At 71.5% G+C, this 115343-nt stretch carries 90 protein-coding genes and 3 pseudogenes (1 of these 93 running past the window's edge); 49 read left to right on the top strand and 44 right to left on the bottom strand.

Going from position 1 to position 115343, the window contains the following annotated elements; translation table 11 throughout:
- The 3 genes from ACIBTS_RS11925 to ACIBTS_RS11915 form a co-directional block, all read left to right on the top strand.
- Positions 1–2001, top strand: partial view of a discoidin domain-containing protein gene (locus tag ACIBTS_RS11925; protein ID WP_399318666.1) — the 3' portion only. It extends 60 nt beyond the left edge of the window; the window shows 2001 of its 2061 coding nt (coding positions 61–2061); its start codon lies off the left edge, out of view; the stop codon is at positions 1999–2001.
- A gap of 176 nt (positions 2002–2177) precedes the next feature.
- Positions 2178–2663: a TetR/AcrR family transcriptional regulator gene (locus tag ACIBTS_RS11920; RefSeq protein WP_399318664.1), complete on the top strand. Its 486-nt coding sequence runs from the start codon at positions 2178–2180 to the stop codon at positions 2661–2663.
- A 264-nt stretch (positions 2664–2927) separates the two neighbouring features.
- Positions 2928–3458, top strand: a complete 531-nt coding sequence (locus ACIBTS_RS11915; RefSeq protein WP_399318663.1) for a hypothetical protein — start codon at positions 2928–2930, stop codon at positions 3456–3458.
- 29 nt (positions 3459–3487) lie between these two features.
- Here ACIBTS_RS11915 and ACIBTS_RS11910 read toward each other — a convergent pair whose 3' ends face one another.
- The 17 genes and pseudogenes from ACIBTS_RS11910 to ACIBTS_RS11830 form a co-directional block, all read right to left on the bottom strand.
- Positions 3488–4831, bottom strand: coding sequence for a DUF6519 domain-containing protein (locus ACIBTS_RS11910; RefSeq protein WP_399318661.1), 1344 nt, complete (start codon positions 4829–4831; stop codon positions 3488–3490).
- A 48-nt stretch (positions 4832–4879) separates the two neighbouring features.
- Positions 4880–7012: a hypothetical protein gene (locus ACIBTS_RS11905; RefSeq protein ID WP_399318660.1), complete on the bottom strand. Its 2133-nt coding sequence runs from the start codon at positions 7010–7012 to the stop codon at positions 4880–4882.
- Complete coding sequence (locus ACIBTS_RS11900; RefSeq protein ID WP_399318658.1) at positions 7009–10218, bottom strand: putative baseplate assembly protein; 3210 nt, start codon at positions 10216–10218, stop codon at positions 7009–7011. Before ACIBTS_RS11900 ends, ACIBTS_RS11905 begins: the two co-directional genes overlap by 4 nt.
- Entirely contained in the window at positions 10215–13079 is a 2865-nt protein-coding gene (locus ACIBTS_RS11895) for a putative baseplate assembly protein (RefSeq protein ID WP_399318656.1), read from the bottom strand. The genes ACIBTS_RS11900 and ACIBTS_RS11895 overlap by 4 nt, the downstream gene beginning before the upstream one ends.
- Positions 13076–13441, bottom strand: a complete 366-nt coding sequence (locus ACIBTS_RS11890) for a GPW/gp25 family protein (protein ID WP_399318878.1) — start codon at positions 13439–13441, stop codon at positions 13076–13078. The genes ACIBTS_RS11895 and ACIBTS_RS11890 overlap by 4 nt, the downstream gene beginning before the upstream one ends.
- Before the next feature lie 5 nt (positions 13442–13446).
- The gene (locus ACIBTS_RS11885; RefSeq protein ID WP_079663845.1) at positions 13447–13797 is read right to left on the bottom strand and encodes a hypothetical protein; all 351 of its coding nucleotides are present in this window, start codon (positions 13795–13797) and stop codon (positions 13447–13449) included.
- Between the two features lie 7 nt (positions 13798–13804).
- Positions 13805–14383, bottom strand: a complete 579-nt coding sequence (locus ACIBTS_RS11880; RefSeq protein ID WP_399318654.1) for a phage baseplate assembly protein V — start codon at positions 14381–14383, stop codon at positions 13805–13807.
- A complete protein-coding gene (locus ACIBTS_RS11875; RefSeq protein ID WP_399318653.1) occupies positions 14380–15498 on the bottom strand; it encodes a hypothetical protein in 1119 nt (372 codons plus the stop codon). The genes ACIBTS_RS11880 and ACIBTS_RS11875 overlap by 4 nt, the downstream gene beginning before the upstream one ends.
- Positions 15498–15821, bottom strand: coding sequence for a LysM domain-containing protein (locus ACIBTS_RS11870; RefSeq protein ID WP_399318651.1), 324 nt, complete (start codon positions 15819–15821; stop codon positions 15498–15500). Before ACIBTS_RS11870 ends, ACIBTS_RS11875 begins: the two co-directional genes overlap by 1 nt.
- A 13-nt stretch (positions 15822–15834) precedes the next feature.
- Complete coding sequence (locus ACIBTS_RS11865) at positions 15835–16476, bottom strand: hypothetical protein (RefSeq protein WP_399318649.1); 642 nt, start codon at positions 16474–16476, stop codon at positions 15835–15837.
- On the bottom strand, positions 16473–16799 hold the full coding sequence (locus tag ACIBTS_RS11860) for a hypothetical protein (RefSeq protein ID WP_399318648.1): 327 nt from the start codon (positions 16797–16799) through the stop codon (positions 16473–16475). Before ACIBTS_RS11860 ends, ACIBTS_RS11865 begins: the two co-directional genes overlap by 4 nt.
- A complete protein-coding gene (locus ACIBTS_RS11855; RefSeq protein WP_399318646.1) occupies positions 16796–18052 on the bottom strand; it encodes a DUF4255 domain-containing protein in 1257 nt (418 codons plus the stop codon). The genes ACIBTS_RS11860 and ACIBTS_RS11855 overlap by 4 nt, the downstream gene beginning before the upstream one ends.
- Before the next feature lie 2176 nt (positions 18053–20228).
- On the bottom strand, positions 20229–20960 hold the full coding sequence (locus ACIBTS_RS11850; RefSeq protein ID WP_399318644.1) for a hypothetical protein: 732 nt from the start codon (positions 20958–20960) through the stop codon (positions 20229–20231).
- A gap of 4 nt (positions 20961–20964) precedes the next feature.
- Positions 20965–21486: a phage tail protein gene (locus tag ACIBTS_RS11845; protein WP_319345079.1), complete on the bottom strand. Its 522-nt coding sequence runs from the start codon at positions 21484–21486 to the stop codon at positions 20965–20967.
- An 11-nt stretch (positions 21487–21497) separates the two neighbouring features.
- On the bottom strand, positions 21498–23318 hold the full coding sequence (locus ACIBTS_RS11840; protein ID WP_399318643.1) for a phage tail sheath family protein: 1821 nt from the start codon (positions 23316–23318) through the stop codon (positions 21498–21500).
- A gap of 136 nt (positions 23319–23454) precedes the next feature.
- Positions 23455–24684: pseudogene (locus tag ACIBTS_RS11835) on the bottom strand (hypothetical protein).
- Positions 24685–24794: 110 nt separating this feature from the next.
- Positions 24795–26858, bottom strand: coding sequence for a SpoIIE family protein phosphatase (locus ACIBTS_RS11830; RefSeq protein WP_399318641.1), 2064 nt, complete (start codon positions 26856–26858; stop codon positions 24795–24797).
- Positions 26859–26998: 140 nt separating this feature from the next.
- Here ACIBTS_RS11830 and ACIBTS_RS11825 point away from each other — a divergent pair, with 140 nt between their 5' ends.
- The 9 genes and pseudogenes from ACIBTS_RS11825 (at position 26999) to ACIBTS_RS11785 (ending at position 39111) form a co-directional block, all read left to right on the top strand.
- The gene (locus ACIBTS_RS11825) at positions 26999–29461 is read left to right on the top strand and encodes a SpoIIE family protein phosphatase (RefSeq protein WP_399318639.1); all 2463 of its coding nucleotides are present in this window, start codon (positions 26999–27001) and stop codon (positions 29459–29461) included.
- A gap of 84 nt (positions 29462–29545) precedes the next feature.
- Positions 29546–29890, top strand: a pseudogene (locus tag ACIBTS_RS11820) (bacterial transcriptional activator domain-containing protein); the annotation flags it as partial.
- The gene (locus tag ACIBTS_RS11815) at positions 29851–31551 is read left to right on the top strand and encodes a serine protease (protein ID WP_399318638.1); all 1701 of its coding nucleotides are present in this window, start codon (positions 29851–29853) and stop codon (positions 31549–31551) included. The pseudogene ACIBTS_RS11820 and the gene ACIBTS_RS11815, both read left to right, overlap by 40 nt.
- Positions 31552–31561: 10 nt before the next feature.
- The gene (locus ACIBTS_RS11810; RefSeq protein WP_399318876.1) at positions 31562–33703 is read left to right on the top strand and encodes a tetratricopeptide repeat protein; all 2142 of its coding nucleotides are present in this window, start codon (positions 31562–31564) and stop codon (positions 33701–33703) included.
- 82 nt (positions 33704–33785) lie between these two features.
- Complete coding sequence (locus ACIBTS_RS11805; protein WP_399318636.1) at positions 33786–35228, top strand: VWA domain-containing protein; 1443 nt, start codon at positions 33786–33788, stop codon at positions 35226–35228.
- Positions 35225–36187, top strand: a complete 963-nt coding sequence (locus tag ACIBTS_RS11800; protein WP_399318635.1) for a hypothetical protein — start codon at positions 35225–35227, stop codon at positions 36185–36187. The genes ACIBTS_RS11805 and ACIBTS_RS11800 overlap by 4 nt, the downstream gene beginning before the upstream one ends.
- A gap of 20 nt (positions 36188–36207) precedes the next feature.
- Positions 36208–37449, top strand: a complete 1242-nt coding sequence (locus ACIBTS_RS11795; protein ID WP_399318633.1) for an extracellular solute-binding protein — start codon at positions 36208–36210, stop codon at positions 37447–37449.
- Positions 37450–37553: 104 nt separating this feature from the next.
- The gene (locus tag ACIBTS_RS11790) at positions 37554–37976 is read left to right on the top strand and encodes a YciI family protein (RefSeq protein ID WP_319675727.1); all 423 of its coding nucleotides are present in this window, start codon (positions 37554–37556) and stop codon (positions 37974–37976) included.
- Positions 37969–39111 carry an RNA polymerase sigma factor gene (locus tag ACIBTS_RS11785; RefSeq protein ID WP_399318631.1) on the top strand — a complete coding sequence of 381 codons (1143 nt, stop codon included), beginning with the start codon at positions 37969–37971 and terminating at the stop codon, positions 39109–39111. The genes ACIBTS_RS11790 and ACIBTS_RS11785 overlap by 8 nt, the downstream gene beginning before the upstream one ends.
- Position 39112: 1 nt before the next feature.
- Here ACIBTS_RS11785 and ACIBTS_RS11780 read toward each other — a convergent pair whose 3' ends face one another.
- Positions 39113–39292 carry an RICIN domain-containing protein gene (locus ACIBTS_RS11780; RefSeq protein ID WP_399318630.1) on the bottom strand — a complete coding sequence of 60 codons (180 nt, stop codon included), beginning with the start codon at positions 39290–39292 and terminating at the stop codon, positions 39113–39115.
- Between the two features lie 94 nt (positions 39293–39386).
- A complete protein-coding gene (locus tag ACIBTS_RS11775; RefSeq protein WP_399318629.1) occupies positions 39387–40478 on the bottom strand; it encodes an AraC family transcriptional regulator in 1092 nt (363 codons plus the stop codon).
- A gap of 182 nt (positions 40479–40660) precedes the next feature.
- On the opposite strand from ACIBTS_RS11775, the gene ACIBTS_RS11770 reads away from it, so the two are divergent.
- The 4 genes from ACIBTS_RS11770 to ACIBTS_RS11755 all read left to right on the top strand — a co-directional run bounded on the left by ACIBTS_RS11770 (position 40661) and on the right by ACIBTS_RS11755 (position 45607).
- Positions 40661–41869: an MFS transporter gene (locus ACIBTS_RS11770; protein WP_399318627.1), complete on the top strand. Its 1209-nt coding sequence runs from the start codon at positions 40661–40663 to the stop codon at positions 41867–41869.
- A 95-nt stretch (positions 41870–41964) separates the two neighbouring features.
- Positions 41965–43311, top strand: coding sequence for a flavin-containing monooxygenase (locus ACIBTS_RS11765; protein ID WP_399318626.1), 1347 nt, complete (start codon positions 41965–41967; stop codon positions 43309–43311).
- Complete coding sequence (locus ACIBTS_RS11760; RefSeq protein ID WP_319675722.1) at positions 43308–44186, top strand: SDR family oxidoreductase; 879 nt, start codon at positions 43308–43310, stop codon at positions 44184–44186. Before ACIBTS_RS11765 ends, ACIBTS_RS11760 begins: the two co-directional genes overlap by 4 nt.
- Positions 44183–45607 carry an aldehyde dehydrogenase family protein gene (locus tag ACIBTS_RS11755; RefSeq protein WP_399318624.1) on the top strand — a complete coding sequence of 475 codons (1425 nt, stop codon included), beginning with the start codon at positions 44183–44185 and terminating at the stop codon, positions 45605–45607. The genes ACIBTS_RS11760 and ACIBTS_RS11755 overlap by 4 nt, the downstream gene beginning before the upstream one ends.
- A 195-nt stretch (positions 45608–45802) precedes the next feature.
- Here the strand turns inward: ACIBTS_RS11755 and ACIBTS_RS11750 are convergent, their stop codons facing one another.
- Positions 45803–47080: a PIN-like domain-containing protein gene (locus ACIBTS_RS11750; RefSeq protein WP_399318622.1), complete on the bottom strand. Its 1278-nt coding sequence runs from the start codon at positions 47078–47080 to the stop codon at positions 45803–45805.
- Between the two features lie 181 nt (positions 47081–47261).
- On the opposite strand from ACIBTS_RS11750, the gene ACIBTS_RS11745 reads away from it, so the two are divergent.
- Complete coding sequence (locus tag ACIBTS_RS11745; RefSeq protein ID WP_399318620.1) at positions 47262–47684, top strand: alpha/beta hydrolase; 423 nt, start codon at positions 47262–47264, stop codon at positions 47682–47684.
- Here the strand turns inward: ACIBTS_RS11745 and ACIBTS_RS11740 are convergent.
- The 3 genes from ACIBTS_RS11740 to ACIBTS_RS11730 all read right to left on the bottom strand — a co-directional run bounded on the left by ACIBTS_RS11740 (position 47572) and on the right by ACIBTS_RS11730 (position 55285).
- Positions 47572–50949, bottom strand: coding sequence for a LamG-like jellyroll fold domain-containing protein (locus tag ACIBTS_RS11740; RefSeq protein WP_399318618.1), 3378 nt, complete (start codon positions 50947–50949; stop codon positions 47572–47574). The genes ACIBTS_RS11745 and ACIBTS_RS11740 overlap by 113 nt on opposite strands.
- A gap of 169 nt (positions 50950–51118) precedes the next feature.
- Positions 51119–53086, bottom strand: coding sequence for a tachylectin-related carbohydrate-binding protein (locus ACIBTS_RS11735; protein ID WP_399318616.1), 1968 nt, complete (start codon positions 53084–53086; stop codon positions 51119–51121).
- 228 nt (positions 53087–53314) lie between these two features.
- Entirely contained in the window at positions 53315–55285 is a 1971-nt protein-coding gene (locus ACIBTS_RS11730) for a tachylectin-related carbohydrate-binding protein (RefSeq protein ID WP_399318615.1), read from the bottom strand.
- A 380-nt stretch (positions 55286–55665) separates the two neighbouring features.
- Here ACIBTS_RS11730 and ACIBTS_RS11725 point away from each other — a divergent pair, with 380 nt between their 5' ends.
- The 3 genes from ACIBTS_RS11725 to ACIBTS_RS11715 all read left to right on the top strand — a co-directional run bounded on the left by ACIBTS_RS11725 (position 55666) and on the right by ACIBTS_RS11715 (position 66340).
- On the top strand, positions 55666–65331 hold the full coding sequence (locus ACIBTS_RS11725) for a polymorphic toxin-type HINT domain-containing protein (RefSeq protein ID WP_399318613.1): 9666 nt from the start codon (positions 55666–55668) through the stop codon (positions 65329–65331).
- Positions 65328–65885 carry a hypothetical protein gene (locus ACIBTS_RS11720; RefSeq protein WP_399318612.1) on the top strand — a complete coding sequence of 186 codons (558 nt, stop codon included), beginning with the start codon at positions 65328–65330 and terminating at the stop codon, positions 65883–65885. The genes ACIBTS_RS11725 and ACIBTS_RS11720 overlap by 4 nt, the downstream gene beginning before the upstream one ends.
- Positions 65886–65968: 83 nt before the next feature.
- Positions 65969–66340, top strand: coding sequence for a hypothetical protein (locus ACIBTS_RS11715; protein ID WP_399318611.1), 372 nt, complete (start codon positions 65969–65971; stop codon positions 66338–66340).
- On the opposite strand, the gene ACIBTS_RS11710 is transcribed toward ACIBTS_RS11715, so the two are convergent.
- Positions 66316–66528, bottom strand: coding sequence for a helix-turn-helix domain-containing protein (locus tag ACIBTS_RS11710; RefSeq protein WP_399318609.1), 213 nt, complete (start codon positions 66526–66528; stop codon positions 66316–66318). The two genes, ACIBTS_RS11715 and ACIBTS_RS11710, sit on opposite strands and share 25 nt — an antisense overlap.
- 87 nt (positions 66529–66615) lie before the next feature.
- The gene (locus ACIBTS_RS11705; RefSeq protein ID WP_399318607.1) at positions 66616–67074 is read right to left on the bottom strand and encodes an ATP-binding protein; all 459 of its coding nucleotides are present in this window, start codon (positions 67072–67074) and stop codon (positions 66616–66618) included.
- A 167-nt stretch (positions 67075–67241) separates the two neighbouring features.
- On the opposite strand from ACIBTS_RS11705, the gene ACIBTS_RS11700 reads away from it, so the two are divergent.
- From ACIBTS_RS11700 to ACIBTS_RS11685, 4 genes are all read left to right on the top strand, one after another.
- Positions 67242–68093, top strand: coding sequence for a Scr1 family TA system antitoxin-like transcriptional regulator (locus tag ACIBTS_RS11700; RefSeq protein ID WP_399318605.1), 852 nt, complete (start codon positions 67242–67244; stop codon positions 68091–68093).
- The gene (locus ACIBTS_RS11695; RefSeq protein WP_399318603.1) at positions 68090–68275 is read left to right on the top strand and encodes a DUF397 domain-containing protein; all 186 of its coding nucleotides are present in this window, start codon (positions 68090–68092) and stop codon (positions 68273–68275) included. Before ACIBTS_RS11700 ends, ACIBTS_RS11695 begins: the two co-directional genes overlap by 4 nt.
- 360 nt (positions 68276–68635) lie before the next feature.
- Positions 68636–69331 (top strand): response regulator, encoded by a 696-nt coding sequence (locus ACIBTS_RS11690; protein WP_399318601.1) that lies wholly within the window; start codon positions 68636–68638, stop codon positions 69329–69331.
- A gap of 281 nt (positions 69332–69612) precedes the next feature.
- Positions 69613–71331: a GAF domain-containing protein gene (locus tag ACIBTS_RS11685; protein WP_399318599.1), complete on the top strand. Its 1719-nt coding sequence runs from the start codon at positions 69613–69615 to the stop codon at positions 71329–71331.
- Positions 71332–71374: 43 nt separating this feature from the next.
- On the opposite strand, the gene ACIBTS_RS11680 is transcribed toward ACIBTS_RS11685, so the two are convergent.
- Both ACIBTS_RS11680 and ACIBTS_RS11675 read right to left on the bottom strand, forming a co-directional pair.
- The gene (locus ACIBTS_RS11680) at positions 71375–72079 is read right to left on the bottom strand and encodes a CBS domain-containing protein (protein WP_399318597.1); all 705 of its coding nucleotides are present in this window, start codon (positions 72077–72079) and stop codon (positions 71375–71377) included.
- Positions 72080–72106: 27 nt separating this feature from the next.
- Complete coding sequence (locus tag ACIBTS_RS11675; RefSeq protein ID WP_319672275.1) at positions 72107–72562, bottom strand: cyclic nucleotide-binding domain-containing protein; 456 nt, start codon at positions 72560–72562, stop codon at positions 72107–72109.
- Positions 72563–73155: 593 nt separating this feature from the next.
- On the opposite strand from ACIBTS_RS11675, the gene ACIBTS_RS11670 reads away from it, so the two are divergent.
- Positions 73156–73650, top strand: coding sequence for a hypothetical protein (locus tag ACIBTS_RS11670; protein WP_399318595.1), 495 nt, complete (start codon positions 73156–73158; stop codon positions 73648–73650).
- 278 nt (positions 73651–73928) lie between these two features.
- On the opposite strand, the gene ACIBTS_RS11665 is transcribed toward ACIBTS_RS11670, so the two are convergent.
- Positions 73929–74399: a hypothetical protein gene (locus ACIBTS_RS11665; protein ID WP_399318874.1), complete on the bottom strand. Its 471-nt coding sequence runs from the start codon at positions 74397–74399 to the stop codon at positions 73929–73931.
- Positions 74400–74567: 168 nt separating this feature from the next.
- Between ACIBTS_RS11665 and ACIBTS_RS11660 the strand changes: the two genes are divergently transcribed.
- The gene (locus ACIBTS_RS11660; protein ID WP_399318593.1) at positions 74568–75773 is read left to right on the top strand and encodes a globin domain-containing protein; all 1206 of its coding nucleotides are present in this window, start codon (positions 74568–74570) and stop codon (positions 75771–75773) included.
- Between the two features lie 476 nt (positions 75774–76249).
- Here the strand turns inward: ACIBTS_RS11660 and ACIBTS_RS11655 are convergent, their stop codons facing one another.
- The 7 genes from ACIBTS_RS11655 to ACIBTS_RS11625 form a co-directional block, all read right to left on the bottom strand.
- Positions 76250–76600: a cupin domain-containing protein gene (locus ACIBTS_RS11655; protein WP_399318591.1), complete on the bottom strand. Its 351-nt coding sequence runs from the start codon at positions 76598–76600 to the stop codon at positions 76250–76252.
- Between the two features lie 10 nt (positions 76601–76610).
- Positions 76611–77456, bottom strand: a complete 846-nt coding sequence (locus tag ACIBTS_RS11650) for a class I SAM-dependent methyltransferase (protein WP_399318589.1) — start codon at positions 77454–77456, stop codon at positions 76611–76613.
- A gap of 348 nt (positions 77457–77804) precedes the next feature.
- Positions 77805–78440: a vitamin K epoxide reductase family protein gene (locus ACIBTS_RS11645; RefSeq protein ID WP_399318587.1), complete on the bottom strand. Its 636-nt coding sequence runs from the start codon at positions 78438–78440 to the stop codon at positions 77805–77807.
- Complete coding sequence (gene narI / locus ACIBTS_RS11640) at positions 78437–79219, bottom strand: respiratory nitrate reductase subunit gamma (RefSeq protein WP_399318585.1); 783 nt, start codon at positions 79217–79219, stop codon at positions 78437–78439. Before narI ends, ACIBTS_RS11645 begins: the two co-directional genes overlap by 4 nt.
- Complete coding sequence (gene narJ, locus ACIBTS_RS11635) at positions 79216–80007, bottom strand: nitrate reductase molybdenum cofactor assembly chaperone (protein ID WP_399318583.1); 792 nt, start codon at positions 80005–80007, stop codon at positions 79216–79218. The genes narI and narJ overlap by 4 nt, the downstream gene beginning before the upstream one ends.
- Positions 80004–81530 carry a nitrate reductase subunit beta gene (gene narH, locus ACIBTS_RS11630; protein ID WP_399318581.1) on the bottom strand — a complete coding sequence of 509 codons (1527 nt, stop codon included), beginning with the start codon at positions 81528–81530 and terminating at the stop codon, positions 80004–80006. Before narH ends, narJ begins: the two co-directional genes overlap by 4 nt.
- Before the next feature lies 1 nt (position 81531).
- Complete coding sequence (locus ACIBTS_RS11625) at positions 81532–85230, bottom strand: nitrate reductase subunit alpha (protein ID WP_399318579.1); 3699 nt, start codon at positions 85228–85230, stop codon at positions 81532–81534.
- A 404-nt stretch (positions 85231–85634) separates the two neighbouring features.
- Between ACIBTS_RS11625 and ACIBTS_RS11620 the strand changes: the two genes are divergently transcribed.
- From ACIBTS_RS11620 to ACIBTS_RS11565, 12 genes are all read left to right on the top strand, one after another.
- Positions 85635–86468 (top strand): DUF2249 domain-containing protein, encoded by an 834-nt coding sequence (locus ACIBTS_RS11620; protein WP_399318577.1) that lies wholly within the window; start codon positions 85635–85637, stop codon positions 86466–86468.
- Positions 86469–86561: 93 nt separating this feature from the next.
- On the top strand, positions 86562–87065 hold the full coding sequence (locus ACIBTS_RS11615; protein ID WP_399318575.1) for a hypothetical protein: 504 nt from the start codon (positions 86562–86564) through the stop codon (positions 87063–87065).
- A gap of 374 nt (positions 87066–87439) precedes the next feature.
- Positions 87440–88714: a TIGR04053 family radical SAM/SPASM domain-containing protein gene (locus ACIBTS_RS11610; protein ID WP_399318573.1), complete on the top strand. Its 1275-nt coding sequence runs from the start codon at positions 87440–87442 to the stop codon at positions 88712–88714.
- The gene (locus ACIBTS_RS11605; protein WP_399318571.1) at positions 88695–91319 is read left to right on the top strand and encodes a multicopper oxidase domain-containing protein; all 2625 of its coding nucleotides are present in this window, start codon (positions 88695–88697) and stop codon (positions 91317–91319) included. Before ACIBTS_RS11610 ends, ACIBTS_RS11605 begins: the two co-directional genes overlap by 20 nt.
- Positions 91319–91765 carry a hypothetical protein gene (locus ACIBTS_RS11600; protein ID WP_399318569.1) on the top strand — a complete coding sequence of 149 codons (447 nt, stop codon included), beginning with the start codon at positions 91319–91321 and terminating at the stop codon, positions 91763–91765. Before ACIBTS_RS11605 ends, ACIBTS_RS11600 begins: the two co-directional genes overlap by 1 nt.
- 32 nt (positions 91766–91797) lie before the next feature.
- Positions 91798–92817 carry an Acg family FMN-binding oxidoreductase gene (locus tag ACIBTS_RS11595; protein WP_399318567.1) on the top strand — a complete coding sequence of 340 codons (1020 nt, stop codon included), beginning with the start codon at positions 91798–91800 and terminating at the stop codon, positions 92815–92817.
- 194 nt (positions 92818–93011) lie between these two features.
- Positions 93012–93371: a zinc ribbon domain-containing protein YjdM gene (locus ACIBTS_RS11590; protein WP_319672136.1), complete on the top strand. Its 360-nt coding sequence runs from the start codon at positions 93012–93014 to the stop codon at positions 93369–93371.
- Between the two features lie 174 nt (positions 93372–93545).
- Positions 93546–93887: an ArsR/SmtB family transcription factor gene (locus tag ACIBTS_RS11585; RefSeq protein ID WP_399318564.1), complete on the top strand. Its 342-nt coding sequence runs from the start codon at positions 93546–93548 to the stop codon at positions 93885–93887.
- Positions 93884–95608, top strand: a complete 1725-nt coding sequence (locus ACIBTS_RS11580) for a SulP family inorganic anion transporter (protein WP_399318562.1) — start codon at positions 93884–93886, stop codon at positions 95606–95608. Before ACIBTS_RS11585 ends, ACIBTS_RS11580 begins: the two co-directional genes overlap by 4 nt.
- Entirely contained in the window at positions 95605–96033 is a 429-nt protein-coding gene (locus ACIBTS_RS11575) for a pyridoxamine 5'-phosphate oxidase family protein (protein WP_399318560.1), read from the top strand. The genes ACIBTS_RS11580 and ACIBTS_RS11575 overlap by 4 nt, the downstream gene beginning before the upstream one ends.
- Positions 96034–96036: 3 nt before the next feature.
- Complete coding sequence (locus tag ACIBTS_RS11570; RefSeq protein ID WP_319672140.1) at positions 96037–96462, top strand: ATP-binding protein; 426 nt, start codon at positions 96037–96039, stop codon at positions 96460–96462.
- 49 nt (positions 96463–96511) lie between these two features.
- Complete coding sequence (locus ACIBTS_RS11565; RefSeq protein ID WP_399318558.1) at positions 96512–96940, top strand: STAS domain-containing protein; 429 nt, start codon at positions 96512–96514, stop codon at positions 96938–96940.
- Positions 96941–97317: 377 nt separating this feature from the next.
- On the opposite strand, the gene ACIBTS_RS11560 is transcribed toward ACIBTS_RS11565, so the two are convergent.
- Positions 97318–97503, bottom strand: coding sequence for a hypothetical protein (locus ACIBTS_RS11560; RefSeq protein ID WP_319672142.1), 186 nt, complete (start codon positions 97501–97503; stop codon positions 97318–97320).
- A 172-nt stretch (positions 97504–97675) separates the two neighbouring features.
- Here ACIBTS_RS11560 and ACIBTS_RS11555 point away from each other — a divergent pair, with 172 nt between their 5' ends.
- The 7 genes from ACIBTS_RS11555 to ACIBTS_RS11525 all read left to right on the top strand — a co-directional run bounded on the left by ACIBTS_RS11555 (position 97676) and on the right by ACIBTS_RS11525 (position 105495).
- Positions 97676–98026, top strand: coding sequence for a metalloregulator ArsR/SmtB family transcription factor (locus ACIBTS_RS11555; protein WP_319672143.1), 351 nt, complete (start codon positions 97676–97678; stop codon positions 98024–98026).
- Between the two features lie 180 nt (positions 98027–98206).
- A complete protein-coding gene (locus ACIBTS_RS11550) occupies positions 98207–98689 on the top strand; it encodes an NADH-quinone oxidoreductase subunit B family protein (protein WP_399318555.1) in 483 nt (160 codons plus the stop codon).
- The gene (locus ACIBTS_RS11545; protein ID WP_399318553.1) at positions 98686–100719 is read left to right on the top strand and encodes a proton-conducting transporter membrane subunit; all 2034 of its coding nucleotides are present in this window, start codon (positions 98686–98688) and stop codon (positions 100717–100719) included. The genes ACIBTS_RS11550 and ACIBTS_RS11545 overlap by 4 nt, the downstream gene beginning before the upstream one ends.
- 10 nt (positions 100720–100729) lie before the next feature.
- Complete coding sequence (locus ACIBTS_RS11540) at positions 100730–101689, top strand: respiratory chain complex I subunit 1 family protein (protein ID WP_399318551.1); 960 nt, start codon at positions 100730–100732, stop codon at positions 101687–101689.
- Complete coding sequence (locus ACIBTS_RS11535) at positions 101686–102378, top strand: hypothetical protein (protein ID WP_399318549.1); 693 nt, start codon at positions 101686–101688, stop codon at positions 102376–102378. Before ACIBTS_RS11540 ends, ACIBTS_RS11535 begins: the two co-directional genes overlap by 4 nt.
- A complete protein-coding gene (locus ACIBTS_RS11530) occupies positions 102378–104006 on the top strand; it encodes a proton-conducting transporter membrane subunit (protein ID WP_399318547.1) in 1629 nt (542 codons plus the stop codon). The genes ACIBTS_RS11535 and ACIBTS_RS11530 overlap by 1 nt, the downstream gene beginning before the upstream one ends.
- A 4-nt stretch (positions 104007–104010) precedes the next feature.
- Positions 104011–105495 carry an NADH-quinone oxidoreductase subunit C gene (locus tag ACIBTS_RS11525; protein WP_399318545.1) on the top strand — a complete coding sequence of 495 codons (1485 nt, stop codon included), beginning with the start codon at positions 104011–104013 and terminating at the stop codon, positions 105493–105495.
- A gap of 464 nt (positions 105496–105959) precedes the next feature.
- Here ACIBTS_RS11525 and ACIBTS_RS11520 read toward each other — a convergent pair whose 3' ends face one another.
- The 6 genes from ACIBTS_RS11520 to ACIBTS_RS11495 form a co-directional block, all read right to left on the bottom strand.
- A complete protein-coding gene (locus ACIBTS_RS11520) occupies positions 105960–106139 on the bottom strand; it encodes a DUF6126 family protein (protein ID WP_319672151.1) in 180 nt (59 codons plus the stop codon).
- Positions 106136–106660 carry an ATP-binding protein gene (locus ACIBTS_RS11515; protein ID WP_399318543.1) on the bottom strand — a complete coding sequence of 175 codons (525 nt, stop codon included), beginning with the start codon at positions 106658–106660 and terminating at the stop codon, positions 106136–106138. The genes ACIBTS_RS11520 and ACIBTS_RS11515 overlap by 4 nt, the downstream gene beginning before the upstream one ends.
- Complete coding sequence (locus tag ACIBTS_RS11510; protein ID WP_319672153.1) at positions 106657–106995, bottom strand: metalloregulator ArsR/SmtB family transcription factor; 339 nt, start codon at positions 106993–106995, stop codon at positions 106657–106659. Before ACIBTS_RS11510 ends, ACIBTS_RS11515 begins: the two co-directional genes overlap by 4 nt.
- Before the next feature lie 5 nt (positions 106996–107000).
- The gene (locus ACIBTS_RS11505) at positions 107001–107183 is read right to left on the bottom strand and encodes a hypothetical protein (RefSeq protein ID WP_399318540.1); all 183 of its coding nucleotides are present in this window, start codon (positions 107181–107183) and stop codon (positions 107001–107003) included.
- A 357-nt stretch (positions 107184–107540) separates the two neighbouring features.
- A complete protein-coding gene (locus ACIBTS_RS11500; RefSeq protein WP_399318539.1) occupies positions 107541–107711 on the bottom strand; it encodes a hypothetical protein in 171 nt (56 codons plus the stop codon).
- Positions 107712–107960: 249 nt separating this feature from the next.
- Positions 107961–109430 carry a non-reducing end alpha-L-arabinofuranosidase family hydrolase gene (locus ACIBTS_RS11495; RefSeq protein ID WP_399318537.1) on the bottom strand — a complete coding sequence of 490 codons (1470 nt, stop codon included), beginning with the start codon at positions 109428–109430 and terminating at the stop codon, positions 107961–107963.
- 831 nt (positions 109431–110261) lie between these two features.
- Here ACIBTS_RS11495 and ACIBTS_RS11490 point away from each other — a divergent pair.
- Entirely contained in the window at positions 110262–111692 is a 1431-nt protein-coding gene (locus tag ACIBTS_RS11490) for an endo-1,4-beta-xylanase (protein ID WP_399318535.1), read from the top strand.
- Positions 111693–111792: 100 nt separating this feature from the next.
- On the top strand, positions 111793–112113 hold the full coding sequence (locus ACIBTS_RS11485; RefSeq protein ID WP_399318533.1) for an RICIN domain-containing protein: 321 nt from the start codon (positions 111793–111795) through the stop codon (positions 112111–112113).
- Positions 112114–112224: 111 nt separating this feature from the next.
- On the opposite strand, the pseudogene ACIBTS_RS11480 reads toward ACIBTS_RS11485, so the two are convergent.
- A pseudogene (locus ACIBTS_RS11480) lies at positions 112225–112563 on the bottom strand (aldehyde dehydrogenase family protein); the annotation flags it as partial.
- A gap of 108 nt (positions 112564–112671) precedes the next feature.
- Entirely contained in the window at positions 112672–113094 is a 423-nt protein-coding gene (locus tag ACIBTS_RS11475) for a pyridoxamine 5'-phosphate oxidase family protein (protein ID WP_399318531.1), read from the bottom strand.
- 380 nt (positions 113095–113474) lie between these two features.
- Between ACIBTS_RS11475 and ACIBTS_RS11470 the strand changes: the two genes are divergently transcribed.
- Both ACIBTS_RS11470 and ACIBTS_RS11465 read left to right on the top strand, forming a co-directional pair.
- Complete coding sequence (locus tag ACIBTS_RS11470; RefSeq protein WP_399318873.1) at positions 113475–114686, top strand: MFS transporter; 1212 nt, start codon at positions 113475–113477, stop codon at positions 114684–114686.
- A gap of 48 nt (positions 114687–114734) precedes the next feature.
- Positions 114735–115211, top strand: a complete 477-nt coding sequence (locus tag ACIBTS_RS11465) for a hemerythrin domain-containing protein (protein ID WP_399318529.1) — start codon at positions 114735–114737, stop codon at positions 115209–115211.
- Positions 115212–115343: the final 132 nt, after the last annotated feature.

Raw genomic sequence — 115343 nt, 5'->3', positions numbered from 1 at the left:
CTCCTCGTGCTCGCCACGGTCCTCGGTCCCACGCCGAGTTCGGCGGCCGGCGCGGACTGGTGGACGCCTACGGCCAGGCCGGCCCCCGACTCCGGGATCAACGTCACGGGCGAGCCGTTCACCGGGACCGACTCCGCCGGGGCGGTGCGCGGGTTCGTCGACGCGCACAACCACCTGTTCTCCAACGAGGCCTTCGGCGGTCGGCTGATCTGCGGCAAGGTGTTCTCCGAGGCGGGCGTCGCCGACGCCCTCAAGGACTGCCCCGAGCACTACCCCGACGGCACGCTCGCGATCTTCGACTACATCACCCACGGCGGCGACGGCAAGCACGACCCGGTCGGCTGGCCGACCTTCAAGGACTGGCCGGCCTACGACTCGATGACCCACCAGGCCAACTACTACGCGTGGGTCGAGCGGGCCTGGCGCGGCGGACAGCGGGTGCTCGTCAACGACCTCGTCACCAACGGCATGATCTGCTCCGTCTACCCGTTCAAGGACCGCAGCTGCGACGAGATGACCTCGATCAGGCTGCAGGCGAAGCTCGCCTACGACCTTCAGGCCTACGTCGACAAGCAGTACGGCGGCACCGGAAAGGGCTGGTTCCGGATCGTCCTCGACAGCGCGCAGGCACGTGAGGTCATCAAGCAGGGCAAGCTCGCCGTCGTCCTGGGCGTCGAGACCTCCGAGCCGTTCGGCTGCAAGCAGATCCTGGACATCGCGCAGTGCAGCAGGTCCGACATCGACAAGGGCCTGGACGAGCTGTACGGGCTGGGCGTACGCAGCATGTTCCTGTGCCACAAGTTCGACAACGCGCTGTGCGGCGTCCGCTTCGACGAGGGCGGCCTCGGAACGGCCATCAACGTCGGGCAGTTCCTGTCGACCGGCACCTTCTGGCAGACCGAGAAGTGCACCGGGCCGCAGCACGACAACCCCATCGGCACCGCGGCCTCCGCGGCGGAGTCGGACCTGCCGGCGGGCACGGAGGTCCCCTCGTACAGCGCGGACGCGCAGTGCAACACCCGGGGGCTCACCTCGCTCGGCGAATACGCGGTGCGCGGCATGATGAAACGCAAGATGATGCTGGAGATCGACCACATGAGCGTCAAGGCCACCGGCCAGGCGCTCGACATCTTCGAGGCCGCGTCCTACCCCGGCGTCCTGTCCTCGCACAGCTGGATGGACCTCAACTGGACCGAGCGGGTCTACTCGCTGGGCGGCTTCGTCGCCCAGTACATGCACGGCTCGCAGGCGTTCGTCGCCGAGGCCAGGCGCACGGACGCGCTGCGCGACAAGTACAAGGTCGGCTACGGCTTCGGCACCGACTTCAACGGCATCGGCGACCACCCCGCCCCGCGCGGCGCGGACGCCGCGAACCAGGTGACATACCCCTTCAAGAGCGTCGACGGCGGCTCCGTCATCGACAGACAGACCGTCGGGCAGCGCACCTTCGACTTCAACACCGACGGCGGCGCCCAGGTCGGCATGATCCCGGACTGGATCGAGGACATCCGGCGCGTCGGCGGCCAGGACGTGGTGAACGACCTCTTCCGGGGCGCCGAGTCCTACCTCCACACCTGGGGCTCGACCGAGCAGCACCAGGCCTCGGTCGATCTCGCCAAGGGGCGGACGGCCACGGCCAGTTCCTCCGAGTCCAACCCGTTCACCAGTTACCAGCCCGGCCGGGCCGTGGACGGCGACGAGGACAGCCGCTGGGCCAGTGACTGGAGCGACGACCAGTGGTGGCAGGTCGACCTGGGCTCCACCAACCTGGTCTCCCGCGTCACCCTCGACTGGGAGCGCGCCTACGGCACGTCGTACCGCATCGAACTCTCCACCGACGGCACGAACTGGACGACCGCCTGGTCCACCACCTCGGGCGACGGCGGCCTGGACACGGCCAGGTTCACCGGCACCCCGGCCCGCTACGTCCGGGTCCACGGCCTGGACCGGGGCACCGACTGGGGATACTCGCTGTACGAAGTGGGCGTCCACAGCGCCTGAGGCACGAAAAGCGGGGCGCCCCCAGCGCGCAAGCGCTGGGGTTTCTACGGTGCCGAGCGATAACCAAGCTGGCATTATCCTGCGCAAACTCATATCGCGGCGGGACACGCCGGAGGGGTGACAGCCCGTGAGGGTTCGAGCGCCCGTGAACCTCAGCCCGCAAGGGCTGGCCTCCCTTGGCTTCAACCAAGGGAGGATGTCAATATTCCTTCGACTCCAAGCAGGCCCTCGTCGAGTCCGTCATCACGACGCTCACCGACCACTCGGTGAGCGTCGTGATGGAGGCGATCCGGCCCAGAAGCATCCTGGAGGAAACGGTCCGGGCCGGCTTCCAGGCGTACTGGGACCATGTCCGGGCGCACCCCGACGAGCACATGCTGACCTACGAACTCACCCAGTACGCCCTGCGCCAGCCCGGGTTCGAGGAGCTGGCACGCCGGCAGTACGAGTCGTACGAGGAGGCGTACGCCGAGCTGATCGAGGAGCTGTGCCGGAGCATGGACCTCCGGCTCGCCGTCCCCGTGCCCGTCCTGGCCCGCTATCTGGCCGCCATGACCGACGGCCTGACCCTCAATTATCTGGTGCTCGGTGACGCGGCCGCCTGGACCGGCATCCTCGACACGGTCACCGCGCACATCGCAGGCCTGGTCAGGGCCTGCTGAAGCCAGGAACCGCAGGTGGCGCGGGCGTGGGATCGGCGTCAGGATGGAAGTGGCGAAGGTCTTTGTGACGGTCTTCTCGCAGGAGGACACAACGTGGACGGCGCCTGGATGTGCGAGAGGTGCGGTGCCGAGGCGCCGCCCGACGCACAGCGCTGCCGCCGCTGCGGCGCATGGCTCCCGGCGTACGCGGAGGACGACCGTCCGCGACCCCGACGCCCCTGGCGGCGGCGGATCCACCTCCGCACGGAGGAGGTGCACCGGCCCATGACCTCCGTTCCGCGCGAGAAGACCCTGTACGAGGAGACGCGGCACGGGGCGACGCGGCACGGGGCGACACAGCACGAGGAGACGCGGCACGGGAGAACGCAGTACGAGCGACCGCGGCACGAGACCGAGCACCGCCCCGTCCCGGCCGGCACCCTGGAGGGCAGCGGCACCGTCTACGGCGTGGCGCGCACGGTGCGCATGCGCACCGAGGTCAGCGGCAGCGACGGTGACGTCGGCACGACGGTCGTGTGCAACTTCCGTCTGGAGATGCGCAATCGAGAGGGCCGTGCGATCGGGCTGGTGCCCGTGGAGATGCGCGGCGACCTGTTCGAGGGCGCCGTCAACGACGGGGACTGGGTGCGGGCGACGGGCCGGGCCAGAAACGGCACGCTGCGGGTCAAACAGCTGCGCAACCTGACCACGGGCGCCGAGGTCTCGGCCCGCAGCACCCCCGCGCTCGTGATCGCCGTGGTGATCCTGCTCTTCGTCGCCTGGCTGGTCTTCATCTTCGCGGTCACCGGGCGCTGACCGCGCCGCCCCCACCGGCGGTGGGCCCCCTACCGCCGGTGCGACAAGGGCACCCGGAGGTCCACCACCCGGAAGTCGCCGCCCCGGGGCTCGACGTACGCCAGCGGGGCGTAGTGGTACGGGACTCCGTGGGGACGGCGCGGCAGCGGCTGCCCCTGGCGGCTGCGCGGCCATTCGACGTCGCCGGTCAGCACCCGGGCCGGGATGAGCCAGTAGTCGCCGCGGCGGTAGTTGCGGGGCTCTCCCTCACCGGGGTGGAACCGGACCTGGACCCCGTCCTCCAGCGGCAGCCATCTCCCCTCCCGGACGGGCAGGCCCATCTCGTCGCCCGCCGGTCCGTCGTCCCGCCCGCGCGTGCCGTGGTCCCAGCGGCGCAGGAACGGGCGGCGCCGCGGCGCCGAACCCACGGTCGCGGGCTGGTCCAGCTCCACCCGGAGCCCGGCGTGGTCGACCTTCGTGACCGTGTACAGCAGGCCGCAGTCCTCGTCGTACCGGTCCGACGCCCCGCGGCACACCGCGGCGTCGTCGAGGAGCTCCACCACGTCGCCCGTGTCCACGCCCAGCTTGTCGTCCCGGCCCAGGGTCTCCAGCTCCACCGAGCTCCCGTCGACGGACAGGACCGGCAGGACCACCGAGCCGTTCTCCCGCGACCACTTGTACGTCGCCCACCCCTCGCTGCCGCCCCGGTGCACCTCCACCCGGTACAGCTGGTTCTCGGGCCCCCGGTACCCGCAGGACGCCGGCGGGCCGACGAGCGAGGCGTCGTCCTCCTCGGGCTGCCCGGTCGCCGCGGAGAGCAGGCCGCGCGGCTCGAAGGCGCCGCGAACCCGGTCCCGGAGGAAGCGCGAGGCGCTGCGCGGGTCCGGCACCGGCGAGTCGCCCTCCACCGGGAGCACGCACACCTGCCAGACCACCCGGCTGCGCGCGGTCGTGTCCGGCCCGGCCGGCCCGAGCGCCACCTCACGGATCCAGGGCGCCTCCCACGCGGTGACCAGGCGCTCCCACACCCGCAGGTACACGAGGAAGGGACCGGACGGCAGCCGGTCGTTGTCGGGGTCGAGGTGGCCGTCGGGCTGCTCCCAGTAGTCGGCGCCGTCGCACTCGCACAGGATGCCGTTGACGTACATGCGGCCCGGGGCCACGGTGAAGGTGTCGCCGTCGACGGCGTCGACGCCGAAGCCGCCGAGGCCGTCGTGGTCGGGCGGGTACGCGGCGGGACCCATGAGGTCGGTGGCCAGCGTGCGCAGATAGTGCAGGAGAATCGCCGTCTGCTCGTTGATGTCGGCGTCGAGCTGGACCCGGCCCTGCTGGGACAGCACGGCCGAGAACCGCCGGGCGGGATCGAAGATGACGCGGGAGAAGTCGCCGTGCATGGAGTGCTTCCTGCCTGGGCCGGGGGCGGACGGTGTCGGGGCGGTCGCTCATGTGACGAAGAACAGCGCCGGGTCGCATCCGGCCGGGGTGTACTCGGCCAGCCGGGTGCGGAGATTGTCCTCCCGCTGCGGCTGGAACAGGTGGTGCAGCGCGCCGGGTTCCGAGCCGTTGTCGCCCCCGCGGCGGATCGCCTCGGCGCAGTCGTCGGCGAGCCGGACATAGTCGCAGGAGCCGTACCGGGTGCCGGCGAAGCGCAGTTCCCGGGCACCGGAGTGGTCGGGTTCGCAGTGGAAGCGCGGCGGCGTCCACCTGGCCTTGGACGGCAGCCAGCAGAACCGTACGGAGCCCTGGTCGCGCCGTTCGATCCGCACCTCGCCGGACAGCAGGCAGTTCTCCAGCAGGTCCACGGCCCGGGCGCGCACGGCGCCGACGACGGTGCTGCGGCGGGCCGTGAGGAGGACGTCGGCGGGGCCGCCGTCGGGGTCGCCGAGCGCCGTCGCCTCGCTGAGCGTCGCGTCCAGCACGCTGTCGTACACCTCCACCCGGCGCGGTTCCCGTGCGCCGTCGCGGGCGGCCACCGTCACCGGGCCGAGGACGCTGTGGCGGATCTCGGTGCGGACCGGGCAGTCGGCGGCGATGTCCAGACTCGGCGCCCCGGGCGCCAGGGGCGTGCCCCGGGACTCCAGCTCCCAGCCCGGCACGAACGTGCAGTGCCGGACGACGAGACGGCCCACTGCGCCGCGCACCCGCACCCCGCCGCCGGTCACCAGCAGCCCGTCGAGGACGAGCGACGTCGCCTCGCCGCGGGACCCGGCCGGGCCGCCGCTGATCGTCAGCGTGCGGCCTTCGCCGTGCCGCCCGGTCAGCCGGACGACCGGGCGGACGCCGTCCGCGGCGCGCACGGTGAGCCGGTCCCCCGGGTCGAGGCGGATGTCGGTCAGATCCTCGTACACCTCGTTGGCGGTGATCTCCACGATCGCCTCCGCCTTGAGCTCGTGCGCCCGCTTCTCCGCCCGCCAGCGGCCGATCGCGTCGGCGATGCTGTGGTGGGCCTCGTCGGGACCCACCCGGTAGCGGTCCTCGACGCCGTCCGTCGCGGGCTCGGGGCGGGGGTACTCGCCGCCGCCGAGGTCTCCGGAGAACGCGTGGTGGTACGTCACCCGTACGCCGTGCGCGGGGGCGGTGCCCGGCGGGAGCATCAGCCGGCCGAGGACCGGGTCGACGGCGACCTCCTCGCCGGCGGGGCGATGGCGCCAGTGGGAGAGGTCCGCGACGACGATCCGGTCCAGACCCACCACGTCCGCCCGCTCGTCGGGCCCGGTCCACACGCACAGGCTCTTGCCCGGCCCGTAGTAGTCGTACAGCCGGTCCGTCAGGGCCCTGCGGCCGATGGGCTCCGGGACGTTCGACTCGTCCGCGATGTGGAAGCTCGACGGCTCGGGCACCGGCGCGGTGAACAGCGGCGTGTCGACGGCGAGCACGTTGAACGTGTAGCAGGCCCGCTCTCGGTCCAGACAGTACGCGGGGGCCCGGGTCACCGGGTAAGTGCGCAGCCGCCACAGGTGCAGGCCGACGGACTGGACGCCGTACCGGCCGGCCCGGCGGGCCGAGCCCGCGCGCGGCACCTCCACGGTGCGGGCCAGGGTGTCGAACGGCCCGCCCAGCCGGTCCAGCGCCCCCGCGTCCCGTACGTCGACCAGGGCGCCCCGCGCCAGTCTGCGGTCCGCGTCGGCGCCGTCGGAGGCGTAGCGGCGCACGGGCTGGGTGACGCAGAGCAGCCGCCGGTACTCCACCACCCGGGCGGGCCACCCGGCCACCGCCGACGCGAGGTCCTCCAGCAGCGCCAGGGTGCCCTTGCGGCGCCGGTTGACGACGGTGTCGGCGACGTCCCGGCGGGCCACGGCGGCGGCCGGCAGGCCGCTCGCCCGGAGGGAGTCGTCGGACAGGGCGGCGGCGATCTGGGGCAGGATCTCGTAGCCGACGAGGTCACCGAGGTAGGGCGTCACCCAGTCCTCACAGGTCTCGATGAACCAGTTGTCGTACAGGCGCTCGATGTCCTCCTGGACGACCGTCACCTGTTCGGCGACGATCGTCAGCAGCGCCCGCAGCGGGCCGCCCTGCTCCGCGTCGCGTCCGCGCACCACGGCCGGCAGCAGCGCGTACAGCTCGTCCGGGGTCATGGAATCCTCCGCAGGATCAAGGAGCCGGGCACGGCCGGGTCCAGCAGCACCAGTTGGGCGGGACGCAGCACCAGCCGCGGCGGGGCCGTAGGAGCGGGCGCGGCCGGGGAGCTCCCACGGGGGAGCAGGACCGTGGGGGCCTGCGACGCGTCGACGACGTCGCCCGGGTTCGTCGGCGTGCCGCCCGCGCCGGCGCCGGACGGCGAGCGCTCGCGCACCGCGCGCGGGCCGGCCGGCAGGGCCGGGACGAAGGCGGCGACCGTGGGGTGCTGCGCGAACCGGACGACGTCCGCCGGGTCGGAGCCCTCCGGAAACCCTCCGAAGGCGTCCAGGTCCACGAAGTCCACGCCGGGCACCGCCTGCGCGGTGGCCACGACCGCGCTGTCGTACACGGGATGACCCAGAGACGCCCCGCCGGAGCCCAGCCGGGCGACCAGCGCCTCACGCACCCGCTGCTCGACCTTCTCCGGGAGATGGCCGGCGGCCGTACGGACGCCGAGCACCACCACCAGCCGGACCCGTTCGCAGGGCTCCACCCGCACCGGCAGCGCCGGGTCGCCGTACCGGCGCAGCGCCGAGCGCAAGGCGCTCAGCAGCGGGGAGGAGGCGTCCAGCGGGGCGTCGTCCGCGGCGACGACGGTGACGTGCACGACGGGCCGGCCGTCGTCCACGCAGCGGTGGGCCACGGCCTGACCCACCCCCGCGAAGGCACGGGCAAAGGACTGATGGTCGAGCGTCGAGACCAGACGGTCGAATGCGGCGAGCCGCAACGGGATCGCCTGCCGCATCCGCGCCCGGCCGTCGGCGTCCGCCCCGCCCGTCGTTGGCAGCGGGTTGGTGACCGCGCTGACCCCGAACGGCCTGCTCACCAGCTGGTTGATCCGCCCGGCGGCGACATTGCCCGCGCGGCCGCCGCCGACGCGGTAGCGGGCGGTGACGTTCTCCGTGCCGGTCGGCGGACGCGCGCCGTGCCGGCCGTCGCCGAACTCCACCGCCGCCCTGCCGTCGGGGCCCGCGCGCAGCCGGAACACCTGGTCGGCCGGCCCCTCCTCGCCCAGGTCCGCGGTCCGCCGCCACGCCACGTCGTCGACCCGGACGGTGAGGTCCTCCTCCCCGCCGTCGGCGTTCACCGACGGCAGCCACACCAGCGGGCCGCGCCGCAGCGGGAACACCTGCCCCGCCCGGCCGGCGTCCCCGCTGCCGAGCACCTCGGTGACGGTCTCGCCCGCGGTCGCCGTGACGACGTTGCCGTGCACGACGACGTTGTCGCGCCGGTAGCGGTGCGCGAGCGGCGAGGTCAGCAGCAGCGTCGTGCGGACCCGGTCGTCGAACGAGGTCCCGTCGAAGGCATGGCGTACGCCCGCCAGGACGGCGAGCTCCGCGCCCGCCACCCCCGGCCCGCCGTCGGGCACCACGTCCGTGCGCTGCCCCGAGACGACGATCGGCCTGCCGGGGGTCAGCCCCTCGAACATGCCGTCCAGGGCGATGGCGTGGCCCGACACGTCCGTGGGGTCGGGCGGGGCGGCCAGGACGAGCGGCTCGCCCGCCGCCCACACGGTGGTGGCCCGTCGCACGGTCATGTCCTCGCAGTCCTCGGTCCACGGCTCGGCCAGCGCCAGCCGCGTCACCCGTACGGCGTCCACGTCGTTGGCGACGGACAACTGGCCGACCTCGACGACCCGGATGACCCGGGTGCGCGACCGGCCCGCCACCCGCACCGCGATCCAGCTGCCCGGCTGGATCTCCTCGTGCACCGCGTCCAGGAGCAGAACGTCGTGCGGCAGCGGGCCGCCGCCCTCCGCCGGCGGCGGCGCCCCCCGCAACAGCCGCTGGACACGGGCGTCGTCCGGGATCGAGGCGCCCAGCGGCGCGGCCGTGACCCGGAAGCGGTACACGCCCGGCGCGGTGACCGGGGGCGCGACCGTGGACAGCGCCTGGTAGAAGGACGCGCCGACGCCGGGCCGGTGCTCCGCGAGCAGGCGGGGCAACGCGTCGGATCCGGCGCCCAGGGCGTCGGCGACCGCGGGCGGTGTCGGGCGCGGCGGCGCACCCCGGCCCGCGCCGCCGCCCGCACCCCGGTCCGCACCTTGGCCGAGCGCGTCCAGCAGCGGGTCCACCGCGTGCTGCACCCGCCCCGCCGGGTCGGCGAGGTCCCGCAGCAGCGCCCGGCCCGCCGCCGCGGCGGCCCGCTCCGGCTCCTCCTTCAGACGGCGCACGGCGTCCTGTACGGTCTCCAGCCGAGCGGCGGCCCGCTCGGCCAGCCTGTCGGCGTCCAGGTCGCCGCCGACACCGGCGAGACGTTCCTTCAGCCGCCGCAGCCTGCGGTCGAGGCGGGCCGCGAAGATGTCCGGGTCCCGCAGCTCCTCGGCACGCTGCCGCACGTCGCGCAGCAACGTCAGCAGCTCCTCGAACGGGCCCTCGGCGCGCGCCCGGCGCGCCGCGTCCTCCATGTCCTCCCGCAGCGCGTCCACCGCGTGGTCCAGCTGCCGGGGCGGGTCCGGCACCCGAAGCACCACGGTGGTCCGCCCCCGCGCCGGATCGGGTTGCGCGCCCTCCACCACCCGCGTGAGGTTCAGCCGGGCGTCGGGGTAGGCGAACAGCAGCCGGTCACCGGGGCGCAGGGCGGCCTGGACCCCTTCGACGTCGAGGGACGGGACACGGGTCGCGACGGCGGGCGTGAGGGCGGGCGGCCAGGTGGCGCGCACCGGCAGCCGGTTCCACTCCGCCCGCGCGGTGAGGTCCTCGGCGGTCTCGAAGACCACCGGAAGCGCTCCGGGCTCGGGCTCGCTCTTCACCTGCGACCCGGCCGGCACGACACACGACGCGCCCGGATCCAGCGTGTAGGCGAGTTGGGCGGCGGCCGCGAGCGCCGGGCGCGGCCGGTGCCCGACCAGCCGCCCGAGCCGCACCAGCGACTCGTGCTCCGCCGCGGTGCGCAGGAACCCCTCGTCGGCGATCCGCTCCTGATAGAAGGTCAGCACGTCGGCGACGACGGCCCACGCGTCGAGCAGGGCGATCGACGGGTCGTCCGGCTCCCGCGTCGTCAGCGCCTCCAGGGGTGCGGGGTCGTCGCCGGTGACGGCCAGCCGGGCCAGCATCGCGTCGAGGAACTGCCGGTGGACGCCCACCCGGTAGGACAGCGCGGGCAGCCCGGGACGGTTCCACACCGGCGCCGGACCCGGTCGGCCGGCGGAGCAGTCGGTCATCGTCCACCTCGCAGTCGCAGGGTCAGCCACCCGTTCTCCTGACGGCCGACGTCGCCGTCGAGCCGGGGAACCTCCAGCGGACGCATCCGCAGCTCCCCCGACGGCGGCACGTCCGGCCCCTCCCGCTCCCCGCCGAGGCCGTGGATCCGGCGCAGCCGGGTGACCTCGGCATGCCGCACCCCGGGCACGCCCATGCACAGCGCGACCAGGGCACTGGACCGCACCGGGGTGCCGAAGGTCAGCTCCGCCGGGTCGAAGAAGCCCGGCTCGCCCCCGCCCCGGCGGCCCGGCAGGAAACGGCGCAGCAGCGCCTCGCGCACATCGGCGGTGACGTAGTGCGGGTCGACGAGCACGTCCAGGCCCACCTGGAGCGGCACCAGCAGCGCGGGCCGGGTGACGACGTCGTGCCCGATGCGCCGGTAGCGGTGCAGCCACGCCCGCACCTCCTCCAGCAGCGCCGCCGACGGCACGGCGGCGCCGGCCGGGTCGAGGGCCACCTCGGCCTCGTACCAGCTGCCGTTCCAGCGCAGCGAGGCGGCGGCGCGCTGCACGTCGGGACGGCCCGTGGCGAGGGTCGCGTAGTCCTCGGCGGTGACCGCGCGCAGCAGCGTGCGGAAGGGGGCGCGCGGGGCGGCCAGCCGCACCTGGGACAGGGGCTCCGGATCGGTGCCGCCGGTCACTGGCACCGGGTTGCGCACGCGTGTGACGCCCGCCAGGAGCGCGGGCCCGCGGTGGGCGATGCGGTTGACGGCCTCGCTGCCCGCGTTGCCCGACCGGCCGTTGCCCACCCGGTAGAAGGCGTACATCACGGCCCCCGGGCGCGGGGCCCGGCCGCACCGGTCGTCGCCGAAGCGCAGGGCGAGGACCCCGTCGTCGTCGCTCTCGGCCACCAGGTGCCGGTCACGGGGGCCGCTCGACAGCAGGTCCCGGCGCGGGGTCCAGACCGGGCCGTTCCCCGGACGCTCCTGGAGGTACAGCGCGGGCAGCGCCTCGCGGGGATCGGGGCGCAGGGCGCTGCTCGCCGGGCCGTGCAGGGCCGGGTCGGCCGGGTCCAGCCCGGCCGCGGCCCGCTCGCCCCAGGTCTGCGCGAGCTCCCAGCGCGCGTCGGCCGCCTCGAGCACATACCCGGCCCGGGCGCGCAGCGCGAGCGTCTCCAGGCGGCGCAGCCTGGGCTCGAAGAACTCGTCGAACAGGGAGAGGAAACGGGCGGCCGTGCCGCGGCGGTCGGCGTCGTCGGAGAGCCCGGCGAAGTCGTCGAGGAACGACGCCCCGAACAGGGCGGTCAGCAGCTCACGGCTCTCCGGGTGGAGCTCGGACACCCCGTGGTGCAGATCCCGCAGACCCTCCCGTGCCCGGGTCGCGAGGCTCCCCAGCCGCCGTGCCTGCGCCGCGGCCAGATCGGCCGGGAGGGGGTACGGCGGGGACCAGGTGACGGGCCCGCCGCGCAGCGTCACCGGCCGGGACCGGACCGGCGAGACACCCCCACCCGCGGCCGCCGCCCCTGGCACCTGGACGATCTCACCGGCCTTGTCACCGGCCTTGTCACCGGCGTGGTCGGCGCCCATGTTCCCGGCCTCGTCGTAGGGGAGCCAGTCGATGCCGAGACCGTGCTCGACGAGCAGGGCGTTGCCGCGGGCCACGACGGTGGCGCCCGGACACCCGCCGGGCTCCTCCGGGTTGCGCACGCACAGCGGGAAGGCGAGGGCGTCCTCGGCGGCCCAGGCGATCTTCACCACCGCCCTGCCGGTGTTCGCGTCGACGTCCCGCACCGCGCGGGTGAGCCGCACGGCCTGCCGGTGAGCGGGATCGGGCGCGCTGTCGCCGGGTCCCCGCGTCTCCTCCAGGACGAGCAGGTCGCCGCTCCTCAGCTCCAGCACCCGGTGCCTGCCGTCGCCGTCGAGGAGGGCGGCCCGGGTGCTCCCGACGGGCAGCGCGAACTCGTCCTTCCCCCAGGCCCACAGCGGTACGCCGTTGTGCGCGGGAAGCAGCCGGATCCGGCGCCGCTCCAGCGGCTGGTAGGCCGGATACCGGGACGAGACGAGGGCTTCCTGCGAGATCACCGGGCTGCGCGGCCGGTCCGCCCGCTGCGGGTACTCGTCCTCGGACTGCGCCGTGAACGCCAGATCGTGGGTGTCCACGGTCAGTTCCGTGGCCGTCTCCACACAGACGACGGTGCGGGCCGCGCAGCCGTCGTGCATCGGGTAGCCGACCAGCCGCGCATGGCGCCGCACCGAGGTGCGCAGCCGCGCGGTGTCCAGGTACGCCTCGGTGGCCACGGCGTCCTGCTGGTAGCTGAGCCGGTCCCCGACATGGGCCAGCAGCTCCACCAAAGTGATCCAGAGGTCGGGGGCGTGCCGTTCGGTCCACTGCGGCAGGGTGAGCGAGAGCCGCTCCAGGAGCAGCCGGCGGAAACTGGCGTAGTCCTTGGCCAGGTAGTCGATCGCCGGGGCGGGGCCGACGGGCGGCCCGGCCGGCTCAGCGGCCCTCGGGGTGGGGCGCGGGGGGTGGCCGGCGGTCGGGTGGAAGGTGAAGTCCGCGTGGTCGTGGCCGCCGTGGAAGCCCCGCCCCAGCACCCGCAGCCGGTACGTGGAGTCGTCGCCCGGCCGGTCCAGGGTCAGCCGCAGCCGACTCTCCCCGCCGTACTCGCGCTCCGGCCCGGAGTCGCGGCGGACCCGCAGGACGCGGACGCCGACGACCCGTCGTCCGCCCTCGACGACGAACCGGGTGCGGTCCACGCCCGGCGGGAGCACCCCGACGAAGGTGACGGTCAGCGTGCGCCGGTCCGGCTCCGCCCGCACCTCCCGGATACCGGCCGGCCCGTCCGCGCTCAGGCCCTCGTAGGACCCGTTCAGCACCGTCATGAGGGGGTTCCCCCGCCCGTGACCGTGGCGGTGAGGCTCTCGCCCGTCGCCGTCAGGACGTACGCCACATGCACCCGCAGCGTCGCCTCCTGCGACGTCACCGTGACGGACTCCACCGTGAGCACATCGCCCAGCCAGCGCTGCAGAGCCGCCTGGGCGGTCATCTCCAGGGTCGCGGCGAGCTCGGGACTGTTCCCGGCGAAGACCAGGTCGAGGAGGTTGCAGCCGAAGTCGGGCCGGTTCACCCGTTCCCCGGGACCGGTGAAGAGGACCAGCTCCACCATGTCCCGGACATGACCGGCGTGGTCGACGCGCGCCGTGCGGCCCCGGGCGTCGACCCGGTAGGGGAAGTCGATGTCCATCGCGCTCACATCCCCTGCACCCGGAACTGCATGGCCAGGACCGTCGGCGGGTTGGGCGGCGGTGTGCCCACGCCGATCGCCGGGGCGACCCCGACCGGCGTCGGCTGCAGCAGGACGGGCAGCCCGTTCACGAACACCCGGGTGGAGGGCTGCAGCCAGGTGATGCTCACGCACGGCGGCGCCCCCACGGTGACGGCGGGGAAGCTGCACCCGGCCACCAGGAACTGGTCGGCGCTGGTCAGCACGGGCTGCGGCCCCACCAGGACACGCTGCTGGACGGGCGCGGGGACGGTCACGAGGCCGGGCGGGTGGGCGCACATCATCAGCGCGCCGTAGTGGAGCAGCAGTCCGGGCATGGTCTCCTCACAGCACCGTCAACGCACCGTTGTTGACGATGACCTGGGGTCCGACGAGTTGGATGGTGGCGAGTCCGGGACCGCAGGAGATCTCGATCGACGTCTCGTTGATCCTGATGAACGGCCCGTTCTCACCGTGCAGTTGCAACTTGATCCCGCCGGTGGGCCCCGGCAGGTCGCTGAGCACGAGGGCGTTCTGGGTGGGCGTGGCCAGCACGATCTGCGGCACGCCCGGCGGGGTGGACCGGGCGGCCGACGGCACGTCCCCCGAACCGCCCCGCCGGAACCCGGCCCACACCGCCCGCTCGGGGTCCCCGTCCAGGAACTGCACCCACACCCCGGAGTCCGGCGGCGGCACCACGTACATCCCGCAGTCCGAACCGGCCAGCGGGGTGACCGGCACCGCCCACACCGGGGTCTCGTCGCCCAGCACCTCGGGCACCCGGACCAGGAGCCGGCCGACACCGGTCGGATCGACGGCGGAGACGACGACCCCCTCGTACATCCCGTGCCACTGGTTCACCTGTGCCGCCGACCCCGTTGCCGTCTGCGCCGTCATCCGTCCTGCCGTCTGTGCTGTCGTCATGCGGTCACCGCCTGGGTGTCGGCGCCGAGCCCGTCGCGGACCAGCGTGAAGTGCTGCCTGTACGTGTCGCGGGTGAGGTCGTGGGTCACGGCGGCCACGAAGTACCGCCCGTCGTACGCCCGTCCCGCCCCGCGCACGCCCACCAGAGCGTGGGCGCCGAGAACATGGCCGTAGCGCAGCACGTCGACGGTGCCGCGGCCGGTGACGGCGTCGACGGCGACCTCGCGGCCGAGCCCCGCCAGCAGGGTCCGGGTCAGCGAGCGGCCGGTCTGCCCGGTGAGCGCCCCCGTGCGCAGCGCCTCGGCCGGGCTCGACGACAGGCTCTTGCGCAGGATGCCGGGCTCGGGCGCGGCGGCCTCGGAGGCGGACGTCGACGGCGGCTCCAGCCGGTCGGTGCTGTAGCCGGACGGGGCCAGCCCGTCGAAGGAGAAGGTGAGTTCCTCCACGTTGTCGGCCGCGCCGCAGCCCGTGGTGAGGGCCGGCTGAAGGGCTCCGTCGCGGTTCTGCGGCCCCCAGTAGGCGGTGCTGACGCCCGGCGCGGGCCCCGGTTCGAGATGGAAGACGTGCCCCACGTCCGCGGCCATCGCCCGCAGATACGCCAGATCGGTCGCCGACTGCACCGGAATGTCGATCACCGGGTTCGGCTGGTCGGTGAGGACCGGGGCCACGGCCCGCGGCACGACGCCGTACTGCGCGTACCCCGCGCAGACCGCCATCGCCCGCAGTTGCGGCGGCAGCCCCGGGTAGGCGCGCCGGACGTGCGTCAGGTCCATCAGCACCGTCAGGTCCTCCCCGGTGACCACGAGGAACGAGGACCCCGGAGCCCGGCCCGCGTGCAGCTCCTGATGGGTCACCACCCCGTCCATCAGCACATGACACCGGCCCGTGAGGACCACGGCGACCACCACCCGCTTCCTCGCGTACAGCGCCCCGCCCGGCAGCACCGCCCCGGCCAGCGGGGAGCGGGCACTGACGGCGAACGTCAGCTGAAAGCCGTTGGTCCGGCCGCTCGCCGAGGTGATCCGCACCCCGTGCAGGGCGTCGATCATCGCCGCCGGGGCCGGAGCGGGCACGGTGTCCCCGACGAGCAGCAGCAGGTGCAGCTGGTGCGTCATCACACGACCGGCCCGCCGCCGGGCGCCGCCGACGCCTCGGCCGGCAGGGTGATCCGCAGCCGCCGGCCGGGTCTGGCCGTCAACTCGTCCGGACACATGGCCCGGTTGGCGTCGGCGATCCGCCACGACTGCTCGGGATCGCCGTACCGTCGCGCCGCGATCCGGTCGAGCCGCTCGCCGGCCGCGACCACATGCTCGCCGACAACCATCAACTCCTCGGGCTGCGGCAGGAAACGCCGGCGCAGGTGAGTCACGGTCCTGCCGTCCGCGAGGGTGCGCGTCGTCGTGGGGACCGCGTGGTACCTGCTGCTGGGCTCGAACATGGCTCATCTCCTGTCATCCGCTCGCATAACCGACCGCTCCCGGGCCGTATCCGACGAGCGCCGCGAAACGCTCCCTGCCCTGCTGGTACTGCAGGTACAGCCCGCCGGCCTTGTGGCCGAAGCCCACGTCGTCGACGGTCAGGACACGCACCGTCAGCGTCACTCGCGCCCGGATCGGACTGAGCTCCCCGTCGTACGCCTCCTCCGACACGTCGAGGTCCAGCATCCGCACGGGCAGGACCCGGTGCGCGCCGAGCACCAGCACGGGCAGCGGCGCCTGGACCGGGGCGATCTCCAGGATCCCCTGGACGGCCAGGTCGTTCTGCTGCGTCAACTGCGCGGCCGTGGGAGCGACCGCCGTCTCCAGCGCGGACAGCATCCCGAACAGCCCGGAACCGGCGGGCGGCGCCGGAGCGCCCGCCGCGGCCACCTGGTCCGTGGCGTCGAACTCCGCGTCGATCCGGAACGTCTCCCGGGGCGGTCCCTGCAACCGCAGCGCCTCCAGCCGGTCACCGGCGTCGGCCCCGATGCCCCGCGGCTGGAGCGTACGGGTGATGCTGTCGGGGTTGTACTGGAACGGCACGACCCGCAGCACCCGCCCATGGTCGGGATCGAGGAAGACGAAACCGCCGCGCCGCGGCATGGCTTGGTTCATGACACACCCTCGCCTTCCGCCTCGCACATCGCCCGGTGGACGGCCCGGGCGATGTGCCGACCGAGCGTCGACACGTGCGCGGATACGTGGATGGGTGCGTGTGCGGATACGTGTGCGGATACGTGTGCGGATACGTGTGCGGACAGGTGTGCGGGTGCCGCCCCGGTCGGGCCGTGCCCGGCACGAGGCCCGCCCGCGGGGGAGAGGCCGAGCAGCACGGCGAGCTCCGTCTCCACCGCCGTGCAGAGCGCCGCCCGCGACACCCCGTCGGCCGAGTCCAGCACCAGTCGGCGGATGCGCAGTTCGACCCGGGTCGCCGTCATGTGATCACCACCGCCGTGTCGGCGTCGAACCGCTCCGCGCCCGGATCGGCCAGCGGACTGTCCACGCCGTCGACGCGCAGCCGCAGCGGATACCGCCCCGGCGCTCCCGCGACCAGCCGGAACCGCAGCTTGCGCGTGGCCCGCGCGAAGGGCTCGGCGGGCACGGGCAGATCACCCACCAGCAACTCGGCGCGCTGACCGGGCTGAACGGCGGGTTCGCAGTCGAGGGACAGCACCAAGACGCCCTTCGCCTCCTTCGCCCCCTTTCCCGCCCGCGCGACGGTCAGCGGCAGGGCGCTGGTGATGCGCGGCGCGATCCGGAGCGGGCGGGGCGCGGTGGTCCGCTCGCTGCCGTCGGGAGCGGTGAGGACGACGACCACGGACCACTGCCCCGCACCGAACTTGCCGTCCAGGGTGACCCGCACGGCGGCGGCCCCGTCGGCACGGGCCGGCAGCACGAGGGGACCCCCGAGCAACGGATGCGTCAGGCGGACGCTCACCGCTCCCGCCCCGGCCCCGCCGAACCCGCTGCCGCTGAGCACGACGTCGGCGCCCGGCGCCGCGACCGGCGGCAGCACGTCCCGCAGGACCGGCCACGGCTCCGCCGCCGTCGGCGCCGCCTCCGGCCCGGCCCCGGCGGCGCCGCGCCGCAGCACCGGCAGGGGCGTCCGGCCCGGCATGGAACTGTCGATGAGCACGAGCCGGGCCTCGTACGGCACGGAGAGCCGGTAGCCGTGACCGAGCGCCGACCACAGCCGCCACATCTCGTCCGGCGGCATGACCGCCGGGGTGACCTTCACCGGTTCGGGCTGCAGATGCAGATCGCTGAAGTCCGCGGCGGCCTTGAGCGCCTCGGCGGACAGCACGGGCCGGTCGTGCAAGGCCGCCATCGCCGCGCCGAGCAGCCGCTCGGGGAGAGTGGAGTCCTGGTCCGGGGGCGCGTACCCGGTGAACAGGTAGTGCAGGACGAGGGGCAGCGCCGGGTGCCGGGTCTCACCGGGGTGCGTTCCCAGGGGGGCGGTGTTGCGCCAGGCGGCGTCGACGGCGGTGCGGTACAGGAACAGGTTGAGGGTCGGCGTCCGTGTCCGTGTCCGCGTCGGCGTCGGCGTCCGCCCGTCGTCCTCGTCGGCGGCGTCCATGCCGCCCGGATGGCGCACCGTCACCACCGCATCGGGCACCGCGCGGAGGACGGCCTCCTGCAACGCGACCCGCAAGGTCTCCGTCACCGCGGCAACGGCCAACGCGTCACTCACGACCGCCTCCCCAGGTACTCCTCGAGCGACATCCGCGACCGCCGCGGCGAAGGCGGGTCGTCCACCACCGGCTGGGAGCGCGCGGTATGGACGACGAGGCGGTCGATGGTGACGTGCAGGACGGTTTCTCTGGGCGGCGTCGTGGGGCGGTGGGGTGGGGGTGCGGCTTCGGGGGCCGGTGGCGAGGGAGGTGACGCAGACGCGGGGGCCACGGGGGGTGTGGGGGGTGTGGGACGTCGGGTGAGGTGCACGGGGGATGGCGGGGGTTGGGGGTGCGTGGAGGGGGTGGGGGCCGGGTGCCGTGCGCCCGGCCTCGGGTGCGCGTGGGGAGGAACAGGGTTGGTGGCGGGACGCTCGGGGGTGGCGGAGACGGGCCTTGCGGCGCGGACGCCGAGGTGAGGGGGCGAGGCGAGCGCCGAAGGGCGCGAAGGGGCGTCCGTGGTGGGCGCGAGCGGGACGGGGCTGGATGGAGAGGCGGGCGGGGGCGAGGGGGTTGGGGATGGGCGTTGTGCGTGGGGAGCCGCAGGCGAATGGCCCTGGGAGTGGGACGGTCCGGAGTACGACGGGGGTGTGGTGGTCCTGGACGGGGACGGTTCGGAGGGTGTCGGGGACGTAGTGGTCCTCGACGTCGGTGGGGCGGGGGTGACGGCCGTTGCCTCGGGCGCCGTCGGCCTCACCGCGGCCTCGGCGTCTGCCTCGGCCGAGGGCACCGGGTTGTGCGCGCGCTCGGTGCTCGGCAGCGGGTTGGGCCGGTCGGCGTGCACCGCGGATCCTTGGACGTGCTCGGCGCCGGTTGTCGGGCGGTGGGTCCCCGGCGTGCGGGGCGACCCGGGCGTGTTCGGGTCGTGTGATGGCGCGACGGTGCCGTGTCGTGGGACGACGCTGTGGTGTGGTGGCGTCGCCGCACTGTATGCCGGCACGCCTTCGGGGTGCGGCCGCGCGTTCCGGCCCTTGCGGGTCGGGTCCGGGACCTCCGGTGTCGCGGCCGGGGGCCCGGCGGGCGACGCCGAATGGTACGGCGGGCTTCCCTCGGGCGGCGAGGACGGGCCCGAGTGGCGTCGTGACGTGGCGTCGGTTTTGCGAGGCGTGGCCGGGATGTCCGGTGAGGTGTCCTCGGCCTGGGGAGCAGCGGTCGGGTGGTGCGGTGAGGTGTCCTCAGGCCGGTGAGGGGCGGCCGGGTTGTCCCGTGAGGTGTCCTCCGCCCGGGGAGCGGTGGCCGGGTTGTGCGGTGAAGTTTCCTCGGGCCGGTGGGACCGAGCCAGAGCGGGTGGGCGCATGTCGTCGGACGGGGGAGGCGTCGTCGGGCCGGGCGGTGGCGTGTGTTGGAGTGTGGGCGGTGGGGCCGGGTCGCGGGGCGACGCACTGTGAGCCTCGGGGGGCACGCGGGAAGCTCTTCGGGACGTGTCCCGCGTACTCGGTGGAGCGGACGTGCTGTGCACCGGCGCTTCGGCGTGCCGAGCCTCGGACGGTGTCGTCGGGGCGTGCGGCGAGGTGTCGTAGATCGCCGCCGTCGTCGTCGGGGCGTGTGCCGAGGTGGCGTCGGTCGCCTCCGTCTGCGAGGCGTACGGGGCGGTGTCTTCGGGCTTGGCCGCCGTCCTCGGGACGCCGGGTGTCTGGGGCTCGGGGCGGGCGCTCCGGGGTTTCGGGTGCTCGCCCGGTGCCTGTGGCGCTACCGCGGCGTCCGTGGGGGACGCCTCGGCGCGTCGGCCGGGCGAGGACACGCTCGGCATGTCCTTCGGCGTCGCCGCCATGGCGCGAGGCGAGCGGTTCGGACGAGGAGGGGGGCTCTCGCCAGGCGTGGAAGCGCCGCCCTCCACGTCGGTGGGCCGGCCCGTGTCGACCGGAACGGGACGGTCACCGGCCGGCGGAGCGTCCGCACCTGACCGCGTCCGAGACGTCCGTGCGGGCGGCGCTGCCGTATCGCTGCCGGCGGCCGGGGGCCGGTCTCCCGGGAGAGGCGGCGAGGACGACGAGTGCCCGCCCGAGCCCGGCTCGCCCGTCGGCATGGAGGGCAAGGCCTCCGACGTGTCCGGGACGCGCGCCGCATCCGGCTCGTGAGCGCGGCCAGGGCCACCCTGACCGCTCGGCAGTCGCGGCGCACCCGGGTCGAACACGTTCGGCATCAGCGGCCTGAGCCGCGGTCCCGGCGCCCCCAGCACCCGGTCCACGAAGTCGTTCATCCGGCGCTCGCCTCCAGATAGAACTGCCGCCGCACCGGGCTGACCGCCAGCACCTCGGCCTCCGACCAGCCGTAGGACCGCGCCAGGGTGTGCACCTCGTGCAGCAACTTGCGTGCGTAGCCGCAGACTTCGGTCCACAGGTGGTCGCCGATGTCCAGGGTGGCCTCCCAACTGTGCCCGCACTGCGGGCAGTTCAGTACGAGTACGGTGTCGGCCCCCGGGTCGAGTTCCGGGAGCCGTCGGGCCACGTCCTCGAGGACCTCGTCGGGCAGCTCCTCGGCGGGTGGACTGACGTGCACGACGCACCGGCGCAGCAGACTGCGACGCGCCTGGGGCGCCGTGGGATCGACGGCCCGGACGTCGCGGCCGGTGAGGGCCCGGTACGTGACCGTCATGCCGTACGTCGTCAGCGTCGCCGTAGCGGGCACGCGGCCCCCCGGGTCGGCGTCCGCGCTCGCCCCCGCGGGCCTCAACTCCCCGGCCGCCACGGTCACATCAAGGCTGTCACCACACGCCGGGCAGTCCGCCGTACAGGGCAGCGCGTCGCCGAAGGCGCCGCAACGCAGCTCCAGCAGGAGGGCGTTGACGACGCTCAGGGGCAGGTCCGCGACGTCCTGACCGGCCGACGCCGCCATCGAGGCGAGCAGGAGGGAGCGGGCCGCCGGGGTGCCGCCGAGCCCGCCCTCCCACACCTCCAGGACCTTCGCCTCCGTCAGTCGATGCGGCACGAGGTCACCCGGCGGTGTCGCTGAACTGCGGCTCCTGCGGCGGGTTGGTGTGCTCCCGCACCCAGCCGTGATGCTCCACCTTGATGTGCTCGAAGGCGACGGCGTTGGAGCCGGCGTCGAGTTCCGGAAGCCCCTGGTATTCGGAGACCCAGGCCTCGTGCACGGAGTAGGACAGCACCTGCTGGCCGCCCTCGTCGAAGACGTCGATGATGAGGTCCCGTCTGAAGTCCTTCAGGGACGTCTCCAGACCGCCCGCCGAGTTCTTCAGGCTCCAGACCCGGTTGGCCCACTCCTCGAACGCGGTGTCGATGGTGCAGCCGCGCTCCAGGGTGATGGCCTCGTACTCCGTGCGGCCGGGAAGCTTGCGGCTGGTGCCCGGGTCGCCGCCGTCGCGGTGCCGGATGACCTCGGTGGTGCGTTTGAGTCCGCTGACCTTGCTGATTCCGGCGATATAGGCGGTCTCCCCGCTGAACTTCACCCGGAAGCGAAAGTTCTTGAAGGGGTCCCGGCGCGTGACTTCCGGCATCGGTCGTCCTCCTAGACCTGGATCTGTCCGGCGAGCTGCTGGATGTGCACGATCACGAACTCCGCGGGTTTGAGCGGGGCGAAGCCCACGTGGATGTTGACGATGCCGCGGTCGATGTCGTTCTGCGGGTTGGTGTCCTTGTCGCACTTGACCAGGTACGCCTCCTGAGGAGTCCGGCCCTGGAACGCGCCCGCGCGGAACAGCGAGTTCATGAAGGCGCCGACGTTCAGCCGGACCGACGCCCACAGGGGTTCGTCGTTCGGCTCGAACACCACCCACTGCGTGCCCCGGAACAGGCTCTCCTCGATGAACAGGGCCAGCCGGCGCACCGGGAGGTACTTCCACTCGTCCGCGAGGCGGTCGGACCCGCGCAGGGTGCGTGCTCCCCAGGCGACCGGTCCGGCGGCCGGCAGCCGCCGCAGACAGTTCACGCCGACGGGGTTCAGCCGCCCGATCTCCAGATCGGTCAGCGGCACCTCCAGATCACTGACCCCGCTCAACGAGGCATCGGTGCCGGCCGGCGCCTTCCAGACCCCTCGCTGGACATCGGTCCGCGCGAGGACGCCGGCCATGACACCGCAGGGCGGGAAGGGCCGGACGGCGCCGCCGAGGAGGGGGTCCGGGGCGAGGACGCGGGGGTAGTAGAGCGCGGCGTTCTTGTCGGCCTCGTCGCCCTGTACGTCTGCCAGCTTGTCGAGGACGGAGTCCAGGTCACCCGTCCAGCTCGCAGGTGGGTCGACGAGGAGGACGGCACGCCGGTCGAGGCACAGTTTCAGCGCGGCATCCCGTAGGGCCTTGGCGGCACCCAAATCGTCGATCTGGTCGGGCAGGCACAGGATGTTGAAGATGTCCGTCTTCAACAACTGGTACAGCCCTGTTTTCTCGGCCGGGCTGCCGGTGTACCTGGTCGCATCCGGAAGCTCCGCGGCAGCGTCGGCTCCGCCGTCGCCTTCCGTCGGGCCGTAGTAGCACGGTTTACCACCTGTCGTGGAGTTGAAGGGATCGGGATCCTTGGGGTCCGGAGCCGGGTTGGCTGTCGGCATCGTCGGGGTGAGAGTCTCGACACGGACGAGCTGTGAGGACTGCAGGACGGTTTCCAGGTTGCGCGGACTGCCCTGCTCGACGCTGACGTTGAGGTACCGCTCCTGGGCACGGGTCTCCACGTCGTGGACCGTCAGGTTGAACAGCTTGCGCTCCGAATCCGGCGTGTCCTTGCCTTCCAAGGTGTCGTAGTCGACCCGAGCTCGGAGATTCAGACCCCACCGTCCCGGGGAGGCGGCGATGAGAACGGCGGCAGGGGCGCTTTCGCTGGTGCGGGCGGCGGGAGTGGCCTTGGCGCCGCCTCCGCTCGTGTCGGCCGCGCCCTTCGCCTTCTTCTTCTCATCGGAGGCGGCACCCTCCCCCGAGGTGCCGGAGGCGGCAGCGTTGTCCCCTCCCTCGCTGCCGCCGCTGCCGCCGCTGCCGCTGCTGCCGCCCGCCGCGGCGGGCGCGGGCGTGGCCGCCGGCTGGGTGGGCGCCGTTGCGAGCGGATCGGCCGGAAGTCGCAGGTGGACCAGCAGCGGGTCCTTCTTCACCACCCGGACGATCTCCGCCTCGCTCCCCCCGTTCAGATAGAACTGGTAGACCGCGTAGCTCATCGGGCATTTCGGCTGCAGGCCGCCGAAAACGGCCTCGTAGTCGGCCCATCCGGTGATGTGCACGGGCCGGTCGGCCGGGCCGCGCGGCGCGTAGCCGACGAACGCGGCGACCGAGGTCGGTACGCCCGTGATGGTCCTCACGGAACTCTTGACCTCGTCGACGTAGACGCCCGGGTAGGTGACGTTCACCGGCATGCCGGCCCCTTTCTCCTCCTGGACGCGCCGACCTGGAGGAACGCTGGTCGTGATCCGTGTTCACCGTATACACACGTCTCGTGACACTGCGCTCTGAAAGGGGCCGGCTGCGTCGATCAGGTGAGGAGCCGAGGCCTCAGCACAGGGGGACACCCGGCAACCGGTTGTCCGGTGACCGGACGTAGATGTTGGTGATGTAGCCGCCGTACAGCGGCAGATAGGCCCACCAGTCGTTGACGTACGGCGGCACCTCGACCTGTTGGCCCTGTTTCTGTCAGCGGATCAGCACCTCCACCCCCGCCGGCAGCTTGGTGAGCGCGGTCGAGGAGGTGGTCGTACCGGCGCGGACGCGTACGTCGGTGCCCCAGGTGCCGAACCAGGTGCCGGCCGGGTGCACGCCCGCGGGCACGTTCAGGGAGCGGACCAGCCGGTTGAGGTTGGTGTAGGCGGCGCCGAACGTGGTGCTCGTCGGCTGGAGGGTGAACACGGCGACGATCGAGCGGTCGCCGGCCCCGACGGTTCCGGTGGTGTGCAGCGCCCGCTGCGTCAGATCCACGTCGTCCGCCCCCGCCGCTGCTCCGGCCTGCACCCTCGCCCCCGCTCCGGCTTTCGCCGCGGTCGCGCCCGTGACGGCGGTCGTGTCGGTGCAGTTGCCGGAGTCACCGAAGCCCGACCAGCCCTGCTTGACCGCCCACGGCTTTTCGAACGACGCCGGGATGCCGAAACGCTGGTCGAATCCGTCGGTGCCGCACCGCGTGGACTGTCGCAGGTCGCCCATGACGAGGGTGCGGACCGGCTCGGGCGCGCTGTCCAGGAGGTAGCGGTAGATCCGTACGGTGTCGGCGGCGGACAGCGCCGTGTAGCCCCAGAAGCCCGGGTAGCCCGCCGGCGGCCCCACGGTGTCGGCGAGGCCGAGGCGGGCGACCACCCGGGTGACGATCGCGCTGCCGCCGTTCTGCGCCCAGTAGTACGAGGCGCTCGCGTCGTCACTGGAGCGCAGCATCGTGTCGAGCCGGGCACGGTCGTCCGCGGGCAGGCTGTAGTCGGGGCCTCGGTTCCACAGGTGGTCGAGTGCGATGAGCAGTTTGACGACCGACGCGGACCGGAACCGCATCCGCGGATTGAGCTGTTCGGTGAAGGTTGCGGTCTGCCGGTCGAAGACCGCGACCCCCGCCGTCACCCCGGGCGGGACCTCGACCGCCCGCGCGGCGGCCGGCGCGTCCCGGGGCGCGGCCGGCGCCGGCCCGGACGCGTGCGCCGGGGCGGTGGCCGCGCCGACCAGGACCGCCGCCAGGAGACACCACCTCAGGACGACCGCGAGGCCGCCTCGTACCCCCGTGCGTCTGCCTCGTACTGACCCGTGCATCAGGATCCCCCGATCCTCGTGTGCCCGTGGAGTTGTCGATCCGGGAGCAGTCAATGTCCTGACCGCTCCCGCGGGAACCTCAGACATACGAGGGTCGGCGGGGTGACGGCCTACAGGATCCGGGCGAGGAGCAGGGCGACGTCGTCGTGGTCGTCGGGGTGGCGCAGGCCGTACAGCAGGAGGTCGCAGATCTCCTCCATGGGCCGTTCGGGTTCGTCGAGGAAGTTGAGGAGGACGCCGAGGCGGTCGTCGATGGAGTGGTGCCGGGTCTCGACGAGGCCGTCGGTGTAGAGGACCAGCAGGTCGCGGGGGACGAGGTCGGTCGTGGTGGCCTCGAAGGGGACGCCGCCGACGCCGAGCGGGGCGCCCGAGGGCAGGTCGAGCAGCCGGGGGGCATGGCCGGGGCCGGCCAGCGCGGGCGGCATGTGTCCCGCGTTGGCCATGCGGCACTGCCTGGTACGGGGGTCGTACACGGCGTACAGGCAGGTGACGATGTAGTGCTCCAGATCGCAGGTGATCTTGTCCAGGTGCTGGAGCACGGCCCCGGGTTCGAGGTCCAGGTCCGCGTAGGCGCAGGTGGCGGTGCGCAGCCGGCCCATGGTGGCGGCGGCGTCGATGCCGTTGCCCATGACGTCCCCGACGACCAGCGCCGTCTTGTCGTCGGTCAGCGGGATCACGTCGTACCAGTCGCCGCCCACCTCGCTGGTGGCCTGCGCGGGCTGGTAGCGGGAGGCGAGGTCGAGGCCGGTGTGGTGGGGGGCGTGGTCGGGCAGCAGACTGCGCTGCAGGGTGAGGGCGGTGTTGCGCACGCTCTGGAACCAGCGGGCGTTGTCGATGGCCACGGCCGCCCGGCCGGCCAGCTCGGAGGCGAGGACGACGTCGTCCTCGTCGAAGGGCAGCGGATTGCTGGTGCGCTTGAGGTCGAGGGCGCCGAGCACCTCGCCGTGGGCGATCAGCGGCACCGCGAGATACGAGTGGACGCCGGCCCGGGCCAGCAGCGAGCCGGCCTCGGCGTCCCGGGCGATACGGGGGAGGTCCTGGTCGCCGACGTGCGGCACCAGCACCGGCCGGCGCGTGTGCACGCACAGGGTGACCAGCCGGTCGCCGTCGTAGGCCGCGAGGCCGCCGGGCGGGTCGGCGGCGCGCAGTGCCACGGTGGGGTGGGCCGCCTTGAGCGCGAGGGCGCGGAACAGCTCCGGGCCGTCGTCCGGCCGGCGTGCGCGGCGGCAGGCGAGCGCGGAGTCGAGGACGTCCACGGCGACCACGTCGGCGAGCTGGGGGACGGCGATCTCGGCCAGTTCCCGGGCGGTCTCCTCCACCTCCAGCGTGGTGCCGACGCGCACGGAGGCGGCGGCGATGAGGGCGAGGCGGCGCCGGGCCCGGTCGGCCTCCGCGGCCGCGCGGTGCCGTTCGGTGACGTCGACGACCGAGGCGGCCGCGCCCAGGATCCGTCCGCCGGGGTCCTCGAGCCGGTAGAAGGACAGGGACCAGGCGTGCTCGCGGTCGGGGTCGGTGGGCGGGCGGCCCACGTGGTACTGGTCGAGCAGCGGCGTGCCGGTGGTGAGCACCTGACGCAGCGCGGACTCGATGGTGTCGACGTCGGGCAGCGGCAGCGTCTCCCTGAGGCCACGGCCCACATGGTCCTCGGCGGGGATGCCGTCGATGCGTTCCAGCGCCGGGTTGACGAGGAGGTAGCGCAGGTCGGGGTCGAGGAGGGCCAGGCCGATCGGGGACTGGGTGATCAGCCGCTCGCACAGCGCCAGATCCGTCTCGACGCGCTGGAGCAGGGTGTGGTCGGCGGCGATGCCCAGGGCGTAGACCTCGCCGAGGTCGTCCTGCAGCCGCATGTTGCGGAACTCCATCAGACGGCTGCTGCCGTCCTTGTGCCGGATGGGGAAGGTGCCCGCCCAGCTCCGGCCGGTCTCCAGCACCTCCGTGAACAGCCTCACCACGGCCTTGAGATGTTCGGAGTGGATGAACAGCCGCGCAGCGTACTTGCCGAGGGCCTCGTCGGCGGTGTACCCGAAGAGCTCCTTCGCCTGCGGGGTCCAGAACACGATGCGCCCGTCGGCGTCGAGGACCATCGCGGACACGCTCAGCATGTCCAGCAGACCGGTGGGCGGGGGCGCGGAGCGGTACGCGTCACCGTCGGACCGGGTGGGTTCGGCTGTCATCGCGGAACCTCCTCCAGCCCTTCCATGCTCTCTCCCGGCCGCCGTGTGCGGTAGCGGAGCGGGGCTTCGGCGGGCGCCTGCGGTGCCGTGCGGATCGGACGGACAAGCAGGACCATGGTGATGTGGAGGACGGCGCACCCATGGATTTCGCGCGAGAGGACTCCGACGCCCCGATGCCCACCGGCGCGCGCGATCTCCTCGACGCGTCCAGCGACGCGGCGGCGGTCGTGTCCGCGGACGGTGTCGTGGTCGGCTGGACGCGCGCCGCGCAGGCGCTGCTCGGCCACCCGGCCTCGGAGGTGGTGGGCCGCTCGGCCGCCGACCTGGCCGCGATGGACCGGGATCCGGCGCGGGTGGCCGGCGTCGCCGAGCGCTGCCGCGCGGGCATGGGGTGGAGCGGTCGGGTCCTGCTGCGGCACCGGGACGGCCACGCCGTCGACGTCGATCTGCGGGTCTCCGCGTCGTTCCGCGTCGGTGCGCAGGAGTGCTTTCTGCTCTCCGCTCGCGGGCAGAGCCGGCAGTGGACGGTGGGCCAGTCCGTCCTCGACGGGTTTCTGACCCGCTCTCCGGTCGGCATGGCGGTGATGGATCTGCAACTGCGCTACGTGTGGCTGAACGACACGTTGGAACGATTCGGCGGTGTGCCCCGCGCCCAGCGGCTGGGGCGCCGGCTGAGCGAGCTGCTGCCCGGGCTGCAGGCGGAGGCCATCGAGGGGCGGATGCGCACGGTCCTGGAGACCGGGGCCCCGATCACCGACTACGAGTACCTCGGCTGGAGCTGGGCCGACCCGCACCGCCGGCGCGCCTACTCCACGTCCTTCTTCCCCCTGGTGAGCGCCGACGACTCGGTCTCCGGGGTCTGCTACATGGTCCAGGACGTCACCGAGCGATGGACCGCCCGCCAACTGCTGGCGCTGGTCAACGAGGCCGGGACGAAGGTCGGCACCACGCTGGACGTGATGCGTACGGCCCAGGAGCTCGCCGAATTCGCCGTCCCGCGCTTCGCGGACTTCGTCGTCGTCGACCTCCTGGAGCCGGTGCTCAGCACCGAAGGGCACGGCGCGTGGCTGACCGACGCGGGACCCGCGCCCGCCAAGCCGGTGATGCGGCGCGCCGGGATGGCGTCGGTGCGGGAGGGCTGCCCGGAGGCCGTGGTCCGCATCGGCGACCCGGTGGACTTCGTTCCTCCCACGCACGACGCGCGGCTGCTCATCGACGGCGAGCCGATCCTCATCCCGGTCCTCGACCCGTCCGACGAGGTGTGGCGGTCCGAAGAGCCCGAGCGGGCGGCGAACATCCGCCGGTTCGGACTGCACTCCCTCATCTCCGTGCCGATGCGGGCCCGCAACACCGTCCTGGGCCTCGCCACCTTCGTACGGTCGCTCAACCTCGTCCCGTTCCGGCCCGACGACGTGCTGCTGGCCCGGGAACTGGTGGCGCGGGCGGCGCTGTGCGTGGACAACGCCCGCCGGTACACCCGGGAGCACACGGCGGCGGTCACCCTGCAGCGCAGTCTGCTGCCGCACGCCCTGGCGGGCGGCACCGCGCTGGAGGTGGCCTCCAGCTACCTGCCCGCGGACCCGACCGACGGGGTGGGCGGCGACTGGTTCGACGTGATCCCGCTGTCCGGGGCTCGGGTGGGGCTCGTCGTCGGCGACGTGGTGGGGCACGGCATCGCCGCCGCGGCGACCATGGGCCGGCTGCGCACGGCGGTGCAGACCCTCGCCGACATGGAGATGCCGCCCGACGAACTGCTGGCCCACCTCGACGACCTGGTGCTGCGGCTGAGCGCCGAGAAGACCGACGGCACGGCGGCCCAGCAGGGCACGACCGCCTTCCTCGGCGCGACCTGCCTGTACGCCGTCTACGACCCGGTCGACAGGCGGTGCACGATGGCCCGGGCCGGACACCCGCCGCCCGTCGTCGTCGCCCCCGGCGGACAGGTGTCCTTCCCCGAGCCGCCGGCCGGGCCCCCGCTGGGACTCGGCGGGATGGCGTTCGAGTCCACCGAGATCGAACTCGCCGAGAACAGCCTGATCGGCCTCTACACCGACGGCCTCATCGCGGGCGCCGACCGTGACCTGGAACAGGGCATGACCCGGCTCGGCGAGGTACTGGCCCGGTCCGGCACCGATCTGGGGACGATGTGCACCTCGGCGGTGCAGCAGCTCGTGCCAGTGCCCCAGCCCGACGACATCGCCCTGCTCCTGGCCCGCACGCACGCGCTGGCCGCCGACCACGTCGTCTCCTGGGAGGTTCCCGCGGACCCGGCCGCCGTCGCCGAGGTCCGGGCCCGGGCGACCCGCCAGGTGGCGGCCTGGGGGCTGGCGGAGCTGGCCATGACGTCCGAACTCATCGTGAGCGAGCTGGTCACCAACGCCGTCCGCTACGCCACCCCTCCCATCCGGCTGCGGCTCCTTCTCGACTCGCGCCTGACCTGCGAGGTCTTTGACGCCAGCAGCACCGCCCCGCGACTGAGACACGCCCGGATCACGGACGAGGGGGGCCGCGGCCTCTTCCTGGTGGCCCAGCTCGCCCATCGATGGGGCGCCCGGTACACGACCGCCGGAAAGATCATCTGGGCCGAGCAGGAGATCCCGTGATCCCGTGACAGGGCCGGGTCCGGCGGGGTGCCGGCTCACCAGCTGGGCTTGGCGATGTTGCCGTAGGACCAGTGGGAGCCCTTTCAGGGCAGACCGGCCCTGGCGATGGAGGCGGCGTGGGCGAGCGTACGCGCGGAACCCCTGCGGGAGAGCGCGCACCGGGCCGTCGTCTCGGCGCATCTCGCCGAGGGCAACGTCAGCGAGGCGGTGCGCCACTACCACGCCTTCCGCCGGTTGCTGAACGAGGAACTGGGCGTCGAGCCCTCGCCCCGGTTCGCCCGGATGCTCCCCGGGCGGCTCGGCCGATCGCGCGGAGACCGTTCGGCGCCGGCGGCGTCCGATGCCGACAACTCGGGCTCATGGGGCGAGAGTTGCCATACTGTAGAGAGATGGCGCTGCATCACCACAGCGAGAACCCGTGGCGGGTGAGGGTGGACGACGAGCGCGGGACCCCCTGTGGTGCGGGGGTGCTGCTCGACGACAGACACGTGCTGACCTGCGCGCATGTCGTACGCCGCGCCAAGGCGCAACCGCAGGGGAGCGCCGACCACGTGCGGATCAGAAGTGTGGCGTGCGGTCCGGAGTGGACGCGCACCGCCCGGGTGGTCCCGGGATCGTGGGTGCACGAGGAGGGCGCGCGGCGCGGCGACGTGGCGCTGCTCGCCCTCGGCGAGCCCGTCGACTGCGGCACCAGGACCGCCTTGTGGAAGGTACCCATCTCCGGCGGCAGGGTGCGCGTCTACGGCTTTCCGCAGGCCGAGCCGTACGGCATGGGGACGGACGCCGAACTGGCGGGTTCCGGCTGGCGCCAGGGCGAGTGGGGACTGCTGAAACGGATACGCGCCGGCGACCCCTGGATCCAGCCGGGCTATTCGGGCGCCGGGGTGGTGGCCCTGGACGGCGAGTTCGAGGGGAAGGTCATCGGCCTCGTGGTCGCCGACTACGACGACGGCGACGCCAGGGCGGCGTGGATGATGCCCACCGAGACGCTGCTGACCTACCTGCCCGGCATCGGGAAGTTCGCCGGCGGCCACCGCGCCGACGAACTGGGGCCGTCCGGCGGCGAGTTGCCCAAGGACGTGCTGGGCGACCCGCTGCGACTCGCCCTGACCCAGGAACTCACCCGGCTGCTCGACGGAGGATGGTCGGGCACCGTCGTCGTCGGCACCGACGCCTCGGTCGGGGCCGGCTCCTCCTGGCTGGTGCGTCTGGTGCGCACGGCCGACCCGGCGGCCCGGGCGGCCGTCTCCGACGCCGAGCTGACCGGCGCGCCCGGCGGCACGGTCCTCGGGCTCGGCTCCATCGACGCGGCCTACGACGCCTGCGGCAGGTCCGTCGCCGAGGTGCGCCGCTATCTGCTGGGCCGGTTCGGGCTGCGCGCGGAGAACGACCGTGACGCGGTGCGCCAGTTGGTGCACCGCCGCCCGCCCGCGTGTCTGGTGGTGGGCCGCGTCGACCGGGCCGCGGATCCCGCCGCGCTCGTCCGGGACCTGTTGGGGCCGTTGGCCGGCCGGGCCCGCTCGCGCGGCCTGCGCCTCGTGCTGGGCTTCGAGGACCGGCCGCCCGCCGATCTCGTCCATGACGTGTCCCTCGACCCCGCGCCGATCGGCGGGTCGGCCTCCCGGAGCGTGACCTCGGCAAAGGCCCAGGCGGTCGTCGGGCAGCTCGCCGCCGAGGAGGAGGCGGCGGCCCGGCTGTGGGCGCGCTGGGGAGGGAAGTTCTTCGCCGCCCAACGGTTGCCGCACAGCGTCGCACCCCGTCTGCGGGTCCGGCTGGCCGTCGCCCGTACCACGGAGCCGAACCCCGAACTCACCGCCGTCCACGACCGCGCCGTTAAGGCCCGCGCCGAGCTCGCGGGGTTCGACCGCGCCCTGCGGCGGCAGATCCAGAGCCACGACGACCTCGGCACGAGCCTGGAACTGCACCGCGTGCGCGCCGCGCGGTTCTTCGGCGACGAGGACCGGCGGCTCGCGGACCTCCACGCCCCCGCCGCCCGTGCGCTGCAGACCGTACCCATCGACCTCGCCGCCGCCCGCCGGCTGGTCAAGCGCTACACCGACGAGGTCAACCGCCGGATCGACGAAGGGTGACGCCGTGCCGATGTGCAACCGCGCCGACTGCGGCCTGGGCGAGATCGACGAGCAGGGCTTCTGCCCGAGGTGCGACCGGCAGCCCTTGCCGCAGGAGGGCGCCGCCGCCCCACCCGCCGCCCCGCCCGGCGCCACGGCAGTACCGGCGCAGGGGGCCGGCGTCGGCGTGGCGCAGGTGCGCCCCGACCCCTGGTACGGCCTCGGCCTGATCGACGCCGACCACGCCCCCGAACTTCCGGACATACCGTCCCCCACGGCGGGCCCGGTCCCCGAGGACCACCGCTACTGCGCGAATCCGGTGTGCGGGAAACCGGTCGGCAGGGGCCACGGCGACGAGCCGGGCCGGACCGCGGGATTCTGCCCCCACTGCGGCACCGCCTTCGACTTCGCCCAGCCCCAGGGCCTCACCCTCGCCGGCCGCTACGACGTCGAGCGCGTCCTCGGCTCGGGGGCCTACGGGGCGGCCTACCTCACCCACGACCGCAACCTCGAGACCCAGGTGGTCCTCAAGGTCCTCAACAGGTCGGTGGCCAGGACGGCCGAGCACGAGCGGGACATACTGGTCGGCCTCCGGCACGACAGCATCGTCCGCATCCTGGGCTATGAGCCCGAGGGGCCGCACCTGGTGCTCGAGTACGTCCCGGGCGAGCCGCTCTCGGCCCGGGAGGGCGACCGGCTCGAAATCCTCCTCGGGCACGGGGTGCGCATCCTTCAGGCGCTCGACTACCTGCACGCCAGGGGCCTGCTGCACTGCGACGTCAAGCCCCTGAACATCATCCGGTTCCGGGAGGAGGGCTCCGCGGGCTCCGCCCGGCCCCTCGACCGGGTCCGCCTCATCGACTTCGGCGCGGTGCGGTCCCAGGAGGAACCCGGGCCGATCGTCGCGTACACCGCGCCGTACGCGCCCCCGGAGGGCGACCCGGAGCATCTGCAGCCCACCCCCGGCTTCGACCTGTACGGGCTCGGGAAGACGCTGCGGGAGGTGTGCCGCTCGCACTGCACCGATCGTGCCGCCCCCGGAGTCGACTCGCTGATGCTGCTCCTGAACCGCGCCACGGACACGGCCGTGCCCCAGCGGAGATTCGTTTCCTCGCGTCAGTTCGGGGAGCAGCTCAGCGGAGTGATCCGGCAGATCGTGGCAGCACCGCCGGCTTGTCGCCAGGTGGCCCGTCCGTCGGCGCTGTTCGGCTCGATCACCGAGCCGCTGCACGGCGGACTGGGCGCGCCGCGGCCGCTCGACCACTGGGTCCGGGCGGTCGCGACCGACGACGCGACGCTGACCATGTCCGCCCCGTTCTCCTGCCCCCGCCCCCAGGACATGGCGGCGGCGCTCCCCACCCCCCTCTCCGATCCCGACGACCCGCGCGTCGGCGACTCGGCCGGGAACGCGCTCGCCGAGAGCAGGCTCGCTCTGCGCCGCGGCGACGCGGGCCGGGCCGCCGAGGCCCTCGCCCGCGCGGACCTGCCCGACTGGCACTGGCTGCACGCCTGGTACTCCGGCCTGATCGCGCTGGCACGCGAGAACGTGCCGAGAGCCGTCGGCCACTTCACCGAGGTGCGACAGACCCTGCCGGGCGAACTGATCCCGCAGCTCGCGCTCGGCCTGTGCGCCGAGTTCCGCGACGACCGCGACGCCGCCCGCTCGCACTACGGCACCGTCTTCGACACCACCCCCGCGATCGGCCCGGCCGGCTTCGGCCTGGCCCGCGTGCACCTGCTGGCGGACCGGCGAGCGGAAGCGGTCGCCACCGCCGAGCGTCTGGCCGAGGAGTTCCGCTACGAACGCGAGGCGCGCGTCGCGGCCGTCCGACTGCTCGTCACGGTCCTCGCCGGGCCGGACCACACCGCGCCCACCGAGGACGACCTGACACGGGCCCGAGCGGCGCTGGACGGCCTCCACGCGGACGACGCCGCGACCACCGGCCTCGGGGCCGAGATCCAGTACGCCGAGTTCCTGCGCACCCACGACCGGCTGAAGCTGTCCGAAGCGGTCCGCGGGCTCGGCGCCCACGCCCCCACCGAACGCGCGTACGTCGCCCTGGTGGACCTGGCGAACCGGCTGCGGCCGGTGCCGGCCCGGGGCTGGCCGGGCCGCCGCAGCCGAACCCGTCGTACCCGTTTCGCCGTCACACCCGACACGCTAAGCTCCTGAACCGCTACGCAGGGACAAACAGGGGACGCGCAGCGACACTTGAGGACACAGTCGGGTGGTGCCGGTGGGGGACAGCCCGCCCTTGACGGGGCTCAGTTTCGAAGTGGACGTGGACGCGCCGTCCGACCTGGCCTACGACGAGACCCGCGCGGACGCCCTCGTCACCGTCGGGGCCCGATCCGTCGCCGACGCGGTCCCGCGGACGGGGGCCGCCGAGATCCTCATCATGGACAAGTCGCTGTCCATGCGCGGCCACGGCAAGCTGGACGAGGCGAAACGCGCGATGTGCGCGGCCGTCGACACCCTGCGGGACGGGACGCTCCTGGGCATCGTCGCGGGCAACCACAAGGCCGAGGTCGTCTACCCGACCACGGGCGGCCTCGCCCTCGTCGACGCCGCGGCCCGGCAGGAGGCCAAGAGCCGGATCGTCGGCCAGCTCGCCGAGGGCGGCACGGCCATCGGCCAGTGGCTGGCCTGCGCCGACCGGCTCTTCGCGTCGGTGACGACCCCCGGGACCGTACGCCACGCGGTGCTCTACACAGACGGCAAGGACGAGCACGAGACGCCCCAGCAGCTGGCCGGCGTGCTCGAGGCGTGCACCGACCGCTTCGTGTGCGACGCGCGCGGACTCGGCGAGGACTGGAACTACGCGGAACTGCTGCGGATCACGGAGGCCCTGCACGGCACCGCCGAGGCCGTCGTCACCGTCTCCGACCTCACACAGGACTTCACCCGGATCATGCAGCAGGCCCAGCGCATCGTCGTGGCCCGCGTCTACCTGGGCCTGCGCCTCAACGACCGCTTCCAGCTGGGCTTCGTACGCCAGACACGTCCCGTGGAAGCAGAACTGACGGCACGTCAGCTGCACGGCGACGAGATCCACGTCCCGCTCGGCTCCTGGTCGCCCGAAACACGCCAGTACCAGGTGTCGCTGCGCTTCGACCCCGAGACGCTGACCGTCGAGGAGAACCTGCGCGCCGCCCGCATCACCCTGCACGCCGAACAGGGCGACGGCACACGCCTGCCGTGCTCCGCCCCCACGGCCATGGTCGTACGACGGCGGGGAACACCAGGGTTCGGGATCCCGCCGTCCGCCGACCTCACCCGGGTCGAGAACGAACACGAACTGGGCATGGCCATGCGGGCCTGCGCCGATGCCCAGCAGCGAAGGGACTTCGACCGCGCCGACCGCGAGCTGCGCATCGCGGTGGGACTCGCCGAGGAGCTCAGGGACACCGCGCGCATGCGGCTGCTGCGCTCGGTGTCGGTCACCGGCCCCGACGGCAGCCTGCGGGTCCGCCGCGACGCGCCCCGCGGACAGGTGCAACGACTCGGCCTCGAATCGACCAGGACCGCGGCCCCGCCGGCCGACGCCCTCGAACTCCCGCCCGCCGACGGCCCGTCCACTCGCGACTGCCCGCGCTGCGGGGCGACGACCTCGGCGCGCTCCGCCAGGTTCTGCGAGAACTGCGGCCACCGCTTCGACGAGGCGACGACGGACGGCACCCCGGTGGACGCCGCATGAGCGCAGCGACCACGGAGCCCCGACGGTCCCTGCGCGAGGCGGTGACCGGCTGGGGAACACGGGCCCGGGCGGTCCATCCGGTGCGGGTGCTGCGCTGGCTCAGGGCGGGCGTCATCACCATGGTGCTGGCCACGGCACTGCTCTATCTGCTGGTGTCGACGCGGGCCGGCGACCAACTGGCCGCCGCGAGGCGCACCGGCGGCGCCATCGAGGACATCGTCCAGGCACGTGACACGGCCGTGGCCGCGGACAAGGCGCTCGCGAAGGCCGCCGACACCGGCCAGGTCACCCTCATCGGCACGGGCACCGAGTTCGCCAACGACACCGCACGCGTGAACACCCTCGTCACCTCGGCGGCCGAGGGCAACGCGGCCGGAAAACGAGGACAGGCCCAATTCCAGTTCATCCAGGGACAGTTGACCACCTGTGTACAGCTCGCCAACACGGCGGTGCGCGACTACGCCCGCAGCGGCCGGGCCGGCCTGACCGCCGCCCGGCAGGCCCTGACCGCCCCGAACGCGCGAGAACCCGGGACGGACGACCCCATCCCGGGCACCGGCGGCCTCAAGGCATCGCTCACCGACCTCGAGAACATGCAGCGACAGGCCCTCGACGCCCAGCGTGAGTCGCACTGGCTGAGCCCCGCCTACGTCTGGTCCCTGCTCGTCGGACCCGCGGCCGTCCTGCTCCTGTGCGTCCTCGCGACCGGCCGGATCGTCGTACGCCGCTTCCGCCGCCGTGTCAGCCCCCAGCTGGTCCTCGCGCCGGCGGCCACCGCGGCGGTCGGGATCACTGCCAGCCTGCTGTGCCGGCACGACGCCCAGGCACTCAGCCGGAATCCGCTGATCGGACACTGGCTGACGACGACGCTCGCCCTGGGCCTCCTCGTGGCCGCCGCCGCGCTCGCCTACCTCGGCTACCGCCCCCGCCTCGCCGAGTACAGGTTCCCGCGCTCATGACCACGGTCAGGGACACGGCCATGAGAACGCTGTCGGCACGCCTCGCGCACTGCGTCCTGGTCCTGGGCCTGCTGCTGGCCGCGGCCGGCTGCGGCGGCGGCCCCGGACACGACCGGGTGACGATCATGATCCCCTGGTCCGGCAACGAGTTCCAGGCGTTCTACTCGGTCGTCAAGTCCTTCCAGGACGACACCGGCATCCAGGTGGACGTGCAGGTCACCCGCGCCCTGACCCAGCAGCTCGACGCCGCGGTGGCGGCCGGGGCGCCGCCCGACCTCGCCATGCTGCCCAGCGTCGGAGCCATCTACCGGTACGCGGACCGGGAAGCGGAGAAGGACAGGAAGCTACAACCGCTCCGGGTCCCCACGGACGCCTATCTGGAGCCGTTCCGCGGGCTGACGAAGGTGCGGGGCGAGGTCTACGCGGTGCCCGTGAAAGTGGACGTCAAGAGCCTCGTCTGGTTCGACCCCGCGGTGACCGGGCGGCCGTCGCCGGCCGACCTCCGCAAGACCGGGACCTGGTGCCTCGGACTGGAGTCCGGCCCCACCTCCGGCTGGCCCGGCGCCGACTGGATCGCCGACGTCCTGCTCGCCCAGGGCGACGGCGCCGCCTACAAGCAGTGGCTCTCGGGCGCCCTGGAATGGAACTCGCCCCCGCTCAAGCAGGCGTGGACCACCTGGCGCAACCTCGTGGGGACCGGCGTCGAGGGCGCCGCCGTCCGCAACTTCGGCGAGGCCGCCGCGGGAATGACCGGCACACCCCGCACCTGCTCCCTCGCGCACGGCGCGCTGTCCGCGATGGGGTTCAGGAAGGGGCAGAGCCACGACTACGTGCCGTCCTCCTCGACGCGCCGACTGGAGGTCTCGGCGGACTTCGTCGGCATGTTCACCCACGACAATCCGAGCGCCGAGGCCTTCATCGCCTACCTCGCTCAGACGAAGGCCCAGCAGTCCTGGGTGAACCAGGCAGCGGGCTCCGCGTTCTCCGCCGACAGCCAGGTCACCCGCTACGAGGACGCCGTCCAGCAGCGGATAGCCGGCATGCTCCGGCCGGACTCCGGCTACACGCTGTGCTTCGGAGCGGCCGACACGATGACCCCCGATGTGTCGGCCGCCTTCTACCGGGCCGTCCTCGACTACGCGACCGCCGGCACGAAGGACCCCACCGGCCTCCTCGACGATCTCGACGAAGTCCAGCACAAGCTGGGGAAGTCCCCCGTCCCCTCGGACAAGCTCTGCGCCACGCTGACGAGCTCGTCGTAGCGCGGGAAAATAGTTCGCACCGTGATGTCGAGAACCCGCGGCCGGCTCCGTCCCTGCCATGAACGCGACCACAAGGGGTCGCACCGGTACCGAGGAGAACCACCATGGCCAAGTACCTGCTGCTGAAGCACTACCGCGGAGCCCCGGCCGCGGTCAACGACGTGCCCATGGAGCAGTGGACGCCCGAGGAGATCTCGGCGCACGTGCAGTACATGCGGGACTTCGCGGAGCGGCTGGAGAAGAGCGGGGAGTACGTCGACGGTCAGGCGCTCGCCCCCGAGGGGACGTGGGTGCGGTACGACGGCGAGGGGCGCCCGCCCGTCACCGACGGACCGTTCGCCGAGACCAAGGACCTCATCGCCGGGTGGATGGTGATCGACGTCGACAGCTACGAGCGGGCCGTCGAGCTGGCCGGGGAGCTGTCGGCCGCCCCCGGGGCCGGCGGGAAGCCGATCCACGAGTGGCTGGAGCTGCGCCCGTTCTACGCCGCGTCGCCCACCGACATGGACTGCCACGCCGGTGGATGAGGCACTGCTGAGAAGCCTCACGCCGAGCGTGCTCACCGTCCTCGTCCGCCGCGGAGCAGACTTCGCGGCGGCCGAGGACGCCGTCCAGGACGCGCTCGTCGAGGCGGTCCGCGTCTGGCCGGCCGACCCGCCCCGCGATCCCAAGGGCTGGCTGGTCACCGTGGCCTGGCGGAAGTTCCTCGACCAGACCCGCGCGGACACCGCACGCCGCCGACGTGAGGACCGTATCGAGGAGGAACCGGCGCCCGGCCCCACGCCCGCCGTGGACGACACGCTCCAGCTCTACTTCCTGTGCGCCCACCCCTCGCTCACCCCGTCCTCCGCCGTCGCCCTCACCCTGCGGGCCGTCGGCGGCCTCACCACCCGCCAGATCGCCCAGGCCTACCTGGTGCCCGAGGCGACCATGGCCCAGAGGATCAGCCGGGCCAAGCGCACCGTCTCCGGCGTGCGGTTCGACCGGCCCGGCGACGTCGCCACCGTCCTGCGCGTCCTCTACCTGGTCTTCAACGAGGGCTACTCCGGCGACGTCGACCTCGCCGCCGAAGCCATCCGGCTCACCCGCCGGCTCGCGGCGGCGATCGACCACCCCGAGGTGGCGGGGCTGCTCGCCCTCATGCTGCTCCACCACGCCCGCCGCGCCGCCCGGACCGCGCCCGACGGCAGCCTGATCCCGCTCGCCGAGCAGGACCGCAGCCGCTGGGACACGAAGTCGATCGCCGAGGGCATCGCCATCCTGCAGACGGCCCTCGCCCGCGACCGCCTCGGCGAGTTCCAGGCCCAGGCCGCCATCGCCGCCCTCCACGCCGACGCGCCCACCGCCGAGGAGACCGACTGGGTGCAGATCGTCGAGTGGTACGACGAGCTCACGCGGCTGACCGACAGCCCGGTCGTCCGGCTCAACCGCGCGGTGGCCGTCGGCGAGGCCGACGGACCGCGAGCCGGCCTGGCCGCGCTCGCGGCGCTGGACGACTCGCTGCCCCGGCACACCGCGGTGGCGGCCTACCTCCACGAGCGCGACGGCGACCTGGCGACGGCGGCCCGCCTGTACGCCGAGGCGGCCCGCAAGGCGCCCAACCTCGCCGAACGCGACCACCTGACCCGCCAGGCCGCCCGCCTCAACACCCGCCTGACGTAGCTCAGGCCTTGCCCTGAAGCCGCCGGACCTGGTTCTTCTTGGTGCCGAGGGCGCTCGCGGGGCCGCAGGTCCACTGGTGGATCAGGGCCCGCGGCCGGGTGGAGACGCCCGAGACGTCGACGCACTTGCCGCTGTGCACGGCCACGAGCCGGTAGTCGTGGCAGTTGCCGAGTGCGGACACGGGGGTTGAGCGTGAACATCCGGTCGGTCTGCCCGTTGCAGGTGTACTGGCCGACGGCGGCGCCGTCGGCCGTCGACGCGCCCGAGACTCTTGGTCAGTGGCCGCGGGCGTCTGCGGCGGGCGCCTCCCGGGCCAGCAGCCCGGCGCGCAGTTCCAGCGGGGTCGCCCCGTGCCACCGACGCACCGCCCGCCGGAGGGCGCTCACGTCGGCGAACCCCGCCTGGCGGGTGATCTCACGGAGCGTCAGTTCCGGTCGTCGTAGTAGCTGTTCGACCTGCTCACGACGTACCCCGTCGACGATCGCCTCGTAGGTGGTACCGCACTCGGCCAGGCGACGGCGCAGGGTGCGCTCGCTGGACGCGCGCCGGCGGGCCTGCTCGGTGAAGGAGGGGACCGCCGGAAGGCTCTGCGCAATGGAGATCTCCAGCACCTCCAGCAGGTCCTGCTGGTCGCGCCGCGACGCCGTCTCCCTCTCCAGCACCTCCAGCACCGAGGCATAGGTGATGGGGTCCCGCCCCGGCATGGCCGCGCGGGCCCACCGAGCGGGGATCACCATGCGGTTGCCGGCGGCGTCGAAGCGCAGGGGGCAGCGGAAGAGATCGTCGAACGGGCGCGTGTCACGCGGGGCGGGAAAGGCGAACTCGACCGCCTGCGGCGCGAACGCGGCACCGACGCTCAGCCGGGTGAGGGTGACGACGCTGGAGTACGCCTCCTCGATCAGGAAGACGCCGACCGTCGGATCCAGCGCGGGGTCCGGCAGGTCGGCGCGCAGCACATAGCCTGCGTCCTCCCAGCCGGCCGACCACACCGTCATCGCCCCGGAGAGGTTCTGATAGCGCACACCGGTCTCGATGGCTTCCTGATGAGTTCCGGCGGCCATCATGGCGAAGCCGAGCAGTCCCCACGCGGTCAGGTGCTGCGCCGCGCCCACGCGCAGCCCCAGGTGCTCGTCCCCGGTCAGCCGCACCGCCTGCCGGATGACGTCACTGCCCTGCCGGTAGGAGACCCGCAGCGCGGCGGAGCCCAGCACCGTCGGGTCCAGCCCGACCCGGGTCAGCAGCGGCTGCAGGTCGACGCCGTGCTCCTCGGCGACGCGGGTGAGGTAGCGGAGGATGTTCGGCGCGATGGTGGCAGAGGTGCTGCGGCTCGTTCCCGGAGAACTGGCCGGAGCGGGAGCATCAGGCATCGCGTTCCCTCTCACCAGGGCGTTTCTCGCTTCACTGTAAGCAACCGGCCCCCGCGTGTCGCCCGGGTGGCCGCCGGAGCCCCCATTTCGGCCTCCGACGCGCTGCACACGGCCTCGCCGCCCTCCCTACGGTGTGCGAAAAACCTGCCCGCCCTGCCGTGCGCGAGAAATGAAGGCTCCCGATGACTGCACCTCTTCTCACCGCGGCTCGGCGCCGATCCGTGCGCCGGAGCCCGTTCAGGGCAGCGCGGCGGACCGTGGCGACGGTGTTCGCCGCCCAGGGAGCTGCGGTGGCCGCGGTGTCCACCACGGTGCCCGCCGTCAAGGAGCGTCTCTCGCTCTCTTCGCTGACGATGACCGTGCTCGTCGTGGCCGTCGCGTTGAGCGCGGGCGTCGGCAGCTTCGCCGGACCGGCCGTGATCCGGCGGCTGGGACCCGTGGGCGCCATGCGGGCCGCCGTCGTGACCGCCGCCACGGCCCTGCTGCTGATCGGCCGGGCTCCCGACCAGGCCGTGGCCGCGGTGTCCTACGGGTTGTTCGGCATGGCGCTGGGCTGCATCGACGTATCGGCGAACACCCGGGCCGCCGCCGTCGAACGCCACTACGGCCGGAGCATCTTCGCCTCCTTCTACGCCGCCTGGAGCGCAGCGGGCGTCGCCGCCGCGCTGGTGACCGCGGGCACCGCTCGCCTTGGTTGGCCCGCCGAGTACACCCTGACCGCCGAGGCCGGCCTCGTCCTGGCCCTGGGCCTGACCGTCCGAGCGCACGAGCTTCCCGCCGACGCGCCACCTGCCGACTCGCCACCCGCCGAGTCCGTCGGGCACGGCCGCGGACTGTGGATCGAGCTCGCCCCGTTCGGCCTGGTCCTCCTGGTCGCCTATGTCATCGACTCCACGGTCTCGTCGTGGTCGACGCTCTATCTCCACCAGACTCTGGACACCGCCCTGTCCCTCGCACCTCTGGCCTATGCCGCCTACCAGGTCGGCACCGTCACCGGGCGGGCCTGCGCCGACCACCTCGTACGCGCCGTCGGTCCGGCGGCCGTGATCCGTGCCGCCACCCTGCTCACCGCCGTGGCCCTCTCCGGACTGGCAGCGGCTCCCGCCTGGCCGTACGCGGTCCTGGCCGCCGCGTGCACCGGGCTCGGCGTCTCCGCGCTCGTCCCCCTGTGCCTTGCCTCCGCCGGACGACTACGACCCGGGGCGACCGAAGCGGTCCTGGCCCGCATGAACGTCTTCAACTACGCGGGCGTGCTCGCGGGCGGAGCCGCCAGCGGAGTCCTCGGGTCCACCGGTCACTTCCGCCTCGCCTACGCGATCCCGGCCGCCCTCGTCCTGGCGCTCCTGGTGACTGCACGGTCTTTCGTGTGGCCGCCCAAGCCCCCTCTCTGACCGCACGGACCATTTCCCGCTGAACTGCGGATGAATAAGTTCCCTTCAGTCCTTCAGGAATGGGCCTGCGAACCGATAGAAAAGAGATCCGCCTTATGGGACAGATCCAGTACGACACCTGCGTGATCGGAGCGGGACCTGCCGGGTTGGCGGTCGCCAGAGCCCTGGCGGAGCGGAATCTGCCGTACACGCATCTTGAGCGGCACACCGGGCCGGGCGGCATCTGGGACATCGACAACCCCGGCAGCCCGATGTACGAGTCGGCCCATTTCATTTCCAGTAAGACCCTCTCGGGTTTCGGGGGTTTTCCGATGCCCGACGAATTCGCCGACTACCCGCCGCACCGGCAGGTCCTCTCGTACCTGACCTCCTTCGCCAAGGCCTACGAACTGACGGAGCGCATCCAGTTCGGCGTCGAGGTCGAAAGCGTCGAGAAGAACGCCGACGGCACCTGGGCGGTCACCCGGACCGACGGACAGCAGACCCTGCACAGCCAGGTCGTGGTGTGTACGGGGTCCCAGTGGCACCCCAACGTCCCGGAACTGCCCGGCAACTTCACCGGCGAGGTCCGCCATACGGTCGGTTACCGCAGTGCGGAGGAGTTGCGCGGCAAGCGGGTCCTGGTTGTGGGAGCCGGGAACTCCGGCTGCGACATCGCCTGCGACGCGGCCCGCAGCGCCGACCACGCGGTGATCAGCATGCGCCGCGGCTACTGGTTCATCCCCAAGCACCTCTTCGGGCGGCCGGTGGACACCATCGCCAACGACGGGCCCCACCTGCCGATGTGGCTGGCGCAGCGGGTCTTCGGCGCCCTCCTGCGGATCATCAACGGCGACCCGACCCGCCTGGGCCTGCAGAAGCCGGACCACAAGCTGTTCGAGACCCACCCCGCGATCAACTCGATGCTGATCCACCACCTCCAGCACGGCGACATCACCGCCAGGCCGGGGATCGCCCGCACCGAGGGCAGGACGGTCCACTTCACGGACGGCACCCGCGACGACTTCGACCTGATCCTGCTGGCCACCGGTTACGTCCACCAAGTGCCGGTGGCGCAGAAGTACTTCGGCGACGAGCAGCACCCCGACCTGTACCTGTCGTCGTTCTCCCGCGAGCACCAGGGCCTGTTCGGAGTCGGCTTCGTCGAGACCAACTCCGGCGCGTACCAGCTCTTCGACATCCAGGCCCAGCTGATCGCCGGGCACATCGACGACGTGGCGCAGGGACTGCCGAACGCGGAGCGGTTCGCGAGCCTGATCCGTACCGACCGCCCGGACCTGTCCGGCGGCCTCAAGTTCGTCGACTCGCCCCGGCACAAGGGCTACGTCGACAGCGCGGCCCTCGTGAAGCACCTCGGCAGGATCGCGGCCGGGATGGGCTGGCGCACCGAGGGCCGGCCGCCGCGCGTGCGGTCCCTGCGGGACGCGGAGGCGGCGTCGTGAGCGGCTTCGACTTCCGTGACAAGGTCATGCTGGTGACCGGCGGCGCCGGCGGGATCGGCAGCGCGATGTGCCGCCGCTTCGCCGCCGGGGGCGCCCGCTGCGTGGTCGTCGACATCGACGAGGCCCGCGCCAAGCGGGTCGCCGTCGAGCTTCCCGGCACCGGCCACACCGCTTTGGGCTGCGACCTTGTGGACCGGGCTGAGGTGGAGCACCTTTTCGAGCAGGTCGCCGCCGTCTACGGGCGCCTCGACGTGCTCGTCAACAACGTGGGAATGACCAGCGCCGAACGCTTCGACGTGCGCAGCGTCGAGAGCATCGAGCAGGAGATCACCCTCAATCTGACCTCGCCGCTGGTCGCCACCAGGATCGCGATCCCGCTGCTGCGGGCCTCCCAGGACCCCCGGGTGGTCACCACCGTCTCCCTCGGCGGGATCTTCCCGCTGGGCGAGACCCCGATCTACACGGCCTCGAAGTTCGGGCTGCGCGGGGCGATGCTCGCCCTCGGGCTCGACCTGAGGAGCAAGGGCATCCTGGCCGGGTCGGTGCTGCCGTCGGCGACCGACACCCGGATGCTGCGCCAGGAAGCCGTGGACGGTGGGAACTCCATGCAGTTCCAGGACCCGCCCCAGCAGCCCGCCGACGTCGTGGCGGCCGTGGTGAGCCTGCTCGACAAGCCCCGCCTGGAGGCATACCCGCGCACCGGTGAGTCCCGTCTCGTCCGGTTCGCGATGCTGGCGCCGAACCTGCTGCCGAAGGTGTTCCCGCTGTTCCGGCGGCGGGGCGAGCGCGGCATGGCCCGCTATCTGGAGGAGTTGCGTCGCCGGGGACTGGCACGGCAGACCGACGGTCGCTGGGAACTGGTGGAGGAGAAATGAGCTCAGTCGAGAGCCCCGCCACGCTGAACGTCGTCAACCCGGCCACCGGGGAGCTGATCACCACCGTGCCCGCCGCGAGCGCCGAGGACGTCGCCAAGGCTGCCGAGCGGGCCGGGCAGGTCTTCGCATCCGGCGTCTGGTCGCGGCTGCCGGTCCGCGAGCGCGGCGCGGTGCTGCTGCGACTCGCCGACCTGATGGAACGCGACTGCGGGATCCTGGCCCGGCTGGACAGCGAGGACGCGGGAAAGCCGATCACGGAGTGCCTCACCGGCGACGTACCCGGGGCTGTCGAGTCGGTCCGCTGGTTCGCCGAGGCGGCCGACAAGGCGTTCGGCAGAGTCGCCCCCGGAGGCGGACACGACAGCCTGGGCCTGATGACCCGGGAGCCGGTCGGGGTGGTCGCGGCGATCCTGCCCTGGAACTACCCGCTGGCCATGACCGCGTGGAAGGTCGGTCCCGCCCTCGCCGCGGGCAACAGCCTGCTGCTCAAGCCCGCCGAGGCGACCCCGCGGTCGGCCCTGCACCTGGCCGGGCTGGCCGCCGAGGCCGGTCTGCCCGACGGTGTCCTCACGGTCCTGACCGGCCACGGCTCCGTCGCCGGCGCCGCCCTGGCCCGCAGTCCCCTCGTGGGCGCCCTGTCGTTCACCGGCTCCGCCGAGACCGGGCGCCGCATCCTCAAGGACGCGGCCGACAGCAACTTCAAACGCGTCTCGCTGGAGATGGGCGGCAAGAGCCCCCAGGTGCTGATGGCCGACGCGCTCGCCTACGGGGACGAGCTCATCGACCACATGATCGAGGCCGCGTTCCTGACGATGGGGCAGAACTGCACGGCCGGTTCCCGCGTCCTGGTCCACCACAGCATCGCCGACGAGGTACTGGAGCGGTTCACGACCGCCGCGAAGAGCCTGGTCATCGGTGCTCCGGCGGACCCTCGCACCCAGGTGGGGCCACTGATCGACCGGGCGGCCTTCGACCGGGTCGCGGCGGCGGTGGAAGCAGCCCGGGCCGGTGGAGCCCGCATCCACACCGGAGGGCTGCCGCACGGCCTGCCGCAGAGCGGGGCCTACTACCCGCCCACCGTGATCACCCACGCGCCCGAAGGCAGCGACGTACTCACCAGGGAACTGTTCGGCCCCGTCGTCACCGTCCAGACCTTCGCCTCCGAAGACGAGGCGACGCACCTGGCGAACGCCACCGAATACGGGCTCGCCGCCTCCGTATGGACCCGCGACCTCGACACCGCCCTCCGGTTGGCACGCGGCGTCCAGGCCGGCGTGGTCTCCGTCAACGCCTACAGCGAGGGCGACATCACCACACCCTTCGGCGGCTGGAAACAGTCCGGGTTCGGCGGCGTGGAGAAATCGACCGACGCCTTCGACCAGTGGACCCGGCAGAAGACCGTCTGGATCCGCACCCGCTGAGAGCGGCCCGCCGGATGGACGTGGGTGGGCAGGTCGCCGGCGGACTCGACGATGCCTGGGCGTGACGTCGGCCGGGTGGACGCGCGCGGTGACGCCCTCGCCCGCTGCAGGACTGCGCTGCGTCGTCCCTCCGAGTTCGCGCCACACCGACTCCGTACGACCCGGCGGCCTGCGGTATCGGCTCCCTCCTGCCCCCTACTGCTCCTCTTCGTCAGTGAGGTCGTTGATCAGCGGGACCAGGAGGGGGTGGACGGCGAAGCCGGACGCGGGTCCGGGACCCGTCTCGTACTTCGCTTCGAGGACCGTGACCGCCGAGTCCGGGATCGTCCCGACATTCCTCATCAGGGTGGCGATCCGGGTGACGGGCTTGGTGAAGCCCCGGAGGGTGCGGTCCTCGGGGTATTCGCAGATGTCGTAGACACTCCTGGCGTCGGCGACACCGTTCATCTCGGCGGCGTACTTGATCACGGCCACCCGGTCTCCGCGACCCTCGTAGGTCAGCCGGTCGAAGAGCTCCTGGAGCGTGCTCGCGGTCCAGCCTCCGTACGTCTCCTCGGTGCCGATCCGCTCCACCCGTTCGATGTCCTCCACGGATCCTTCCTGTAGACGGACCTCAAGGATCGGCGCGGCGACTTCCAGGAACCGTTTGGGGCTGAGCATGAAGAGCCGGCCGCCGCCGCGGGTCCTCAGTTCCTCGGTCAGTTCCGGCCGGGGACCGCGGTTGAAGCCCTGCTCCTTGCGCCACCAGTCCTCCTTGGCGTCTGCCGTCACGAACAGGACGTCACAGCGGCGGCGGGCCGACTCGCGAAGGATCTGCTCCCAGATGAGATAGTCGGCGGCGGCCCCCACGCCTTCCTTGGCGTTGTCCATGTAGCCCGGAGGCAGACGCCTGTCGACCCGGCGCATCCCTTCCGCGATGGCCTTGTCGTAGTCGGCCTGGCTCAGCGGGGCACCGACGTGACCGTCGAGACCGGGCTCCAGTCTGGCGATGACCGGGTCGGTGCTCGTGTCCTGGGTGATGTTCTGCCACTCGCCGTCGCCCACCTTGACGATCGTCTCCTGCACGTCGTCGAAGACCTCGTTCAGCTGACTGCGCAGCCGTTCGGTCTCCTCCTCGGGCAGGGCGACGCGATTGGCCCAGGTACGCAGGGTCCGCTCCGCCTGGGTCGCGTGACCGGCCATGTCCTCGGCGGCTTGCGCCCCGGACGACCGCGCGTCACTGAGGGTGCTCTCGCGGTTCCGCCAGAATTCCACGAGGACCTGGTGAGGAACCCACAGCCGGTCCTCCAGCGCGAGGAGCGCCTCCAACAGGTCGCCCCGGGCCTTCTCGGTGTACCGGTAAAGGTTCAGCAGCACGTTGGCGTCGGGGGCGACCAGCCCGCGGGTCAGTACGGTGGTGAAGTCCTCGGTCGTGGGAGTCCGAAAGGCTCCGAAGTCGTCGAAAAGCCCCCGACCGTTTGCGCCCTCGGTCATGTCGCTCACTCTGAACCACCCCTGTCTGCAACCGACTTCCCCCTGGCGACCCTAGCGCTGCGGGCAGGCAGGGGAGCGGCGGACGGTCGGATGCACGATCAGCAGGTGCCGGGCGAGTGGACACGGTGGCGATCGAGATCCGCCCAGACCGTCTTGCCACTGGGCGGATACGGCCTCGCCGATGCGGGCAACCACGGCGGACCTCGCGGGACCGACTCCCGCCCTGATCGTGACGGCGGAGGCGGACGTCGTACGGGACGAGGGCGAACAGGACGCCCGCCTGCTGCGACAGGCCGGCGTCCCGGTGACCGCCGCCCGCTACCTGGGGACCGTGCACGACTTCGCGTCCCTGATTCCGCTGCGGGACAGCCCGCCGACCGTGGCGGCGATCAGGCAGGGCGGCCACTTCCTCAGGGACGCTCTCGCCGACCGGAGTCGAACGGCCGGCAGCAGCGGTTGCGCATGTCCTGGGAACGTTCGGCGGATCCAGGTCACATCCGGGCGTACGGCTCGGCGGACAGCGTCTCGAACGGGAGCCGGACGGTGGTGGCCGTCCCGGTGTCCGCGTTGGACGTGCGCAGGGCGGTCACTTCCTCCGCCGTGAGCGCGCGCCGCACCAGGCGGAACTCGTCCAGGGAGCCCGTGAGCCGGTCGTGGCCGTCCGGTCTGGCCCCCAGATGCAGACCGAGCACGGCGAAGCCGTCCTCGTACGTCACCGAGCCGGCCGGAGCCGGGGCCTCGCCGGGCGGCCCGCCGTCCACCGAGAGGCTCAGCCTCCCGCCCGAACGCTCGAGCACCACGTGATGCCAGGCGCCGTCGCCGAAGGCGTAGGCCGCGCTGCCGTCGCCCGCGTAGACGGTGGTGGTGGCCGTGTCGGTCTGCAGCACCGCGGCGAGCCGGTCCTGGCCCGGCTGGGCCCGCAGCCACAACTGCCGTTCGGCGCCGCCGACGCCGTACGCCCAGAAGACGACCTGGTTGGCGCTCGTCTGGCCGGCCGTGTAGCGCAGCCATGTCGCCACGGTGAAGTCACGGGAGCCGAGGATTTCGTCCGCGCCGTACGGCAGTTCGACGGAGTCGTCCGTGCCGTCCAGGGGGAGCCCCGCCCCGAACCTGCCGCCTCCCGCCGCAGCCGCGGGACGGGCTCCGCCCCGTACGAAGGCGTGGTTGCAGTGCACCGAGGAGTCCGGGGTGGCCGGGCCCGCTGTCGGCCTGACCACCTGGTGGGCCTGGGTGTTGCCGTTCTCCATGGACCACGACAGGGCGGGCCTGTCGGCCGGGTAGCCGCCCGAGGAGCCGACGGCGGACTGCGCGATTCTCGTCAACTCGTCCGTCGTGAACGCCCGCTTGTACAGCCGGGCGTCGTCCAGGGAGCCGGTGAACACATCGAGGTTGCCCGGCTTGGAGCCGACCCTCAGCCCCTGCGGCGTCGTGGTGGAGGTGAGAGTGCCGGACAGGCCGGTCGCCTCGGCGGACGTGGTCGCGTCGACGCTCAGCCGCAGTGTGCCACCGCTTCGGGTGACCGCCAGCAGATGCCAGGCGCCGTCCCCGAAGGCGGCCGACGGGCCGGTGTCCCCGAGTGCCACTTGCACCGCACCCGCGGGTGTCTCGGCCCAGGCGAGCAGCCGCCGCTGGGACGGCTGCGCCCGCACCCACAACGAGGGCTCGCCCGTGACCGAGCCGTAGGCCCACAGCAGCGCGGCGTTCGCGTCGGCCCCGGTCAGGGTGTGCCGGAACCACAGGGTGTAGGTGAAGTCACCCGATCCGACGTCGAGGGCCGGCAGATAGGGGACCTCGACGCCAGGACGGGACGCCGTGACGGAGATCGCGCCCTTGCCGACCCGGCCGGCCACCTCAGCGGGCACCCCGCCGAGCAGGGTCCCGTCGGCGCAGTGTCCCGAGACGTCGTCCTCGATCGCGACCGAGGTCAGCGCGGGTACATCGGCCGTGTCGACGACCTGGAACGGCAGCCGCACACCGAGTGAACCGTCTGCGGAAGGGGCCGCGTCGGCCGTGCGCAACTCGGCGAGCTGGGTCTGCGTCAGCGCGCTGCGGTACATGCGGAACTCGTCCAGGCCGCCGCTGAAGGGGTCACCGGCCGCGGTATCGGGCTTGGCCCCGAGCCGGATCCCGTCGACACCGTCCACGCGGTCGGCGCTGACCGACCCGGCCACCCCGGTGGCCTGCGCCGACGACGTGCCGTCCACCGAGAGCGTGATCCGTCCTGCGCTGCGCACCAGCGTCAGCTGGTGCCAGGCGTCGTCGCCGAAGGCGGTGGACGGGCCGGGGTCGGTCAGGGCGACGGAGGCGCCGCCGCCGGTGCCCTGCACCCAGGCGTACAGCCGGTTCTGGCCGGGCTGGGCGCGCACCCACACCTGCGGTTTCGTCGCGCCGTACCCGTAGGCCCACATCAGTACCCGTTGCTGGGTCTCGCCGGGCTGCGCCCGGTACCTGAAGAACAGCGAGTAGGTGAAGTCGCCGTCGCCCGGGTCGATTCCCGGCGTGTACGGCACGTCGGCGTACTCACCGGCGGCGTCGAGGGTCAGACCCTGGCCCCAACGGCCGGTGCCGAGCGTCGAACTCCCGGCGAGATAGGCGTCGTTGGCGTCCGGCGCGGTATCAGGGGTGGTGCGGCCCGCGGCCCGGGAGGCCTGCGGGTGCACCGCGCCGGTGAAGGTGCCCGGCACGCCGGCCGCCGCCGGGGTGAAGCGGTTGAAGTAGATGTTGGCCGCGGAGAAGCCGTCGCCGCCCTCGTAGACCAGGCCGATCTCGCCGTCGGTCAGCTCGACCAGGTCCGAGTAGCCGGCCCGCTTGGCGTTGACCTGCGCGGCGTCGTGCCAGGTGGTGCCGCGGTCCGTGGAGTAGCGGATCCGCATGTTCTGTCGGTCCGTCGGGTGCGAGGGAGCCGAGAGGACGAGCGTGTCACCGGGCGTGGCCCGGTAGGTCTGCTCCAGCGCCAGGACCGACGCCTGCACCTCGGGCGTGGTCAGCGAGGGCACGACCTGCTGCGCGGGCACGGTCGCACCGGAGTCGGTGCTGACGGCGTGCGTGCGGTGCCCGGACGAAGTGCCGTTGTTGTTACGGGCGTTGATGTAGACATCCCCGTTGTCGAGTTCGGCGACGGTGGGCTCGCCCGGCGACATCCCCGGCCCGGCGGAGTCGGCCGTGGTGCTCGCGAACCAGTCGTCGCCGTTGTCGCTGTAGAGCACCCCGACGAGCTGGGGATCCTGACCGGGCTGTGGTGGGGACTCGTACGCCCCCACCACCAGCCGACCCGCCTTGTCGCCGCGCTTGAGCTGGATGCCGTGCGCGGGGCCGGTGCCGAACCAGCCGTCCTGCGGGTTCGACAGCCGCGGCAGCGCCTTCGGCGCGCCGAAGGTCAGCCCGTCGTCGGTGCTGCGCTGGACCCGCGGCAGCCGCTTGCCGCCCGGCACGGCCGGTTCCGACGTGGAGAGCAGATGGACGTCGCCGGTGCGCAGATCGGCCACGGGGGAGGGGTTGCCGCGCGTGTAGGGCGCATCCGGGTCGGTGTCGCTGCCGGCGAGCACCACGCGGACGGGGCCCCAGGTGCGGCCGCCGTTGGTGGAGCGGCGGACGACGGTGTCGATTGCACCCCGGTCGGCGCAGGAGGGCGAGCGGCGGGCCTCTGCGAAGGCGAGCAGGGTGCCCGCCTTCGTACGGACGATCGCGGGTATGCGGAAACAGCCGTATCCGGCGGTTCCGGAGCGGAAAAGGATCTGTTCGTTTCCGATGAGACCGTCGGCCGACGGCTGTGTACCGCCGGCGGCGGCGGGCGGAGCGACGGCTCCGAGGAGGATCAGGGGCAGGGTGACGAGGGCGGCGCCGAGAGCGCGTATGCGGAGCCGGGACACGGCGGTGCGGACCCTTTCTGGTGGGGTGAGGACCTGGCCGTAAGCAGACCGCCGCCCTGCCTGCCCGAGTCCGTGCCGACAGGACGGAAGGAAGCAGGACGGAGCGGGCGGCGGTGGAGACGGGGGCCTGCCGACCGGCGGGCCGCCATGGGCCTCCTTTACGGTGTGATCACTTGGCCGGCGGGGTGGGCAGCTTGCTGCCCCTGAAGTCCGGCGCGTCGGCCTCGGCGCGCAGGGCGCTGAGCGAAGAGGTCTGCTGGACCTGGTAGATGCGGGTCTGGTTGTCGGCGGTACGGAAGGTGTAGGCCCAGGTCGGGCCGGTGGCGTTGGTGTAGGTGAAGGCGGTCGGCTCGGTGGCCGAGGCTTCGAAGCTCACCTGCTGCCAGGCGCGCCAGGCGCCGCTGCCCTGGGTGGTCTCGCCGGTGTTGTGGACGGTGCCGTCGGCGCCGCGGACGACGATCTCCGTGAGGCCGGTCAGCGGGGAGATGACGGCGCTGGGGGAGCCCTGCGCGGTGACCCCCGCGATGGTGTCCCACGTCCCGTACGCGCCGCCCTCGGCGGACTGGGCGGTGGTGACCACGTTGCCGCTCGCGTCCGTGGCGAAGACGCGCATGCGGTAGCCGGGGTAGACGACGACCGACGGGGTGCCCGTGATGGCCTGGGCGCCGACGGCGGTCCATGCCGAGAGGGTGCCGTTCTCCTTGAAGAGGGCGGTGGAGAGGGTGCCGTCGGTCTTTCTGCCGAAGAGCTGGATGCCGTCGCGCACGGTGACGGCGGTGAGGGGGCCGGTGAAGCCGGTGCCGGAGAGCGGCATCCAGCCCATGAAGTCGACGTCGGCGCGCTGCTGGATGCGGTACCAGGGCTTGCCGCTCGCGTCGAGGGCGAACTGGGTCATGAGACCGGTGGGGGTCTTGCCGGTGACCGCGTGCTGCTGCATCGCGCCGGCCAGATCGATCCAGTTGCCCCAGTCGGCACTGCTCACGGCGCTCTGGTTGCGCTGCCAGATGCTGCCGGAGGTGTTGTGGGCGGTGACGACGACGCGGCCGTCGGTGTGCTCGGAGAGCGAGGGCCGGCCGGTGAAGGCCTCCTGTCCGGAGATCACCGTCCACTGGGCGCCGTTGATGTCGGCCGGGTCGGTGCGGCCGTGGACCAGGCGGCCGATGTTGTCGGTGTAGGCGAGCTCCAGCTTGCCGTCGGACGCCTGCATGACGGAGTTGGGGGTGTACGACTCCAGCGGCACGGGCGTCGCCGCGGGCGTGTGGTTGACGTTGAGCCTGCAGATGTCGGGCGCCGCCGAGACCGAGACGTAGCCGGCCCAGCCGGACGCCTCGACCTGCTTGTTGTACACGGCCCAGTCGCGGATGTCCTCGTCGAAGCGGTAGTACGTGACCGCGCCGCCGCCCTTGACGCGGAACAGCGTGTCACCGCCGTACGACGGCATGAACTTGGTGTCGCTCCAGTCGGCGGCGGACTCCAGCACATGGCGTTCGATCCAGCGCTGGCTGGTGTAGTCGTAGCGCGAGCGGTAGAGCTTGCCGTCGGTAGCGTCACGGCCGTAGACGACGCCGCGCTCGCCCGCGTAGATGGCGTCGTAGTTCCAGCCCTTGTCGACGATCTTGCCGCTGCCCTCGACGAACTCGTTGGCGGTCGCGTCGTAGCGGTACCAGCGCAGGTCGTTGGTGGTGCCGGAGAGCGTCCATAGGTAGCCGCCGCGGTCGATGGTGATGTCGTCGATCCGGTCGGCGGCCCTGAACTGGGCGAAGCTGGAGCTGATCTTCCGGTGGTGGACGTCCCAGGTGTTGCTGGAGCTGATCCGGTGGCTGTAGTACAGCCCGTCCGACTTGATGCCGTAGAAGGTCGCTCCAGGGCCGGCGAGCATATGGCCGTAGCCGGTCCAGGTGGTGTCGATGGTGCTGCCGGCGGGCAGGGCGTTGCCGACCGCCGGGTCCGGCATGTCGGTTCTGTTGAGCTTGCCGGCGGAGTCAAGGGTGTAGGTGACCCCATTGGAGCCGCAGGTCAGTGATACGGCAGCCGCTGCGGGAGCGGAGGGCAGCGCGCCGGTGAGCGGCAGGGCGGTCGCCAGGGCCGTGGCCAGAGCAGTGGCGGAGATCAGTGCGCGAGGTGAAATCCGGTTCATGACATGGACGTTAAGCGTCCGACGGTGAACGCTGCCGTTTCACTCAGGTGAACAAACATCTTCAATAGGGATCTTGAAGGTGAACTGATGGCCTCAACTGACCCTGTGCGATGACTAGTTGACGCAACAGTCCCTGACGCCGGTGCCCGGTGAACGGCAGGTGAGGGCCCGGGGAGGCGGGATGCCCCTCCCCGGACACGGTGATCACATGTGTGGCGCGGGCTGGTGTCAGCCGGCCGTGGGCAGGCTGCGTCCGGTGAAGTCCGGGGTCTCCCGCGCGGCCTTCGCCGTGGAGAGGGCCGCGGTTTGCTGGACCGCGTAGAACCGGGTCTGGTTGTCCGCGGTGCGGAAGGAGTACGCCCAGGTCGGGCCGGTGGCGTTGGTGTAGGTGACGGCCGTGGGCTCGGTGGCGGAGGTCTCGAAGCTGGACTGCTGCCAGGTGCGCCACACTCCGCTGCCCTGGGTGGTCTCACCGGTGTTGTGGATGTACCCGTCCGTACCGCGGACGACGATCTCGGTCAGGCCGGTCAGCGGGGAGATCACGGCGCTGGGGGAGCCCTGCGCGGTGAGCCCGGCGACCTGCGTCCATTCGCCGTACGCCCCGCCTTCGACGGACTGGGAGGCGGTGACGACGTTGCCGTTCCCGTCGGTCGCGAAGACGCGGATCCGGTAACCGGGGTAGACCACGGCGGACGGGGTGCCGGAGACGGCCTGCGCGCCGAGCGAAGTCCAGGGGGAAAGCGTGCCGTCCGCCTTGAACAGCGCGGTGTTCAGGACGCCGGAGGCGTTCTTGCCGAACAACTGGAGGCCGTCCCGCACCGGCACGGCCGTGAAGGGACCGGTAAAGCCGGTGCCGGACAGCGGCAGCCAGCCCAGGAACTCGCCGTTGGCCGCGGTCTGCAGGCGGTACCAGGGTGCGCCGTTCGCGTCGGCCGCGAACTGCACCAGCTGCCCGGAAGGCAGCTTCGCGGTGGTGGCGTGCTGCCGCATCGCTCCGGCCTGGTCGTTCCAGGCCGCCCAGTCCGCACTGGACTTGGCGACCTGGTTGCGCTGCCAGACGCTGCCCGAGGTGTTGTGCGCGGTGACCGAGACCCGTCCGTCCGCCTGCTCGACGAGCGACGGCTGACCGGTGAAGGCCTCGTTGCCGGAGATGGTGGTCCACTGCACGCCGTTGACGTCGGACGGGTCGGCCATGCGTCCGTGGACGAGCCGTCCGATGTTGTCGGTGTAGGCGAACTCGACGGACCCGGTGGAGGACTGCATCACCGAGCCACGGCTGTACGACTCGAGCGGGACGGCGGGGGACGCGGGCGTGTGGCTTGCGACGATGCCGCAGTTGTCCGGCGCGCCCGAGACGCTGAGCAGGTTCTGCCAGCCGGCGGTGCCGATCTCGACCCGGTTCACCGGCCAGGACCTGGTGTTCTCGTCGAACCGGTAGTAGAAGAGCTGGCCGGTGGAGCTCTGGACGCCCATCAGGGTGTCGCCGCCGTTGGACGTGATGCTCTTGAACTGGTGCCAGTCGCTGGAACTGACCAGCACATGGCGCTCGATCCAGCGCTGGCTCGTGCTGTCGAAGCGGGAGCGGTAGAGCTTGCCGTCGGACGCGGCACGGCCGTAGATGACACCGTCGTCCGCGGCGGTGATCAGGTCGTAGCGGTTCCAGCCCGTGTCATGGAGGACACTCGTGTCGGCCGGCGTCCAGGCGCTGCCCGAACCGTCGTACTTGTACGAGTAGAGGCTGCCGTTGTCGAGCAGCACCCACATGCGGCCGGAGCGGTCCACGGTCACCTGGTTGCGGTCCGCGGCATCGGCGAGCCAACCGAACGCGGTCGTGATCTTCCGAGGACTCACTGCCCAGACACCGGTGCCGACGTCACGCCGGCCGTACCAGGTGCCGTCCGACTTGAGCAGGTAGAACTTGCCGTCCGGGCCGGAGATGACCAGCGGATAGTTGTTCCAGCTGGAGCCGATCGTGGTGGGGCTGAGATATCCGCCGGCGCCGTTGATCGGCGACTTGAGCTTGTACTCCAGCAGGGAGCCGGCGCTGTTCACGCCGTACGTCGGGCCGTTGGTCCTACAGGTCGCGGCATCGGCGGCGTGCGCCGTGCCCGGCGCGGCGATGAGCAGCGGCAGTGCGGCCGCCGCGGCGGCCGCCACGGCCGTGAGGCGAGCGGCTCTGCCGCGCGTGAAGAGGGTCATGGTGGGTCCTTTCAGAGGGATGTCAGCGGGCCGCAGGCAGGCTGCGCGCAGTCGCCGTCGTGCACTGAAGGACCACACCGGCCCCTGTCACGGAGGTCAGTGGGCCGACTCTGCGGTGTGGAGTTAATGCCATGTGGATTCGTCGTGTCCTTCCGTCGAACAGGCTGCCCCGGGGCAGCCTGTTTCGTGGCTTCCGGCGGAAGCCCCCCTGTGAGCTCGAACCGTAAGTGGCGGTCAGGAAGCCTACGTTCGACATCGAGAGGGAACGATCACGATCGGATAACGCTGAGATGAATGGACTGGGAAAAGATTCGACAAAGACTCCGGCAAGGCGTCAGGCTCCCATCTGATCGCTCGTTCGTTCGTGCTGTGGGGGGCCCGTGCCGGCGTACCGAAGACTCGCGCGCAAGTTCCTGATGACAAGGCTCCTGCGTTCACGTTGGGGCAAGGTCATCGCGCTCGCCGTGACAGCGGTCATCGCCGTCGGGTCGCTCGCCATCGCGGGGGCGGGAATCCCTCTCTTCCCGGGAGAGCCGGCCGCCGCCAAGGGCCCCGGCCAGCGCTGGGGCAGTGCCGAGGGGCTCAGCCACTTAGCGGGGGGCACGCGCAACGACGACGCGCCGCGGTCCCTGCGCGCCAAGTACCCGCTGAAGAGCCCGCCCGCCGCCCGGCCCACGGTCCGCAAGAACGCGGTTGACGTCACCACGCCGGCCCCCGCGCAGGTCAAGGGCTTCGACCGCAGGACGAGCAAGGAGATCGTCTCGGAGCGGGACGCCCGCAGCCGTACATACGCGAACCAGGACGGCACCCGCACCAGCGAGGTCTCCACCGACCCGATCAACTACCAGGACGACCACGGGGTCTGGCGGCCCATCGACAGCGAACTGGTCGAGCGGCAAGGCGGCTGGGCGAACGCCGCCGACTCCGTGAACCTGCGCCTGGCCGGGCGGGCCGATGCCTCAGAGCTCGCCTCCGTCACCCTGCCGTCCGGTGAGTCCTTCGGCTACGGGCTGAGCGGCGCCGCCTCAGTGGCGGGCACCGCGGACGGTGCCCGCGTCGCTTACGAGCAGGTGCTCCCCGGCACCGACCTCTGGCTCGACTCGCAGGCCGGCGGGGTCAAGGAGACCCTCGTCCTGACGTCCGCCACCGCCCCGAACAGCTTCGTCTTCCCGCTCCACCTCGAGGGCCTCACCGCCCAGGCCGACGGCGGATCGATTCTGCTGACCGACGCCAAGGGCCGCACCCGCGCCGTCATTCCGGCCGGGTTCATGGAGGACGCAGCCCACGCCGTCTCGCACGCCGTCACCTACGAACTCGTCCAGCGGCAGGGCGGCGGCCAGGCGCTGAAGGTGACCGCCGACCGGGACTGGCTCGCCGACCCGGCCCGTGCCTACCCCGTCCGCCTCGACCCCTCCGTCGACACCACCTCCGCCTCCACCTCCATGACGGTGCGCAGCGGCGGTTCCGTCGTCGGCTCCAGCGAACTGCAGGTCGGCAAGGGCCCGGACGGCGCCTCCGCCGCCTACCTCGGCTTTCCCGGCCTCGACGAGGAGCTCAGATACCACCAGATCTTCGGTGTGCAGCTCCAGGTCGTGAACTTCGACTCGGCCTCCTGCAAGCCGCGTTCCGTCTCCGTCCACCCCGTGACCGGGTCGTGGACCGCCGGCACCGGCACCGCCTACCCCGGCCCCTCCGTCGGCGGCGCCCTCGCGTCGAAGTCCTTCGCCTACGGCCACATAGCCTTCGGCCAGTCGAAGTCCGCCTGCCCCACCGCCGGTGAGCTCTTCGACCTCGGCAAGGGCGGCCGCGACCTGGTGCAGCGCTGGGTCAACGGCACCCAGGCCAACTACGGCCTGTCCCTGCGGGCCTCGGCCACCGACTCGCTCGCGTTCAAGAAGTTCACCGGCCACGCCACGGCCAACCCGCCCAAGCTGTACGTCACGCACTCCCCGTACAACGCCTCCTACGGCTTCCCCAAGCCCGTCCCCGACCCGCCGGTGCTGCAGAACCAGGCCGGAAAGGTCAAGGTCGCCGTCACCAACAAGGGCGCCGAGACCTGGACGCCGTCCACCTACTACCTCGCCTACCGCGCCTACGACAAGAAGGGCAAGCTGGTCACCCAGCAGCGTGCGGGCAGCCTCACCGGCAACGTGGCCCACGGCGCCAAGACGACGGTCGACGCCACCATCAAGGCGCTCCCGCCAGGCGTCTACATGCTCGACTTCACGATGGTGCGCCAGGGCGGCACGGTCTTCACGGACGAACAGGTGCCGCCGGGCCGGCTGACCATCCAGGTCTTCGACATCGCACCGGTGGTCAAGGAGCAGTTCCCGCCCAACGGCTACCAGGCCCAGACGCTGACCCCGCAACTGTGGGCGGCCGGCACCGACATCGACGCGCCGCCCGGCTCCACGCTCCAGTACAAGTTCGAGATCTGCGAGTCCGACAAGGCCGGCAAGCCGATCGCCTGCACTGCCTCCGCCTATCAGACGAGCTCTGCCTACCCGGTCCCGGCCGGCCGGCTGAAGTGGGGCACGACCTATCTGTGGCGCGGCTTCGTCAAGGACGCGTCCAACGAGGTGCCCACCCAACAGGTGGCGCTGGTCGCCACCGTTCCGCAGCCCGAGATCACCTCGCGGCTCTCCGGCGCGCAGGGCAAGGAGTTCGACCCCAATGTCGGCAACTTCACCTCCAGCGCGACCGACGCGTCCCTCGCCGGCGTCGGTCCCGACCTGACGCTCATCCGTACCTACAACAGCCTCGACCCGCGGCGTGACCTCGCCTTCGGCGCCGGCTGGACGACCCGCTTCGACATGCGGCTCACGCCGGACGACGACGGCAGCGGCAACGTCGTCATCCGCTACCCCGACGGCCAGGACGTCCGCTTCGGCAAGAACACGGACGGGACGTACGCCCCACCGCCCGGCCGCTTCGCCAAGCTGACCTTCGACTCCACGGCCAACACCTACACGCTGCAGGACAAGTCGGGTACGACGTACGCCTTCAGCACGACCGGTCTGCTGGCCAAGATCACCGACGCGTACTCCAACTCGGTGACCTACACCTACAGTGCGGGCAAGCTCGCGACCGCGACGAACAATCGCACCTCCCGCTCGCTGACCTTCACCTGGACCGGCGCGCACGTCACCAGGGTCCAGACGAGCGCCGTCGACGGCGCCCCGCTGGCCTGGACGTACAGCTACACCGGCGATCTGCTGGACAAGGTCTGCGACCCGCTGAACGGTTGCACCCAGTACGCCTACGGCACCGGCAGCCACTACGCCACCACCGTGCTGGACTCCCGCCCCGAGTCCTATTGGCGCCTCGGCGAGGAGGAGGGCACCGCGGCCAACAGCGCCAACGAGGCCAACCTCGGCAAGGACCGCGGAACCTACCAGAACGTCACCCTGAAGGCCGCCGGTGCGATCACCGGCGACCCCGGCACCGCCGCGTCCTTCGACGGCGCCGCCTCACGTGTCGACCTGCCCGCCGGCACGTTGAAGAAGAGCCGTGACGCATCGGTGGAGGTGTGGTTCAAGACGATCGCCGGCGGCGTCGGCGGCCCGCTCGTCGGCTACCAGGACAAGGCCTGGGGCACCACGCCCGGCACCGGTGTCCCGATGCTGTACGTCGGCACCGACGGAAAGCTCCGCGGCCAGTTCTGGACCGGCACGGCCGGGCCGATCACCGACATCACCAAGAACGTCAACGACGGCCAGTGGCACCACGCGGTGCTGTCGATGTCCGGCTCCGCCCAGAGCCTCTATCTGGACGGCAAGCTCTCCGGGACCCTCACGGGCAAGCAGCCGCTGCAGACCAACCTCACCTACAACCAGATCGGCGCCGCCCACGCCACCAGCCCCACCACCTGGCCGGGCTGGGGCTCCACCGCCGCCAAGTCCTTCGCGGGCGCCATCGACGACGTCGCCGTCTACCACCACCCGCTGGGCTCCGCGGCCGTCACCGCCCACTACCGCGAGGGCGGCCGCAGCGCCGACGTCCTGACGAAGACGACGCTGCCCAGCGGCCGTGTCGCCTCCGAGGTCCAGTACGACACCACCCGCGACCGCGTCCAGGAGTACACCGACCGCAACGGCGGCACCTGGGAGATCGGCACGCCCGCGGTCTTCGGCAACGACAAGGACCTGCGCCGCACCGTCGAGGTGCGTGACCCGATGGACGCCCCGTACTTCTACGAGTACGACGGGTTGTCGTCGCGGCTGCTGCGCTACGGCGAGCCGATGGCGCTGGGCGCCCGGGAGTCCGTCACCGAGGCCCCGTCCCCGTCGCCGACCGACCCCGGCCAGGTCTGCACCCAGCCCGACCCGGGCGACCCGGCCTTCTGCACCAATCCGCCCGGTCGCGGCGGCGAGGGGCCGGACTTCATCCGGTATCCGGTCGACGGCGTCGCCATCCGCTCCTTCGCGTACGACGACAACGGCTTCCAGACCGGCATCACCAGCGAGAACGGTGAGAAGGTCACCCTCGGCTACGACGACCGCGGCAACGTGACCAGCCGGACGACCTGCCGTTCGGCCGGCGACTGCCAGACCTCGTACACCACCTACCCGACCCCGGCCGGCGACTTCGACCTGCGGGGCGACCAGCCGGCCGAGACCCGCGACGGCCGTTCGACCGGCCCCACCGACAACCGCTTCCTCACCAAGTACACGTACAACACCAGCGGTGCGCTGCTCACCCAGACGGCGCCCGACGGCGGCACGGCCAGGAACACGTACACCACCGGCGCCGAGCCTGCCATCGGCGGCGGCAACACACCCACCGGCCTGCCCCTCACCACAGCCGACCCGCGCGGCAAGATCACCCGCTACCAGTACTACAAGAACGGCGACCTGGCCTGGGTGACCGATCCGTCCGGCAGCGTCACCAAGTACACCTACGACGCGCTGGGCCGCAAACTCGCCGAGACCGTCGTCACGGACGCCCAGCCGGCCGGCACGACGTCCGCCTTCACCTACGACAAGCTCTCCCGGGTCCACACCCTCACCGACCCGGCGTCGACCAACGCCGTCACCTCCGGCAAGCACCAGCGGCGGACCACCACGGACTACGACGCCGACGGCAACGTGGTGCGCACCGAGATCAGCGACCTGCTGGGCGGCGACGCCGCACGCGTGATGACCTTCGACCTCGACGACCACGGCCGCCCGGAACGGGTCAGCGACGCCGAGGGCAACGAGACGACGTACACCTACGACGTCTTCGGCAACAAGACCTCGATGGTGGACGCGGGCGGCAACCACTACGACTACGTCTACACCGCGCGCAACATGATGGCCGAGACCCGGCTGCGCGACTGGGACGACGACGGCGGCGACGACAGCTACACCGTCCTGCAGTCGTACGCCTACGACATGGGCGGCCGGCTGGCCCGGCACACGGACTCGATGGGCCGCTCGCTGATGTACCAGTACTACGGCGACGACCTGGTCAAGTCGATCACGCTCAAGGACTTCCACAACCCCGACGGCACCAAGCGCGACATCGTCGTGGAGTCCAACACCTACGACGGCGCCGGCAACGTCCTGACCGAGACGAGCGGCAACGGCAAGCTCGTGACCGCGTACACCTACGACCCGGTCGGCCGGGTGAAGTCCGAGGTCATGGACCCCGACGGACTCGCGCGGCGCACGACGTACACCTACGACCTCGCCGGCAACGTGCTGACGACGGCCTCCAGCGGTTCCCCCTCCAACGTCCCCTGGCCGGTGAGCGTCAGCGGCGACTCCGTGCGCTACGAGTACGACGACGCGGGCAACGTCCTCCATGAGACGGTCGAGAACGGCACCGACTCGCGAACCACCGACTACTCCTATGACGACCGCGGTCTCACCACCGTCAAGACGGACCCGGCGGGCAACAGGACCGAGTACGGATACGACGAGCTGGGCCGGGCGGTCTCCGTCACCGCGCCCGCCGTCCAAACCGAGTCCGGCGGCAGCACGCCCGCCACCTCCCGGCCGACCACCTTCACCGGTTACGACACCTTCGGCGCGGTCACGGAGTCGGTCGACGCGCTCGGCAACGTCAACCGCACCGCCTACGACCGGCTGGGCCGCGCCGTCACCGGGACCGCGCCCTCCTACACGGCGCCGGGCTCCACCGAGACCGTCGCCCCGACGGTCACCAACGAGTACGACGCGCTCGGCAACGTCACCGAGACCACCGACCCGCTCGGCCGCGTGACCAGGTTCCAGTACGACCGCCAGAACCGGCTCACCGTGAAGGACGTGCCCGTCGGCACGGGTGACGAGCGGGGACAGTGGAAGTACACGTACACCCGCACCGGCGAGGTGCTGACCGTCACGGACCCGAACGGCTCCCGCGCCGAGACGACCTACGACGACCTGGACCGCCCGGTCACCACCACCCAGATCGAGCGCAAGCCGCAGCCGGGCGCCTTCACCACCCGCAACGAGTACGACGACGCGGGCAATGTGCTGAAGCAGACCACGCCGAGCGGCGCCGTCAGCCAGTACACCTACGACAGCCTCAGCCAGCTGACCAGGCTGCAGGAGCCGAGCGGCGCCACCACCCTGCTCGGCTACGACGCCTCGGGCCGCGAGGTGCGCCACACCGACGGCATGGGCCGCACCTCGGCGAAGATCTACGACCAGCTCGGCCAGCTCGTCCAGGACCAGGACCTGGACACCGTCAACAACCAGCTGCGCAAGGTGAGTTACACCTACGACAAGGCGGGCAACCTTCTCACGTCGACCAACCCGCTGAACCGCACGACGACGTACGCGTACGACGCCCTCAACCGGCTGACCAGCCAGACCGAACCGGTCTCCGACACCAAGTCCATCACCACGTCCTTCGGCTACGACGCGCTCGGCAACCGCACCCGCTACACGGACGGCCGCGGTAACTCGACGATCTACACCGTCAACACGCTCGGCCTCGCCGAGTCGGTGATCGAGCCGGCGACCGACCGCGACCCGTCCCCGGCAGCCCGTACCTGGACGACCGCATACGACGCCGACGGCCAGGCGGTGAAGCTCACCGCGCCGGGCAACGTGGTCCGCGAACGCGAGTACGACAAGGCGGGGCGGCGGGTCCGGGAGACCGCTACGGGCGCCGACGTGGCGACCCCCGAGAAGCGGTTCCAGTACGACCCGGCGGGCCGGCTGGTCGAGGCCTCCTCCCCGAAGGGCGACGACACCTACGAGTACGACGACCGGGGCTCCCTGCTGAAGGCGACCGGCCCCTCCGGCGACGCGACGTACTCCTACAACAGCGACGGGCAGCTCACCAGCCGCACCGACGCGGCCGGCACCGCCGGGTTCAGCTACGCCAGGCAGCAGCTGACCTCGGCGACCGACCCGCTGACCGGTGTGCGGCAGAGCTACACCTACGACGGCGCGGGCGCGATCAAGAAGGTCGACTACGGCGCGGGCCAGTCCCGCAGCTTCACCTACGACGACCTGGGCCGGCTCGACACCGACACGCTGAAGAACAGCACCGGCCAGACGATGGCCTCGACCGACTACGGCTACGACACCGACGACCGATTGGCGTCCAAGACCACGGTCGGCACCGCCAAGGCCGGTACCAACACCTACGGTTACGACCACGCCGGCCGCCTCACCTCCTGGACGGCCGACGGCACGACGACGGCGTACGGCTGGGACGACAGCGGCAACCGGGTGAAGAACGGCAGCAAGACCGCCGCCTTCGACGAGCGCAACCGGCTGCTGTCCGACGGCGACTACACCTACGACTACACCCCCCGCGGGACGCTCGCCTCGCGCACCAGCTCCGGTCTGAAGGAGGACTTCACCTTCGACGCCTTCGACCGGCTGGTGAAGGCGGGCGAGTCCGCAACGCAGTACACGTACGACTCGCTGGACCGGATAGCGGACCGAAACGGCGCGGACTTCTCCTACGCGGGCTTCGCACCCGACCCGGTCAAGGACCAGAACGCCACGTACGGCCGCGGCGCGGCGGACGAGCTCCAGTCGATCGCGGACAACGGCGGTACGGCCCAGCTGACGCTGGAGGACAAGCACGGCGACGTCGTTGGCAGCATGTCCGCGACGAACGGCGCGGCGCCCGCCCTGAACGAGTCCACGGCCTTCGACCCGTTCGGTCAGGTGCTCGGCACCGCCGACATGGACGGCAACGTGGGTTACCAGGGCGACTGGACCGACCCGGACACCGACCAGGTCAACATGCAGTCCCGCTGGTACGACCCGGGGACCGGCGCCTTCGACTCCCGGGACTCCTACAGCTACAGCTCCGGCGCCTCGATCCTGGCCAACCGCTACACCTACGGCGCCGGCGCCCCGCTGGACTACACCGACCCGGACGGCCACTGGCCGAGCTGCGGCTGGTGCAAGAAGGCCGCGAGCTGGACGAGCAAGAAGATCCACCAGGGCGTGAACTACGTCTCCAAGACGGCCCAGTCGGTCTGGCACGGCGTGCAGTGGGCGTGGAACAACCCGGGTGCGGCGTTCAAGCTGGCGCTGAACTACGTCGGCAAGGCGGCCAGCTGGGTCTACCGGAAGTCGGGTCTGAAGACGGTCGTCGACGCCACCGTCAACGCCGTCAAGTGGGTGGGCCAGAAGACGGGCATCACCGAGTGGGCCCGTGAGAAGGCGAGACAGGCCGCCAGGGCGGCTTACCAGGCCAAGGTCTACGTCACGAAGAAGGCCAGACAGGCGGCCTCGTTCGCGGCGCAGCACAACCCGATCCCGGCGATCCTCGCGGCCACCAAGCCGCTGATCGCCGTCGGCAGGGCGATCGTCACGGCCGACCCGAACCTTCCGGCGATCATCGTCGGCGCGGCCGTCCAGGTGGTCGCCGATGCCGCCAAGGCCGCGGACGCCATCCGCGACGAGGTCGTCAAGCAGGTCGGCAGCGTCGTGGAGACCGTCTCGGACGCGGTCGACTGGGGCGAGGTCTGGGACGGCGTCAAGACGGTCGGCAACATCGTCGGTGACGTCACCGGCTTCAACGACATCAAGAACTGCGTCACCACGGGCGACATGGAGTCCTGCGCGTGGGCGGCGGCGACCGTGGGCGGCATCGTCCTCGGCGGCGCCGGCGCGGCGGCGGTCCGGGCGGCGAAGGCCGGACGGATGGCGGCGAAGGCGGCGAAGTACGCGGACGAGATCGCGAAGGCGGCGAAGAAGGGCAAGAAGATCCTCGAAGAGGCCGAGTCGGTGGGGGAATGCGTCTCCACCGCCAGGGACGTGGCCTCTCTCGCCAGCGCCAACAGCTTCGTACCCGGTACCGAAGTCGTCATGGCCGACGGCAGTCGCAAACCGATCGAGAAGGTCAAGGAGGGCGACGAGGTCCTCGCCACCGACCCGACGACCGGCAGGACGTCCAAGCAGAAGGTCACCGACACGATCGAGGGCAAGGGCGAGAAGCACCTCGTCAAGCTCACGATCGACACGGACGGCGACAAGGGCGCCGCCACCGACACGATCACCGCGACCGAGGGCCACCCCTTCTGGGTGCCGGACCTGAAGAAGTGGCTGAAGGCCGGCGAGCTCAAGCCCGGCCAGTGGCTCCAGACCGGCTCCGGCACGTGGGTCCAGGTCGACGCGGTCAGCGCCTGGACACAGCAGGCAGCGGTCTACAACCTGACGGTCGACACGGCGCACACGTACTACGTGGCGGCGGGCGGGACATCGACGCTCGTCCACAATTGTAAGCTCAGCTACGGCGAAGCCTCAGAGAAGGCAAACCGGGCACTGGCCGCCAAACTCGACGAAATGCATTCAACAATGTCTCGCTCCAAGATTCGCGAATTCGCAATGGGGTCTGCCGCGGTCGACCGGAAAACCGGGAACGTAGCAGTAGGCATGAAGAGGACCGGAGACGGGGCCTTCTGTGCGGAAGATATGTGCCGAGCCGATCTTGTCGCCAGAGGCGCGAACCCGGAAGACATCGTCTACAGCGTGCCGCTTCGCCCGTTGAAGCGAACCCCTGCCCCTGTGTGTCAGCGTTGCGAGAGCAGAACCACTCGCGATCAGTTCGCTCCTGGAACTGAATGGGAGAGTGATCTGGAGTGAAAATATCCGAAGAGTGGGACTGGGAATCCCTTACTAGCCTGAGTGTGCCTTCGAATCAACTTCGACAGCACCTTGGGCGACTGCTCGGGCGCGATGCGGAGGAGCGCAAACGCGCAGGCGGGCTACTCTACTGCGAGGTCGCCAATCAGGGGCATCTGTATAGCGCCGCTGCCCCGTGTGTCGACATCATCGCGGAGCACGTAGAGTCCGGAGGGGGTTTCAGTTCCGACTCCATCGCCTTGCTTGAGTCGATCCTCAACGCCAGGTCTCCGGGACTCCAGGTGGCTGTTGGTGGAGTCCGGGTGGACGTTTCCGAGTACTGCAGGAAGAGAATCCTTGATCTCCTCCCGGAGATTCTCCGGGAGGCCGACGGGAGGGACGTTCAGCTTTTCCGGGAGGTCTGCTTCCTGATTCCTCAGTTGGCTGACTCGTCACACGAAGTAATTGAGTTCCTCAATCTTTCGATCTCGCGATTTGACGGCGAATTGCGGCGCGTCTCCAGTGAGGCTTTGGAAGAGGCCCAGGAAGTTCTACGCGATGGGCATATGCCCTAACCTCGATCTGGTACCGCGTCGTCACCTCCCGGGAGGAGCGGGCGGCCGCGCTGGCCTACTCCGGGAAGCCGTCGACGTCCGTCGTGCGGGTCAGGACCGGCACGGCGACCCAGAGCCTGTTGACCGACCTGTTCGGGTTCGAGGGCCTGGGAGACGAGCACGAGGAGTGGTACCCCGAACCCGGCATCGAGATCGACTACGCCCCGGACAGCGCCTTCGACCTGTGCGCGCTGCTGGCGGTCGCCCAACGCGGCCACGCGCGGCTGGAGTTCCTGACACGGCGCGCGGACGGGAGTTTTCAGCGGCTTCGCTCGGTGCGGGCGCGGGTCCGTCGGGACGACACCGTCGTCTGGCGGCGCTGGGCGCTCGGGGTGCTGTCGGATGCGTCCGTCGTCTCGCAGGTCGCTGAGCTGAAGGAGCGCGCGATCGCTCACGTCGACGTCGTCGACAGATGACCCTTGTCGTCCACACCGATGAGGACATCGCCACCCCCGTGGCCGCACAGATCGTTGGCCATGGCGCACACCGCGTTTCCGATGGCGTCTCCGCGTTTCCCCTCGCGTTTCGCGGTGCGTTTGAACTCAAGGGACGCGGACTCCTGCATACCCAGGAGATCGGCGAGATCCGTGCTGTTGTCGCTCACGGCGTCCATTGTGCCGTGCGGATCACGCGTGGCCGTGTGCCCAGCCCGTGGGGGAGCGCGGCCGGCACCCGCGCGCCCCCGCCTGACTCACTCGGCCGACGGAACGACATTCACTCCACGGTCGCTGATCTCGGCCCAGACGGTCTTGCCCGAGGGCGGGAACGGCTCCGTGCCCCAGCGGTCGGCCAGGGCGTCGACCAGGAGCAGCCCGCGGCCCGACTCGTGGTCCGGCCCCCGCTCCGGGGGGATCGCGGGCGGGCGCTCGCCCCGCATGTCGCTGACCGCGATGCGCAGGGTGCCGGCCGCGTCGTCCAGCGTCAGGGCCAGCAGGAAGTCACGGCCCTGGACGCGGCCGTGCAGCGCCGCGTTCGCCGCCAGTTCCGCGACGACCTGTTCGGCCCGCTCGATGACGTGGGGTGACGTCTCCCAGGCGGTCAGCCGTTCCACGGCCAGGAGCCGGGCGAGACGGGCACCGCGGCGCGTGGAGGAGAGACGCTGCGCGAACGTGCGTACGGTAGCGCAGGATTGGGGCGTAGAGGCGTGCATGGGGCAACCGTGACGGGCGTGCGGGGGCGTGTTCCAGTAGCGCGGCCCGTACGCTGCGTCAGCGTACGGGCACGTTCTGTGGACGGTACAAGGATCTTGCCGTCACTCTGGGTGCTGTCGATCGCGGAGAAACCGCAGAGGACGTACGCACCTGGAGGTGGCCGCGTATGACGGACAGCACTGGCGTGACGGCATGCGACTGGGAGCGCGAGCCCGACCCCTCCGACAGTCTGCGGACGTTCGGGGCGGTCGTCCAGGCCCTGCGCGAGCACGCGGGGCTCAGCCGGGTGGACTTCGGGGCGCGCGTCCGGTTCTCCAAACACACCGTGGAGTCGGTGGAGTTGGGACGCCGGATGCCCGACGAGTCCTTCGTGGAGCGGGCTGAGGAGGCGCTGGGCAACACGGGCGCGCTGCGGAAGGCGGCCGGGCACCTGACGCGGGGCGAGGCGGGGCTGGCGGCCTGGTTCCGACGGTGGGCCCGGCTGGAGAAGGCGGCGGTGAGCCTGTGCACGTACGAGTGCAGGCTGGTGCCGGGGCTGTTGCAGTCGGAGGGGTATGCGCGGGCGGTGTTCGAGGGCACCATTCCGGTGATCACGGACGACGAGCTGGAGACCCTGCTCGCCGTCCGGATGGAGAGGCAGCGGATGCTCTACGAGCGGCCGACCGTGCCGTTCAGCTTCATCGTCGAGGAGCACGTGTTCCGGCGGAGGTTCTGGAACGTGGAGCAGATGCGGGCCATGCTCGACCATGTGCTGGAACACAGCGCACCGCGAAATGTGACGCTTCAGCTCGTTCCGTTGGAAGCGGGGTTGCATGCATGTCTGGACGGGCCCGTGCAGCTTCTGGAGACACCGGAGCGTCGTCGGCTCGCCTACTCGGAAGGGCAGCAGAACGGACGCCTGATCAGCGACGCGAAAGAGGTGAGCCTCCTCTACCAGCGCTATGACAAACTGCGCTCGCAGGCCCTGAACCCCGAAGACTCGCGGGGCCTGCTGGAGCGACTGCGAGGAGAGCTATGAGCACGACGGAACTCGCCTGGTTCAAGTCCAGCTACAGCGGCAGCCAGGGCGACAGCTGTGTTGAGGTCGCCGTCACCGAACAGGCCATCTGCGTACGGGACTCCAAGGATGTGACGCGACCTCACTTCGCCGTCGGGCGCGAGGAGTGGTCGCGGTTCGTGGGGTTCGCGGCAGAGGCCTGAGCCGTCTTCGTCCCGGCGGTCGCGTGATGACGTTCACCGCCGGGACGTCAGGTCAGCGGTGGTGCGCACATGCGCCGACCCGGCTGATGGGCCGTGGGGGCTACGGCGGCGCCGCCGCCCCGCCGGCGGCGGGTACGCCGTGCAGGCCCACGGCCTGGTCGATTCGATCAGCGGCCGTTTCCTCGTCACCGTCGCACCCAGGCGGCAGGGGTATCTCATGGTCGGGGACACTAGGGGTGGACAACAGGGCCTACCGGCCCTGGTCCTTCGGCCCGGATACGAGAAAGGATCCCGGTACGGAGGGCCGGTCATGTCCACGAGCGGACATCGGTACGCAACGCGGAACCAGGGAGCAGTTTGATGGCGGACAGCGAGCAGCCCGGCGCCGGCAACCCGATCCGGGTCTTTCTGCTGGACGACCACGAGGTGGTCCGGCGCGGGGTGCGCGACCTGCTGAACGACGAGCCGGACATCGAGGTGATCGGCGAGGCCGGCACGGTGGAGCAGGCCCTGGTGCGGGTTCCCGCGTTGCGCCCGCAGGTGGCGGTGCTGGATGTACGTCTGCCCGACGGCGACGGCGTGACCGTGTGCCGGGAACTCCGGTCACGCATGCCCGAACTCGCCTGCCTCATGCTGACCTCCTTCGACGACGAGGAAGCCCTGCTGGACTCGATCATGGCGGGCGCCTCTGGATACGTCCTGAAGCAGATCCAGGGCTCGGACCTGGTGTCCGCCGTTCGCACCGTGGCCGGCGGACAGTCCCTGCTCGATGCCAGCGCCACCACCAAGCTGATGGCCCGGCTGCGCGGTGGCCAGCAGCAGGAGGAGGAGCAGCCGGACGGACTGCAGGGCCTGACCGAGCGGGAGCGGGAGATCCTGGCTCTGATCGGTGAGGGTCTGACCAACCGCCAGATCGGTCAGCGGCTGTACCTGGCCGAGAAGACGGTGAAGAACCACATCTCCCGTCTGCTGGCCAAGCTCGGCGTCGAGCGCCGTATCCAGGCCGCGGTCATCGCCACCCAGGTCCAGGACCGGCAGCGGCAGGAACGGCACTGAGACGCCGGGGCTGCCTCAGGCCTTCGGCTTGACGTGCCGACCGGCCGTTTCCGGTGACGTGGTGTCGTTGGGCTCTGCGGTTCGACGCTCAGCCTGCCAGGCGTTCCCCTTGCCCCGTCCTCTGTCGCTTTGAGTCCTTCTCCCCTTGGCCAGTGAGTGTGATCTCGTACCGCTTCCTGTCGTGGGCCGATAGCCTGGCCCGGACAAGGACGGTCAGCCCTTGGTGGGCTGAGGGCGTGGAGGAATCACTGGTGGGAGGCTCCGAGGGCGCTCGCGTTCGAATGCCCCAGCTGCGGCTGGACGAGCTGCTGGAGGAGCTCCAGGCCCGGCTGGACGCGGCCCGCGGCACCCGCGACCGGGTGCACAGCCTGCTGGAAGCGGTGCTCTCGGTCGGCCGGGAGCTGGACCTTGAGCAGGCGCTGCGCAGCATCGTGGAGGCCGCGGCGGTCCTGGTGGAGGCCGAGTACGCGGCCCTGGGCGTGATCGGACCCGACGGCAAGAGGCTGTCCGAGTTCCTCACGGTCGGCGTCAGCGAGGAGCAGATCGCGCAGATCGGCCCCTACCCGGACGGCCACGGCATCCTCGGAGAGCTGATCCGGCACCCCGAGCCCCTGCGCCTGGCCAGGCTCTCGAAGCATTCCGCTTCGTACGGCTTCCCGCCTCACCACCCCCCGATGAACACCTTCCTCGGGGTCCCGATCCGGGTGCGCGACCAGGTCTTCGGCAACCTCTACCTGACAGAGAAGCGCGGCGGGGCACAGTTCGACGAAGAGGACGAGTCGGTCCTGTCGACGCTGGCGGTGGCGGCCGGTGTGGCCATCGACAACGCCCGCCTCTACGAGGAGTCCCGGCTGCGTGAACGCTGGCTGCAAGCGAGCGCGGAGATCACCCACAGTCTCATGTCCGGCAGCGACCGCGGCGAGGTCCTCGGGCTGATCGCCGAACGCGCGAGGGAGATCACCTCTGCGGCGCTGGCAGCGGTCGCGGTACCGATGGAGGGCACCGACGCGCTCACCGTGGAGCTCGCCCTGGGACACGAGGCCGAGGCGCACCGCGGTCTTGTCCTGCCTGCGGACGACAACCTGATGGGACGGGCCTTCTCCAGCGCCTCACCGGTCACCAACCCGGATGTGTCCCGCGGCGAGGCAGGGGTCTTTCGGTCCGAGGACCGCGAGGATGCCTCGCCTGCCGCGTCGCGCTTCACCGGGCTCGGTCCAGCCGTGGCCGTTCCCATTGGCTCCGGTGACGGGGTACGAGGCGTCGTACTGCTGGTCCGTGCTGCGGGCCAGACCGTGTTCTCCGAGAAGGAGACCGAGCCGTTGCAGGGCTTCGCAGCCCAGGCCGCGGTCGCCATGGAGCTGGCCGAACGCCGCAAGGACGCCGAGCAGATCGCTGTGCTCCAGGATCGCGACCGCATCGCCAGGGACCTGCACGACCTGGCCATCCAGCGGCTGTTCGCCACCGGTATGACCCTGCAGAGCGCGGGCCGCTTCATCGAGCATGCGGAGGCATCCGAGCGCGTCCTGCGGGCGGTGGACGACCTCGACGAGACCATCAAGATCATCAGATCGGCGATCTTCGGTCTACAGTCGCGTGTCGACGGCGCCTCCGGTGCCGGCTTGCGAGCGCGTGTGGTGCGGGCGGTCGGCGAGGGCGCACCGGTGCTTGGCTTCGCACCCGGCGTGCGCATGGAGGGCCTGCTGGACACCGAGGTGCCGAAGGAGATCGCCGATCATGTGGTGGCCGTCCTGTCGGAGTCCCTGACCAACGTCGCCCGCCACGCGCACGCCGACCGCGCCGAGGTCGCGCTCGTGACCGACGGGCGAGAGGTGCGGCTGACGGTCACCGACAACGGCGTGGGTATTGCGCCCGACGGCCGCCGCAGCGGCCTGCGCAACATGGCTGAGCGAGCGGAGCAACTGGGCGGAAGGCTGGAGTGGGTCAGCCCAATGGGCGGCGGAACCACGCTGACATGGTGGGCGCCCGTGACAGCGGGTTAGTACGGCCCGCCGCGGATCCTGCTGTTCCGCGAGGAGTTGCCGATCAGGCCGGAGACAGGTTCTCGCCGCTGTTCGCGGGAACGGCGGTTGACTCCCTCGCGCCTTCGGAACGCGTCAGCTCGAACTCCACGTCGACCACGCCCTCGACGGCCCGGACCAGGCGGGCGGCCACCGGGACCAGGGAGGTGTCCCGGGCGTGGCCGGTGAGTTTCACGACGCCGTTCCGCACCTCCACCCGCACGGCTGACACCGGCGCAGGGAAGAGGTGCGCCACGACCTCCCACCGGACCTCCTCGGCGATCTCCTCGTCCTCTCGCAGGAAGACCTTCAGCAGGTCCGCACGGCTGACGATGCCCTGCAGCATGCCGACGTCGTCGACGACGGGCAGGCGCTTGACCTTGGCGTGCGCCATGGTCCGTGCGGCCTGGGCGAGTGTCGCGTTCGCGTGGACGGTGAGGGCGGGGGAGGTCATGAGGTCCTCAGCGGTGAGGCCGCCGGCCTTGGCCAGGTCGTCGAGACGGCTCATCTGGGTGGCTCGGTCGGGGTCGCTGTCGCGGAACTCCTCCTTCAGCAGCAGGTCGGCCTCGGAGACGACGCCGACCACGCGGCCCTCGCCCTCGAGGACGGGCAGCGCGCTGACCTTCCAGTCCTGCATGAGCTGCACGATCTCCTTGAAGGCGGCCCGTCGGCCGACGGCGGCGACCGTGTCGGACATGACGTCGCTGACGATGTGCGGGGTGCTGTGCACGGTGACTCCTACGTCGTGTCGGCCCGCTCACACGGCGCTTCCGGCGCCGTAGGGGGCGTAGAGATCCAGCAACCGGGTCCTGGTGGCACGGAGGCGGTGGGCCAGCACGTCGCCGGCCCACTGGGTGACGGCCTGGCCGAATGCCGGGTCGTCCTGGCAGAGGGAGCGCACGGCCGTGGCGTCGAATTCATAGGCCCGCACCGGTGTCGCCGCTGTGGCGCCCAGTTGCCACACGTGCGCCGCGAACAGCCAGGACAGTCCGACGAGTTCGTTGTGGCCGAGGGACTCGATGATGGCGTGACGCTTGCCGGGTACGTGTGTGTCGAGCTCGATGGAGCCGGTGCGGATGATCCAGAACCGATCCGCATGCGCACCTTCGTTGAAGATGCGTGTCCCCTGCGGGAACGACACCTCCCGGGCGAGACGCATGAGCCGTTGCCGGTGCTGGGCGGGCAGCGCGCGCAGCATGCTCGGGGTGTTCATGGCCGGCCTCCCGGTGGGGGTGTGCGAACCGATACGTTCAGCGTGTGGGGGCGACTCGGACCGGGCGAGGGGCCATTAGGTCCGGAGTTGGGCCATCCGGCCCTGAGCCAGAACGCAGCGAAGACGGCCGCCGCCCCCCCCCGTGCCGGCGGGGGCGGCGGCCGTGGCGCGAGGATCGTGCCCTCCCCAACACGACGCTCACGCGGAAGCCCTCGCGGCTCCGGGGGTGACCATCCCATCTCGATCGAGCCGTAAGGACATGGCACCGTCGGCCGGTCGACAGCGGGTCGCGAGCCCGGCCGCAGCTCCTGCCCTCGATTGTCGAGCCGAGCGCGGTGCTGACAATGGGGCTGGGCGGGTCATGCTGTGGACCGAACGGCCCATGTCCTGTGGCCAGGAGCACCGGCAGCCAGACGAGTTGGGCTGTCCAGGCCCAGGGCGGCGGGACCATCGGGGTCGCGCGTGGGCCGTGCGGCCGCTGACTGCGCGCGGCTGAGGGGCAAAAGGATCAGCTGCGGGTCGATTTATCCCCCCTGGTCGTAAGGAGCCTGAGCCATGCCGGAACCACAGGAGGCGGAAAGGGGACAGCGGCCATGACGGCGCTCGGCCTTCCCGCCGCCTCCGCGCTCGTGATCGGCGGCATCATCGGCACCGGAGTCTTCGCCCTGCCCTCCGCCGTCGCCCCCTACGGGCCGATCTCCCTCGTCGCGTTCGTCGCGGTGCCCCTCGGCGCGCTCGCGCCGGCGCTGACCTTCGGGGCCGCTGTCGAAGCGGGTGCCGGCCAGCGGCGGCCCGTACGCATACGCCCGCGAGGCCTTCAACCCGAGCTCGGGAGGGCGGAGAGTAGGGCCGTGGCGGCGCTGTCGAAAGGCGCGATGCCACCCGCTGCGCGGCAGAGGATGTGGGCGCCTTCGAGTGTGACGATCATGAGGGTGGCCAGGCTGGTCAGTTTCGCCAGCAACAGACCCGATGCCGACGCCAAGCAGGCCCGACAGCTCGGTGCGACCGAGGTTCGCCACGACTCCAACGGAGACGTGGTCCTGCGCGATCCCACCGGCGCTCTGTTCGGCCTTACCCGGCACGCTTGACAGTGCCGCTCCGCGCGAACGCGTCGCCCAGGCAATCGCGCACCAAGCTGTCAGCACCGCGACGGCTGACGTCTTCTGATCCACTGCTTGGAGATCCACAAAGCTTCCGATGCCCCGCCGGATGCTGGGTGCCGGCTCCCGGAGCGCGGGACGATGTGACGGACGGCGTTCTCACGGCAGCATCGGACGTGCGCCTGCGGAGCCTGGGTACTCGCCACGTGAGCCGAAGGGCTCGACCGTGCCGGGCAGCCGGGCGTGTACGACATCGAGGACACCGACTACGCGTTCCTCACCCTCGGCTCGATGACCGCCGACGCCGCGTACGGCAGTGAAACGCGGGCTGTGTCCTGCGGTGTTCCCTCCTCGATGATGACGCGGATTCCGTTGCGCTCCACCACCAGTCGTGCGGGCGTTCGCTCCTGACGGGGGAGTGGTACGCGGAAGTCACCGAACCGCGCGATCAGTTCGGTGAGGAACGAACCGGAAGAGACGGCAAAGTCGAGCCGGGACACCAGGTCCGGTGACATCCCGCCGTCGCCGGGCGAGAGGCGCACCCGTCGCATGGTGGCGGACCGGCTCAGCCGGCGGTCTTCGGTGATCCAGTCGGCAAACGACTCTGCCCACCCGGCCGTGTCGCTCCCGTCAATCTGAGTACCGGCGCCGGCGCTCGCCCCAGGGTCCCGCCGATCGCGTGCGGGACCTGCGATGGTTTGCACCGGTCGGCCGGTCAGCCGGTTTGCGATCTGCATCACACCGTGCACGAGGGTCGGACCGACGGGCCCTGTTCTCAGGGCGGTTCGGCCCTATTCCAGGTGACTGCCCCGCCGGATGATCGATGTGCCGGTCGGACGCCCGACGGATCCCGGCTGTGACGGTGAACGCCGTCCCTCTACATGCATTCATCACGGAGGAGTTCCATGCTTTCGCCCGAGTCGGCCGCTGTCGTTCGAGCCACCCTGCCTGCCGTAGGCGGTGCCCTGGACGAGATCACCACGCGCTTCTACGGCTCCATGTTCGCCGACCAGCCCGAACTTCTGGACGGCCTGTTCAACCGCGGCAACCAGGCCAGCGGCGAGCAGCGCCAGGCTCTGGCTGGTTCCATTGCGAGCTTCGCCCAGGCCCTGTTGGCCAACCCCGACGCGCGCCCGGACGACCTCCTTGCCCGCATCGCCCACAAGCACGCCGCGCTCGGCGTCACCGAGGACCAGTACACGATCGTCCACAAGTACCTCTTCCGCGCCATCGGCGATGTACTCGGTGAGGCGGTCACACCGGAGGTGGCCGCCGCCTGGGACGAGGTGTACTGGCTGATGGCCGGTGCCCTGATAGCTCAGGAGGCCCGCCTCTACCAGGAAGCGCAGGTGGACCCGCGCAAGCCGTGGCGCCAGTGGACCGTGGTGGAGCGGCGGGAGGAAACCCCCGACGTGGCGTCGTTCCTGCTGCGCCCGGCCGACGACGGCCTCCTGCCCCAGGCGCGCGCCGGCCAGTACGTCAGCGTCAAGGTGACCATGCCCGACGGCATCCACCAGACCCGCCAGTACAGCCTGTCCAACGCCCCCGGCGACCGCCTGCGCCGCATCACCGTCAAGCGGGTGCCGAGCATCGCCGACGCCCCCGAAGGCGAGGTCTCCAACCAGCTGCACCGCAGCGTACGAGCCGGCGACGAGCTCACCCTGTCGGCACCGTTCGGAGACGTGGTCCTCGACGACGCCGACACCCCGCTCGTGCTGGTCTCCGCCGGCATCGGCTGCACCCCGATCGTCGGCATGCTCGAACACCTCGCCGCCACGGGCTCATCGCGGCAGGTGTGGATGCTGCACGCCGACCGCACCCCGGCCGATCACGCCCTGCGCGACGAGGCCCGACGCCTGGTGAAGCAACTGCCGGATGCGCACGCGGAGTTCTGGTACGAACAGGACGCGACCGAGGAACCCGGCTCCCACGCCGGCCTGATGCACCTCGATGGCCTGGCCCTGCCGGCTGACGCAAATGTGTATCTCTGCGGTTCGCTCCCCTTCATGCGCGCAGTTCGCGCCCAGCTCCTCCAGATCGGTATCCCCGCCCGCCACATCCGCTACGAGGTCTTCGGCCCCGACCTGTGGCTCGCCCACGCCGAGGGCTGATTCCCGCGGTTCACCGTGCAGCGAGCAATCATGATCAGCCCCAGCCGACTGCGGCTGGGGCTGGCTGGTTCTGCGAGGAAGACAGAGCGCGATCACCCAAAACTTCGGCTGGGCTCGCCCGCTGATGGTCATCGGGGAGTTCGCCGGCTGCGGCTGGCTGAGTCATAAGGCGCGTCGGCTGTATGCGGACAAGGGCTGTTCACGGGCACGTACGGAAAGACCCCTGGGCAAGGCCGGTGCCTGCCGGACGTATCGGTCTGCGCCTGGAACCGGCGCACCGGCATACGTGCACCGAGCTGGGTAATGAGCAGAGTGAGTATCCGACGGTGGCGAGGCGTTCGCGACCGTGACCTCGTGGCTCGTGGCTCGTGGCTCGTGGCTCGTGGACCGGGGCTGCGGCCAAGCGCCTCCTCATCGAGTTCTGCTCCTTGAGTTGGCCGATGCTGCTGCCGGTCCCGTGCAGACGGCTGATCCGGTCAGCTGCCGCCGGTGCTGTCCGGGGCAGCCGAGCTCGTTGCGGGCAGCATGGTCAGCAGCATGACGGTGGGTTCGGTGGCGCGCACGGTGTGCGGCAGCCGGGCCGGCAGGTGGATCCAACTGCCGGGCGTCGCCTCGGTCCTCTCGTCGCCCAGAACGAGCTCGAGGCGGCCCTGGACGACCTGGATGACGACCGGCAGGGCCGAGGTGTGTTCGGTCAGCTCCTGTCCGGCGGCGAACGCGAAGCCGACCACGCGAAGCCGGTCGTCGCGGTACAGAACGCGGCTGAGGGTGCCGTCCTCGGCCAGGGGCAGTTCGGCGGTCAGGTCGGGGATCACGGTGGCGGACATGCGGGTCTCCTCAGGAAGTCGACGTGGTGGGGGTGCCGATGAGGCTGATGGCGCCGAGGTGGGTCTGGTGGCGGCGGAAGACGCGGCGCATCTCCAGGACTCGGCGCCGGGCCGCCGGGTCGCGCAGGGCCCGGCCGGCGATGCCCAGCGTCTGTGTGAACCCTTCGTCGGCGATGAGGCGGCGCGGTTCGAGCAGGGCCATCGGCGTTCGCCGGCGGGCGGTGACCGTGAAGCCCTCGGCGGCAAACAGGCCGACCCAGCCGGACGGGGTCAACGGACGTGCGCCGACGTGGATGGTCTCGCTCAGATCCCTTGCGATCTCCTCGGCGTGTTCGGGGTCGAGGTCCTCGGGAAGCAGGCACATCTCATGGATGCCGTACCGGCCACCGGTGTCGGCGAGCAGCCGACGTGCCTCTCGTATGATGCGGCGTTTCGCGGGCTCGGGCTGCATGGTCAACATGGCCTCCCCGTACACCACGGTGGCGCTGCCGGACGGCAGACCGGTCTGGACAGCGTCCGCTCGCACTACGGCCACCTCGGTGGGCCCCGATGCAGTGAGGGTGCGCAGCTGTGCCACGGCGGCGGGGTCGCGGTCCACGGCGGTGTAGGCGGCCGGGGCACGTTCGAGGGTGAGCCGGGCCGTGGTCCCGAGCCCCGCGGCGAGCTCGACCACCCGGTCGTCGCCGCGGATGTCCAGCGTGTCCAGCATCCAGCGGGTCAGCTCCAGGCCGCCTGGGCGGAGCACCCGCTTGCCCAGGCGGGCCAGCAGCCAGTGGCCGGGCATACGGGCGGCGTCCAGTCCGTCGCCGGGTACCGGGATTCGATCGTGGAGGGCCCGAGGGTCCGTCGATGCCATGTTCGTGCCTCGCTCTCTGCGCACACCGATCTCTACTTAGGTGAACCTAACTCCGAGTGCCGTCCGAGCGCGGGGGCCGAAGGTCCCGACCGGTAGGGCCCTGCGGGCCGGTGCTGACGGGCGCCGCCGGGTGTCCCTGACGCGCTTGGACGGCGGCCTTCCTCGGCGGCCCATCCGGCCGCGAGTTCTCCCGCGCGACGGGCTGCGGCCACTACCGCGTGGGGACCACCCTCGGCACGACCCGCCGCGTATCCGACCAGGCGGTCCACTCCGCCAGTACGTCGTCCATGAGGGCTGTTCCTTGCATGCGTGTGGTCTGTGGCTGATCGGCGAAGCGGTGTGGTGGCGTCACACCAGGCTGCTCCAGTACGCCCAGAACCGGGTGAGCACGAGCAGGGCGATCACCCCGTACCAGCCGCCGAGCAGTATCCAGTGCGTCTCCCGCAGGAGTGCGAGGACACTGTGGGGGACCCGAACGATCCCGTGGTTGACGCAGTGCAGGGCCACGCACCAGAAGAGGGCGATGGTGACGACCCAGACGACGGCGCAGTAGGGGCAGATCCTGTTCAGCTCGTACAGCGACTGCACGATCAGCCAGTGCACGAACACGACCCCCGCCAACGCCCCAGCGGCCAGCGCGAGCCACAGCCGCCGGTGCAGACGCGCGCCGGTGAGCACGGCGGCACCCAGAACGGCGACGGCGGCGAACGCGCCCAGACCGAGCAGCATGTTGGGGAAGCCGAACACACTCCCCTCAGGGCTGGACATGACGCTGCCGCAGCTCACCACTGGGCTGATGTTGCATGGCGGTTGATAGGAGGGGTCCTTGAGCAGCCGCCAGTCGTCCACAGCGAGCTGGAAGGAGGCCAGCCAGCCCAGGGCACCGGTCAGGAGAAGCACCAGGCCGGTGCCGCGGCTCGCTCCCGATCCCTGCGTGGTCCGTACGGTCGTGGCATCCGGTGTGCGGGTCGGCGGGTGGATCATGCGGCGCGCCGCCCGGAACGGGTCGTCCGGCTGTGCAGTCGCACGGTCGAGTCGGCTGCCGGCACGGTCCGCTTCCGGTAGACCAGGTAGGGCCGGGCCAGGTACCCGATCGGGACGCTCCACACATGCACCAGTCGGGTGAACGGCCAGACCGCGAAGAGCAGGCAGGCGCTGAGAGCGTGGAGCTGGAACAGCAGCGGGGCGCCAGCGATCGACTCGGGTCTCGGCTGGAGGGCGAAGATGCCTCGGAACCAGACAGAGACGGTCTCGCGATAGTCGTAGCCGGGGCCGAAGACGTTGTGCGCGGCCGTGGCGGAGATGCCCAGCAGTACGGTCGCGGCCAGCAGCGGGAAGAGCAGCTTGTCACTGCGGTCGGTGCCGAGCCGGATCCGGCGGGTCAGCAGCCGCCGGGCGCACAGCATGCCCAGGCCGGTGACCATGGCGACGCCGGCCACCGAGCCCGCCCAGACGGCCGTGGTGTGGTACGTGTGCTCGGTGATACCGGCCGCCTCGGTCCAGGAGGCGGGCACGGCGAGGCCCACGACATGCCCGGCGATCACCATGAACGCGCCCAGGTGGAACAGCGGGCTGCCCCAGCGCAGCCAGCGGTGTTCGAGGAGCTGGCTGGTGTGGGAGGTCCAGCCGAACTGGTCCTGGCGATAGCGCCACACATGCCCCACCGCGAACACCGCCAGGCAGATGTAGGGGATGGCGACCCACAGGAGGAGATCGGCACCGCCCGTAGACGCGGCGGCCAAGGGGGTCGGTACGGCGTTCATCGGGGGCCTTCCGTACGGCTGGTCGGAGCGGGCGGCACACGGGTCGCAGGGGCGGGCATCGGCGGCACGAAGGCGCCCGGAGGGGCGAACTCCCCCTCGCCGTAGGTGCCGTAGGGGTCGAGGCCGACCTCCTCGTTCGGCGGGCCCTCGGCGACCAGCTGGGCCACCGCCGCGCGGTCGGACTCGGTGGGCGGCGGCAGCAGGGTGAGCAGCGCGGCCAGGACGTGCCGGTACGGGGAGTCGGCGTCGGTCAGCGCCCGGTGGATCAGCTCCAGACCACGACGGTGCTGGCGCAGCGGTGCCTCGCCGCCGCCCGGACCCGCCAGGGCGGCGAACTCCAGCACGACGGGCAGGTGGTCGGGCAGTTCACCGCCGTCGGTGTCCCAGCCCGCGGCGCGGTAGCGCTGGTTGAGGGTGAGCAGGGCCATGCCGCGGCGGCGAGTGTCGCCGTGCAGATAGTAGGTGAGGTAGAGACTGCTCTTGCGGCGCAGGTCGAACATCTCGACGTAGTGCCGCTCCAGCGCCTCGGGATCCTGTGCGGCGAACCAGTCGGTGAACCGGGCCAGGTGCTCCGCCGCGGGCGTGGCCGGCAGGGCCTCCGCCACGGTCGTCAACTCCGGCCGGACTGCGGTCAGTTCCACGTCCGGGTACTGCAGGAGCAGCGATACGAGCCGCAGTGTCAGCGCTCGGCCCGCCGTCTCCTCGGGTGTGAGGCGAGCCGGGCGGCGAACGGCTGCCCGGACGCGGGTGCGGACGAGAGCGGGAATCGTTGAGGGCAGCAGGCTCACGGACGTCCTCCGGCAGTGGTGTTGCGGCGCAGGGTGGGGATGCCGAGCATGACCTTGCGGGGCTCGGCTTCGCCGGACGTTTCGACCGGGCAGCGGTTCTCCATGGCGATCAGGGCGGCGGCGTCCTCCTTGTGGGCTGCGGGGACGACGTAGCGGTCCTTGTACTTGGCGACGGCCAGCAGCCGGTGCAGGTCCTCCGCCTCGCGGGCAGTGAGCCCGACCGCCTTCAGCGCCGTCTCGTCGCCGGACTCGCCGAGGGTGCGTTCACGCATGTACGAGCGGAGCGCCGTGAGCTTCATCAGCACGCCGGCGACCACATCGGTGTCGCCGGCGGTGAACAGCTCCGCCAGATATTCGAGGGGGATGCGCAGCCGGGTGACGGCGGCGAAGACGTGGTCGGGGTCGTCCTGGTTGCCGCCCGCCGCGTCGACGGCGTCGAGGACGGGGGAGAGCGGGGGGACGTACCAGACCATGGGCATCGTCCGGTATTCCGGGTGCAGCGGCAGCGCCACCCTGTAGCGCATGACCAGGTCGTACACGGGCGAGCGGCGGGCCGCCTCCAGCCAGTCCTCGGGGATTCCGGACTCCCGTGCAGCGGCGCGTACTTCAGGGTCGTGCGGGTCGAGGAAGACACCGCGCTGGGCATCCAGCAGGTCCTTCTCGCCCGGGGTGGCCGCCGCCTCACCGACGCGGTCGGCGTCGTAGAGGAGCAGGCCGAGGTAGCGCAGGCGGCCGACGCACGTCTCGGAGCAGACGGTGGGCTGTCCGGCCTCGATGCGCGGGAAGCAGAAGGTGCACTTCTCGGCCTTGCCGGTGGCGTGGTTGACGTACACCTTCTTGTACGGGCACGCCGTCACGCACATCCGCCAGCCCCGGCAGCGGTCCTGGTCGACCAGGACGATGCCGTCCTCGACCCGCTTGTACATCGCGCCCGACGGACAGGCCGACACGCAGGCCGGGTTGAGGCAGTGCTCGCACAGCCGGGGCAGGTGGAAGAGGAAGGTCTGCTCGAACTCGAACTTCACCTTCTCCGCCCAGGCCCCGGACAGATTGGGGTCGGCGCCGGCGTGCTCCGGTGCGCCGCCGAGGCCGTCCTCCCAGTTGGCTCCCCAGGTGATCGCAGTGGGCCTGCCGGTGAGGACCGAGCGGGGGCGGGCGACCGGGATGTCCTTCTGGGCGGGGGCGTTGACGAGGTTGTCGTAGTCGTAGGTGACCGGCTCGTAGTAGTCCTCGATGGAGGGCAGGTCCGGGTTGGAGAACAGCGACAACAGTCGCTTGACCCGGCCGCCGGAGCGCAGGACGAGACGTCCGCGCTTGTCGAGCGTCCAGCCGCCCTTCCAGTGTTCCTGGTCCTCGTAGCGGCGGGGGTAGCCGACGCCGGGCTTGGTCTCGACGTTGTTGAACCAGGCGTACTCGACACCGGTGCGGTTGGTCCACGTCTGCTTGCAGGTGACCGAGCAGGTGTGGCAGCCGATGCACTTGTCGAGGTTCATCACCATCGCGATCTGGGCCATCACGCGCATGTCAGTACTCCACTTGCTGGCTACGGCGGCGGATGACGGTGACCTCGTCGCGCTGGTTGCCGGTCGGGCCGTAGTAGTTGAAGGCGTAGGTGAACTGGGCGTAGCCGCCCGCGAGATGGGTGGGCTTGAGCAGCAGCCGGGTCAGCGAGTTGTGGATGCCGCCGCGCTTGCCGCTGACCTCGGTCTTCGGGACGTTCACGTTGCGGTCCTGGGCGTGGTACATGTACACCGTGCCCTCGGGCATGCGGTGCGTGACCACCGCCCGTGCCGCCACCACGCCGTTGCGGTTGTACGCCTCGATCCACTCGTTGTCCTTGACTCCGATCTTCTCGGCGTCTTCCGTGGACATCCAGATCGTGGGTCCGCCGCGGGACAGGTCGAGCATGTACTTGTTGTCCTGGTAGTTGGAGTGGATGGACCACTTTGAGTGCGGGGTGAGATAGCGGACGGTGACCTCCGCCCGGCCGCCTTCGTGCAGCTGCTCGTCGCCGTAGTGCCGGGGCGTGTTCAACGGCGGCCGGTAGACGGGGAGTTGCTCGCCGAGTTCGGTCATCCAGTCGTGCTGGACGAAGAAGTGCTGGCGGCCGGTGAGGGTGTGCCAGGGCTTCTTGTGCTCGGTGTTGATGACGAACGGGGAGTAGCGGCGCCCGCCGGTCTCCGAGCCGGACCACTCGTAGGAGGTCATCACGGCGCGGGGCTGGGTGCGGGTGTCGGCGAAGGTGATCCGCTCCGCCTCCCGCTCGGCGGCGAGCTCGACGAGCCCCTCGCTGCCGGTCTGCCGCTCCATCTCGCGGAATCCCTCGGTGGCGAGGCGCCCGTTGGTGGTGCCGGACAGGGCCAGGATCGCCTCGCACATGTCGCTCGCGGTGGCCAAGGAGGGACGCCCGGCGGCGATTCCCTCCTGGACGGTGCCGTTGCGGTGCCGCAGCTCGTCGATCTCCCGGTCGGGGTGGACGGTGATGCCCTTGGTGGTGGTGCCCAGGGTGTCGAGCAGCGGGCCGACGGCGCGCATCTTCTGTGCGATCGCGGCGTAGTCCCGTTCGATGACCGCCAGCTTCGGCATGGTCCGCCCGGGTATCGGCTCGCACTCGCCGGCCTTCCAGTCCCGTACCGTCCCGCCCGGCTGGGCGAGTTCGTCCGGTGTGTCGTGGGTGAGCGGCACGGCGAGGACGTCGGTGCGGGTGCCGAGGTGCTCGGCCGCCAGTTCGCTGAACCGGTCGGCGATCGTCAGGAACGTGTCGTAGTCGGTGCGAGCCTGCCAGGGCGGGGCGATGGCCGGGGTGAAGGCGTGCACGAACGGGTGCATGTCCGTGCTGGAGAGGTCGTCCTTCTCGTACCAGGTCGCCGCGGGCAGGACCACGTCAGCCATCAGCCCGGTCGACGTCATCCGGAAGTCCATGCAGACCAGCAGATCGAGCTTGCCCTCGGGGGCCTCCTCATGCCAGACCACCTCCTTCGGACGCCCCTCGGGCGGCGTCTCCTCGGAGCGGACCGCCGCATCGGTGCCCAGCAGATGGCGCAGGAAGTACTCGTTGCCCTTGCCGGAGGACCCCAGCAGGTTCGCCCGCCAGACCGTCAGCACGCGCGGGAAGTTGGCCGGGTCGTCGGGGTCCTCCACGGCGAACCGCAGTCGCCCGGACTTCAGCTCGTCGACGATGTAGTCGGCGACCGGCCGACCGGCCCGTGCCGCCTCGTCCGTCAGGTCGAGCGGGTTGCGGTTGAAGCCGGGGTGGCCGGGCGTCCAGCCCAGCCGCACCGCCTGCGCCAGGCAGTCGGCGAACCCCTTGCCCTTGAACCGCCCTTCGCCCAGCGGGGAGGCCAGCTCGTCCGGCCCGAACGCCTCGTAGCGCCACTGGTCGGAGTTCAGGTACCAGTACGACGTGCCGGCCATGTGGCGGGTGGGCCGCTGCCAGTCGAAGGCGAACGACAGGTGCTGCTGCCCGGTGACCGGGCGGACCTTCTCCTGGCCGACGTAGTGCGCCCAGCCGCCGCCGTTGACGCCCTGGCAGCCGGTCATCGTCGTCAGCGCCAGGAACGCGCGGTAGATGGTGTCGGAGTGGAACCAGTGGTTGGTGCCAGCCCCCATCGCGATCATGGAACGGCCGTTGGTGCGCTCGGCGTTGCGGGCGAACTCCCGGGCGATCCGGGCCGCCTGCTCGGCCGGCACCGACGTGATCGTCTCCTGCCAGGCCGGGGTGTAGGGCTCGGACGCGTCCTCGTACGACGACGGCCACCGGCCGGGCAGACCCGGCCGGGCCACCCCGTACTGCGCCAGCATCAGGTCGAAGACCGTGGTGACCAGGCGCCCGCCGACGCGCCGCACGGGCACACCGCGCACCATGACCGAGCCGCCCTCCGTGCTGCCCTCGTCGAAGCGGGGAAGGGCGATCTCGACGGTGTCCTCAGCGCGGTCGATCAGGCTCAACTCGGGCACGGTCTCGCCCAGGTCGAGGTTCCAGCGGCCTCGCCCGGCCTCCCCCCACCGGAAGCCGAGCGAGCCGCCGGGGACCACCGGATCACCAGTGGCCCGGTCCAGAAGTACGGTCTTGAACTCGGCGTTCTCCTCCTCGCTGCCCAGGTCGGCGGCGGTCAGGAACCCGTCCGGGACGAGACCGTGCTCGTGCTTGCGCAAGGTCACCAGGAACGGCGCGTCGGTGAACTTGCGCAGGTAGTCCTGGAAGTACGGCACTTCGCGGTCGATCAGGAACTCGCGCAGGATGACGTGCCCCATGGCCATCGCCAGCGCCCCGTCGGTGCCGGGGTGCGGGGAAAGCCACTCGTCGGCGTGCTTGACGTTGTCGGCGTAGTCGGGGCTGACCGCGACGACCTTGGCGCCGTTGTAGCGCGTCTCGGTCAGGAAGTGCGCGTCGGGTGTGCGGGTCACGGGGATGTTGGAGCCCCACATGATCAGGTAGCCGGCGTTCCACCAGTCGGCGGCCTCGGGCACGTCGGTCTGGTCGCCGAAGACCTGCGGGGAGGCGATGGGGAGGTCGGCGTACCAGTCGTAGAACGACAGCAGCGTGCCGCCGATCAGCGACGTGTAGCGGGCGCCGGCCGCGAAGGAGGCCATCGACATCGCCGGGATCGGGGAGAAGCCGGCGACGCGGTCCGGACCGTATGTCTTGATCGTGTGGACCTGGGCGGCGGCGATCAGCTCGCTCACCTCGTCCCAGTCGGCGCGCACCAGGCCGCCCTTGCCGCGGGCCCGCTTGTACGCCCGTGCCTTCGCGGGGTCGGAGGTGATCTCGGCCCAGGCCGCCACCGGGTCGCCGAGCCGCTTGCGGGCCTCGCGCCACAGCTTCAGCAACTCGCCCCGCACATACGGGTAGCGGACCCGGCTGGGCGAGTAGGTGTACCAGGAGAACGAAGCGCCACGCGGGCAGCCGCGCGGCTCGTACTCGGGGCAGTCGGCGCCGATCGACGGGTAGTCGGTGGCCTGGTGTTCCCAGGTGATGATGCCGTCCTTGACGTACACCATCCACGAGCAGGAACCGGTGCAGTTGACCCCGTGCGTGGAGCGCACCACCTTGTCGTGCGACCAGCGGTCCCGGTAGAAGCCCTCCCACTTCGGGTCGCCCGTGCCGAACACGGCGCGGCCGTCGGCCGACACCTCACGGCGGGTGAGCAGTCGCCGGGCGGCCAGCGGCCAGCCTTCACCGGCGCGCGGCGCCTGACGCCGTGCGTTCTGATCGTTCTCCATGGTCAGGAACGCTAGGCGGCGTTGACTTTGGTGCACCTGGGTCTGGCGGTCCCTGCCGGATGACCTTCCGGCCCCATTCCGCCGGTCGCAGTAGGGCCCAATGGTCCCGGTGGTGGGACCCGGTCGGCCAGGGAGTTGGTGTGGCCGGCGTTGCATGCTGGGCACTGATCGAACCGCGGACGTCCCTCTGCACGACCGCATTCCGTGCCCGCCAGGCGGCCGATTCCCCCGTCCCCGGTCTGCTGCGGGTGTAGCGCGTACGGCGCGTGGCGCCCGGTTCGGTCGTGCGTCCGGCCGCTTCCCGCGGCCGGACGCAGCCTTCACATCGTCAAGGCGACCACCCCTGAACGCCCTACACCCGCACCGGCCGGCCGAGCCGACCGTCACCTGCTGGAGACACCCTCATGAGCGTGCTCACCCTCGCCTCGGCCCCCGAGGACGCCACCGCCCTCGAAAGCGCCGAGGCGCATCACGCCCGCCTGGCCGGGGAACTGGCCGGCCGGGTGAAAATGCTGCTCACCGCCGTGGACCGCGACCCGAGCGCCGCGGAGAAGATCCACGCCGGGCTCGTGGCCTTCTGCGACCGCTCGCTGCTGCCGCACGCCGCAGCCGAGGAAGCCGCGCTCTATCCCGCCGCCCACGGCATGCCCGAGGCCCGCCTGCTGATCGAGAGCCTCATCGGCGAACACCGCTGCCTCACCGCGCTCGTCGACGCCCTGCGCGCGGCGGCCGCCCCGGCGGATGCGGCGGCCGACGCCCGGGCCCTTCAGGTGCTCTTCGAAGAACACGTGGCCAAGGAGAACGGTCTCGTACTGCCCCTGCTCGCGATGACGCCCGCGGTTTCCCTGGCCGCGCTGCTGGCGGACCTGCACCACCGGTTCGCGAACGACACGGGCAACCGGAACGCCCAAGAAGATCAGGACATCGAGGAAGGACAGGACATGCAAGAAGGACAGACCGAGGAGACCGGCGGCTGCGGCGGGGTCTGCGGTTGCGGCGGCGCGGAGGAGACGGCGGAGCCCGAACTGGATGTGCGGGAGGTTCCGCACGCCCTGCGTCACGCCACGGTCTTCGGCGCCCTGGACGCCGTCCCGGCGGGCACCGCGATGGTGCTTCTCGCCCCGCACGACCCGCTGCCGCTGCTCGCGCAGATCGAACAGCGCAGCCCGGGAGCCTTCGCCGTGGAGTACCTGGAACGCGGTCCCGAAACCTGGCGGCTGCGGCTCAGCCACCGCTGACCCGAAGCTCCGTACAAGCCGAACGCCCCGTACAAGCCGAACGCCCCGTACAAGCCGAACCCCAAGTGCAAGAGGAAAGAAGGACAACACGCCATGGACGGATCACACCGTGGGGCCGGGGCCCTGCTCGCCACGGTCGGAACAGCCCTGGGCGTCGCCGGACCAGTCATGGTGCTGCGTGGTCGCAGCGGCAGGAAGGAGATCCGTGCCGAGCTGGCCGCCCAGAAGATCACCTTCCCCGAGCGCGGTCTGCCCGCCGAACTCGCCGCCTATGCCGGCCGAAGTGTGGAAACCGGCCCCGAGGCGCACGCCTACGCCGAGTTCATCAAGGGCAATCTCGCCCATGCCACCGGCGGCCGCACCTATGCCGAGATCACCACTGAGTTGCACGCCACCGGCGGCGACGACGAGAAGCTCTCCGAGCTGCGCCAGACCGCGTTCATGGGCCAGTCCCTGCGCGCCTCACTGATGTCCGCCTGCCAGGCATGGCACCTCACCACCCTGGTCACGGGCCTGGGCGCCGCACTGACCGGCCTCGGTGTCGCCCTGGTGGCCACCGCTGACGCGCTGACTCCCCGCTCCCCGAACCGCTCCTGAAGATGGGGCGGCCGGTAGCGACGTGTCCCTGCGTCCTGACCGGGCTCGCGCAGGGGCGCGTCCAGGCGCGCCCGTTCACGTCGTCCGCCGTCCGACGGTCCCCTCGCACCTGTCGCGAGGAAGGACCTTCGGCCCTGTGCGTGAAGACCATCGGCCGCCGCGCCGACCACTGCCGCCGGTGGATGCTGACGGCGACCGATCCGGAGGTATCCCGTGCACGACCCAGTCGACCGCCCTCAAGGCCGATTCCACCGCTGTCGCTCGTGGTGGACGCCGCGCACGGTCCGGCCCGGTCACCGTCCGGCCGCCCGCCTCGTCTGCCCTGACTCCAGGGCGGCCGGACACAGCCCCTGCGCGCTGGGGAGGACTGCGCGATGAGCGCCCCCGCACATGCCATCCGACGCCAGCGGCACGACGCGGCCGAGCGGCCGTTCATCGTCATCTGGGAGTCCACCCGGGCCTGCCCGCTGGCCTGTCTGCACTGCCGCGCCGAGGCCGTGCCCGACCGCGATCCGCGCGAGCTGGACACTGCCGCAGCCAAGGACCTGCTGCACCAGGTGGCCGCCTTCGGGCAGCCCGCCCCGCTGTTCGTGATCACCGGTGGTGACCCGTTCCAGCGCCCCGACCTGACCGAACTCATCGCCTACGGCCAGGAGATCGGGGTCAGGGTCGCGGTGTCCCCCTCCGGCACCCCGACCCTGACCGCCCAGCGGCTGCGGGAGATGCACGCGGCCGGCGCGGTGGGACTCTCGCTGAGCCTGGACGGGTCCACCGCCGAGATCCACGACACCTTCCGCGGTGTGTCGGGGGTGTTCCGCTGGACCCTGGACGCCTGGGACGCCGCCCGTGCCCTGGGCATGAGAGTGCAGATCAACACCACGGTCGCCCGTCACAGCCTGCACGACCTGCCCGACATCGTGCGCCTGGTCGCCGAGCACGGGGCGATGCTGTGGAGCGCGTTCTTCCTGGTGCCCACCGGCCGCGGCCGCCAACTCGGCGTCCTCACCCCCGCTGAGACGGAGGACGTCCTCAACTTCGTCTACGACGTGGGCCTGACCGTGCCCGCCAAGACCACCGAGGCCCACCACTTCCGCCGCGTCGTGCTGCAACGCCAAGTCCTCGCCACCGCCGGCGACGACCACGTGGCGGTGCTCGGACTCGGGCCCCTGTACCGGGAGTTGCGCGAGCGGGCCGCCGAGCTGGGCCTGGACTCCGGCGCGCGGCGGGTGCGGCGTCCGCCGCTGGACGTCAATGCGGGCCGCGGCTTCGTCTTCGTCTCGCACACCGGCACCGTGCACCCCAGCGGCTTCCTGCCGCTGAGCGCGGGAAGTGTGCGCAAGACGCCGCTGACGTCGATCTACCGGACCTCCCCGCTGTTCACCGCCCTGCGGGACGCCGACATGCTGGGCGGCCGGTGCGGACGGTGCGAGTTCCGGCGGGTCTGCGGCGGCTCGCGCTCCCGGGCCTACGGCGTCACCGGAGACCCGTACGCCGAGGAGCCGTGGTGCGGCTACGTCCCCGGGGCCTTCCCCCGCCAGCGGGAACTGGCCGAGCTGCTGGATGGCGGCGCCGACGCGCAAGCGCCCGCTCGTCCTCGTCCGACCGCCGCTCCGGGCGGCAAGGAGCACCGTGTACAGCAAGAACGATGACCCAGCCGTCGGCGGTGGCCGTCCGCCCAGCAGGTTCAAGGCGTCCGGCCTGCGCAGCCGGCACCTGGCCGCCCACGTCCTCGTCGCCGCCTGGGCAATCCTCGCGCTGCTGACCGCGAGCGCCCAGCAGACGCTGCCGGTGGCGCGCTGGCTGGCCATCCATTTGTTCCTGCTCGGCGCCGCCACCACTGCCATCGTGGTGTGGAGCGAGCACTTCGCGGTCGCCATGCTCCACGCCCCGCTGCCCGACCGGCGCTGGAGCAACGCCCGGCTGGCCGGCGTCAACGTCGGCGTCGTAGGTGTTCTCACCGGTGTGTGGGCCGACCTGCCCGTCCTGACCGGCGTCGGCTGCGCGCTGCTGATCACCGTCATCACGGCGCACCTGGTGGTGCTGGTCCGCATGGGTCGGGGCGCGCTGGGTGGACGGCTCGCCCCGATCGCCGACTACTACCGGTCCGCCGCGGTAGCCCTGACGATCGGCGCGGTGCTGGGCTGGCTGCTGGCCACCGGCAAGGCCGGACCCGGTCACTACACCGGACTGAAGCTGGCCCACGTGCACGTCACCCTCCTCGGTTGGATCGGACTGCCTGTGCTGGGCACGCTGTTCATGCTCTGGCCCACCGTGCTGGGCGTGCGCATGGCCGAGCGCACCACCCGGCTCGCGCGATGGGTGCTGGTGCTGGCCGGGTGCGGCCTGCTGTCCGCCGTCGCCGGGCTGTCGGCCGGATGGCGCCCCGCCGCCGCATTCGGCGTCGCTCTCTATGCGGCGGGCGTCGCCGTCGCGGCGCAGCTGTTCGCCCGTACGGTGCGTCGGCGGCCCGCGATCTCTGCGGCCGCCGCGTGGATGCTGGCCGCCGCCACGGGATGGCTGGTCGTCGGCGTGGTCGCGGACCTGGTGCTGCTGGTCGTACGGCCGCTCGCCGAGATCGCGGACGACATCGGGTCCCTGATCCCGGTGCTGCTCGTCGGGCTCGTCGCGCAGGTCCTCATCGGGGCTCTCACCTACCTGCTGCCCATCGTGCTCGCCAGCGGCCCCAAGGAACGAGCCGCGCTGCGCGCGGTGCTGGAGCGGGCCTGGCTGCCGCGCCTCATCATGCTCAACCTCGGCGTAGCCCTGCTCGCGCTCCCGCTGCCCCACCCCGCCGGCACGGCGGGCATGCTGCTGGCCGGGGCGGCCGGGGCCGCGTTCCTCACCCTGGCCGCGTACGTGCTGGCCCGCAGCGGGCGGGGTCTGTTCGTGGGCGCGGGCAAGGCCGGCGGCGTGGCAGCACGGAGTCCCGTCCTGTGGGGCACCGCGGCAGGAGCCGTAGTCACCGTGCTGGCCGTACTCGTGGCCAACAGCGGCGGGGACACGACCGCCGGGGTGAGCGCCGCCGGAACGACGGGCCTGGGCACCGGCATCACCCGCACGGTCGCCGTCACCCTGGCCGACATGCGCATCCGTCCGGCCCGGATCGAGGTCACCGCGGGCACCACGCTGCGGCTGAAGGTCACCAACAGCGACGCCCAGCGCCACGATCTCAAGGTCGAGGGCGGTCCTTCCACCCCGATGCTCGCCAAGGGCACCACCCGTGTACTCGACCTCGGGCCGGTCACCGAGAACCGCGAGGCGTGGTGCACCCTGCCGGGCCACCGAGCGGCCGGGATGACCCTGGACATCGTCGTGAACAACACCACGGCAGCCGGCGGCACCGGACACGAGGGACACACCTCTGCCGCCGCGAGTGAGAGCGGCCTGGACCTCTCCGCCGACTTCTCCACCGGCTGGCAGGCACGCGACGCCGACCTGACCCCCGCACCCGGCACCACGGTCCACAAGGTCGAACTCCACGCCGCCCACATCACGGTGGAGGTGGCTCCGGGCGTGAAGCAGCAGATGTGGACCTTCGGCGGCACGGCGCCGGGCCCCACTCTGCACGGCAGGGTGGGCGACGTCTTCGAGGTCACCCTCGTCAACGACGACCACGGCATGGGCCACGGCATCGACTTCCACGCCGGCTCCCTCGCGCCGGACGAAGCCATGCGCACGATCCAGCCCGGCCAGCGCCTGATCTACCGGTTCCGCGCCGAGAGGGCCGGTGCCTGGCTGTATCACTGCAGCAGCTCGCCGATGCTCCAGCACATGGGCAACGGCATGTACGGCGCCGTGATCATCGACCCGCCCAGCCTGGCGAAGGTCGACCACGAGTACGTGATGGTCTCCTCCGAGCTCTACCTCGGCACGCCCGGCAGCACGGCGCAGGTGACCAAGATGCGTCAGAACACCCCGGACGCCTGGGTGTTCAACGGCGTCGCCAATCAGTACGAGCAGCGTCCCCTGAAGGTGAAGGCCGGCGAGCGGGCCCGGTTCTGGGTGGTCGCCGCCGGTCCGAGTGACGGCATCGCCTTCCACGTCGTCGGCACCGTCTTCGACACCGTGTACAAGGAAGGCGCCTACCTGCTCAAGCCGGACCAGGCGGGCGGCTCCCAAGTGCTGGACCTCGCCACGGCGCAGGGCGGCTTCGTCGAGACGACGTTCCCCGAGGCCGGCCACTACGCCTTCGTCGACCACGACATGCGCCACGCCGAAGCCGGCGCGCACGGCATGGTGGAGGTGAGCAAGTAGTGGACACCGTCGGCTGGTGGTCCCTGGTGCGGTTCACGCACGTGGCCGGCGCGGCCCTGTGGGTGGGCGGCCAACTCGCCCTCTCCCTCGTGATCCTGCCGCTGGCCCGGCACCTGCTCGACCCGGAGGCCAAGGACCGCTTCACCGCGGCCGCCGGCCGCCGGTTCGGCATGCTGACCGGAGCGGTCTTCCTGCCGGTGCAGCTGGCCACCGGCTGGGCCATGGCCTGGCACAAGGGCGTGACCTGGGCTTCCCTCGCCGAGCCCGGCTACGGCCGCACGCTGGCGACCAAACTCGCCCTGTTCGTGCTCGTCATGGCCGCTGCGGCCGGACACGGCATCGCCCACGCCAAGGGCCGCGCCGACCTGGCCCGGTCCCTGGCGGTCGTCTCCCTCGTCGGCTCACTGGGCGTCGTCCTGCTCGCCACCGCGCTGCCCGCCACCTGAGCCGCGGCCACGACGAAGAAAGAGGAGGCATCATGCGTACCCAAACCGTGCCGGACGCAGCCACGTTGGAGTCGCTTCTGGCGGCCGCCGTGGCAGCACCGTCCATCCACAACACCCAGCCCTGGCGCTTCCGCCTGGACCCCGACAGCCAGGTGCTGGAGGTCCATTCCGCGCCGGAGCGAACCCTGCCGCTGGCCGATCCGACGCACCGCGCCCAGTACCTGTCCGTGGGCGCCGCGGTCTTCAACCTCCGGCTCGCCGCCGTCCACCAGGGCTGGCGACCGGAGGTGCGGCTCCTGCCGGACCCCCACCACCCCGGCCTGCTGGCCGCCGTACGACTGACCGGCCCGCTCGGCGCGGACGACCAGCCGCCGGACCCGGGTCTGTACGACGCCATCGCACGGCGGCACACCAGCCGGATGCCGTTCACCGGCCGTCCGGTGCCCGAGCCGATCGTGGCGGAGATGACGGCAGCCGCGCATGCCGCCGGCGCGCGCCTTGACGTACCGGACATCGCCGGAACACGGCGGTTGCTGCGCCTGACCGCGGCGGCCGAAGCGCGCAACCACGCCCACCCGGAGCGCATCGCCGAAACCCGCACCTGGATCACCGCCCCGGGGGCAGACGTCCCTTACGGCATACCCGTCACCGCCCTCGGCCCGCCCGACGCGGCCACGCGAATGCCCATGCGGGACTTCACCGGTGCGCTGCCCGCCCTCCGCCTGCCCGCCCTGTGGTTCGAACGCCACGTTCAGCTGGCCGTGCTGTGGACGCCCCACGACCGGCGGGAGGACTGGCTGCGGGCCGGCCAGGCCCTGCAGTACGTCCTGCTCACGGCGACCGCCCACGGGCTGCGCACCTCACTCCTGCACCAGGCCATGGAATGGCCCGACCTACGGGCCGCTACGGCCCTCCCACGACACAAGCGGTGCCACCCGCACATGCTGATCCGATTCGGCTACGGCCCGGACGGCGCGGGCACACCCCGAGCACCCGGACACTTCGCCGCTCGGCGCGCAGCGCCACATGCGACCGGTACCGAAACGGACTGAGCCCCTTGGTCTCTCATGGCGCCGGTCCGCTGTTTGAAGCTGCTGCCCTGCGGTGCTGCCGGAGAACGCGACGCTGGTGAAGGGCAGTCGCCCCATCGTGCGTCCCGGCCGGGCAGGGCCAGGGAGTCAGTGCAGGTACTGGAGGAAAAAGGCCGAGGTGCGGCCACGGAATCGGTGCCGGATAGGCTGGCGGGATGATCGAGAATCTTCCTCCCTGTCCGAAGTGCTCGTGTGAGTACACCTACGAGATGAACGCTCTGGTGGTCTGCCCCGAGTGCAGCCATGAGTGGGTTCCTGCCGAGAGCGCCGCCGAAGGCGGGAACACCGTCGGGGAGCGTGTCGTGAAGGACGCCGTGGGCAATGTTCTGCAGGACGGCGACACGGTGGTCGTCGTGAAGGCGCTCAAGGTCAAGGGCAGTCCCTCGGGGATCAAGGCCGGCACGAAGGTGCGCAACATCCGGCTGGTCGACGGGGTGGACGGGCATGACATCGACTGCAAGGTCGAGGGTTTCGGGGCGATGCAGCTGAAGTCGAGCGTGGTCAAGAAGGGCTGATCCAGCCGACCCGTCCGTCCCGTCCATGGCGGGAACAGCCGTGTGGCAGTCTGATGCTGAATTGCAAAATTTAGCAATTGGTTAGATGCTGTGTTTGCTGTGCTCGCAGGTAGCCGCGGGCACAGCCTTTCGCGTCCGCCCCGTGCGCGGCGCCTTGTAGGGGAGTCCGAGGTCGTGTCCGTTCCGCTGTACCAAGCCAAGGCCGAGTTCTTCCGCATGCTGGGGCATCCCGTGCGCATACGTGTGCTGGAGCTGCTGCAGGACGGGCCGATGCCGGTGCGGGACCTGCTGGCCGCCATCGAAGTGGAGCCCTCCGGCCTGTCGCAGCAGCTGGCGGTGCTGCGCCGCTCCGGGATCGTCGCCTCGACGCGGGAGGGCTCGACGGTCGTCTACGAGCTGGCCGGCGGGGATGTCGCGGACCTGATGAAGGCCGCGCGGCGGATCCTGACCGAGATGTTGTCCGGGCAGGGCGAGCTGCTCGCCGAGCTGCGGGAAGCCGAGGTCAGCGCGCGATGACCTCCCGGATCAGCCGGGTCTGGGCCCGGATCGCGTCGCTGTCCCCCGCCCGCGCCGATCTGGCTCAGATGCGCCGCGACCCCCGTCGGGACCTGCTGGCGGGGCTGACCGTGGCCGTCGTGGCGCTGCCCCTCGCCCTCGGCTTCGGCGTCTCCTCCGGCCTGGGCGCGGAGGCGGGGCTGGCGACCGCGGTGGTCGCGGGCGCGCTGGCCGCGCTCTTCGGCGGATCGAATCTGCAGGTGTCCGGGCCGACCGGGGCCATGACCGTGGTCCTCGTCCCCATCGTGGCCGCGCACGGGCCGACGGGCGTCCTCACGGTCGGCGTGATGGCCGGCGTGATGCTGGTGGTGTTGGCCGCGCTGCGGGCCGGCCGCTACATGCAGTACATCCCCGCCCCCGTGGTCGAAGGCTTCACCCTCGGCATCGCCTGCGTGATCGGCCTGCAGCAGGTCCCCAACGCGCTCGGCGTGCCCAAGCCCGAGGGCGACCGGGTGCTGGTGGTGACCTGGCGGGCGGTCGAGGAGTTCGTCCGGTCTCCCAACTGGACCGCCCTCGGCCTCGCCGCCGCCGTTGCGGCGGTCATGCTGGTCGGGGCGCGGTGGCGGCCGACTGTTCCGTTCTCCATTCTGGCCGTGATCGCCGCGACGGTGGTCGCGCGGGCCGCCGGGCTGGACGCGGCGAAGCCGATCGGCGACCTGCCTCGGGGCTTGCCCGCGCCCTCGTTGTCCTTCCTCGACGTGGGCGCTCTGGGTTCCCTGCTCGCCCCGGCCGTGGCGGTCGCCGCCCTGGCCGCCCTGGAGTCCCTGCTTTCGGCCTCGGTCGCCGACGGCATGACGGTCGGGCAGAAACACGACCCGGACCGGGAGCTGTTCGGCCAGGGCCTTGCGAACATCTTCGCCCCGCTCTTCGGCGGTGTGCCGGCCACCGGTGCGATCGCCCGCACCGCGGTCAACGTCCGCACCGGCGCGAGCTCCCGGCTCGCCGCCCTCACCCACGCCGCCGTCCTCGCCGTGATCGTCTTCGCCGCAGCACCCCTGGTCTCGAAGATCCCGCTCGCCGCGCTCGCCGGTGTCCTGCTGGCCACCGCGATCCGCATGGTCGAGGTCGGTTCGCTGAAGGCCATGGCCAAGGCCACCCGCTCCGACGCGCTGATCCTCGTCCTGACCGCCGCGGCCACCCTTGCCCTGGACCTGGTCTACGCGGTGATCATCGGCCTGGTGGTCGCGAGCGCCCTCGCCCTGCGCGCCGTGGCCCAGCAGGCCCGCTTCGACCAGGTCCCGCTCGACCGGGGCGACCACAGCGCCGAGGAACACGCGCTGCTGGCCGAGCACATCGTGGCGTACCGCATCGACGGGCCGCTGTTCTTCGCCGCCGCCCACCGCTTCCTGCTGGAGCTGACCGAGGTCGCCGACGTACGGGTCGTCATCCTGCGCATGTCCCGGGTGTCGACCATGGACGCCACCGGCGCCCTCGTCCTGAAGGACGCCGTGGAGAAGCTGCGCCGCCGTGGCATCTTCGTCCTCGCCTCCGGGATACGCCCCGGTCAGCGCCAGGTCCTGGATTCTGTCGGCGCGCTGGACCTGCTGCGGCACGAGGGCCGGGAGTACGCCACTACTCCCGAGGCGATCCTCGCCGCCCGCGACCACCTTCAGACGGCCGGAGTCCTGCCCGTCGTGCCCGTCCAGAAGTCCCGAACCTCCAGCGAGGAAGTCCTGCGATGAGCACCGCCCCTGCCACTCTCCGCATGGTCGAGGTCTCCGGCGCGGAGGCCCTGTGGCTGCTGGAGGGCAGCAGCCTGGGACGCCTGGTGTACGCGCAGCGGGAGGCGACCGCGATCCGGCCCGCCCGGCACGTGTGGGAGCACGGCCGGCTGGTGGTCCGAACGCCGGTCCCGGCCGCGGCGGCGCCCTACCACGTGGACGAGATCCGCGCCGTGCCCGGCACCGGCTGGACCGTCACCCTCTCCGGACCGGCCGAGGTGATCACCGACCCCGACGAAGCCGCCCTCCCCCACTGCCCTGAAGGCGTGGCAGGTACCCCCATCCAGCGCGCCCCGACCGGCTGGGCACACGGGCCGCACGACACCCTGCTGCGCCTGCCCCCCAAGACGGTCACCGGTTTCCGCCTCGCCCGCGCGGAGGCGTGAGTGATGGCCACGCGGCTCGATGCCTTGCCCTACCGGCACGTCCTCACCCTGCCCACCGAAACGTCCGCCGTCCGCATAGCACGCGAGACGGCCGAGCAGGCGCTGGTCGAGTGGGGCATCGGCTTACGTCACCCCACGGTGGACCCGGCCCTGCTGATCCTGAGCGAGCTGGTCACCAACAGCGTCCGGCACGCCGCCGTCCTCTCCCCGACGCTGACCGTGATCTACGCGGCGGGCCCGGAGTGCCTGGCCTTCGCCGTCCACGACCGCCACCCCTACCAGCCGGCGCTGTACGGGGCGGGCACCGACACCGGTACCAGCGGCCTGGCCACGGTCATGGAGTTCGTCCTCGCTCTGGGGGGCACGGCGGTGGTCCGCGCGGATGCCGACGGCCGGGGCAAGAGCATCTGGATCACCCTTCCCCTCTGACCGATCGGCACGCTCCCGACCGACCTCCCGCACAAGGAAGTACACCCTCATGACCATCGACTGGCGCTACACCGTCGAGGAGAACCTCGGCGTCCTCTCCGTCGCCGGATACCTCGGCCCGGACGCGGTCCGCCGCTTCACCGGCGCGGTCGGCTGGGCCCTGGCCCGCGGCAACGGACCGGTGATCGTCGACCTGACCGAGCTGCGCAGCTGGTCGACCGAGGGGCAGGTGGCGATCACCGAGGCCGCGCGCCGACTGACGGAGGCCGGCCGGGGTCTGGAGCTGGCTGCCATCCCCGCCGACGGCTCCCTCGTCCCGACCGGAGACGGTCCGCCGATCCCGGTCCACGCCGACCTGGCAGCCGCGCTCGCTGCACACGGCGGGGGAGGCGCAGAGGACGCGGAGGGCCGCCACGAGTGGCGCACCACCGGGTGGCCGCACGAAATCCGGATAACCGAAGACCGGGCGGGCGACTGACTCCGTCGGCTCAGCGACCGAGTGCGCGAGATCAGCGGTGCCCTCATAACTCGCCTTCGCGGCGGCGGCTTCCGCCGAGAGGGGGCCTGAGCCCTGGGAGTACAGGTCGCAGACGAGGGCTCCGGCGCCGAGGAGGTCCTCCTACGACGGGCGGCACCGCGGCGGAGATCGCGGCGCCGTTGGGGGAGGGCAGGACCAGGCGGGCGACGAAGAGTGCCGCTCGAAGGTGGTGCGGGGAAAGGGACCAGGGACTCGGAAGGGAAGGACCCGGGCGTCCTTCTCGACGGCGACGCTCACTGCCGTGGTGAACGACAACACGTCGACGACGACTCCAGTCACTCACCACCGCACCCCTCCCGCCGCACCTCAAAGCAGAGTCAGTCGCGGTCGGTGTCCTGGCCCGCCCTCGTCGACCGGCCTCCGAAGGACAGTCTCAGCATGCGGGCATCGCCGCAGCGAGGGCACCGGTTGTCCGGGCCGACGGCGGTGGGGCGGCACTTGAGGCGGCAGGCGGGGCACTTGAACCAGGCGACGCCGGCTCCGCGCAGCGGGGTGATCCTCACGCGATCCTCCTCACATGACCTCAGTAATTGCTAATGTTAGCAATTACTGAGTCTGTCACCGACCGGCGCCGCAGGCGAGGATGGGCCGCATGTTCTTGACGAGTGGGTGGATGCGATGCGCCGAGGCCCGACCGGCGGGGTCGTGCTGCTGCATGGGGGAGGGGGCGGCACGGTGAGTACGCCGCTGTACCAGCTGAAGGCCGAGTTCTTCAAGACTCTCGGCCACCCGGCGCGCATCCGGGTGTTGGAGTTGCTGAGTGAGCGCGAGCACGCGGTCGCCGAGATGCTGCCCGAGGTGGGCATCGAACCGGCCCATCTCTCCCAGCAGCTCGCGGTGCTGCGTCGGGCGAATCTGGTGCTGACCCGCAAGGAGGGTTCGACCGTGTACTACTCGCTGACCAGCCCGCATGTCGCGGAACTCCTCCGCGTCGCCCGCACCATCCTCTCCGGCGTGCTGGCCGGCCAGGCCGAGCTGCTCGCCGACCTGCAGGCAGTGCAGGGGGAGGCGAAGCCGCCGTCGTAGCGACGGCCCTCGATCGGCGGCCGCCTCCCGGTAGGTGGACAGCACTCCGGGGGAGCGGGAGGCGACCGCCTTCACCTGAAGGTGTCACCAGGGCAAAGCATCGGAAAAGTGCCGTAACTCCACGCGCGGGTTGACCTGTTGGTGACCTGCGGACAGTCCTCACCATCTCAGGGAGGCGTCATGGGCCTGCTACGCAAGATCCGCGACACCGGGCGGGTGGCCGAGCCCGCGCCGCCGCGCCCCGAGGGCGAGGTCCCGGCCAGGGCGCGGCAGCTGGGCGGCTCGGTGCAGGTGCGGTGCGTGGACGCCGGTTCCTGCAACGGCTGCGAGATCGAGATCGCCGCGGCCTTCAACCCGGTGTACGACGCCGAGCGGTACGGGGCGCGGCTGGTGGCCTCGCCCCGGCACGCGGACGTCGCCCTGGTGACCGGGCCGGTGACGCGGAACATGGCCGAGCCGCTGCGGCGCACGGTCGCTGCGATGGGCGAGCCCCGACTGGTCGTCGCGGTGGGGGACTGCGCGATCAACTGCGGTGAGTTCGCCGGCGGGTACGGCGTCGAGGGCGCGGTCGCCGATGTCGTACCGGTGGATCTGGCCGTGCCCGGGTGCCCGCCGGAGCCGGACGAGATCGTGGCGGCGCTGCGGAGAGTGACCGGGCGGTGAGCACGATTGCGGCCGCCCTCGCGACGGCCACCATCCTGGGCGGAGCGGGCGCGGCGGCCGGACTCGGGCTGCCGTACCGGCTGCGCGTGCCGGTCGTGGGAGTGCTGACGGCGGGCGTGGGCGTGGCGGGTGGCACGGCGGGTGTGGCCGCGCTGGGAGGCAGCCGCTGGACAGACACCCTCCCGGGACTGCTTCCGCTGGCCGGTGCGCACGTGGCGGTGGATGCGCTGGCCGGTCTGTTCATGGCGGTGGCCGGGGCCGTGGTGACGGCGGTCGCGGTGTACGGCATCGGCTACGCGGCCGGGCACGGCCCGCACGGGCTCGGTTCGCGCACCGCGCAGGCGGTGCTGCCGCTGTTCGCGCTCACGTTGGTTCTCGTATCGGTGGCGGCGTCGGTGTCCACGTTCCTGGTGCTGTGGGAGCTGATGGCGCTCGCCTCGCTGCTGCTGGTCCTCGCCGAACACCGGGAACGTGCCTCGGTGCGGCAGGCCGGCGTCTGGTACGCGGTGATGACGCACCTCGGCCTGGTGCTGCTGCTCGCCGGGCTGGCGCTGTTCGCCGCGCAGGCCGGAGGGGAGACCTTCACGGCACTGCGGGCGGGCGCCCAGGCAATCTCGCCGACCGTACGTGGGCTGGTGTTCGTGCTGGTCGGGCTGGCGTTCACGTCGAAGGCGGGCGCGGTGCCGCTGCACGCCTGGCTGCCGCGCGCACACCCCGAAGCACCCAGCCCCGTCTCGGCGTTGATGAGCGCGGCCATGGTCAACCTGGGCATCTACGGCCTCGTCCGCACCGGCCTCGACCTGCTCGGCGGCGGTCCGGCCTGGTGGTGGCTGGCCCTGATGGCCGTCGGCGGGGCCAGCTCGGTGTACGGGATCCTCCAGGCGGCGATGGCCTCCGACCTCAAGCGGCTGCTGGCGTACTCGACCAGCGAGAACATGGGCCTGGCCCTGATCGGGGTCGGCGCTTGTGGGCTCTTCACGTCCTACGGCAACCGGCCGCTGGCCGCGCTGGCGCTGGCGGCGGCCCTGCTGCACGTGGTCAACCACGCGGCGTTCAAGGCCCTGTTGTTCTGTGCGGCCGGATCCGTGCTGCGGGCGACCGGCCTGCGGGACCTCGACCGGCTGGGCGGGTTGCGCGCCCGGATGCCGGCCACCGCCCAACTGTTCGCGCTGGCCGCGCTGGGAGCGGTGGCGCTGCCGCCGGGCAACGGGTTCATCAGCGAGTGGCTGCTGCTGCAGTCCCTGATCCACGGCCTGCAGGTGCCGGGCGTCGCGGTGGCCGTCGTCCTGCCGCTGTCGGTGGCGCTGATCGCGCTGTCGGCGGGCATCGCCGCCGCCGCGTTCGTGAAGGCGCTCGGGGTCGGCTTCTTCGCCCGGCCGCGCAGCGACAAGGCGGCGTCCGCGCGGGAGGCACCGCCTCTGATGATCGCCGGGATGGGACTGCTGGCCGCCGGGTGCGTGGCGCTTGCGCTGGTGCCGGGGCTGCTCGGCGGGAGCCTGGACCGGGCCGTGAGCGCGGTCGGGCTGCCGGGCACCGGTGCGGTGTCGGGCGGCGGGGTGCGGGTGCGGCTCGTGGACATCTCCGCGTCGCTGTCGCCGGTGTGGGTGGTGGCCGCCCTGACCGCCGCACTCGTGCTGGCCGCCGGGCTGCCCCGGCTGTACGGGCGCCGTCGGCGCCGGGTGAACGCCCGGCTGTGGGACTGCGGCGGCGGCGCACCGACCCCGCGCATGGCCTACACGGCGACCTCGTTTGCCGAGCCGTTGCAGCGGGTCTTCGACGATGTCCTCGCGCCCGAGCAGGACCTTGACGTCACGCCGGTGCGCGAGTCGGCGTACCTGGTGGAGCGGGTGCGTTTCCAGCGCCGGGTGCCCGACCGGATCGAACACCGGCTGTACGAGCCGGTGCTGCGGGCCCTGGCCGGCACGGGGCAGGCGGCGCGGCGGCTGGCGGGCGGCAGCGTCCACCTCTATCTCGGCTACGGCTTCGTCGGCCTGGTCGTCCTGCTGTTGGCGTTGGCGGTGGGCTGGTGAGAGCGAACAGATGAGTACTGCTGTCGGATATGCGGCCGTGGCCGGACAGGTCGTCGTGGTCGGTGCCGGAGCGCCCGTGGTGACCGGTTGGATGCGGCAGGTACGGGCCCGTTTGGAGGGCCGGGCCGGCGCCGGGGTGCTCCAGCCCTGGCGGGACGCCCGCAAGCTGCTGCGCAAGGAGCCCATCACCCCGGTGGGGACCGGGCCCGCCTTCCGTACGGCCCCCGCGCTGCTGGTCGCCACCACCGTGGTGGCCGCCGCCCTGGTACCGCTGCTGTCCACCGACACCCCGGTCAGCTCCCACGCGGACCTCATCCTGGTGGTCGCTCTGATCGCGCTGGGCACCATGGCCCTCGCCCTGGCAGGTCTGGACACCGGTACCGCGTTCGGCGGGATGGGTGCCTCCCGGGAGATGACGGTCGCCGCGCTGGTCGAGCCGACCATCCTGCTGTCGGTGTTCGCCCTGTCGATACCGGCCGGGACGACCAACATCCCGGCGATCGTCTCCGGCGCCGCCCACGAGCCGGCCCGCCTTACTTCCCCGGCCGGGCTGCTGGCCACGGCCGCGCTCGCGGTCGCGGTGCTGGCGGAGACCGGGCGGATCCCGGTCGACAACCCTTCCACCCACCTCGAACTCACCATGATTCACGAGGCGATGGTGCTGGAGTACGCAGGTCCCGACCTGGCGCTGGTCGAACTGGGCGCCCAGATGCGGCTCACCCTGCTGCTCGGCCTGCTGTCCTCGCTGTTCGTGCCGTGGGGCATCGCCACCGGCGCCTCCTGGGCGGCCCTCGCCGTGGCGCTGGTGCTGTTCGCGGCGAAGATCTGCCTGCTGGGCGCGGTGCTCGCGGCGGCCGAGGTGTTCTGGGCCAAGGTGCGGCTGTTCCGGGTGCCCGAACTGCTCGCCGGCTCCTTCCTGCTGGCCCTGCTCGCGGTGACCGCCTCGTACTTCCTGAGCGGAGCGTCATGAGCGGCGGCCTCTACACCCAGCTCCTCGACCTGGCCTGCGGTGCCTTCCTGCTGGCCGCCGTGATCGTGCTGTGGATGCGCGAACTGGCGGCGATCGTCCGCGTCTTCGCCCTGCAGGGCATCGCGCTCGCCGCGGTTGCCGTCCTGCTCGGCGCGCACGAGGAACGCTGGGACCTGGTCGCTGTGGGGCTCGGCGTCGGAGTGCTGCGTGCGGGCGTCCTGCCGTACCTGATGCGGCGCGCCCTGGCCGCGCTCACCCAGGGCCGGCGGCGCTACGGCGACGGGGGAGCGGAGACCCGGGAGACACAGCCCCTCGTCAACGTCGCCGCCTCCCTGCTGACCGCCTCTCTGCTGACGCTGCTCGCCTACGCGGTGGCCCGCCCGCTGACGGAACTGCACCCGACGCCGGCCACCCGCGCCCTGCCGGTCGGCCTCGCCGTCGTCCTGATCGGCTTCTTCGTACTGGTGACCCGCAGGCGGGCGTTGGCCCAGGTGGTCGGTTTCCTGCTGCTGGACAACGGCATCACCGCGACCGCCTTCCTGGCCACCTCCGGGGTGCCGCTGATCGTCGAACTCGGCGTCTCCTTCGACGTGTTGCTGGCGGTGCTGGTGCTGCAGATCCTCACCACCCGGGTGCGGGAGGCGTTCGGCACCACCGACATCGACGACCTGCGGGAGCTGCACGACTGATGAGCCCGACCGCTTCCGCGTTCCTCCTGACCGCTCCCGCCGCCGTGCCGTCGGTGGTGGCCGGCGCGTACGCACTGGCCGCACCGCGCACCCGCCCGGCCGCCGCAGCATTCGCCACGGAGCTCACCGAATCCGGGCAGCGCGCATCCGCACAGGGAACCGTCCTGGTGGCGGAGGCGCCCGAGCCTGACGAGGCGCCCAAGCGGCATGTGCGGGACTGGGTCGGGCTCGTCTCACCCGCCGTGATCCTCACGTGCGGGAGCCTGCTGGCGGCGGACGTCGACAGCGGCGGATCCCGGCGGGCGTACTCCGGGCTCCTGCGCGCGGACGCGCTGACCGCATGGATGCTGCTGGTGGTCGGCGCGGTCGCACTGATCGCCTGCGGCTCGGCACCCGCGTATCTGAAGGGCGAGAGGGCTGCCGGGCGGGCAAGCGCCCGGGCCGTGATGGGGGTCCCCCCGCTCGAGCGAAGTCGAGAGTGGGGGAGCTACCACGTTCTCGTCCAGGCGTTCCTGGCCGCGATGTCCTTGGCCGTCGTCACCGCAAACCTCGGCGTGCTGTGGGTCGCCATCGAGGCCACCACCATCGTCACCGCCTTCCTCGTCGGCCACCGCCGCACCCGCACCTCGGTGGAGGCGGCTTGGAAGTACGTGGTGGTCTGCTCGGCCGGCATCGCGCTCGCCTTCCTCGGCACCGTGCTCATCTACTACGCCGCCCGGCAGGCCGGGATCGCGGAGGCGTGGGCCCTGGACTGGCCCACCCTCGTCGCCCACGCCGACCGCCTCGACCCGGCGGTCACCCGGCTCGGCATCACCCTGATCGTGCTCGGCTTCGGCGCCAAGGCGGGCCTCATCCCGCTGCACGCCTGGTTGCCGGACGCCCACAGCCAGGCCCCGGCGCCGGTGTCGGCGCTGATGTCCGGGGTGCTGCTGTCGGTCGCCTTCGCCGCGATCCTGCGCTACCGGGTCATCGCCGACGCCGCCCTCGGCGTCGGCTTCACCCGCGTCCTGCTGGCCGGGATCGCCCTGCTCACCCTCGCCCTCGCGGCCGGGCTGCTGCTCGCCCAGCGCGACTACAAGCGGATGCTGGCCTACTCCAGCATGGAACACATGAGCCTGATCGCCCTGGCCGCGGCGATCGGCAGCCCGCTCGCCCTGTCCGCCGCGCTGCTGCACATCGCAGGCCACGGGCTGGCCAAGTCGGTCGCCTTCTGCGCTTCGGGCCGGATCCTGCAGATCACCGGCACGGCGCGGATCGGGCGGGTCCGCGGGCTGCTCGCCCAGGCGCCGCCGCTCGCAGGGGCGTTCGGGCTTGCGGTGGTGGCGCTGATGGCCTTCCCACCGTTCAGTCTCTTCGCCTCCGAGCTGGGCATCGCCCGGGCCGGCTTCGCCGCCGGAGGGGGCCTGGGCTGGGTCATGGCGGTGGCCCTGCTGCTCGTGCTGGTCGCCTTCGCCGCACTCGCCGCCCGGACCGCCCGCATGCTGCTCGGACCGGGAACACCGGCCGAGGAAAGCCCGTCCGCGGTGTGGCCCCTGCTGCTGGGCCTGGCCGCCTGCGCCGCCCTGGGCGTGACCCTCGGCCCGCTCACCGATTTGCTGCACGCCGCCACCCAGGCGATCGGAGGCTGAAGCGATGCGCACCACGCACGACATCGGCGTCACCGAACTACCGCAGCGCGCCGAGGAGTTGCTGACCGGCGGCCACCGGCTCGCGCTGGTCGCCGCCCACCACGACGAGCACGGGCTCCGCGTGGTGTACCTGTTCGTGGCCGGCCCGCCCGACACCCGCACCGAACTCCACGTCCGCCTCGCACCGAACCAGCCCGAGACCGTGCCGACCCTCGCCCATCTCTCCTTTCCTGCAGGCCGGTTCGAGCGCGAGATGCGCGACCTGTTCGGCATCGTCCCCCTCGACCACCCGCTGCCCCGCCGTCTCGTCCGCCACTTCCACTGGCCGCGCGGCTGGTACCCCATGCGCCCCGAGGCCGGACCACCGCCGGCCTTCGGTGAGCAGGAGGGGCCGTACCCCTTCCTGGAGGTGGAAGGCGAGGGCGTCTACGAGATCCCTGTCGGCCCGGTGCATGCCGGGCTGATCGAGCCGGGCCACTTCCGTTTCTCTGTCGTCGGCGAGACCATCCTCAAGCTCAAGGCCCGCCTCTGGTTCGTCCACAGAGGTGTGGAAAGACTGTTCCAGGGGCGCTCGGTGGCCGCCGGACTCCCGCTGGCTGAGCGCATCAGCGGCGACACGGCAGTCGGCCACGCCCTCGCGTACTGCCTGGCCGTCGAGGAGGCCACCGGCACCGAGGTCCCGGTTGAGGCCCAAAACGCCCGCGCGATGCTCCTGGAACTGGAGCGGATCCACAACCACGTCGCCGACCTCGGCATGCTCTGCAACGACGTCGGCCACGGCATCCTCAACGCGCACGCCCAGCGGGTGCGCGAGGAACTCCTGCGCCTCAACAAAGAAGTCACCGGACACCGGCTGCTGCGCGGAGGCGTCGTCCCCGGCGGCACGGCACTGCTCACCCTGCCCGACCTCGTGCGCCTGAAGGCGATCCGTGCGGACATCGGAGAGATCGCCGACCTCGCCCTCGGCCACTCCACCGTTCGCGACCGCTTCACCGGCACCGCCATCCTGCACACTGCCGCCGCCCGGGAGATCGGCTGCCTTGGATACGTCGCCCGCGCCAGCGGCATCGCCGACGACGCCCGCGTGGCCCACCCCTTCACCGGATACGGTGCGCAGCTTGACGTGCCTGTCCACGACAGCGGCGACGTCCTGGCCCGCTTCCTGGTCCGCGCCGAGGAGATCGAGACCTCTTTTGCCCTGATCGAGCACTTCACCAAGGGGCTGTCGACCCCGATGGCCGTGCCGGCGCCTCCGCCGACGTCCGGAGCGGCCCCCCGCACCGGCGTGGGCCTCGTGGAGGGCTGGCGCGGCACCATCGCCACCCGCGTCGAACTCGCCCCCGACGGCACCCTGGCCCGGGTCAAGCCGGTCGACCCGTCCTTCTTCAACTGGCCCGCCCTGCCGGTCGCGCTGGCGGACACGATCGTCCCGGACTTCCCGCTGACCAACAAGAGCTTCAACCTCTCCTACGCGGGCAACGACCTCTGACGATTCGATCAGTCATGTGACGGCTACCTACATTCAGGTGGAGGTGTGCACTGAGGCCTTCTCGCGAACCAGTTGGGGGTATACGTGTTCGCATCCCACGCACCGGCGCGTCACGCCAAGCGCCCTCGCAGCCTGCCACTCCTGCTCCTGGTCGCCTTCCAGCGGACATATGGACTCACCCGCGACGGGGCCGTTGGTGAGAAGACCGCACAGACACTGTCCAATCCGCCGTGGTGACGGGCATGAATGGCGGGGTCGCGCTGAAGTCGGAGCAGAACGGTGGAGCGAAGCCGTCCTTCAGCAGCGACGGCCAGTGGAACCTCTCGTACTCGCACAGCCAGCCGACCCAGTCCGGTGATCACCTTCGTGGCCAAGGAGGCGGCGAAGGTGTCACATTCCGAAGTCTCGTACAGACTTGGGGAGTTGAGGTCGTCCCAGGCTCCACACCGTACCCTTGCGCCAGGTCACTTGTGCGCGTGTTCGCCCAGGTAGAAGAGCAGCCACACGAAGCCGGCGAACAGATGCGTGCCGAAGATGTAGAAGCCCGCCCGGATCGCGACGCCACGCTCGATCCGCCACTCCCTGTCCTTGGTCTTCGGCTTCCGCTGCTTGCCTGCGGACTGCTCGGACGCCTGGTCGGTCACCGTGTCGTCTCCCTGCTCTCCTGTGGTGTCCACTGATGTCCACGTCCCGGCGACGGCATGGTGAACCGCACGAGGATGACCTTGCCGTCATGGTCGACGGCGGGCTCCGCGCTGACGTCGCCGTTGTGGTCGGCGGCCAGCTCGGCCACCATCCGTAGTCCCGCACCCATGCCCGCGCCATTGAGATCCGGCAGATGCGGCTCGGCGTCCGCGACGCTGACCACCAGTTTCTCGGCCGCGACCGTGATCCCCACGTCGATCACCGGCGAGCGCGGGGCGTGCCGCAGTACGTTCACGACCAGCTCGCTGACCACCAGCAGCACCGCGTCGGCGAACGCGGAGCCCGGCGCGACGCCTGCAGCAGGAAGGTGTTCGGCCACCGACTCTCGGGCCCGCCGCACCGCTTCGGGCCCCGGTCTGAACGAGGCGATGTGCCGCTGGACCGCGGGCGGCGCATGCTCGATGGGTGCCACCAGCCTGCCGCGCCGCCAAGGCATCCGGAATCCTCCCTTGCCGGTCATCGCGTTGCCTCCGTCGCCCGCAGCTCGTCGAGCAGATCCTTTCGACCGGTCAGCAGGGTGGCCAGGATCCGCCGTGCGGCGGCCAGCAGCTCGGCCACATCACCCCCGGCCAGTTCATACATCACCGTCGAGCCAGTACGCGTCGCGGTCACGATGCCCGAGCGACGTAGCACGGCCAGTTGCTGGGACAGGTTCGACGGCTCGACCTCGATCTCGGCGAGCAACGTGCGCACCGGCTTCGGGCCCTCCTGCAACAGCTCCAGCACTCTTATGCGCACCGGGTGGCCGAGCATCCGAAAGAACTCGGCCTTCGCCTCATACAGCGGAACCGGCATCCCGATCACCCCTCGTCCATCCCCGTCGCCTCGACATCCAACCCGTGCCGCCGCGCCAGCCGTACCGCGTCGTCCAGCTCGTCCTGGGCCACCGCAACGTCGTACGCGTCACCCGCACTCACGGCAGCCGCCAGTCCCGCCCGCGCCGCACGTACCCGCGCAAGCAGCGCATCGGCGACTTCGTTCACTCCGACCTCCGGACGGTGGATCACTTAGGAACAACGGCAACTAACCAATTGAAGAACTCTTCAATTGATTGTAGGCGGAGAAAGGCGCGCCCCAGACACCGCGGACCTCTGCCATCGGCCGCGGAAGGGGTCATGAATCGGTCAGGAGCTGAGTTCGCCGTGCGGGCAGCGCATAGGGGGGGCTGCCGCGACGGCAGCCCCCCTATGCGCTGGACATTCGCAGCCGCTCCCGGGCTGTCTTGGGCCAGCTGCCCGGTACAGCACCGATACCCCGTTGACCAGCGGAAATGGAGGATTCTGAGGCCCGGGAAACACCACGCACCGGAACGCGTCTGCGGTCTGTTGTGAACGTACTGGTCACAGCCATGCACGGCGTTCCTTGTAGTCCTCCTCGTCGAAGGTCCGCGGTCGGCCGCCCCGGGAGCCGTAGGCCTTGTCGGCGCGAACCTTGTCGGCTGTGGTGCGGGGCCCGCCCGGGCCCGGTGCGGGGGACACGGATCCCTTCGAGGACCGGCTGGAACTGTCCATCCCAGGCGATCATGCCTTCGCATCGGCCTGGACCTTCGCCGGACGCGCCGGGCGGGCTGGGTCGCCTTCCACAGGCGACCCGGCACGCCTGGACCGTGAGCAAGGGCCACCGGCGGCGGCACCGCGTTACGGGATGGCCCTCGGGCTGGTGAGTATGAGCTGATGTTGTCGCCTGACCCGGACGGGCTCGGCCTTCCGCCGAGCCCGCCACGCCGGCTCCCTACCGGAGCCGGCCCCCGTGTCAGGCCGTCAGCGCTGCAGTGTCAGCAGACCCGGACGGTAGGGCCAAAGGCCGTAGTCGCCACCGGAGTTGGGGTTGCGCCCCTGGTAGAGCAACTGGAGGTGGCAGGGGTCGACGGTCATGGTCTGATCGGGGCCGGTGCGGATCAGTTCGCCATGGCTGATGTCATTGGTCCACGTGGCGCCGCTGTTGGCCTTGCCGGCGAAGGGGTTGTTCTCGGTCGCGGCCTGGGGTGTCCACGAGCCGTTCAGGCTGGTGGCCGTGAACGAGCGGAAGTAGCGGCCCCGCGAGCCGATCGCTTCGACGATCATGAGGTAGCGGTTCTGGCCCTGCAACTTGTAGACCTGCGGGGCTTCGAACAGGTTGTTCGTCGTGTCGCTCATGACCGTCGTGTACGACGAGCCGAAGCTGCCCGGGAAGTTCCCGATCGGCATACTGGCCCGGTAGATCTTGCCGTTGTCACCGGCGAAGAACAGGTACATGTTCGTCCCGTCACCGATGAGCGTCTGATCGATGGGGCCGGTTCCGGGGCCCGGGATGCTTCCGGAGAAGAGCACCTGCTGGGAGGACCAGCCGTTCGGGTTGGCGGGGTCGTTCGACGTCCGGTAGGAGAAGGCGGTCCCGCCCCACTGGTAGGTGAGCACCCAGATGTTCTTCGGTGCGAAGTAGAAGAGCGTGGGTGCGACGGTGGAGTTCGACATCGCGTTCTGGCTGGCCGAGCCCATCTCCGACCAGTTGGTGAACAGGCCGAAGTTCATCGAACCCCACTTCGACCCCGTGTCGTGCGTCGTCGCGTAGACGAGTTGTTTGCCGTTGTACGGGACGACGGTGAAGTCCTTGAGCGAGGCCCACCCCGGCTTGGGCTGCGCCAGCGCGCCCGTTGACGTCCAGCGGTAGGTCGACGGGAGATTGCAACCCGGGCCGGGGTTGTCGGCGCCGACCTTGACGAGCTGCCACTGCTGGTTGCTGCCGCCCCAGTCGTCGTACTGGACGATGTTCGCGTTGTCGGCGGTGGAGGCGCCTTGTACTTCGAGGGCCTTGTTGCTGTGGCGCGCGATGAGCCGCACGTAGCCGTCCGAGCTGTCGGCGAGCCGCCACTGCTGGTTGGTGCCGTTCAGGTCGGTCCACTGGACGATCGAGCCGCCGTTCGCGGTGGACCGGCTCTGGACCTCCAGCACCTTGCCCGAGTGCCGGGACTTGATGCGGTAGTAGCCGTCCCCGGAGTCGACGAACTGCCACTGCTGCTGGTTCTGATCGTTCCTGGTCCACTGGGTGATGCGGGCGCCGTCGTCGGTCGCCAGGTTGTAGACGTCCAGGGCCTTGCCGCTGTTGCGGTTGACCAGCACATACGAGGCGTTGGGGTCGACGGTCGCCGCGGCGGCGGGCTGGGCACCGAGGAAGGCAGCCACGAGCAGCAAGGGCGCGAGGACGGCGAGTAAGCGTCTTGGACGGACCGGGGACTGGCGGCGGAACCACATCAGAGGACCTCCTTGGGGGGGGCGGGGTCGGGTGACGCCGATGAACCGCGGAGCGGCCGTACCGAGGGGCAGAGGAAGGTCTCGAAACTTTCGGAGAGTTCACCGATTCTTTGACGCCACAAGCTAGGAATGCGGGGCCCTCAGGTCAAGGTCTGTCACCGATCTGTCCAAAACAGTTTCTCCTCTTCGGGCTTGGCAAGCTGTCGCGCCGACCGGAAGCGCTTCGGAAATGCGTGATATGGCTCGCCAGGCGGCGCCGGAGGGTTTCCGCGTCCGGCTCGACGGGATTTCGAATGTTTCGAATCAGATGCGGAAACTTTCTCTGTTGAGACTGTTGACGATTCACCGTCAATCCCGCAACCTCCCTCTCGGGTGGCCGGCCGCAGTTCGAGATTTCGAACTCGTCGGCCCTGAGTAAACGGTGCTGCACGGCAGATCCATGCGCATCATGCGCATCCGTACCGCAGATCCGCGCACCCAAAGCACCTGCGCCACACCGTTTTGTCCCGGTGAGGTTCGCACCGGCGCATCCTGGCTCTTCGTGCAGTTGGAGAGCTACGCGACGCCGTGTGACGGTCCCCCGGCTGAGCCGCGAGGAGTACCCCGTGCCTGTGTCGGAACACCGCTGCCGCCCGCCGTAGGTCACCCGACGGCCGACCGGGCGCCGTCTCGTGCCGGCTGAGATCGTCCCGGTCCCATGACTGCGGTGTCCGGCGATTCCCTGCTGCCCGGGTTCCGGCCCGCCCGCCCCGTCCGTCTGCCGAAGGGGAGCGAACGACGCAATCCCCTGCGCTTCAGTCCTTCCGTGATGTCCACCTTGGAGGCACAGTCATGGGCTCGTACGCCCTTCCCAGACGCGTTATCCGCCGGAAAATCCGCGGCCTGCTGTTGGCGCTGGTCGTCGGCGTCCTCGGTGCGGCTGCCGCACTGGTCGCGCCCCCGACCGCACACGCCGCCGAGAGCACACTCGGTGCCGCGGCGGCGCAGAGCGGCCGCTACTTCGGCACCGCCATCGCCTCGGGCAGGCTCGGCGACTCGGCGTACACGACGATCGCCGGCCGTGAGTTCAACATGGTGACGCCCGAGAACGAGATGAAGATCGACGCCACCGAACCGCAGCGGGGGCAGTTCAACTTCGCCGCCGGTGACCGCGTCTACAACTGGGCGGTGCAGAACGGCAAGAAGGTGCGCGGCCACACCCTGGCCTGGCACTCCCAGCAGCCCGGGTGGATGCAGAGCCTCAGCGGCAGCACGCTGCGCCAGGCGATGATCAACCACATCAACGGGGTGATGGCCCACTACAAGGGCAAGATCGTCCAGTGGGACGTCGTGAACGAGGCGTTCGCCGACGGCAGTTCGGGAGCACGGCGCGACTCCAACCTCCAGCGCACCGGCAACGACTGGATCGAGGTCGCCTTCCGCACCGCGCGCGCCGCCGACCCGGCCGCCAAGCTCTGCTACAACGACTACAACATCGAGAACTGGACCTGGGCCAAGACCCAGGCCGTGTACTCCATGGTCCGGGACTTCAAGCAGCGCGGCGTGCCGATCGACTGCGTCGGCTTCCAGTCGCACTTCAACAACGAGAGCGCCTACAACAGCAACTTCCGCACCACTCTCCAGAGCTTCGCCGCCCTCGGCGTCGACGTGGCCCTCACCGAACTCGACATCCAGGGCGCCTCGGCCACGACCTACGCCAACGTGACCAACGACTGCCTGGCCGTCCCGCGCTGCCTCGGCATCACCGTCTGGGGTGTGCGCGACACCGACTCCTGGCGAGCGGAGCAGACGCCGCTGCTGTTCAACGGCAACGGCAGCAAGAAGCCCGCCTACACCGCCGTCCTCAACGCACTCAACGGCGGCACCTCCACGCCCCCTTCGGACGGCGGAACGATCAAGGGGGTCGGTTCGGGTCGCTGCCTGGACGTGCCCGGCACCAGTACCACCGACGGCACCCAGCTCAACCTCTGGGACTGCCACAACGGCACCAACCAGCAGTGGACGTACACCGCCGCCGGTGAGCTCAGGGTCTACGGCAACAAGTGCCTGGACGCCGCCGGCACCGGCAACGGCACCAAGGTCCAGATCTACAGCTGCTGGGGCGGCGACAACCAGAAGTGGCGCCTCGACTCCGACGGATCCATCGTCGGCGTGCAGTCCGGCCTCTGCCTCGACGCCGTCTCGGGCGGCACCGCCAACGGCACCCTGATCCAGCTCTACTCCTGCTCGAACAGCAGCAACCAGCACTGGACCCGCGCCTGATGGGATCTGCCACCAACGAAAGGGTGCATCGATGAAGGCCTACGGTGCGGCTTCCCCCGCCCCTCCACGAAAACATCGCTGGTGGTCCCGGTTAGCCGCCGTGCTGGCGGCGGCCCTCGCGATCGGCATGCTGGCCGCGGTGAATCCGGCGCCCGCCGAGGCGGCGACAGTGGACACCAATGCCTGGTATGTCCTGGTCAATCGCAACAGCGGCAAGGCGCTGGACGTCTCTGGCACGTCCGCCGCCGACGGCGCGCAGGTCAGCCAGTGGACGCGCCACGACGTCGGCGGTGGAGGCGCCCGATGGGCCGCGTTCGACGGCGGTCACGCACCCGGTCCGGTCGACGGCTCCACCGGCGACAACGGCGCCACCACCTGGACCAAAGCAGAGATCTGGAGGTTCTTCGCACAGTTCCAGTGACCCGCCCGCACCACGGAGTGGAGCAAGGAGGCCCCTTGCTCCACTCCGTCGACGTCCATCCCGGATTGAAGGGCCCAGAGGCCTTTTCAGGAGAGCTCCCACGCCTTCTGACTGGTCAGAGGTGCCGCCGGTGACGAGCTCCGCGCCCTCCTTCTTGCCGATGTCGAGGTAGGAAACGATCTTCTCGTACTGGTCGACGCCGGCCGGGGCTCCGATCATGGTGGCCGGGTCCAGGGGGTCGCCGTATCTCGCGCCCGCGACGGCCACCGGTGCGCTGTCCCGTCCGGGGTGCACGCTGGTCAGCGAACGCGCCCAGGACTCGGTCACCTCGCCGCGCAACGCGTCGCCGCCGCTCGGGGGCGCACCCGCGACCTTCGGCTTCGGCACCCAGCGGGACCACGCGTCCTGCGGACCAGCCCTGCGCCGCCGCAGGTCCCTGCGCTGTCCCATGTGCTTCTCCTGCCTTGAATGGGAGACAACAGCCCCTCGACCGCGCTGACTTTGCCGCTCCTGTCCCTGCCCTACGGGCTTGGTCACGCGGTGGCGGTGGGCTGCGCCTCAGCGCGTGCCGTGCGCTTGCCCGAGCTCGCGTCCGGTGACCATCTCGGACTCGATCCGTACGAACACCGCGTCATCCATGGGCTTCCAGGAGCTGGGGCCGGTCTGCGACAACCGCTCATGCTCGGCGGAATCGGTCACCACGGCGGCCCGTCCGGTGACGACCACGCTCCAGCCGGACCGGGTCGCCGCGTCGAACTCGTCCGCCTCGAAGGCGACCACAACGCCGTCGATGGCGCGTACGAGGTCGGAACCGGCCGAGGTGCACAGCAGGACGGCGGCGTCGGTGTCCAGGCAGAAGTTGACGGGGAGGACCGCGGGCAGCGCCCGCCGGGTGTACACCACGCGGCCGACCGGCATTTTGGCCAACAGGCGCAGGCACTCCTGCCGGTCGAGTGCGCGAAAGCCGTCTGTCTGGAACATCGGCCCATCGTCCGACCGTGCGCTGCGAGGGGGTAGGGCCGGTCGGCCCTTACCTCCTTATGGCGCGGCCCGCCGATTGCGGCCGCTGCTTCGGCGTCCGCCGTGCGGGCAGCCCGGGTACACGGCTGCGGAGGGAGGCGATACCAGGGCCTGTCTGCGCACCGACAGGGACTGATGGCCCATGCCGTCGGCGAGTCCGGATGCGGACAGTGGTTGCGGGATGCGACCGATGGGCAGGCGAGGTGCCGGCCGTGCGCGTGCGATCCCGGTGGCGCCGTACCACCAAGCAAAGGAAAGGGACGGACAACATGTTCCAGCCGTTGAAGTCGAAGAGCGACAGCTCGCCGTCGGGCGCTCCGGTGCCCGGCCGGGCGTGGCTGATGCTGGCCCTGGCCACGATCGGTTTCGCCGTCAACTTCTGGGCATGGGCGCTGCTGAGCCCGCTCGGCCCGCGGTTCAAGGACGGCCTGCACCTCAGCTCCTTCCAGCAGTCGCTGCTGGTGGCGGTGCCGGTCGTGGTCGGCTCCCTGGGCCGCATCCCGGTCGGTGCGCTGACCGACCGGTTCGGCGGGCGAGTGATGTTCCCGATCGTGTCGGCGGCCGCCATCGTGCCGGTGCTGTACCTCGGCCTGGCCGGGCACTCCTCCCTCGTCGCGCTGCTGGCCGGCGGGTTCTTCCTCGGCGTCGGCGGCACGGCCTTCGCGGTCGGGGTGCCGTTCGTGAACGCCTGGTTCCCGCCCGAGCGCCGGGGCCTGGCCATAGGCGTCTTCGGCGCCGGTATGGGCGGCACCGCGATCAGCGCCCTGACCACGGTGAAGCTGGTCGACGCGCACAGCATGTCGACCCCGTTCCTGATCACCGCCGCGGTGCTCGCCGTCTATGCCGTGGCCGCCGCGCTGCTGCTGCGTGACGCGCCCGGCCGCACCGTGCCGACCGAGTCGCTGGCCCGCCGCCTGGCCGCCACCGCCCGGCTGCCCATCACCTGGCAGGCGTCCGCGCTGTACGCGGTGGCCTTCGGCGGCTACGTCGCCTTCTCCGTCTACCTGCCCACCTACCTCAAGACCGGCTACGGCCTCACCCAGGCCGACGCCGCCAACCGCATGGCGGGGTTCGTGCTCCTGGCGGTGGCGATGCGCCCGGTCGGCGGCTGGCTGTCCGACCGGCTGGGCCCGGTGCGGGTGCTGGCCGGATCCTTGGCTGTGGTTGTGGCTGGGGCGGTCGTGCAGTCGTTCACCCCGGCCCTGGCGCCGGTGGGCACCGTCGCGTTCCTGGCCATGGCCGGCGCGCTCGGCGCGGGCAGCGGAGCGACCTTCGCCCTGGTGGCGTTGCTGACCCCGGCGAACCAGGTGGGCTCGGTCACCGGAGTGGTCGGCGCCGCGGGCGGACTGGGCGGCTTCCTGCCCCCGCTGGTGATGGGCTCGCTCTACGGCGAGTACGGGACGTACGCGGCCGGTCTCGTTCTCCTCGCGATCGTGGCCGCCGCTGCACTGGCCTTCACCCTCATCGTCGTCCGCTCTGCCGTCCAGGGTGGCGACCGGGCTCCGCGTACCGGCCGTGGGCAGCGTCACCGCACCGCGCACACCACGGCGTGAGACCGCGCGGCTGGCAACGACGGACCGAACAGGTGGGGAGAAACCTCGATGTGTGAGTACTGCGGCTGCCAGTCCCTGGCGTCCATCGACGAGCTGACCCGCGAACATGACGAGGTCGTCCGCCTGATCAGCCACCTCCGCCCGGCCCAGCAGGACGGTGACGTGGCCCGGATGGCAGAGATCGCCCGCGAGATCGCGGCCGTCCTCGGCCCCCACACGCAGGTCGAGGAGCACGGCCTGTTCCCGGCCATGGCCGTGGACTTCCCGGAGCAGATCGCGGCCCTGGAAGCCGAGCACCGCCGCATCGAGGCCGTCCTGGCCGAGGCCGACGACGCCACCACGCCCTCGGACCCGGCCTGGCCGCACCGCCTGATGGAGGCGATGGCGATGCTGCGTGACCACATCCTCAAAGAGCAGGACGGCGTCTTCCCGGCCGCACTCGCGGTCCTCGGCACCGAGGAGTGGGAGGCGGTCGAGAAAATACGCGCAGAAGCAGGAAGCGCCCTGTCCCGGCCCCCCGCCTGATCATTCCCTCCACAGTTCGCCACGGCGGACCGGCCACTAGGGCGTGTTTCGAAAGTCCCGTCTGGCCCGCGACGCCTGGCACGGCGCCTCGCCGTGTTGTCGGGATCGTCCGCGTACGCCCAGTACGCGGAC

Source organism: Streptomyces sp. NPDC050121 (assembly GCF_044460385.1).
Classification (GTDB): Bacteria; Actinomycetota; Actinomycetes; order Streptomycetales; family Streptomycetaceae; genus Streptomyces; species Streptomyces soliscabiei.
Note: the sequence above shows the minus strand (reverse complement) of the source record. Positions and strands in the feature narration are given on the sequence as shown.

Excerpts from the sequence above, each read along its gene's own strand:
- ACIBTS_RS11915 (WP_399318663.1), top strand. The coding sequence starts at position 2,928 with ATGACCTCCGTTCCGCGCGAGAAGACCCTGTACGAGGAGACGCGGCAC.
- ACIBTS_RS11910 (WP_399318661.1), bottom strand. The coding sequence starts at position 4,831 with ATGCACGGCGACTTCTCCCGCGTCATCTTCGATCCCGCCCGGCGGTTC.
- ACIBTS_RS11905 (WP_399318660.1), bottom strand. The coding sequence starts at position 7,012 with ATGACCCCGGACGAGCTGTACGCGCTGCTGCCGGCCGTGGTGCGCGGA.
- ACIBTS_RS11900 (WP_399318658.1), bottom strand. The coding sequence starts at position 10,218 with ATGACCGACTGCTCCGCCGGCCGACCGGGTCCGGCGCCGGTGTGGAAC.
- ACIBTS_RS11895 (WP_399318656.1), bottom strand. The coding sequence starts at position 13,079 with ATGACGGTGCTGAACGGGTCCTACGAGGGCCTGAGCGCGGACGGGCCG.
- ACIBTS_RS11890 (WP_399318878.1), bottom strand. The coding sequence starts at position 13,441 with ATGGACATCGACTTCCCCTACCGGGTCGACGCCCGGGGCCGCACGGCG.
- ACIBTS_RS11885 (WP_079663845.1), bottom strand. The coding sequence starts at position 13,797 with ATGCCCGGACTGCTGCTCCACTACGGCGCGCTGATGATGTGCGCCCAC.
- ACIBTS_RS11880 (WP_399318654.1), bottom strand. The coding sequence starts at position 14,383 with ATGACGACAGCACAGACGGCAGGACGGATGACGGCGCAGACGGCAACG.
- ACIBTS_RS11875 (WP_399318653.1), bottom strand. The coding sequence starts at position 15,498 with ATGACGCACCAGCTGCACCTGCTGCTGCTCGTCGGGGACACCGTGCCC.
- ACIBTS_RS11870 (WP_399318651.1), bottom strand. The coding sequence starts at position 15,821 with ATGTTCGAGCCCAGCAGCAGGTACCACGCGGTCCCCACGACGACGCGC.
- ACIBTS_RS11865 (WP_399318649.1), bottom strand. The coding sequence starts at position 16,476 with ATGAACCAAGCCATGCCGCGGCGCGGCGGTTTCGTCTTCCTCGATCCC.
- ACIBTS_RS11860 (WP_399318648.1), bottom strand. The coding sequence starts at position 16,799 with ATGACGGCGACCCGGGTCGAACTGCGCATCCGCCGACTGGTGCTGGAC.
- ACIBTS_RS11845 (WP_319345079.1), bottom strand. The coding sequence starts at position 21,486 with ATGCCGGAAGTCACGCGCCGGGACCCCTTCAAGAACTTTCGCTTCCGG.
- ACIBTS_RS11840 (WP_399318643.1), bottom strand. The coding sequence starts at position 23,318 with ATGCCGGTGAACGTCACCTACCCGGGCGTCTACGTCGACGAGGTCAAG.
- ACIBTS_RS11830 (WP_399318641.1), bottom strand. The coding sequence starts at position 26,858 with ATGACAGCCGAACCCACCCGGTCCGACGGTGACGCGTACCGCTCCGCG.
- ACIBTS_RS11825 (WP_399318639.1), top strand. The coding sequence starts at position 26,999 with ATGGATTTCGCGCGAGAGGACTCCGACGCCCCGATGCCCACCGGCGCG.
- ACIBTS_RS11815 (WP_399318638.1), top strand. The coding sequence starts at position 29,851 with ATGGCGCTGCATCACCACAGCGAGAACCCGTGGCGGGTGAGGGTGGAC.
- ACIBTS_RS11810 (WP_399318876.1), top strand. The coding sequence starts at position 31,562 with ATGTGCAACCGCGCCGACTGCGGCCTGGGCGAGATCGACGAGCAGGGC.
- ACIBTS_RS11800 (WP_399318635.1), top strand. The coding sequence starts at position 35,225 with ATGAGCGCAGCGACCACGGAGCCCCGACGGTCCCTGCGCGAGGCGGTG.
- ACIBTS_RS11795 (WP_399318633.1), top strand. The coding sequence starts at position 36,208 with ATGAGAACGCTGTCGGCACGCCTCGCGCACTGCGTCCTGGTCCTGGGC.
- ACIBTS_RS11790 (WP_319675727.1), top strand. The coding sequence starts at position 37,554 with ATGGCCAAGTACCTGCTGCTGAAGCACTACCGCGGAGCCCCGGCCGCG.
- ACIBTS_RS11775 (WP_399318629.1), bottom strand. The coding sequence starts at position 40,478 with ATGCCTGATGCTCCCGCTCCGGCCAGTTCTCCGGGAACGAGCCGCAGC.
- ACIBTS_RS11770 (WP_399318627.1), top strand. The coding sequence starts at position 40,661 with ATGACTGCACCTCTTCTCACCGCGGCTCGGCGCCGATCCGTGCGCCGG.
- ACIBTS_RS11765 (WP_399318626.1), top strand. The coding sequence starts at position 41,965 with ATGGGACAGATCCAGTACGACACCTGCGTGATCGGAGCGGGACCTGCC.
- ACIBTS_RS11755 (WP_399318624.1), top strand. The coding sequence starts at position 44,183 with ATGAGCTCAGTCGAGAGCCCCGCCACGCTGAACGTCGTCAACCCGGCC.
- ACIBTS_RS11750 (WP_399318622.1), bottom strand. The coding sequence starts at position 47,080 with ATGACCGAGGGCGCAAACGGTCGGGGGCTTTTCGACGACTTCGGAGCC.
- ACIBTS_RS11745 (WP_399318620.1), top strand. The coding sequence starts at position 47,262 with ATGCGGGCAACCACGGCGGACCTCGCGGGACCGACTCCCGCCCTGATC.
- ACIBTS_RS11735 (WP_399318616.1), bottom strand. The coding sequence starts at position 53,086 with ATGAACCGGATTTCACCTCGCGCACTGATCTCCGCCACTGCTCTGGCC.
- ACIBTS_RS11730 (WP_399318615.1), bottom strand. The coding sequence starts at position 55,285 with ATGACCCTCTTCACGCGCGGCAGAGCCGCTCGCCTCACGGCCGTGGCG.
- ACIBTS_RS11705 (WP_399318607.1), bottom strand. The coding sequence starts at position 67,074 with ATGCACGCCTCTACGCCCCAATCCTGCGCTACCGTACGCACGTTCGCG.
- ACIBTS_RS11700 (WP_399318605.1), top strand. The coding sequence starts at position 67,242 with ATGACGGACAGCACTGGCGTGACGGCATGCGACTGGGAGCGCGAGCCC.
- ACIBTS_RS11695 (WP_399318603.1), top strand. The coding sequence starts at position 68,090 with ATGAGCACGACGGAACTCGCCTGGTTCAAGTCCAGCTACAGCGGCAGC.
- ACIBTS_RS11690 (WP_399318601.1), top strand. The coding sequence starts at position 68,636 with ATGGCGGACAGCGAGCAGCCCGGCGCCGGCAACCCGATCCGGGTCTTT.
- ACIBTS_RS11685 (WP_399318599.1), top strand. The coding sequence starts at position 69,613 with ATGCCCCAGCTGCGGCTGGACGAGCTGCTGGAGGAGCTCCAGGCCCGG.
- ACIBTS_RS11675 (WP_319672275.1), bottom strand. The coding sequence starts at position 72,562 with ATGAACACCCCGAGCATGCTGCGCGCGCTGCCCGCCCAGCACCGGCAA.
- ACIBTS_RS11670 (WP_399318595.1), top strand. The coding sequence starts at position 73,156 with ATGACGGCGCTCGGCCTTCCCGCCGCCTCCGCGCTCGTGATCGGCGGC.
- ACIBTS_RS11665 (WP_399318874.1), bottom strand. The coding sequence starts at position 74,399 with ATGCAGATCGCAAACCGGCTGACCGGCCGACCGGTGCAAACCATCGCA.
- ACIBTS_RS11660 (WP_399318593.1), top strand. The coding sequence starts at position 74,568 with ATGCTTTCGCCCGAGTCGGCCGCTGTCGTTCGAGCCACCCTGCCTGCC.
- ACIBTS_RS11655 (WP_399318591.1), bottom strand. The coding sequence starts at position 76,600 with ATGTCCGCCACCGTGATCCCCGACCTGACCGCCGAACTGCCCCTGGCC.
- ACIBTS_RS11650 (WP_399318589.1), bottom strand. The coding sequence starts at position 77,456 with ATGGCATCGACGGACCCTCGGGCCCTCCACGATCGAATCCCGGTACCC.
- ACIBTS_RS11645 (WP_399318587.1), bottom strand. The coding sequence starts at position 78,440 with ATGATCCACCCGCCGACCCGCACACCGGATGCCACGACCGTACGGACC.
- narI (WP_399318585.1), bottom strand. The coding sequence starts at position 79,219 with ATGAACGCCGTACCGACCCCCTTGGCCGCCGCGTCTACGGGCGGTGCC.
- narH (WP_399318581.1), bottom strand. The coding sequence starts at position 81,530 with ATGCGCGTGATGGCCCAGATCGCGATGGTGATGAACCTCGACAAGTGC.
- ACIBTS_RS11625 (WP_399318579.1), bottom strand. The coding sequence starts at position 85,230 with ATGGAGAACGATCAGAACGCACGGCGTCAGGCGCCGCGCGCCGGTGAA.
- ACIBTS_RS11620 (WP_399318577.1), top strand. The coding sequence starts at position 85,635 with ATGAGCGTGCTCACCCTCGCCTCGGCCCCCGAGGACGCCACCGCCCTC.
- ACIBTS_RS11615 (WP_399318575.1), top strand. The coding sequence starts at position 86,562 with ATGGACGGATCACACCGTGGGGCCGGGGCCCTGCTCGCCACGGTCGGA.
- ACIBTS_RS11610 (WP_399318573.1), top strand. The coding sequence starts at position 87,440 with ATGAGCGCCCCCGCACATGCCATCCGACGCCAGCGGCACGACGCGGCC.
- ACIBTS_RS11595 (WP_399318567.1), top strand. The coding sequence starts at position 91,798 with ATGCGTACCCAAACCGTGCCGGACGCAGCCACGTTGGAGTCGCTTCTG.
- ACIBTS_RS11590 (WP_319672136.1), top strand. The coding sequence starts at position 93,012 with ATGATCGAGAATCTTCCTCCCTGTCCGAAGTGCTCGTGTGAGTACACC.
- ACIBTS_RS11580 (WP_399318562.1), top strand. The coding sequence starts at position 93,884 with ATGACCTCCCGGATCAGCCGGGTCTGGGCCCGGATCGCGTCGCTGTCC.
- ACIBTS_RS11575 (WP_399318560.1), top strand. The coding sequence starts at position 95,605 with ATGAGCACCGCCCCTGCCACTCTCCGCATGGTCGAGGTCTCCGGCGCG.
- ACIBTS_RS11570 (WP_319672140.1), top strand. The coding sequence starts at position 96,037 with ATGGCCACGCGGCTCGATGCCTTGCCCTACCGGCACGTCCTCACCCTG.
- ACIBTS_RS11565 (WP_399318558.1), top strand. The coding sequence starts at position 96,512 with ATGACCATCGACTGGCGCTACACCGTCGAGGAGAACCTCGGCGTCCTC.
- ACIBTS_RS11550 (WP_399318555.1), top strand. The coding sequence starts at position 98,207 with ATGGGCCTGCTACGCAAGATCCGCGACACCGGGCGGGTGGCCGAGCCC.
- ACIBTS_RS11540 (WP_399318551.1), top strand. The coding sequence starts at position 100,730 with ATGAGTACTGCTGTCGGATATGCGGCCGTGGCCGGACAGGTCGTCGTG.
- ACIBTS_RS11535 (WP_399318549.1), top strand. The coding sequence starts at position 101,686 with ATGAGCGGCGGCCTCTACACCCAGCTCCTCGACCTGGCCTGCGGTGCC.
- ACIBTS_RS11530 (WP_399318547.1), top strand. The coding sequence starts at position 102,378 with ATGAGCCCGACCGCTTCCGCGTTCCTCCTGACCGCTCCCGCCGCCGTG.
- ACIBTS_RS11525 (WP_399318545.1), top strand. The coding sequence starts at position 104,011 with ATGCGCACCACGCACGACATCGGCGTCACCGAACTACCGCAGCGCGCC.
- ACIBTS_RS11515 (WP_399318543.1), bottom strand. The coding sequence starts at position 106,660 with ATGACCGGCAAGGGAGGATTCCGGATGCCTTGGCGGCGCGGCAGGCTG.
- ACIBTS_RS11510 (WP_319672153.1), bottom strand. The coding sequence starts at position 106,995 with ATGCCGGTTCCGCTGTATGAGGCGAAGGCCGAGTTCTTTCGGATGCTC.
- ACIBTS_RS11500 (WP_399318539.1), bottom strand. The coding sequence starts at position 107,711 with ATGGACAGTTCCAGCCGGTCCTCGAAGGGATCCGTGTCCCCCGCACCG.
- ACIBTS_RS11495 (WP_399318537.1), bottom strand. The coding sequence starts at position 109,430 with ATGTGGTTCCGCCGCCAGTCCCCGGTCCGTCCAAGACGCTTACTCGCC.
- ACIBTS_RS11490 (WP_399318535.1), top strand. The coding sequence starts at position 110,262 with ATGGGCTCGTACGCCCTTCCCAGACGCGTTATCCGCCGGAAAATCCGC.
- ACIBTS_RS11475 (WP_399318531.1), bottom strand. The coding sequence starts at position 113,094 with ATGTTCCAGACAGACGGCTTTCGCGCACTCGACCGGCAGGAGTGCCTG.
- ACIBTS_RS11470 (WP_399318873.1), top strand. The coding sequence starts at position 113,475 with ATGCTGGCCCTGGCCACGATCGGTTTCGCCGTCAACTTCTGGGCATGG.
- ACIBTS_RS11465 (WP_399318529.1), top strand. The coding sequence starts at position 114,735 with ATGTGTGAGTACTGCGGCTGCCAGTCCCTGGCGTCCATCGACGAGCTG.